Annotated in this window: 68 protein-coding genes and 5 pseudogenes; 56 read left to right on the top strand and 17 right to left on the bottom strand. The window is 41.4% G+C overall.

Annotated elements, in window-relative coordinates; translation table 11 throughout:
* Together L2764_RS02710 and L2764_RS02705 are read right to left on the bottom strand one after the other, a co-directional pair.
* Positions 1 to 198: pseudogene (locus L2764_RS02710) on the bottom strand (helix-turn-helix domain-containing protein); the annotation flags it as partial.
* A gap of 311 nt (positions 199 to 509) precedes the next feature.
* Positions 510 to 983, bottom strand: coding sequence for a helix-turn-helix domain-containing protein (locus tag L2764_RS02705; RefSeq protein WP_248938704.1), 474 nt, complete (start codon positions 981 to 983; stop codon positions 510 to 512).
* A 146-nt stretch (positions 984 to 1,129) separates the two neighbouring features.
* Between L2764_RS02705 and L2764_RS02700 the strand changes: the two genes are divergently transcribed.
* From L2764_RS02700 to L2764_RS02605, 21 genes are all read left to right on the top strand, one after another.
* On the top strand, positions 1,130 to 1,378 hold the full coding sequence (locus L2764_RS02700) for a helix-turn-helix domain-containing protein (RefSeq protein WP_248938703.1): 249 nt from the start codon (positions 1,130 to 1,132) through the stop codon (positions 1,376 to 1,378).
* Positions 1,375 to 1,689 carry a hypothetical protein gene (locus L2764_RS02695; protein WP_248938702.1) on the top strand — a complete coding sequence of 105 codons (315 nt, stop codon included), beginning with the start codon at positions 1,375 to 1,377 and terminating at the stop codon, positions 1,687 to 1,689. The genes L2764_RS02700 and L2764_RS02695 overlap by 4 nt, the downstream gene beginning before the upstream one ends.
* A 92-nt stretch (positions 1,690 to 1,781) precedes the next feature.
* Entirely contained in the window at positions 1,782 to 3,101 is a 1,320-nt protein-coding gene (locus L2764_RS28130) for a hypothetical protein (RefSeq protein WP_376708369.1), read from the top strand.
* A 3-nt stretch (positions 3,102 to 3,104) separates the two neighbouring features.
* Complete coding sequence (locus tag L2764_RS02685) at positions 3,105 to 3,857, top strand: ATP-binding protein (protein WP_248938701.1); 753 nt, start codon at positions 3,105 to 3,107, stop codon at positions 3,855 to 3,857.
* Positions 3,854 to 4,258, top strand: a complete 405-nt coding sequence (locus tag L2764_RS02680; protein WP_248938700.1) for a hypothetical protein — start codon at positions 3,854 to 3,856, stop codon at positions 4,256 to 4,258. The genes L2764_RS02685 and L2764_RS02680 overlap by 4 nt, the downstream gene beginning before the upstream one ends.
* Positions 4,245 to 4,799 (top strand): hypothetical protein, encoded by a 555-nt coding sequence (locus tag L2764_RS02675; protein ID WP_248938699.1) that lies wholly within the window; start codon positions 4,245 to 4,247, stop codon positions 4,797 to 4,799. Before L2764_RS02680 ends, L2764_RS02675 begins: the two co-directional genes overlap by 14 nt.
* Before the next feature lie 512 nt (positions 4,800 to 5,311).
* Positions 5,312 to 6,811, top strand: a complete 1,500-nt coding sequence (locus L2764_RS02670) for a type I restriction-modification system subunit M (protein ID WP_248938698.1) — start codon at positions 5,312 to 5,314, stop codon at positions 6,809 to 6,811.
* Positions 6,808 to 7,692 carry a hypothetical protein gene (locus tag L2764_RS02665; RefSeq protein WP_248938697.1) on the top strand — a complete coding sequence of 295 codons (885 nt, stop codon included), beginning with the start codon at positions 6,808 to 6,810 and terminating at the stop codon, positions 7,690 to 7,692. The genes L2764_RS02670 and L2764_RS02665 overlap by 4 nt, the downstream gene beginning before the upstream one ends.
* Positions 7,689 to 9,173, top strand: a complete 1,485-nt coding sequence (locus tag L2764_RS02660) for a type I restriction-modification system subunit M (protein ID WP_248938696.1) — start codon at positions 7,689 to 7,691, stop codon at positions 9,171 to 9,173. The genes L2764_RS02665 and L2764_RS02660 overlap by 4 nt, the downstream gene beginning before the upstream one ends.
* Positions 9,163 to 10,356, top strand: a complete 1,194-nt coding sequence (locus L2764_RS02655; RefSeq protein ID WP_248938695.1) for a restriction endonuclease subunit S — start codon at positions 9,163 to 9,165, stop codon at positions 10,354 to 10,356. Before L2764_RS02660 ends, L2764_RS02655 begins: the two co-directional genes overlap by 11 nt.
* Before the next feature lie 8 nt (positions 10,357 to 10,364).
* Positions 10,365 to 13,427, top strand: a complete 3,063-nt coding sequence (locus tag L2764_RS02650) for a type I restriction endonuclease subunit R (RefSeq protein ID WP_248938694.1) — start codon at positions 10,365 to 10,367, stop codon at positions 13,425 to 13,427.
* Between the two features lie 447 nt (positions 13,428 to 13,874).
* Positions 13,875 to 16,064 (top strand): hypothetical protein, encoded by a 2,190-nt coding sequence (locus tag L2764_RS02645; protein ID WP_248938693.1) that lies wholly within the window; start codon positions 13,875 to 13,877, stop codon positions 16,062 to 16,064.
* A 1-nt stretch (position 16,065) separates the two neighbouring features.
* Positions 16,066 to 16,347: a hypothetical protein gene (locus L2764_RS02640; RefSeq protein WP_248938692.1), complete on the top strand. Its 282-nt coding sequence runs from the start codon at positions 16,066 to 16,068 to the stop codon at positions 16,345 to 16,347.
* A gap of 262 nt (positions 16,348 to 16,609) precedes the next feature.
* Positions 16,610 to 17,098 (top strand): lysozyme, encoded by a 489-nt coding sequence (locus tag L2764_RS02635; protein WP_248938691.1) that lies wholly within the window; start codon positions 16,610 to 16,612, stop codon positions 17,096 to 17,098.
* Positions 17,082 to 17,522: a hypothetical protein gene (locus L2764_RS02630; protein ID WP_248938690.1), complete on the top strand. Its 441-nt coding sequence runs from the start codon at positions 17,082 to 17,084 to the stop codon at positions 17,520 to 17,522. The genes L2764_RS02635 and L2764_RS02630 overlap by 17 nt, the downstream gene beginning before the upstream one ends.
* Positions 17,404 to 17,667, top strand: a complete 264-nt coding sequence (gene lysC / locus L2764_RS28125) for an Rz1-like lysis system protein LysC (protein ID WP_376708368.1) — start codon at positions 17,404 to 17,406, stop codon at positions 17,665 to 17,667. Before L2764_RS02630 ends, lysC begins: the two co-directional genes overlap by 119 nt.
* The gene (locus L2764_RS02625; RefSeq protein WP_248938689.1) at positions 17,664 to 17,912 is read left to right on the top strand and encodes a holin; all 249 of its coding nucleotides are present in this window, start codon (positions 17,664 to 17,666) and stop codon (positions 17,910 to 17,912) included. The genes lysC and L2764_RS02625 overlap by 4 nt, the downstream gene beginning before the upstream one ends.
* Before the next feature lie 6 nt (positions 17,913 to 17,918).
* Positions 17,919 to 18,644, top strand: coding sequence for a hypothetical protein (locus L2764_RS02620; RefSeq protein ID WP_248938688.1), 726 nt, complete (start codon positions 17,919 to 17,921; stop codon positions 18,642 to 18,644).
* A complete protein-coding gene (locus L2764_RS02615; protein ID WP_248938687.1) occupies positions 18,641 to 20,386 on the top strand; it encodes a terminase large subunit in 1,746 nt (581 codons plus the stop codon). Before L2764_RS02620 ends, L2764_RS02615 begins: the two co-directional genes overlap by 4 nt.
* Positions 20,386 to 21,300: an LPD38 domain-containing protein gene (locus L2764_RS02610; protein WP_248938686.1), complete on the top strand. Its 915-nt coding sequence runs from the start codon at positions 20,386 to 20,388 to the stop codon at positions 21,298 to 21,300. Before L2764_RS02615 ends, L2764_RS02610 begins: the two co-directional genes overlap by 1 nt.
* 79 nt (positions 21,301 to 21,379) lie before the next feature.
* The gene (locus L2764_RS02605; protein WP_248938685.1) at positions 21,380 to 22,057 is read left to right on the top strand and encodes a DUF7986 domain-containing protein; all 678 of its coding nucleotides are present in this window, start codon (positions 21,380 to 21,382) and stop codon (positions 22,055 to 22,057) included.
* 101 nt (positions 22,058 to 22,158) lie between these two features.
* Here the strand turns inward: L2764_RS02605 and L2764_RS02600 are convergent, their stop codons facing one another.
* Together L2764_RS02600 and recD2 are read right to left on the bottom strand one after the other, a co-directional pair.
* Complete coding sequence (locus L2764_RS02600; protein ID WP_248938684.1) at positions 22,159 to 22,563, bottom strand: hypothetical protein; 405 nt, start codon at positions 22,561 to 22,563, stop codon at positions 22,159 to 22,161.
* Positions 22,564 to 22,792: 229 nt separating this feature from the next.
* The gene (recD2, locus tag L2764_RS02595) at positions 22,793 to 24,994 is read right to left on the bottom strand and encodes an SF1B family DNA helicase RecD2 (protein WP_248938683.1); all 2,202 of its coding nucleotides are present in this window, start codon (positions 24,992 to 24,994) and stop codon (positions 22,793 to 22,795) included.
* Positions 24,995 to 26,873: 1,879 nt separating this feature from the next.
* On the opposite strand from recD2, the gene L2764_RS27665 reads away from it, so the two are divergent.
* From L2764_RS27665 to L2764_RS02535, 13 genes and pseudogenes are all read left to right on the top strand, one after another.
* Complete coding sequence (locus L2764_RS27665) at positions 26,874 to 27,008, top strand: hypothetical protein (protein ID WP_283106886.1); 135 nt, start codon at positions 26,874 to 26,876, stop codon at positions 27,006 to 27,008.
* A 3-nt stretch (positions 27,009 to 27,011) separates the two neighbouring features.
* Positions 27,012 to 28,640 carry a hypothetical protein gene (locus L2764_RS02590; protein ID WP_248938682.1) on the top strand — a complete coding sequence of 543 codons (1,629 nt, stop codon included), beginning with the start codon at positions 27,012 to 27,014 and terminating at the stop codon, positions 28,638 to 28,640.
* Complete coding sequence (locus L2764_RS02585; RefSeq protein WP_248938681.1) at positions 28,640 to 29,338, top strand: OmpA/MotB family protein; 699 nt, start codon at positions 28,640 to 28,642, stop codon at positions 29,336 to 29,338. The genes L2764_RS02590 and L2764_RS02585 overlap by 1 nt, the downstream gene beginning before the upstream one ends.
* Positions 29,338 to 30,546: an HNH endonuclease gene (locus tag L2764_RS02580; protein WP_248938680.1), complete on the top strand. Its 1,209-nt coding sequence runs from the start codon at positions 29,338 to 29,340 to the stop codon at positions 30,544 to 30,546. Before L2764_RS02585 ends, L2764_RS02580 begins: the two co-directional genes overlap by 1 nt.
* Before the next feature lie 140 nt (positions 30,547 to 30,686).
* Complete coding sequence (locus tag L2764_RS02575; RefSeq protein WP_248938706.1) at positions 30,687 to 32,390, top strand: type I restriction-modification system subunit M; 1,704 nt, start codon at positions 30,687 to 30,689, stop codon at positions 32,388 to 32,390.
* Entirely contained in the window at positions 32,347 to 33,441 is a 1,095-nt protein-coding gene (locus L2764_RS02570; RefSeq protein WP_248938679.1) for a PDDEXK nuclease domain-containing protein, read from the top strand. Before L2764_RS02575 ends, L2764_RS02570 begins: the two co-directional genes overlap by 44 nt.
* 98 nt (positions 33,442 to 33,539) lie before the next feature.
* Complete coding sequence (locus L2764_RS02565; protein WP_248938678.1) at positions 33,540 to 35,294, top strand: restriction endonuclease subunit S; 1,755 nt, start codon at positions 33,540 to 33,542, stop codon at positions 35,292 to 35,294.
* A gap of 8 nt (positions 35,295 to 35,302) precedes the next feature.
* The gene (locus tag L2764_RS02560; protein ID WP_248938677.1) at positions 35,303 to 37,075 is read left to right on the top strand and encodes an SWIM zinc finger family protein; all 1,773 of its coding nucleotides are present in this window, start codon (positions 35,303 to 35,305) and stop codon (positions 37,073 to 37,075) included.
* 109 nt (positions 37,076 to 37,184) lie between these two features.
* A pseudogene (locus tag L2764_RS02555) lies at positions 37,185 to 37,768 on the top strand (DUF1016 N-terminal domain-containing protein).
* Positions 37,680 to 37,982 carry a PDDEXK nuclease domain-containing protein gene (locus L2764_RS02550; RefSeq protein ID WP_312018331.1) on the top strand — a complete coding sequence of 101 codons (303 nt, stop codon included), beginning with the start codon at positions 37,680 to 37,682 and terminating at the stop codon, positions 37,980 to 37,982. Before L2764_RS02555 ends, L2764_RS02550 begins: the two are co-directional and overlap by 89 nt.
* A gap of 42 nt (positions 37,983 to 38,024) precedes the next feature.
* A pseudogene (locus L2764_RS02545) lies at positions 38,025 to 41,394 on the top strand (type I restriction endonuclease subunit R).
* A gap of 113 nt (positions 41,395 to 41,507) precedes the next feature.
* On the top strand, positions 41,508 to 41,711 hold the full coding sequence (locus L2764_RS02540) for a winged helix-turn-helix domain-containing protein (protein ID WP_248938675.1): 204 nt from the start codon (positions 41,508 to 41,510) through the stop codon (positions 41,709 to 41,711).
* Positions 41,695 to 41,916 carry a restriction endonuclease gene (locus L2764_RS02535; protein ID WP_248938674.1) on the top strand — a complete coding sequence of 74 codons (222 nt, stop codon included), beginning with the start codon at positions 41,695 to 41,697 and terminating at the stop codon, positions 41,914 to 41,916. Before L2764_RS02540 ends, L2764_RS02535 begins: the two co-directional genes overlap by 17 nt.
* A gap of 111 nt (positions 41,917 to 42,027) precedes the next feature.
* On the opposite strand, the gene L2764_RS02530 is transcribed toward L2764_RS02535, so the two are convergent.
* Positions 42,028 to 42,492 carry a hypothetical protein gene (locus L2764_RS02530; RefSeq protein WP_248938673.1) on the bottom strand — a complete coding sequence of 155 codons (465 nt, stop codon included), beginning with the start codon at positions 42,490 to 42,492 and terminating at the stop codon, positions 42,028 to 42,030.
* A 645-nt stretch (positions 42,493 to 43,137) separates the two neighbouring features.
* Here L2764_RS02530 and L2764_RS02525 point away from each other — a divergent pair.
* Positions 43,138 to 43,581 carry a class I SAM-dependent methyltransferase gene (locus tag L2764_RS02525; RefSeq protein WP_248938672.1) on the top strand — a complete coding sequence of 148 codons (444 nt, stop codon included), beginning with the start codon at positions 43,138 to 43,140 and terminating at the stop codon, positions 43,579 to 43,581.
* A 182-nt stretch (positions 43,582 to 43,763) separates the two neighbouring features.
* On the opposite strand, the gene L2764_RS02520 is transcribed toward L2764_RS02525, so the two are convergent.
* The 5 genes from L2764_RS02520 to nhaB form a co-directional block, all read right to left on the bottom strand.
* Positions 43,764 to 44,021 (bottom strand): hypothetical protein, encoded by a 258-nt coding sequence (locus tag L2764_RS02520; protein ID WP_248938671.1) that lies wholly within the window; start codon positions 44,019 to 44,021, stop codon positions 43,764 to 43,766.
* A 320-nt stretch (positions 44,022 to 44,341) separates the two neighbouring features.
* Positions 44,342 to 44,569 carry a hypothetical protein gene (locus L2764_RS02515; RefSeq protein ID WP_248938670.1) on the bottom strand — a complete coding sequence of 76 codons (228 nt, stop codon included), beginning with the start codon at positions 44,567 to 44,569 and terminating at the stop codon, positions 44,342 to 44,344.
* 179 nt (positions 44,570 to 44,748) lie between these two features.
* Positions 44,749 to 46,161: an eCIS core domain-containing protein gene (locus L2764_RS02510; protein WP_248938669.1), complete on the bottom strand. Its 1,413-nt coding sequence runs from the start codon at positions 46,159 to 46,161 to the stop codon at positions 44,749 to 44,751.
* Positions 46,162 to 46,662: 501 nt separating this feature from the next.
* Positions 46,663 to 47,202: a disulfide bond formation protein DsbB gene (dsbB, locus tag L2764_RS02505; protein ID WP_248938668.1), complete on the bottom strand. Its 540-nt coding sequence runs from the start codon at positions 47,200 to 47,202 to the stop codon at positions 46,663 to 46,665.
* Positions 47,203 to 47,287: 85 nt separating this feature from the next.
* On the bottom strand, positions 47,288 to 48,874 hold the full coding sequence (gene nhaB, locus L2764_RS02500) for a sodium/proton antiporter NhaB (RefSeq protein WP_248938667.1): 1,587 nt from the start codon (positions 48,872 to 48,874) through the stop codon (positions 47,288 to 47,290).
* A 313-nt stretch (positions 48,875 to 49,187) separates the two neighbouring features.
* On the opposite strand from nhaB, the gene fadR reads away from it, so the two are divergent.
* The gene (fadR, locus tag L2764_RS02495; RefSeq protein ID WP_248938666.1) at positions 49,188 to 49,907 is read left to right on the top strand and encodes a fatty acid metabolism transcriptional regulator FadR; all 720 of its coding nucleotides are present in this window, start codon (positions 49,188 to 49,190) and stop codon (positions 49,905 to 49,907) included.
* Positions 49,908 to 50,169: 262 nt separating this feature from the next.
* Here the strand turns inward: fadR and L2764_RS27660 are convergent, their stop codons facing one another.
* On the bottom strand, positions 50,170 to 50,301 hold the full coding sequence (locus L2764_RS27660) for a hypothetical protein (RefSeq protein WP_283106885.1): 132 nt from the start codon (positions 50,299 to 50,301) through the stop codon (positions 50,170 to 50,172).
* An 83-nt stretch (positions 50,302 to 50,384) separates the two neighbouring features.
* On the opposite strand from L2764_RS27660, the gene L2764_RS02490 reads away from it, so the two are divergent.
* The 3 genes and pseudogenes from L2764_RS02490 to L2764_RS02480 all read left to right on the top strand — a co-directional run bounded on the left by L2764_RS02490 (position 50,385) and on the right by L2764_RS02480 (position 54,409).
* On the top strand, positions 50,385 to 52,358 hold the full coding sequence (locus tag L2764_RS02490) for a BCCT family transporter (RefSeq protein ID WP_248938665.1): 1,974 nt from the start codon (positions 50,385 to 50,387) through the stop codon (positions 52,356 to 52,358).
* A 631-nt stretch (positions 52,359 to 52,989) separates the two neighbouring features.
* Positions 52,990 to 53,445, top strand: a pseudogene (locus L2764_RS02485) (type II secretion system protein GspD); the annotation flags it as partial.
* A gap of 253 nt (positions 53,446 to 53,698) precedes the next feature.
* The gene (locus L2764_RS02480; RefSeq protein ID WP_248938664.1) at positions 53,699 to 54,409 is read left to right on the top strand and encodes a GAP family protein; all 711 of its coding nucleotides are present in this window, start codon (positions 53,699 to 53,701) and stop codon (positions 54,407 to 54,409) included.
* Positions 54,410 to 54,478: 69 nt separating this feature from the next.
* Here L2764_RS02480 and L2764_RS02475 read toward each other — a convergent pair whose 3' ends face one another.
* The 3 genes from L2764_RS02475 to L2764_RS02465 form a co-directional block, all read right to left on the bottom strand.
* Entirely contained in the window at positions 54,479 to 55,360 is an 882-nt protein-coding gene (locus tag L2764_RS02475; RefSeq protein WP_248938663.1) for a matrixin family metalloprotease, read from the bottom strand.
* A 560-nt stretch (positions 55,361 to 55,920) separates the two neighbouring features.
* Entirely contained in the window at positions 55,921 to 59,955 is a 4,035-nt protein-coding gene (gene tamB, locus L2764_RS02470) for an autotransporter assembly complex protein TamB (protein WP_248938662.1), read from the bottom strand.
* Complete coding sequence (locus tag L2764_RS02465; protein ID WP_248938661.1) at positions 59,952 to 61,745, bottom strand: autotransporter assembly complex protein TamA; 1,794 nt, start codon at positions 61,743 to 61,745, stop codon at positions 59,952 to 59,954. Before L2764_RS02465 ends, tamB begins: the two co-directional genes overlap by 4 nt.
* A 766-nt stretch (positions 61,746 to 62,511) precedes the next feature.
* Here L2764_RS02465 and L2764_RS02460 point away from each other — a divergent pair.
* The 11 genes from L2764_RS02460 to L2764_RS02410 all read left to right on the top strand — a co-directional run bounded on the left by L2764_RS02460 (position 62,512) and on the right by L2764_RS02410 (position 75,321).
* Positions 62,512 to 62,928 (top strand): CBS domain-containing protein, encoded by a 417-nt coding sequence (locus L2764_RS02460; RefSeq protein ID WP_248938660.1) that lies wholly within the window; start codon positions 62,512 to 62,514, stop codon positions 62,926 to 62,928.
* Positions 62,929 to 63,090: 162 nt separating this feature from the next.
* Positions 63,091 to 63,702: an isochorismatase family protein gene (locus tag L2764_RS02455; RefSeq protein WP_248938659.1), complete on the top strand. Its 612-nt coding sequence runs from the start codon at positions 63,091 to 63,093 to the stop codon at positions 63,700 to 63,702.
* A 178-nt stretch (positions 63,703 to 63,880) separates the two neighbouring features.
* Entirely contained in the window at positions 63,881 to 64,375 is a 495-nt protein-coding gene (locus tag L2764_RS02450) for a GNAT family N-acetyltransferase (RefSeq protein ID WP_248938658.1), read from the top strand.
* 348 nt (positions 64,376 to 64,723) lie between these two features.
* Positions 64,724 to 65,476: a hypothetical protein gene (locus L2764_RS02445; protein WP_248938657.1), complete on the top strand. Its 753-nt coding sequence runs from the start codon at positions 64,724 to 64,726 to the stop codon at positions 65,474 to 65,476.
* Between the two features lie 250 nt (positions 65,477 to 65,726).
* Positions 65,727 to 65,942 carry a GNAT family N-acetyltransferase gene (locus L2764_RS02440; protein ID WP_248938656.1) on the top strand — a complete coding sequence of 72 codons (216 nt, stop codon included), beginning with the start codon at positions 65,727 to 65,729 and terminating at the stop codon, positions 65,940 to 65,942.
* A gap of 554 nt (positions 65,943 to 66,496) precedes the next feature.
* Positions 66,497 to 66,778 (top strand): hypothetical protein, encoded by a 282-nt coding sequence (locus tag L2764_RS02435; RefSeq protein WP_248938655.1) that lies wholly within the window; start codon positions 66,497 to 66,499, stop codon positions 66,776 to 66,778.
* Between the two features lie 61 nt (positions 66,779 to 66,839).
* On the top strand, positions 66,840 to 67,016 hold the full coding sequence (locus L2764_RS02430; RefSeq protein ID WP_248938654.1) for a hypothetical protein: 177 nt from the start codon (positions 66,840 to 66,842) through the stop codon (positions 67,014 to 67,016).
* A gap of 829 nt (positions 67,017 to 67,845) precedes the next feature.
* Positions 67,846 to 69,816, top strand: a complete 1,971-nt coding sequence (locus tag L2764_RS02425) for a hypothetical protein (RefSeq protein WP_248938653.1) — start codon at positions 67,846 to 67,848, stop codon at positions 69,814 to 69,816.
* A gap of 66 nt (positions 69,817 to 69,882) precedes the next feature.
* Positions 69,883 to 70,341: a hypothetical protein gene (locus L2764_RS02420; RefSeq protein ID WP_248938652.1), complete on the top strand. Its 459-nt coding sequence runs from the start codon at positions 69,883 to 69,885 to the stop codon at positions 70,339 to 70,341.
* A gap of 38 nt (positions 70,342 to 70,379) precedes the next feature.
* Positions 70,380 to 72,194: a hypothetical protein gene (locus L2764_RS02415; RefSeq protein WP_248938651.1), complete on the top strand. Its 1,815-nt coding sequence runs from the start codon at positions 70,380 to 70,382 to the stop codon at positions 72,192 to 72,194.
* A 973-nt stretch (positions 72,195 to 73,167) separates the two neighbouring features.
* Positions 73,168 to 75,321 (top strand): multicopper oxidase domain-containing protein, encoded by a 2,154-nt coding sequence (locus L2764_RS02410; RefSeq protein ID WP_248938650.1) that lies wholly within the window; start codon positions 73,168 to 73,170, stop codon positions 75,319 to 75,321.
* Positions 75,322 to 75,404: 83 nt separating this feature from the next.
* Here L2764_RS02410 and L2764_RS27655 read toward each other — a convergent pair whose 3' ends face one another.
* Positions 75,405 to 75,527 carry a hypothetical protein gene (locus tag L2764_RS27655; RefSeq protein WP_283106884.1) on the bottom strand — a complete coding sequence of 41 codons (123 nt, stop codon included), beginning with the start codon at positions 75,525 to 75,527 and terminating at the stop codon, positions 75,405 to 75,407.
* 200 nt (positions 75,528 to 75,727) lie between these two features.
* Between L2764_RS27655 and L2764_RS02405 the strand changes: the two genes are divergently transcribed.
* The gene (locus L2764_RS02405) at positions 75,728 to 76,105 is read left to right on the top strand and encodes a hypothetical protein (RefSeq protein WP_248938649.1); all 378 of its coding nucleotides are present in this window, start codon (positions 75,728 to 75,730) and stop codon (positions 76,103 to 76,105) included.
* A gap of 384 nt (positions 76,106 to 76,489) precedes the next feature.
* On the opposite strand, the gene L2764_RS02400 is transcribed toward L2764_RS02405, so the two are convergent.
* Positions 76,490 to 76,768 carry a helix-turn-helix domain-containing protein gene (locus L2764_RS02400; RefSeq protein WP_248938648.1) on the bottom strand — a complete coding sequence of 93 codons (279 nt, stop codon included), beginning with the start codon at positions 76,766 to 76,768 and terminating at the stop codon, positions 76,490 to 76,492.
* Positions 76,769 to 77,337: 569 nt separating this feature from the next.
* Here L2764_RS02400 and L2764_RS02395 point away from each other — a divergent pair.
* Entirely contained in the window at positions 77,338 to 78,453 is a 1,116-nt protein-coding gene (locus L2764_RS02395; protein ID WP_248938647.1) for a hypothetical protein, read from the top strand.
* A 75-nt stretch (positions 78,454 to 78,528) separates the two neighbouring features.
* Here the strand turns inward: L2764_RS02395 and L2764_RS28120 are convergent.
* Positions 78,529 to 78,714: pseudogene (locus tag L2764_RS28120) on the bottom strand (IS256 family transposase); the annotation flags it as partial.
* A gap of 321 nt (positions 78,715 to 79,035) precedes the next feature.
* Between L2764_RS28120 and L2764_RS02390 the strand changes: the two are divergent.
* The 4 genes from L2764_RS02390 (at position 79,036) to L2764_RS02375 (ending at position 84,673) form a co-directional block, all read left to right on the top strand.
* Positions 79,036 to 80,436, top strand: coding sequence for a M20/M25/M40 family metallo-hydrolase (locus L2764_RS02390; protein WP_248938646.1), 1,401 nt, complete (start codon positions 79,036 to 79,038; stop codon positions 80,434 to 80,436).
* 887 nt (positions 80,437 to 81,323) lie between these two features.
* A complete protein-coding gene (locus L2764_RS02385) occupies positions 81,324 to 82,472 on the top strand; it encodes a methionine aminotransferase (protein ID WP_248938645.1) in 1,149 nt (382 codons plus the stop codon).
* Between the two features lie 826 nt (positions 82,473 to 83,298).
* Positions 83,299 to 83,451 (top strand): hypothetical protein, encoded by a 153-nt coding sequence (locus tag L2764_RS02380; RefSeq protein WP_248938644.1) that lies wholly within the window; start codon positions 83,299 to 83,301, stop codon positions 83,449 to 83,451.
* Positions 83,444 to 84,673 carry an eCIS core domain-containing protein gene (locus L2764_RS02375; protein WP_248938643.1) on the top strand — a complete coding sequence of 410 codons (1,230 nt, stop codon included), beginning with the start codon at positions 83,444 to 83,446 and terminating at the stop codon, positions 84,671 to 84,673. Before L2764_RS02380 ends, L2764_RS02375 begins: the two co-directional genes overlap by 8 nt.
* The last annotated feature ends 133 nt before the right edge of the window (positions 84,674 to 84,806 follow it).

Here is an 84,806-nt window from a genome sequence, read left to right as displayed (position 1 = left end):
TTCAAACCATTGATCGAACCACAGTGACACCGTAGAGGAGCGTACCAATAATAGCTGTGAAATTTGCTTAATAGTGAAGCCGTGATAACTGCTCAATATTGCATGAGCTCGAACTCTACAGCGATGTTTAGGATGATTCTTGAACGCTTCTTCTAGCGTGGTGAACTCATGAGGTAACAGGGCTCTAACTTGTTTCATTTATAAAAAGTGATAATTCATATATTAATGATAGTTATACAAAAATAATGATAAACAAACAAGTTCAATGATGCGATAAGTACTGAAATTATCACGTTGCTCTAATAGTGAACGAATTTATGGTAATTTAATACTCAGGTACTTAGCTAGATATGATGCAGCTGAAAATAAAAGCTTACCCTTACAATCGTACGACATAATGTTGTGTGATAAAAGGTTACTTGATGTCGCGCGCGAAATCAAAGAGTGTAAGTTAACGTCTGTTGATTGAGGTATTGTTATTTTAATGGAAAAATAAAAGATGGGATATTTTATTTATTTGCTTTTTTTAACTCAATACTCATGAAGTCTTGTACCTTTATAATAGAATTGAATATGCTATTTTTATCATCTGACTCTGATAATATATTGATAGATTTTATTATGTTTTCAGGGTTTATTTTTTCGTAAACCTTAAAGAAAATCATTACTTCTTCTGGCGTTATATCAACGCAGCGTACGAGGAGTTGAAGAGCTTCTGTCAATCGTTGGGCATTTACTTCTTTAATGTTCAAGTGAGTGTTTTCTTGTAGCCCTAATAGAGATGAAAGTTCAACGTCCAATTTTTGAGCTAAATTTATCAAGCCTTGTATGGAGGGTTCACGGCGACCTTGAAAGTAATGACCTACTGCCGCAGGAGTAGATACACCGAATATATCCAATAAATCCAATTTTTGAATACCCTTCTTTTTCATCAGTGTTTCAGCATTTATAGCCCAAGTGGGTTTACTGTTTATCTTGCTCACAACTGTCCAATATTAATCCCTATATGCAACGAATTGTACACGGCACGCCAATTTTGAGCAAGTTTTCAAAATATAGAGGATCACTTCTTGACTTGGTGAATCCATATTGTACACTCAAAATACACAAATCGTACACTTGGTGTGGTATGACATTAAATGACTACTACTACGGTTTATCATTAAAAGGGAAGGTTACATGGTTAAAGCAATCTGCCAAAGCTCTTGATAAATCAGAAAGGACTATTCGGGCTTACATACAGGGAACTAGGAGAATACAAGCTGGCGATGTTACTAAATTTGTGGAGTTAACAGAGCAATGTGTATCAGCCCATAATTTTAGACCTGATATTTTTCCTAAACCTGCAATTAAAACAGATAAAAAGGCGGCTATATGACACAAATACAAGCGGTTGCTGTAGTGCGTGATAAGTATGGATCTTGGTTGCATCCTCAATACCCTGATTGGGATGAAGGAACAAGTAAAGAAGCATTCGATGCTTGGTGTGTTGTTCATGATTTTGAACGAATTGAAATTGTGTCGTTTGGATCTGAAGGTCCTGATGATCTGCAAGAGCGTTGGATGCTTGAAGATGACAGCGTACTTGCTGACTGGCAACCGTCCTGTGATATCCAGGGATCATCTTTACTGTCTATCCATGAAACGGAAGATGATTTAGTGGCGTTGTATGCGATACCCAAGCCGTAGTTCGTAGCCAATAAGAAAGCCTGTGGAGGACGATTCGCTAACAAGCCTATTCGTTTACAGACGAGTTTAAACATTAAATTGGGGTCATTCGCATGAGCAGGGAGCTGACGAAAGCAGGCTGGGTATCTCTTAATCGTGCAATAACAGAACACTGGATTTGGCAAGGTGAGCAATTCACTAAAGGCCAAGCATGGGTGGACTTGATATTGCGCGCCAATTATAAACCACAAACACTGACCATCAAGGGACGGACCTTTGTTGTTCAAATGGGACAACAAGCACGCTCAGAAGTGACCTTAGGTGAGGCTTGGGGCTGGTCGAGAAACAAGGTTAGGCGCTTTATGAAAAAACTGGTTGATGAAGGCATGGTGGAGCAGCAAACGATACAGGTAACTTCAATCATAACTATCTGTAATTATGTTGAATATCAGCGTTCAGCTTTTAGAGACGGCACAGCAAACGAAACAGCACTATTACCTAATGGCAATACACCCGTTATTAGTGATGGAATGGCCGCAAGGGCAGTGGAACAGCAAACAATACAGCAAACGGCACAGCAGAAAGTCACCGCAACTAATTGTAATATAGATATTTTAAACAGCTTAAATCAGAATGGCGATACAGCAAACGAAACACCAAACGATACAGCACTCTTAGCGGAGGCGATACAGCAAACGGAACAGCAAACGATACAGCACTTTTTGTCTTCAACTAATTGTAATCAAGAACCTTTAAGTCAATTCAATTATGAAGGCGATACAGCAAACGATACAGCACTTGAAACAGCACGCCAAAATGACACCAATACTAGACGAAAGTGCGATACAGCACTTTTTGAAAAAACGATACAGCAAACGGAACAGCACAAAATCACTGTAACCGATTGTAATAATGATTATTTAAAGCAGCCTAATGAAGAGGGCTGCACAGCAAACGATACAGCACTCGAAAACAAAACGGAACACAAACAATACATAAAGATTAAAGATCTAAAAGATAAAGATCTAACAGATCTGTCTCTAAGCGAAAATGAAACATCATCGCCAGATCTAAAACAACCTCGAGTACAAAAACCGCAAGCGTTTAAAGATTTCTTTGGGCTCTATCCCGCCCATCGAAAAGGGGGGAAAGATACCAGTGCTTGGAATGCCTGGAAAGCAGAACGGTTAACAGAGCCGGATGCTCAGGAGGCGATTGAATGGCTTAAGCGTTCAGATCAAACCGTTTGGGGGACGCATGCCAATGGCCAATTCTTACTGGGGATCACAAAGTTCATTCGAGAACACATGTGGAAAACGCCAATCCAAGTACCCAAAATCAAACCCCATGATTTATCGATACCCACACACGATGCAGAGCAGCAACACTCGCTGTATGACGACTATGATGATGACTTCAACACGGAGCTTTGAGCCATGCAAAACGCCACAATGATAGTGAATCAAATGCTGGAAAAATTGAATTGTCCTAAACACGTCACGCCTTGCAGTCGAGCGGATATCGATGCATTACAACATCACGATGAAAAGGATTTTGCCGTTAGGCACATGCTACAAATCACCCATGGTTTGAGCAGAGCGTCGGGGATTAACACGCGCTTTTTGGAATGCACATTCGAGAATTACCAAGTTGAGAACCCAGGGCAAAAGCATGCATTGCATATTGCCAAGCGCTATGCGTATTACTTTGAAGAACTCAGACAAGACGGTAGGGGATTTTTATTCACCGGTACGCCAGGAACGGGAAAGAATCATCTTGCCAGTGCTATCGCCAATGAACTCATGAATGAGCTCTACTCCGTCATTTTGTTGAACGTCATGGATCTCATGTCTAAGTTCAGAACCTGTTATCACACCAACGAGAGTGAAGAGCAGGTGATTGCGCGTTTCACCCGACCGGATTTGTTGATCATCGATGAGCTGGGTCTGCAGCGTGGCAGTGTCGATGAAATGCTGTGGTTAACACGGCTGATTGATAAGCGCTTGTATGCCAATAAGCCTACAGGATTCATTACCAATCTGAGCAAAGAGCAATTACACACTCTGTTGGGTGAACGGACTTATGAGCGACTTAGGGAAGCGGCCAGTGTCATGGTCAAATTCAACTGGGAAAGTTACCGGGTAAAAAAACAACTGAAACCGCAACACAGTGAGAGGATCTTCAAATGAGTAATCAGACCATGAGCTTGTATGAGTATCGGGTGTTTCAAGCGGCCAAGACGCACAGCAAAAGAAAAAGCACCTCAAACACTTCACCTGTTGTGGTGGCGCATTACCTAATGGATTTACCCGAGTACGACACTGAGGTCATGTTTCATCCTAAGCGCAAATGGCGCTTCGACTTTGCCTGGCCGCAATGGAAAATAGCATTAGAAGTTCACGGCGGCGTGTTTAAAAACGGTAGGCATACGCGAGGCACAGGCTTTACGGAAGATCGCGTTAAAATGAATTCAGCCCAGTTATTGGGTTGGATTGTCATCGAGGCCACGACGGAGCAAGTCAAGAATGGCTTGATGGTGACTTGGGTTAATGATGCCATTGCACGGAGAACGGCTTATGCATCCGATTAGATTACTCTCTAAATTAGCGCCTAAAGCGATAAACTATCATTCGGCAAGTCAGGGCAGTAGTGTTGATGTTATCGATTGGCAAACAGCGGCTTATGCATTATCAGGATTAGATAAGCCAAGCACCGACTGGGCTTACTATCGCTTTGCAGGCAATGAAGATAAATTGCTAAGCATAGTGCGCTCGTTAACCATGATAGTTACCTTGTTCATTAAAATTCGTAAGTTCAGGGTTAAACCGTCAACGGTTGATGGACTAGTGCGCATGGCGATTATCGAGTTTGTGAAACCTATTTGTAATCACTGCCAGGGGAATGTGTTACTGACGCCAGTGTGCCCAACGTGCTCAGGCTCAGGTCGCAGTATTATCTCCAATAGACAGCGCTGTAAGGTCATTGGGATCGACCATAAAAACTATTCCAATACTCATGATGCCATCATTAATGAACTATTAACACTCATGGCCGATTGGGAGTCGAGAGTGCTTCGCCACGTTAGTCAGAGAATGGGTGATGAGGATGAAGGACAGCAGGAGGTGGGGTAGGCTTATTTTAAGCCTATTTCTAAGTGAAAAACCAAAGGTGAAAAGCGATAGGGTGAAAACAGCAAACGCTCACAGTTTGAGGTGAGCTATCACCACTGATAAATCAACACTTTTATCCATTCAATATTGCGCACTGCGCAGTTATCAATTTGCGCACTGCGCAGTCCTCTAAGCCCCATGTATCCTACAATTCTTACTTTTTACTGCGCACTAGATTGCGCACTATCTCGATTTCAATTGAGTGCGCAATGGTGCTGGTGGCTTGCTTGAGGTTGGGGGAGTGGGCTTTGAATGAGTCAATGGTGGCGAGGTGTATTAGGAAATAATAATATAGCGGCTGAGTGTGATATTTAACAACCATTTGTTTTTAATGTTTTTATAGTGTATAAAACGGGTTAAATCAAATGAAGGTATAAGTTTGGTTTTTATCTTCAGGCAGAGTGCCATTAGAGCAGCAGACTGCTCTGTGAGCTTAGCTCCTTAATATTTTAATTCAGAATATTCCTAATTATATGACCTTAATCACCTTAAAAGACCTTGAAGCGCATCTTTGGCATGCAGCTCACATTATTACGGGGCCTATTGACGCTTCCGATTATAAAACCTATATCTTCCCTATTTTATTTTTTAAGCGTATTTGTGATGTGTACGAGGAAGAGTTCACTGAAGCGATGGAGCAAGTGGGTGATGAAGAGCTGGCAAAAGGCGATATGTTTCACCGTATTCAAATTCCAGTTGAGTGTCACTGGGATGATGTTTTTGCTGAAACCAAAGATATAGGCCAAGCATTAAAAGATTCATTTCGTGGTATTGAGTTAGCAAATCCACAACTACATGGTATTTTTGGTGATGCGAGCTGGACCAATAAAGAACGTCTATCTGATGAATTGCTATTAACTTTGTTGAATCATTTTAACAAAGTTAATCTAGGCGTAGTGAGTGTGCGCAACGATGATATGGGCCGTGCTTACGAATATCTCATCAAACGTTTTGCCGATAAAGCGAACAAAAAAGCGGGAGAGTTCTATACCCCGCGTACCATTGTTCGACTGATGGTGAATATTCTCGATCCTCAAGCTAATGAGAGCGTTTATGATCCTGCATGTGGTACGGGGGGGATGCTGCTTGAAACTATTCATCACGTTAAAGAAAACGGCGGTGATCCGCGTCTGCTAAAGATCAAAGGTCAAGAGAAAAACTTGACTACAGAAGCCATTGCACGCATGAATTTGTTCCTTCATGGCCAAGAAGATTTTGAAATTGTGCGAGGTGATACCTTACGTGATCCTAAGTTCCTTAAAAACGACCATTTAGAGCATTTCGACTGCGTAATCGCTAACCCGCCTTTCAGCTTAAAAGAGTGGGGTCATGATTATTGGACAAGTGATCCATATGGACGAGCAAATTTTGGTTTAGCGCCAAAAACCAATGGTGATTTTGCCTGGGTACAACACATGTTTGCTTCATTGAATGATGAAGGCCGCATGGCAGTAGTGTTACCTCACGGAGTTTTGTTTCGCGGTGCAGCCGAAGGTAAGATACGTAAAAAGTTACTTGAAGAAAACCGTATTGTGGCGGTGATCGGTGTCGCTTCTAATTTGTTCTATGGTACAGGCATTCCTGCTTGTATTCTCGTATTGCGTAAAGTAAGACCAGAAGCACATAAAGATCATGTGTTAATCGTTAATGCCGAAGAAATGTTCACCAAAGGACGCGCTCAGAATACCTTGTCAGAAGCGCAAGCAGATGACATTTACGATATTTATCAGCAGATGCGGACTAAAGGCCCAACAGCCGATGATATCGAAGGTGTCGCGCGCTGGGTGCCACATAGCGAGATTGAAGAGAACGACTTCAACTTGAATATTGCCCGTTATGTGCAAAAACCTCTGGAAGAAGAAACCATTACTGTTGAGGAAACCTTGAAAGATTTCCAGCAAAAATTAGCTGCATTAGAAGTCGCTGAGCAAGAGCTTGAAGTTTTGCTTATCAAAGAGGGCTTTGAAATATGAAATTAGAGAAAGCCTATTCTATAGAGCTAAAGCTAGCGGTTTCGCCTGTCGAAGCTGACTTCAAATATAGTAATGGAAGCATAACATCTAAGTTCAAGTTCGAATGCCCTGATGATAACTGTAATGCAGCGGTAACATGTGCCAATTTAGATAGGCTAAAAGTTAAAAGAAAAGTTGACCCTTACTACAAGGTTGTTGAGGAACATTCTGAAAAATGTCTTATAGGGAAAGATATTTCAGGAGTAAAAAGAGAAAAGGCGATATATACCGATATTTATTCTGAAGCAGATGAATATATCTCTAATGCCGTTAGGCTTAATTTGCGCCCACACAGTACCAAAAGACCAGAAGATGAGAGTGATCCTTTAGAAGGAGATATGGTTATAAAAGGGCGACCAAGGCGCACGAGTGATGAAGAAACGGAAGGAAAGAGAAAGAAGCAAAGCTCCAAAGTTCTATCATCTATGGTTGATTCATTTCTGAATAATGAAAACCTTATCGTTCAGCTGCCTGGAATTGGCTCGATGCCAATTCAAGATTTATTTGTTGAAGTGGACGGACAGAAGGTTGAGAGCCTTGTAGATGAATTTAGGGTTTACTTTGGTAAAGCTTGGTTCAATAAGTATGAAACGGGTTACTCAGTCGTCTTCGAAAATAAATTGAATCATGAGGATCTTGCTGTTCGTCCTTCATTCTTTATTCCTAATAGCTTAATAGCAGAGACGGCCTATAGATTGTTTCAAGAAAAAAAGTTAAATAAGCAAGTAGATAAAAAACCAAAATTAGTGTTTATTGCCAGTGAAACAGGACCTTACTGTAAAGACAAATATATTAACTTCTGGCTTGAAGGCTTTGAATACTTGGAATACCGCCAACAATGAATAAAAATAAGTTAGAAGAGCTACTTTGGGGGGCCGCCGAGTTCCTGCGTGGGCAAATTGATGCGTCCGATTACAAACAGTACGTATTCCCATTATTGTTTTTTAAACGTCTGTCAGATGTTTATCTAGAAGAATTTAACGAAGCATTAGAACTGCACGAAGGTGATGCTGAATACGCCGCTATGTCGATGTTCCACCGTTTTGATATCCCAGAAGAAGCAAGTTGGGAGAAGGTACGTAACACCAGTAAAGATATTGGTGAAGCCATTCAAAATGCCCTGCGATTGATTGAAGCAAAAAACGAGCGTTTGCATGGTGTATTTGGGGATGCCCAGTGGACCAACAAAGAACGCCTACCCGACCACTTGCTGTCTGATCTCATTCAGCACTTCAGTAAAATTCCGTTAGGCATTAAGTCGGTTGCCCAAGATGATTTGGGGGAAGCCTACGAATATCTGATCAAGAAGTTTGCTGATGATTCAGGTCATACGGCTGCCGAGTTCTATACTAACCGCACCGTTGTGCACTTGATGACGCGAATTATGCAGTTAAAGCCGGGTGAGACCGCGTACGATCCAACTTGTGGTACAGGTGGTATGTTGCTCAATGCAGTAATGGATTTACGCTCGCAAGGTGAAGAGTGGAGATCCGTTCATTTACATGGTCAAGAGGTAAACTTACTGACCTCTGCTATTGCACGTATGAACATGTTCTTGCATGATATTGAAGAATTCGATGTTATGCGTGGCGATACCCTAGGCGATCCTAAGTTTATTGAAAATGATCAGCTTAAACAGTTTGATGTTATTTTTGCTAACCCACCGTATTCCATCAAAAAGTGGAACCGTGAAAAGTTTTCCGCAGATCCGTATGGCCGCAACATGTATGGTGTACCGCCACAAGGGTGTGCTGATTATGCGTTTTATACCCATATCATCAAAAGCTTAAAGCCCGATACGGGCCGTGCAGCTATGCTTTGGCCTCATGGGGTGCTGTTTCGTGACTCTGAATTAGCGATCCGCAAGCAGGTGATTGAGTCAGACATCATTGAAGCGGTGATAGGGCTTGGGCCAAATCTGTTCTATAACTCGCCAATGGAATCGTGTGTGGTGGTACTTAACTGCAATAAACCTATTGAGCGGAAGAACAAGATTTTGTTTATCAATGGCGTCGAGCATGTTACGCGAGAGCGTGCCCATAGCCGTTTATCAGATGATGATTTGGTTGTGTTATGTGAGGCTTATTTCAAGCCAGAAAACCAGAGTGATATTACAGCGCTGGTGGACTTGGATATGATCAGCGACAACCAATATAACCTCTCTATTCCGCTTTACGTGAAAGCTACAAACAATGAAGAAGCACATGATATCGAACATGCTATTGAGTCATGGAAAATGAGCCGAGTACAACTTAAGAAACAAACGAATAAACTATTTAATAGCCTCGAGCAGTTAGGTTACGAGGTAAAGAATGATGATTGATAAGCAAACTGTAAAATTCGGTGATATCTGTAAAGAAGTAAAGCTAACGACTAAAGACCCAATTGCTGATGGGTATGAAAGATACATTGGATTGGAGCACTTAGATTCTGGTTCTTTAAAGATAAAGCGCTGGGGGATGATTGCAGATGACTCACCCAGCTTCACGCGCGTTTTCAAGAAAGGGCAGATTCTTTTTGGTAAGCGTCGTCCCTATTTGAAGAAGGCTGCAATTGCAGAGTTCGATGGGATTTGTTCTGGTGACATAATAGTTATGGAGGCTAAGTCCAACTTAACCCATAAAGAATTATTGCCGCATATTATTCAATCTAAAGTAATGTGGAACTGGGCTATACAGAACTCTTCGGGATCATTATCACCTAGAACAAAATTTTTTGTGTTAAAAGAGCTTGAAATTACCTTGCCTGAAAAACAGCAAATGTCTCACTGCCTTGAAGTTATTGATAAAGCTCAAGAATGCTTTGATGGAATAGACCTATTACATGCTGATATTTACAAGATTAAGACGAAGCTTGCTTACGACAGGATGCTAAAAGGCAACTGGTATCGTCAGATATTCATGAAGCCGGATGAGGCAAACATTCCCAAAGGGTGGAGGCTAACTACTATTGGTGATGTTTTGATTGATACTCAATATGGTCTTTCAGAAGCCTTGGAAAAGGCAGGTGAGTATCCTGTTTTGAGAATGATGAATATAACCAATGGGTATGTAGACCCAAACGATATGAAGTACTTATCTTCAGATTACGGAGATGCGGAAAAATATACGCTGAACAAAGGTGATTTAGTTTTCAATCGAACTAATAGTATGGAGTGGGTAGGGAGAACTGGTATTTTTGAGCTTGATGATAAGTATCTTTTTGCATCGTACCTTATTCGATTAGTTGTGGATGAATCGCAAGTTTCCCCCTTTTATCTAAATCAGTATTTAAATCTGCCTCTGGTTCAGTATCGATTAAAGGCATTTGCTACGCCTGGTGTTAGTCAAGCAAACATAAATCCAGGGAGCTTAAAAAGTTTGCCGATTTTACTACCGCCGATAGATGAGATAGCCGACACCGATACTCTATTGAGATTCTTTGATGAAAACATTAAGTCAGTTGTATCGCAGAAGCATGATTCAATGTCAGTTCTTGAAAACCTAAAGTCAGAGTATTTTAGTTAGAGGGTAATATGTTTAACGAACAAACCACCATCGAAAATGGAATGATTGACCGTTTAAAAGGCTTAAGCGGAGTAAAGTGGAATTACTGCCATGGTGGGAGTTTGCCTAAGCAGGCCCACGATATCTTTGTCGATACTTGGCTGAAAGAGGCGCTTTGTTCGTTAAACCCTGATATTGGTAACAATCCCGATCATGCCGATGAAGTAATATACAAACTTCGTGGTCTGATCTTGGAAGCTAAGTACACAGGTTTAGTCAAAGCCAATGAGAATTTTCATGAATGGTTAATGGCAGAAAAAAGCCTACCCTTTGGTGAAAATGGTGATCACATCACCATCAACCTGATTGATTTCAATAACATTGAAAACAACCATTTTGTTGTCGCGCAGCAAGTCCATTTTATTGCTGCAACAGAAGTGTTCTTCGATATCGTTCTTTATGTGAATGGTATTCCGCTGGTGGTAGTGGAAGTGAAATCGGTCACTCGACCAAGTGTGACTTGGCAAGATGGTGCAGCTGATTTTATGGGTGGAGAAAAGCACTACTGGAAGCATGTCGAGCCTTTCTTTGTGCCCAATCTTTTATGTGTTGCGTCAGAAGGGAAAACGTTTGGTTATGGTGCGATTAATGCGCGCGTGAAAGATTGGGGTCCGTGGCATAACACTGAGCAGCGAGATGAAATTCCAGCTAGCCTAGAAACAGTATTGGATAGCTGTAAAGGTTTGTTAAATCCTGAAACCTTGCTGCAACTACTAGCGTCATTCGCGCTGTTTTCAACAGTGAAGACAGGTAAAGACACGCCACCTAAACGCATTAAAATTCTGCCTCGTTACCCGCAATTTGAAGCGGCCAAACAAATAGTCGAGCGAGTGAAAAATGGTTATCCGAAAAAAGGACTTATCTGGCACTTCCAAGGCTCAGGTAAGTCATTGTTGATGCTTTATGCCGCTAGAATGCTGCGTGCGGATAACAAGTTGAATAATCCAACGGTGTTGATTGTGGTGGATCGTCGAGATCTCGATAGCCAAATCAATGAAACCTTTGGCGGGGCAGATGTTAAAAACCTGATTAAAGTGAAAAGCTGTAAAAAGCTTGGTGAACATCTTGCGCAAGATAGCCGTGGTATTTTAATCACCACCGTCTTTAAATTTAAAGATGTTGAAATGGATGATAATAATCTTGATGGATTAAACCGTCGCGATAATATTATTGTGCTGGTGGATGAGGCCCATCGCACTCAAGAAGGCTCTTTAGGGGATAAAATGCGTTGGGCGTTACCCAATGCGCATTTTTATGGTTTAACGGGGACGCCAATTTCAAACCTTGATCGTAATACCTTTAAGCTCTTTGGTGCCGATGAGGATGAAGGCCGTTACATGAACCGCTACAGTTATAAGCAATCCATACGAGACAAAGCCACCAATGCGGTGAAATTTGAACCTCGCTTGGCTGAACTGCGGGTTGATCGTGCCGCCATAAATGAAGCCTTTGAAGCAATGGCAGAAGAAAATGGCTTGAGTGATGAAGAGAAAATGGCATTGTCAAAACGAGCTGGCAAGCTTGCTATTATGCTTAAAGCCCCGAAACGAATGGCGGCGGTGAGTGACGATATCGCCAAGCATTTTGTTAGTCACGTAAAGCCGAAACAGATGAAAGGCATGGTGGTTGTTTATGACCGGGATGCCTGTATTCAAATGTATTACTTGCTTGGTGAAAAGTTAGGCTTTGAGACTGTAGAAGTAGTCATGAATCTTGAGCAAGCACCGATAGTGATCACAGAAGGTGATAAAAAAGGCAAGATGAATAAGGATTGGCGTAAGTGGAAGCAAGATCTTGAACTGCCTATTAGAGAAGAAGACTTCGAACGTTGGCAAGAGATTGATGCCAGTGATGAGAAACAAAAAGATCTTATTGAAGATTATAAAGATTCGAAGCAGTCGCTTCAGTTACTCATAGTGACAGCTAAACTACTGACAGGTTTTGATGCACCTATCTGTTATTGCATGTATCTTGATAAACCATTACGTGATCATACTTTACTTCAGGCAATGTGCCGCACCAATCGTTTGTATGAAACGGATGATATTAATAAACAAATGGGCCTTATCATTGATTATCTCGGGGTGTTTGAAAACTTGCGTACAGCACTTGCTTACGATCCTGAAGAGATTGACGGTGTGGTAGAAGGCATTGAAGCATTCAAAGAGTTACTGCCCTCACAATTGGATAAGTGCTTAAGCTTCTTCCCTAATGTTGATAGAAACCTAGAGGGTTTTGAAGGCATCATGGCTGCACAAGCTTGTTTACCCACCAATGAAAAGCGAGATGAGTTTGCTGCGGCTTTTGGTGTATTAGCTAAGCTATGGTCTGCAATTAATCCTGATGTATTCCTTACGCCTTTTCGAGCTGATTATAAGTGGCTGGTGCAGATTTACGAATCAGTTCGTCCAGTCGGTCATACTGGTGCCCTTGTGTGGGCGGCATTAGGTCCAGAAATCATTAAAATGATCCATGAACATACGGATATCAATCGGATCCGCAATGATATTGATGAGCTAGTTATGGACGAACATGCGATCTTCACCTTGACGGAAAAAGAGCAAGAACAGCGTGCAAGCCAATTAGAAATTGATTTAATGGGGCGCTTAAGAGGCAGTGGTAACCCTCAATTCGTCGCACTGGGTGAGCGACTAGAAAAACTCCGGCAAGATTATGAAGCCGGGGTGATCAAAGCGATTGATTGGTTGAAAGGGCTGCTTGATACTGCAAAAGAGACAGTCCAAGCGGAGCGTGAAACGGGCGAATCTCCAGTAACCAAAGAAGATAATAGACAAGCCTTAACGGAATTATTCTTGGAAACACGACCAGAAAGTACGCCAAAACTAATTGGTGATGTGGTTGAGCAGATAGATAAGATTGTAAAAGCCAAACGTTTTAAAGGCTGGCAAACATCTAACAGTGGCCCACGAGAGATCCAAAAAGCGCTACTTCTAACGCTGGCACAGTTTGGTTTAGGAAAAGATAAAGACTTGTTTGCGAAGGCATATAGTTATATTGAAGGGCATTATTGATATGATTTAACCAGCGAAAGCACTCGAGGTCTGCATCTTAGATCCCAAGAGTAACCCGCACTTGCTAACGCCTGAATATTAACTACAGTTTAGTGTTCAGGCGTTTCATAGGCGCTTGAACAATCCCATGATAGTCATATCAGCCCTTGCAGCTTACTGTTTAGAAAGCTGATAGCAGGCAAGGGCATTTTTAATGTTTGCTTAGTGCTTCGTTTATACTTACCGTTTTTATTAGCACGCTTTATTAGCAATCCCTTCTGCTCATTCCGCTTACTTTTCAATAAATGTCGATGGAATTACCTTTCATTTTCAACTGATTGTGATAGTCTGTTTCGTTAAATCAGCGCGGCTGAAAGGAATATAGTTAGTGCCTGGCTATCGTGAAACGTAGCGATTGCACTATGTCTATCTATATCATGTGGGTAATGAGCGTCTAAGGGAAGCGGTATGTCAGGGAAGGTAGTGCAACTCCATCAATTGATGGAGCATGAAGCGTTAAGCATTGAAACGGATTTTACTCATCTAAAAGATAATGATTTTAAATCCTATGTCGTCACTGGCGAGTCCTTATCGAGTCTTAAAACCGCGCTGACTCGCGGTGAAAAACTCTTACTGGCCGACAAACCCACAAAGCCTATGTTCATCATGGGCTTCGATGATGTGGAGCAAAGCGAGGAAGATAGACTCAAAGTTTTGATCCACGGCCTCAAAAGAATGCAAGTCAGGCGAGTGAATCCTGCAGTTAACAATGATTATCCAAAGGATGTCATTAAAGCCATCGATAGCCGTTTAGGCACAGCAAGTGGTGGGCTGAATATTGGTGGCATGATGTATGACAACCCATCAAAAGATACTCTGCATCCTCCAGCGGAAATGCCAGAACGCGTACCAGAAAAAGTCATTAATGAGCCAGTATCAGAGCCGCCTAAATCGAATATAGCGCCCACCTTTGGCATGGCGCCTAATCGGCTTATTTTTAAATTGGTGTATGACGATAAAGAGCAAACCAAAGCGGCCAACGTGCCTTATACCGTCATCATGGAAGATGGTAAAAATACCCAAATCACGGGCACGCTCGATAAGTCAGGCAAAGCGGAAGTCCAGCCCGATACTAACCACGCCGCTTATATTTTGTTTGGCGATGAAGCGTTGGTGGCTGAGGCGCAAAAGTCACTTGATAACGCTTATTCCAAGCTCGATAACGCCATTAATAACAAAGCCAAACAAAGCGCTCAACATGCCTTTGATACGCTGAATAAGCAAGAAAAGGTACCCGTCACCCAAGCCTTTGCCGATGCCGTTAATCACAAACTGGATGAGCTTAATCAACAAAGCCAGGCCTTTAATAATCAATCTTTTTTAAGTCAATCCTGGGACATGGCCAAAGCCACCCAATCCGGTGCCACCAGTGGCGTGACCGAATACTTACCTGACTTAGGTGATTTTGGCGAGCTGCTCGATGCGGCAGACATTAACGTCACCATGCTGATAGAGGCCATTGTGACAGGTGATGTCGATGCACTGGAGGATAAATTCCAAGCTTGGAAAGAGCGCGGCAAACAAGGCATGTGGGAAGCATGCGACACCATGGAAATGCTCATTCTATTGCTGAGTGACAGCCAAGGGCGTGAGCTGATTGCCAGTTTACCAGCACGCATGTTGGCGGCGTTGCCGCGTGACAAAGTGGTTGAAATGAGTGCTTACCATGCCACGCAATTAGGCATGGATATCGCAGTAGTGAGTGGTGGTACCGCTTTAGGTGCGTTTGCTGGGGGTGTCGGCGCCCCGATTGCTGGTGCATCGCTCTTGCTTGCGGCGAATGGTCGTAAAGCGGGTAAGGTGCTAGAAGAAACCGTTGAAGTACTCGGGGAGATGAAAGATGCTCTTAAAGTGGTACGTAATAACAACACCAAAAAACAGCTGTATAAAAAAGATCACTCCATCCCTAATGATCAACAGGATCTCAATACCCGCACCTTTGTGACGCCTTTGAAAGAAAAGGCAGCTTCTAAAGATAAAGAAGCTAACAATGATTTTACTTCTGAAAATCAATCATTCCGTGAAAAAATATCTAACTTATCGGAATCGGATAAATTGTTGATTGATGACGTTGCAACTTTCAATACTCTAGGGATAAGTAATGCTGATGCACATAAATATGTAACTCAATCTTCAGACGGCCAACTTATGATAGAGACGTTACGTAAGTCAGATCCTTCGGCCAGTGATGCTATTTTAACAAGTCGAGCCATAGATCTAGTAAGATCTGGTAATTCTTTGCCTGAAGCGATGATAATAGATAGCCCATTGATAAAGCTTGTTCCATCTGGTGGTGAGTTATCCGGCTACTCTCCATTCTTTACGACTCAGAATGAATTAAACGCAGCAGTTAAAAGTGGACGTTCATTTACTGACTATTTTGGATTGCCAGCCACTAATGATTCTGATAGATATGGTGTTTTTGAAATAAAACCACACACTAAAGCCACAGTATTCTCTTCTAATGTTGCTCCTACGACTGAATTAGGGGGGGTATTTAAAACGAATGCAGGTGGATTACAAATTATTACGCCACAGCGATCTGAGTTTACCGATCCTGTGTTTGTTGAAGTAGTAAATAACAATAAAGGTTATTAATATGAATAAAGTATCTGAACGTAACTTAAAACAGTTAGCAGAAAATCTAGAATTAATGTTGATTAAATATTCATCAGTGGATGATGCAGCAAAGGCACTATTAAGAGCACTTTCTGATCTAATCCAATCGGCTAAAAATGGAAGTTTGAAAAATAATGTTGAAAATGTTCCTGGTAGAATGAGTTTTACTGAAAGGGGACTATCACAATACAGGGATTTAGAGGAAGCCTATGCTTTATTCAAACTAGAGGTTACATTAGGGGATTTTTCTGACTTATATTGAGTTCTTCTTATATTTTTCCTGAATAAGACTTAGGCATCGATGATGCCTTGGTTCTTCTTTTAATTTCCATTTCAGGGCCGCGATTTATTAGCTACTTGCAAACACCCCATTTTTAAGCCATTATTTCTACATTGATATTTTTATATCTAGAGTCCGCCTCATTTTATGACGCGGATTTTTTTGTTTTTAGCTTATAGACACAAGCCTTAAGGCCTCGACATTGATTTGTCGGGGCTTTTTGCGTTTAGGGAGTCAAGCAATCATGAAAATCGGCCAACGCTTATTGATGTTCGGCTTCGCCTCTGCGGTGGCAGCGGGTGGCACTTTGATTGCCCAGCATGAAGGGCAAGTGCTGAGTACGTATGTTGATCCCGTGGGCATACTCACAAGCTGTTATGGCCACACAGGGAAAGACGTGTCAGCAGAGCAAGAGTTCTCAGAGCAAGAATGTTTGGAGCAGCTAGCAACCGACTTAAGCCAATTCAATTACAAGCTTATGGCGCTGACTCATCCGGTGACACTCACCGATGGTGAGCATGGGGCTTATCTGAGTTTTATCTATAACGTCGGCGAGTATGCGTTTAGAGACTCCACCTTGCGTAAAAAACTCCATGCAGGTGATAAACGGGGGGCATGCGATGAGCTATTGCGCTGGGTCTATGCCGGAGGTCGCAAGCTTAACGGCTTGATTAATCGCCGCACCTCAGAGAGGCAACTTTGTGTAAGGGATCTCAATGTTCAGTCTATTTAAAAGCAAGGCGGTGATTGTTGGGCTTGTCCTGGCAAGTGTGTTTGCCTTTGCGGTGTTGCGCCAATTACAGCTTGAGACCGCAGAGGCAAAACTTGAGGTGTTCAGGGGACAACAAGCGGCTCTGAACTTGGACTTAGACCGACTTAGGCAAACGGTGAGTGAGCAAGAAGATGAGCGCGTTAAATGGGTTAACGAGCGGGATTTGATTGCCGCCATCAATGCACAATATGAGCGTGAACAGGTTCAAATCAGTGCGCAGCTACAGGCTAAATATCGTGAATTGAATGAACTAATGGAGAAGAGCCATGAGATACAAAATTGGGGTGATATTCCTGTGCCTAATGATGTTATTGAGTTGCTCAAGCGTCCCGCCTGTGCGAACCGTGACCGTAACGAAAACAGAATATGTGTTGCCGCCCAGTAACATGCTAGTGCCGTGTTCAGTGCCTGAATATCAGGTTGAAACAAATGCGGACTTAGCCGAATACAGCTTGATATTAATCGCCAACCTTGCTTCATGTGAGGCAAGCTGGCAGCGCTTAAACCATTGGGTAGAGAGTAAACGATGAGCACGATTCAAGAATCTTTATTGCAAAAAATATCCTCAACAGCGAGCTATGGTGCATCGGTATCGACAGCCGCAGGCGGTGTACTCACTGAAAACGATTGGGTGTTGATCTCCGGTATCGGTTTAGCGGTCCTAACGTGTGTCATCAATTGGGGCTATCGCGCGGCGCAAAATCGGCGTGATAAAGAGCGTCATGAGTTGCAAACCAAATTACTTCAACAACAAATTGATGAGTATAAGAGGTGATGAATAATGTCGGGGAAGTGGACGACATTACAAGCAGAGTTCTTAAAAGCGCATGAGAAGACTGGAATAACAGCGAAAGAGTGGTGTGAGCAGCGTCAATTAAATTATTCAACCGCACGTCGCTATATTAAGCCGTTATCTACCAATGCACATAAGTTATCGACCAGCCCGGTGGCGAAGGCGAAGCAAGTCACCGTCGCTAATCGTAAGCAGAATAACCGTTTCGGCATTCAGAATAACTTACTGCATGGCGGTTACTCTAAGTATTTTAAGGATCCAGAACTCAATCAATTGGTTGAAGCCACGACACTGGAAGATGAGCTGTCCTTATGCCGTTCTCGTATTCACCTCATTATTAAAACCATAGAGCAGATCCAGGCGCAACTTGATAATAAGCCATCCACTGAGATTGCTTCCAGTTTGTTTGAGTCACTGTTTCAAGCTGAAACGGCCCTGGATAAGAACATTGCCCGGGTAGAGTCGATCACCAAAACCTTATCTAGCATTGAGATTGACCAGCTTAATCAGAAAAAAATCATAGCCGATACCAAGAAAAGTATTGTGATGAGCAAGTCTATTGTTTCGAACCGTCTCAAGAGTGAAGTGCAGACTGAGTTAGCCAGAATACAAGTCAAAGTGGCGGAGCGTGAAGCGGGTGGTACCAATAAGCTGGACGATTTGATTGATGAAATGGCCGCCGCGAACACGACCGATGTGGTGGTTAAGCCATGAACAGCCATATAAAACCGATGACGGCTAAGTTTGGAGAAGAGACTTGGCTGACGGAGGATGAGCGCTTTAACTTGGATGAGGCGGCATTGCTTAAGCGTTGTGCACCTTATTTGAGTTGTTGGTGGTGGCGGATCAACAACCTCTATATTGTGGCCGATGAGTACGGTAAATCAGTGATGTTTCGGTGTCGCCCCGCGCAAGTGTCATTTTTCTGTGTGATGTGGTTTTTAAATATCATTTTAAAAGCCAGGCAGTTGGGCTTTAGCACCGCGATTCAGATATTTATTTTAGACCATGCTCTGTTTAACAACGACAGACAGTGCGGCGTGATTGCACAAGGCTTGAGTGAAGCTACCGCGATTTTTGCATCAAAAATATTGTATCCCTATGTCCGGTTACCCAGTTGGTTAAAAACAGGGCGCAGAGCGGTGACAAGTAAGACCTCTACGGCGATTTACTTTGCTAACGACAGTTATGTGCGTATTGCGGTTTCATTTCGTTCAGGCACCTTGCAAGTGCTGCATGTATCGGAGTTCGGCAAAATTTGTGCGCAATATCCGCTCAGAGGCGATGAAGTCAAATCCGGCTCACTCAATGCGGTCCATAAAGGCTCATTACTCTTTATTGAATCGACAGCAGAAGGTGCGGCGGGGCATTTCTTTGATATGTCGATCATTGCAATGGAAGTGCTCGATAGTGGTGTTGAACTGACCTTTCAAGATTATAAGTTTCACTTTTACCCATGGTGGTTAGATCTTAAATATACCTTACCCGCTCCCAGTAAAGGCTTACGGTTAACGAAGGGACAGAGTAAGTATTTTGAGTCCGTCGAAGCGTGTATGCATATCACGTTGACCGATGAACAAAAGGTCTGGTATATCGCCAAAGACCGCAATCAAGAAGGCAAGATGAAGCAAGAGTTTCCTTCTACGCCCATGGAAGCCTTCTTAACCTCCGGGCGCAAAGTGTTTGATGGCGACGATTTAATGCGGGCAGAAGGGCGCTGCTTAAAGCCGTTGATTGTGTATGACATCAATCCTAATACGGGTCACAAGAAAAAAGTGACTAACAAAGTCGATTTATCCTCTAAAGCCACCGACAAACTCGCCCTGGCAACATCGGGTTATTTGTTGGTGTGGGAACTGCCGGATCCCGATGAGGATTATGCTATTGGCGGGGATGTAGCCGAAGGGTTGGAGCATGGCGATAGAAGTTCGCTCGATGTTGTGGCTAAGTCAGATGGTCGTCAGGTCGCTCATTGGTTCGGGCATTTAGACCCCAAACGCTTTGCCAAGCTACTTGCCCATGTTGGCCGTGAGTATAACCTCGCCTACATCGGACCGGAGCGTAACAATCATGGCCATGCCACCTTGCAAGAGCTGGTGGATATTTATCCCGTGAGCCGTATTTATCATGAAGAACATATTGATCGCGAAGATGTTGATGAAGAGACATTGAAAGTGGGTTGGCATACCAGCGCCCAGTCTAAACCCCTGCTAACGTCCGGCTTAGATGACTTGCTCGTTAATGATGTTGATGGCATTCGATGGCGTGGTACCGTCGCTGAACTCAATATTTTTGTATATGACAAGAAAGGCCGCATGGGCGCGCAAACAGGTGGCTTTGATGATCAAGCCATGAGTTACATGATTGCCCAAGAAATGAGAGCCAGAATGCCCAAGAGACGAATTATTGATGATAAGAATGCTCCCCAAAACAACAATCATTGGATGGCGAGATAATGGATTACGTTAAAAAGACCGCTGAAGGCTTTACGCTAACGCAATTATCTAACGTGATGGGGGCAATCGATGCCCAGCCCGAATGGCGGGGGCCTTCGTCTATTGCCTGTGCGTATTATGATGGCGATCAACTGATGGCGAGTAACTTAGTCTTGTCAGCCGCGAGCGTGTTTTCCCCCATTGGCGTGCAAAGTTCTGATGATGCATTAAATGGCTTCATTAAAACCGTGACACCGACAGTGGCGAAACCGCTTATCGAGCTGGGTTTGAATGAAAACTTCTTTGGTGGGGCCATTTATTCTGAACAAAAAGGCTATGCGGCGAAAAAGTCGGATGCTTATTTGGGCAGTGATAGAACCTGGGGGTGGACGAACAATTTAATGCGATGGCTCTCTGAGCAAACAGGCGGCTCTCCGTTTCGCTCTGGCGGCATTGATATTGCACCGCAATCGGTTGAGCATATGCTTAAGTTTATGGGTGGTGGAGTATTACAGTTTGCTCTTCGTTTGCAATCTTTGGGGGCGAATGTCAAAAGCGGTGAGACGGTTGAGCGTAATGATCTGCCTTTTGTCAGACGCTTTTATAAACAGTTATATCACAAGGCATCGATTGGTGAGTTTTATACCGCAAAAGACGTGTTAGCGGGCTACAAAGCAGACTTGAAGCTGTTATCCGGTCAGGATAGATCTGACTTTATCGCTAAGTATAAAAATGAGCTAACGCTGCAGGCCTATGCGTCAGGCGTTGAAAAAGCCTTACAGCAATTGAACAAGAAGAAGCGGGCGGTAGAAGCTAGTCAGTTTTCAAAGGCTGAGAAGAAAAGTAAAATAGAACTTATCGAGAATAAAAAGGTCGAATTGAGCCTGCGGTTTTCTAAAAAACGACTGGCTTTAGGGTTAGTTAGTTTGAATTGATTTGTTTTAGAATAGAAAAAAGTTAAGCTATCTAAGCCCTTCCAGGCTGACTGTTAGCTGTAGGGTGACATCAATTAATATGAGAAATTTACAAATGTCCTGTGATGATTCAATTTTCAAACAATATGAAAAATATAGACAAGTCGGTATGGAATTGAATAATAAGTTTCTAGAAGAGCTTGATTCTAATGATATGAAGATCGCTTTGAGAGCTTTAGGGGTGTTGAAAAATAACAAGGTGTCTCTGTCTGCTGATGACGATATGGATAGATGTTATGATTTTATGGTCCATGATTATAAGAATAAACATGGACAAAATTTAGTGAGTGCATACTGGGATAAAAATAGGGATGTATCTCAAGAAGACAGTTTAATCATAAAGTCTTGTTTATCATCAACAAGTTCACTTTATGAGGTGATCAGTGTAAATTGTACAGAAAAAACGATTGAACTTCATGACTTGATGCATCCTGATAGAGATAATATTCATATAGTCGATTTTGGATTGAGCTCTAGTCAAATGATTAAAAACTTTATTTTGTATTCACGGATCATTGAATTCAATGATTTTAATATGACTTCAGGTTCAGCACTAGTATTTGATCAATGTCATAAAGATATACTATTAGCGAAATATAAAAAGAAAATGAACACAGTCATGATAGGTGACAACCAGACTAAATTAGCCGCTGCATTTTTTAAGTTGTATCAACAGTACGGTTACACACAAATGGGATATAAAGAGGTAATAGATTGAATATGTTGAATGAATTTAAAGTGAAATTGACTTAAGAAAGCGACATTTCATTGCAGAGAGCATATGAAGCGACTTTTATACTTCATTTGCTCTTATTATGTTCACATAATGATTAACGTTGGATATCGTTGACGCATTAATTGCCAGAAGCCCCCACTCGAATCCATAACCACAACAGCGGTCCAATTATTTGGGATAGACTCAAAAACAGCATTTACTATTTTTTCTCCTCCCCCTTTTATTGAAGATGTAAGTGAAAAAAATTGAATGACTTTAGAGGAAGCATCTACAAGTAATTCAACACCAACAATATCCTTCATACCGAGCTGTGTAACAGGCTGTTTTTTTCCATTATCACTGAGATAATTGGACGCTAGAATTTTTCCATTGTAGATTTTCACATAATTAAGCTCGTCCAGAGATGCCAGATTGATAGATAAGTCATCAAATATTTCAGGAACTGTTCCTGCATTTCTTGCTCTGGATATTTTTTCTTTGCATTCCATAAGTTATCACTATGTTGCTCTGTAGAGCAGCCTTTGACTTGGTTGGTATGTACACAAGTATAAACATGAATTAAAGATGTGACTATTTTCCTAACAATTCTGTAATTTTGGCTTATTTAGTTCATTCAGCAACCTAAGAATTAAACTGTACCTATATGTCAGGATAGTTCTGGCGGAGCATTTAGGAAACTGCTTATTTTGTTTTGAGTCTCAAGAGTGATAACTCACATTAAGCATGTTTTTTTAGCCTGCTTTGAAGGTTGGTTAAACGTTTTTTGGAGGTCACGGTTCTTGCCGCCATGGTCACTGCCTTGTGTTGCCCTAAAAGCACCACAAGCTGCTTACCACGTGTGACGCCTGTATAGAGCAGGTTTCTCTCTAACAACATGTAATGTTGCATCGCCATGGGGATCACCACACAAGGGTATTCTGAACCCTGACTTTTATGAATGGATATAGCGTAAGCTAGTGAAACTTCATCCAGTTCATTAAAGGCATACAGTACCTCACGGCCATCAAATTCAATGAATAATTCATTGTCTTCAATATCCACACTGGTGACTCGACCAATATCACCGTTAAACACTTCTTTGTCATAGTTATTGACGGTTTGAATGACTTTATCCCCTGGGGCATAAGTCCAGCCAAAACGGGTCACTTTGGGATGGGCATTGGGATTCAGGGCTTCTTGCAGTGCAATATTTAAACTACGCGCCCCTAAGCCTCCTCGATTCATTGGGGCTAACACTTGAATATCATTAACTGGATCTAAACCAAATTTTTGCGGGAGTCGTTGCGTCACTACCATCATGAGTTTGTGGAAAAGCTCTTCTGGCTCATCACCTTGGATATAGAAAAAGTCAGTTTCCGCGCCTTTGGGGGTCTCCTTGGGGGCTTTGCCTTTATTAATATCATGAGCACCGGTAATGATTTGCGATGTGGCCGCTTGACGGAATATCTCGGTTAACCTTGCTACGGGGATTTGCTCAGAACTTATTAAATCTCTTAGCACAGAGCCTGGTCCAACAGAGGGTAATTGATCGATATCACCGACTAATATGACGGCACATTCGTCTGGAACAGCACGAAGTAATTGATTCATCAACACCACATCCACCATTGAGCTTTCATCGACAATTAATAGATCGGCTTCTAATGGGTTTTCGGCATTGTGTTTAAAATCAAATTCACTAGGATCAAATTCAAGCAGTCGATGGATGGTAATGGCAGATTCGCCTGTTGATTCAGCCAGTCGTTTAGCCGCTCGTCCGGTTGGTGCACAGAGTAAGACTTTGGCATTTTTCGCTTTAATAATTTTCAGTATACTATTAACGGTCGTGGTCTTTCCGACACCAGGGCCACCCGTTACAATACAAAACTTATGTTTGATGGCTTGCTCTACAGCAACTTTTTGTGACTGAGATAAACTCATTTCGTTCTTTTTTTCGACCCACTGAATGGCCTTGTTAATGGGGATTTGAGCCCAAGCACTTTGACCTCTCAATAAGCGCATCACATGATTTGAAACACCTAATTCGGCGCGATAAAGGGGGGCTAAAAAAAGACACGGTATATCATTTATCACTTCAGGTGTGAGTCGTTGTTCATTGACTTCACACGAAATGGCTTGTTTGATGGTGTCTTCAGGGATTTCGAGAAGTTTAACCGCATCGGCTATCAGAGAATCATGGGGTTGAGCACAATGGCCTTGGCCTGATGTTTCCTGTAACACATGGCGTACTCCCGCTTGTGCCCGAATGAGTGACTCACGGTCAATCCCTAATTGTTGAGCGAGTTCGTCAGCGGTTTTAAAGCCTATACCGTGTATATCTAGCGCTAGTCGATAAGGGTTTTCGGACACCTTAGCCACCGATTTATCACCGTAGGTTTTATAAATGCGGACTGCTCTGGCGGTACCGACACCATGAGATTGAAGAAAGACCATGATTTCGCGGATGACTTTCTGTTCAGACCAAGCTGAAGTGATTTTTTCACGCCGTTTTTTACCAATGCCGTCAAGTTCTAATAAACGACTCGGATCTTGTTCAATAATGTCAAAAACATCTTCACCAAAGGCTTTGACTAAGCGTTTGGCAAAATGAGGACCAATGCCTTTTACCATCCCCGAACCGAGATACTTTTCAATGCCTTCAATCGTATTGGGCGTGACAGTCTTAATCTGTTTGACCTGAAATTGTACTCCGTGACGATGATCGTTAAACCAAACGCCCGCCGCATCCACAAATTCACCTGGTGTGATAGAGGGGGCACTGCCCGTCATTGTCACTAAATCCAGTTGCCCTTTACATTTGACGCGGATCACGAAGAAACCACTTTCTTCACTGTGGAAGGTTACGCGCTCAACAGAACCCTGTAGATGAACCATAGGTTGATGGTCGGCGTGTCTTGGTTGAGTATTGGTCAATGACATAGGTTTGTTTTACTTATTAAAAGTGGGGTAGCAAAGGCACAATGCTAACCCCTATGTATTGTATTGCAGTGTTTCTATCACTTAATCCATCATGATAGCAAGTCATTAAGTGGAATTGACGTTTAAACGGTGTGTTTCTGGGCTGTAAAATTACGCATTGTACAGTCCTTTATGTTCATACATCCTAGGATTTGTTCTGCTGGAACACTTAGGAAACTCTAGGACTAAAATGGTCTAAATTTGGTCTAGTGAAAAGCCAAAACAGACCGATTTAGACCACTTTTGTTAATTTTTAAAAAGTATAAACATAATGTTATCAGTTGTTTATGGGTTTAACATTCCCACGTGGAGGGTTCGAATCCCTCCCTCACCGCCATATTTTGAGAAAGCGACCTTTAAGGTCGCTTTTTTGCTTTCAAATGAAAGCGAATACATTTTCTATGAAATTCCTATCTCCACGTGTCACCTTGTTGAGTTTACTCTGTTGTTAATCATGATCTTATTAGTATTTATCGCTTGCAGCGGGCTAAGGTCGTGGATTCCCATCCACACTGGGATTAGGAGGACTGCTCGTCCTTATCCTCCTAATAACCTCCATAACGCCCGACGGAGTAGAAGCACTTCAATTTTCGATGAACAAAAATAGTTACCGCCTCATATTTGCCGTCCGTGGCTCAACTAAGGCTATTTCGACATCCTGTCTTAATCACACTATTTTTTATCGAAAAGTTAAAGTTACTCCGATGGGTAAATGTGGTAATCCGTTAGTGTTTTTGGATTACATTGGTTAACTGTACTTATTGCCTGCGACAGGCTTATGTGTAAATACAAAAATAACGCGCCGTGGATATGTTCCTATAGGCTCAGACGAAAACCTCCCTGTTTCCGATGGTTATTCTTGTATTCACACTTATCTTGAAAAGCCAAAGCAGTGGATCTCTTCGATTTATTGGTGTTCATATTTGATGCGTTTAATATGGCAACAAGGTCCATGTTTAAGAGCCAGAGTAGGGAGGTTTTCAAATGAAAGTGGATACATTTTATCATTGGATTTATCTGGTGTGGGTAAAGTGTAGTGTTATTTTCACCTGCGCTGAAGCTAAGGTCGTGGATCCCCATCCACACCGGGGCAAGGAGGACTGCTCGTCCTTAACGATATCCCTATCTAAAGGCCAGTTCGATCTGCTGTAAACGGATTTACGAATGCCGTGGTAGCAAGGATGCTAAAGAACGGCCCAGTCTCTCGCTCATAGAGGCCATGATATTGGCCTTCTCCCTCTAATGACCTCCATAACGCCCAGACGAAATTACATGCAGTTAATTACGGGCTTCATGCTTACTAAAAAATCATTAACACTTCCGATGGGATGTCCTATCCCGCGAAAGCTAACCGTATATCCCTATACGTTTCACATGATTTGTTGAATGCATTTCAGCAATTTCGATGGGGGGATCTTAAAGATAGCGGGTTGCTTCTAATTGGGCTTGTTGGTAACACTGAGTTTTGTGTGGGTGTTGCCATTGGAAGGGCTAAAGGAGAAGGTGAGTGTGGTGAGTAAAAGTGATGATATGAAAGGTTTTAGTATAAATGGCTGATGCTTAGATGAAAGTTTATTGATAGCATTAACTGATTGGTATTGTTTATTATCTTTACCTTAATGAAGGTTTGGTGCTCAATAAAATACGTTAGATTGTTTTACAAAGAAAACACCGTCACTCTATTGTTTCGCGAAGTGATAGTCTGTGTCGTTGTCTGTTTCTCTCTTATTACGAAATATGAATTAAAAGGGTCTGTTTTCGTATTAAAATCACGATCAATGATGCCACTCTTAGATCTCAGGAATAATAGTTCGTTTAATGGAAGAGGGTAACATTCAATATGGAAACGATAGAAAACGGATTACGGGGTATTGAACCAAATTCAGTCAATGGTCTTATGTTGATCATGATGATGATCATTTTTATCTTAGGCCTCTGGTTTACGCATAAAAATAAGCATAGCGCCTTTGTTTAATACGTGCCTACGCTGCTGACCACAATGGGTATTTTTGGTACTTTTTTTGGTATTGTATTGGGGTTATTAGCCTTTAATCAGTTGGATATTGAAGCCAGTATCCCTCCTTTACTCGATGGCCTTAAAACCGCGTTTATTACCAGTTTGGCGGGTATTTTTTCATCGTTAGTGTTTAAAGTCTTATCAACGTTTTCTTTTTTACAACCTAAAAAAGCCAAAGTGAGCGTATCACAGGCAACGCCAGAAGCGATCCTTGATGCGATGCAAGCTCAAGTATCAGAAATTAAACAATTAAAAGATGCACTGGTGGGGAATGAAGAGTCTACTTTATTTGGTCAATTAAAAATCCTTCGGGGTGATATTAATGATAATGCAAAATTTTCACTAAAAAATACCCAAGAACAAGCTGTTAATCAGCAAGCTGTTTTTGAAGGATTTTCTGAAAAACTTTGGCTTAAGTTGCAAGATTTCGCCGATACCTTATCTAAATCAGCTACAGAGCAAGTTATCGAAGCGTTGAAGCAGGTTATCAATGATTTCAATCATAATTTAACGGAGCAGTTTGGTGATAATTTTAAACAACTTAATGAGGCGGTGCATAAATTAGTCGATTGGCAAGAAAACTATAAAAATCAATTAGAGCAGATGCAATTGCAATATGAACAAGGTGTGCAGTCTATTCATGCCACTGAGCTGTCAATTGCGCATATTAGTGAGCACAGTCGCGCCATCCCTGAATATATGGACAAGCTTAAAAGTGTCATGGAAGTGAATCAGCATCAGCTCAAAGAACTTGAACGTCATCTCGATGTATTTAAACAGATGCGTGATAAAGCGGTGGCAGCTATTCCACAGATCCAACAACACGTTGAAGGGGTGATCAGTGATATTGCTTCGGCAGTGAGTACCGCAAGCGATCATTATAAATTACTCCTTTCAGATTCAGATGATTACATTAAGACACATGCCGAAATATCCAATGAGCTGCTGGATAAATTTGCCAATGAAACAGAGAAAGGGATCACCCGCATCGATGAGCGTTTAATTGAAAGCTCAACACAGATCAGCAACAACATTGATACGGCTGCCAATGCGTTTACCGACAATACAGCACGCACCAATCAAAGCTTACAAACGAGCTCAGATCACCTTCAATCTCAAACAGACGTCATCAAGCAGCATTTACACGATGCGGTAAGCGAAATAAACAGCACGATGCGTAACATGATAGAAACGTTAGTGGTCGATGCAAAAGAGATGACATCAACCATGAAGCAGGCGAATCAGAATTTAGTCGCAGACACTGAGCATGTACGCGATAGCGTGGTGAAGTCAGCTGATAAATTACAACAAAGGCTGAATGAGGTGATTGATGAGGCGGCGACTCAACAGATTGACCAAGCAAAACGCACTTTTAATGCCATGGAGGAACAAATTAAGCAGCAAGTCGGCTTAACGGGTGAAGCGGTTGATTCTCAATTGAAGCTGATCGATACGGCAATGCAGCAAGAAATTAATCGCGTTATGAATGAGATGGGGCTTGCGTTAGCGCAAGTGAGTGGTCGTTTTGTTCAAGACTACACTCGACTGACTGAAGCCATGAATGAAGTCATTAATCAGCAGGTTGCTTAATGAATACACTCTTTGGCTCAAGCGACAACATGCAAGACAGTGGCGAGCATTGGCTGACAGTGTCTGATTTAATGGCGGGGCTGATGATGGTGTTTTTATTTATTGCCATCGTTTTTATGCTCAACACTCAAAAAGAAAACAATAAAATCAAAGAGATGACAGTTGCGTACCAACAAAATCAAGTGGCGATTTTTGAAGCGTTAGAGCAAGAATTTCAACATGATCTGATCCGATGGGGTGCAAGGATCGATAAAGAAACCTTAGCATTTAACTTTCAGTCACCCGATGTGTTATTTGCCAATAATGAAACCACATTAAGCGCAACTTATAAGCAAATTTTAGATGACTTCTTCCCGAGATATATCCATGTATTAACGCCATATCGTGATTCATTAGATGAAATCAGAATCGAAGGTCATACTTCCAGTGCAGGATTGCGGGGCTCAACACAGGCCCAAGCCTATTTTTATAATATGCGACTGTCACAAGGCCGAACCTGCGCCGTTTTAGAATATGGTTACGGGTTAATGCCGAATGAATCGGATTGGATAAAGGCGACCATTGCCGCCGTGGGCTTTTCTTCCTCCCGCTTAATCATGCAAGACGGCGCTGAGGACGCGGCTATGTCAAGACGAGTGTCATTTAGGGCGATCACCAATGCCGACATTCAAATTAAACGGATCTTAGAGGCGCAATAATGAAGCTCAATGTCGACTTTAGCGCACTGCATCAGGCGATTGCGCCACTCGGTAAAGTGGCCGCGTCTTTTTCAGTGACGCGTCATGTCAATGAATTAGAAAGTATCGCTAGTCACTTAACAATAGGTGTGATTTTAGGTAAAGATATTCAACTCGATGAGATCGATGGTTCCCATGGGGTCTTAAGTTACCATGGCGATCAGGTGATGCTGTATATTCCTGATCAAGGTGATGAAATTCAGTTTATATTAGAAGATGGCAAACAGGGGTGTAGGATCCATGTGGCCGAATGTTCAACATTAGAGCTAATGAGAGAAACGGGCCGTTTTGATCGCTATAAAGTGATTAACCGTGTTGATGGTTTCTTCCCTGTTTTTGGCCGTAATTTCAAATTAAAGCAAGATATAAAAGGTGAAGCAGATTTAGGCGTGTGTAAAAATTGCTTAACGCTGCTCAATTATCAGGGCTATTCGAGTCAAGGGCATAGGGTGAAAAATCAAGTTGTTAATGCTTTTTCATTTGAGCAATTGTTCAGTACTTACAGTGCGCATTTTAACAGCTTGCCCAGTAATAAAAAAAAGGGTAATTATACCGCCGATTGGGATTCCATCTCCACTCAGTTAAGAAGTGAATTAGATTACACCTGTGAGCAATGTGACGTGAATTTAACTCAATATACTAAGCTGTTGCACGCGCATCATGTTAATGGCAATAAGGCGGACAATGGCCGCAGCAATTTAAGGGCGCTGTGTATTGATTGTCACAAGAAACAACCTCATCACAGCCATATGCGAGTTAGCAATGAAGATGTGCTTATCATTAATCGCCTTAGGCGTGAGCAGCACAAATTTGATGTGTTTGATTATCAGCAGTTACGTGACTGCGCCGATACTGCGCTTGATGGCTTATTGCAAAAATGCCAAACCATGGGTCTGCCGCAAGGGGAGCTGGGGGTGGTAATTAATGCTGATGTCAATCCTAAACCTAAACCCAAACCCAAACCCAAACCCGGTAAGGATAACGGCAACCGAGATAATAACTGGGATAATAATAACTGGATTGCGATCGATCTCTGTTGGCAGAAGCGTAACGTCGCCGTGCTCATCAAGAGCGAAAACACGGCAAGATTACAACGCCACGGCTGGACAGTATTTAGTGCCTTTGAGGCTTTGAATGAGTTTGAACGCTTTCAAGCTAAAGTCAGATAAGCGCTTATGGCACACTTGCTTCAGTTTGGGTGCTCAAATTGTTAACTAAGGCTTTAATTTTTCTCTCATCTTTATCGTTATTTACTGTATGATATGCGGTTCATTATTTGGATCAATATCAAGCGGATCATGAGGGCTTTATGGCAACGCCAGCAACAAAACCAGCAAGGACAAAAACACTAGCAAAAAAGGCCGCCGTCGGCTTTGAAGAAGCCTTATGGGACAGCGCCAACAAGCTGCGTGGTAGCGTCGAGTCATCAGAATACAAACACATTGTATTGAGCCTTATCTTCCTTAAATTTATCAGCGATAAATTTGAAGTGCGTAAAGCTGCGATTGAAAAAGAATACGGCGCAGAATACCTCGACATGGTGGACTTTTACACCATGGAAAACGTGTTTTACTTGCCCGAAGAGGCGCGTTGGTCATTTATTCAAATTAACGCTAAACAAAACGACATCGCGGTTAAAATTGACAGCGCCCTGCACAGCGTGGAGAAGAACAACAAAGCCCTCGCAGGTGCACTACCTGATAATTACTTTTCCCGCTTAGGCTTAGATGTTAGCAAGCTGTCTGCCCTCATTGATACCATCAATAATATCGATACGTTACCGACAACAGCTGCTAACGCTAATGAAAGTGCCCACAGCGAAAAAAGTGCCCACAGCGCGGAAAGTCCCAACAGTGGAGAAAGTCCCAACAGCACAGAGCGCGCCAAGAGCGAAGAAGATATCGTCGGCCGGGTGTATGAGTATTTTTTGGGTAAATTTGCTGCCACCGAAGGCAAAGGCGGCGGAGAGTTCTATACCCCCAAGTCTATCGTGACTCTGATTGCCGATATGATTGAACCGTTTTCGGGTAAAATTTACGATCCTTGCTGTGGCTCGGGTGGTATGTTTGTGCAGTCGCTTAAATTTATCAACAGCCATAACGGCAACCAAAAAAACGTGTCGATTTACGGCCAAGAATATACCAATACCTCCTATAAGCTGGCGAAGATGAATCTGGCGGTGCGCGGCATTTCCGGTAACTTGGGTGATGTGGCAGGGGACAGTTTCTTTAAAGATCAGCCCCCCGACTTGAAAGCTGATTACATCATGGCCAATCCGCCGTTTAACCAAAAACAGTGGCGCAGCGACAACGAATTAGTCGATGATCCGCCAACGGGTAATGCCAACTACGCGTGGATCATGCACATGATCTCAAAACTCAGTGAACACGGCACCGCAGGTTTTGTACTGGCCAACGGCTCTATGTCGTCAAACACCAGTGGTGAAGGCGATATTCGCCAGCGCATTATCGAAAATGACTTGGTCGATTGCATGATCGCATTGCCGGGGCAGCTGTTTTACACCACCCAAATTCCGGTGTGCTTATGGTTTATCGCTAAAGATAAGCGCGGCAATAACGAGAGCGGCATGCTCAAACGCCGCGATCGCCAAGGTGAAACCCTGTTTATCGATGCCCGCGAGATGGGCTCTATGGTCAATCGCACTCTAAAAGAATTGACCGATGCTGACATTCAGGCGATCACCCAAACCTATCACACATGGCGCGGCGAAGATCTAGCAACGGAGCAGCAGCCAGAAAGCGCATATAAACAGCAGAGCTATGAAGATAAAGCAGGTTATTGTAAATCCGCCACTATTGCAGACATCAAGGCCAACGATTATGTGCTCACCCCCGGCCGTTACGTGGGCGCCGCCGAAATTGCTGATGACGGCATTCCGTTTGAAGTGAAAATGCAGGAGCTTAGCCAAACCTTATATAGCCAGATGAGCCAAGCAGAAGCACTCGATAATGCCATCCGAAAAAACTTGGAGGCACTGGGCTATGGGGAGTAGAGGGCAAGAGATAAACACCCAAGCCATATTTACTGACATTAAGCGGGTGATAGAGCAAGCGCGTACTCAGGTTAAACAAAGCGTTAATCATGCAATGGTGACAGCCTATTGGCAAATTGGGCGCTTAATTATTGAGGATGAACAACAAGGTAAGGTGCGTGCGCAATACGGTAAAGCACAGCTAACACAGTTATCTGAAAAACTGACTAAAGTGCTTGGGAAAGGGTTTTCAGTCAGAAATTTACGTAATATGAGGGCGTTTTTTGTTGCGTTTCCAAATCGGCAGACACTGTCTACCAAATTGAGTTGGTCGCATTATAACAAATTACTCAGTATCGAAAGTGAGCAAGCCCGACTGTGGTATATGCAAGAATCTGCACAGCAAAACTGGAGCGTACGTGCACTTGAACGTCAAATTGGGACGCTTTATTACGAACGTTTATTGTCGAGTCGAGATAAAATACCTGTTGAGCAAGAGGCCACTGAAAAAACAGCGCCTTTAGCAGAAACGGCTGAAGATTATCTACGCGATCCTTACATACTTGATTTTTTGAACTTAGACAGTGGCCATTATCAAGAGTCTGACTTAGAGCAGGGTATTATCAATAATCTGCAAAAATTTTTATTGGAACTCGGTAAAGGGTTTGCGTTTGTGGATCGCCAGCAACGCATAATCACTGACGATGGGGATTATTTTATTGACTTGGTATTTTACAATTACCACCTTAAATGTTTTGTACTGATAGATTTAAAACTGAATAAGTTAAGTCATCAAGATGTAGGGCAAATGGACATGTATGTACGCATGTATGAACAACACAAACGCCAAACGACGGATAACCCCACCATAGGTTTGATTTTGTGCTCAGAAACTAATAATACTGTAGTGAAATACTCGGTGCTGAATGAGAGTAAGCAACTTTTTGCTTCTCAATATATCACCCACCTTCCCACCGAAGAAGAGCTGTGCATTGAACTACAAAAAGAGCGTGAACGTGTGCAACAGCAGCTGAAAAATGCCGCTAAAGTCGCAGGTGAACGCCATGAGTAATTACACAAAAGTTAGCCTATATTGTCAGATAAATAAACGGGTTAACGCCATCCGTCAAAACTTGGAGGCACTGGGTTATGGGGAGTAGGAGGCAATCAATGAAATTGGAAGATTTTGCAGTTCACCAGAAAGGGTACGCATTTAAATCTAAAGACTATATTGAAGATGGAGTAGCTGTTGTTAGAGTTAGTAATTTGACTACTGATTCTATTGAAACATCAGATTTAAAATATGTTTCAGATGGTATAGCATTAGATAAAAGTAACTTTAGATTGCGTTATAATGATGTGGTGATAGCTACTGTTGGTTCATGGCCAAAAAACCCTGCTTCTGTTGTAGGTAAAGTAATAAAAGTACCTGATAATTGTGAAGAATTTCTTTTGAATCAAAATGCGGTTAGGTTTAGAGCTAATTCAAACGATGATAATGATCAATTGTTTTTATATTACCTACTTAAATCTAAAGAATTTTCTGATTATATAATTTCGACGGCGCAAGGAAGTGCGAATCAGGCAAGCATCACTTTAAAAGATATTTACGCATTTAATTTTCAGTGTCCTAGTCGTACAGAAAGGCAATTTATAGCAAAAAATCTCTCTGCTTTAGATAAAAAAATAAACCTCAACCGCCAAACCAACCAAACTCTTGAGCAAATGGCGCAGACCTTGTTTAAAAGCTGGTTTGTCGACTTCGATCCTGTGTTTGACAACCTCTTGATGAAACTGCTGGCTAAAGCTGATTTTAATCTCGAAGCGCTTAACGATTCTCTCGACAACCTCGATTTTGCCAATGATTTCCCTGCTGACTTTCCTGATGTGCTGCGTCATAAAGCACAATTGCGTTTGACGGCATTGCAAGCGGAAGCCGCCGCCAAAAATTGTGACTTAGCCGCACTTTTTTCAGAAAGTGCCCACAGCTCAGAAAGTGCCCACAGCTTAGTCAAGAGTCGCAGCGCAGAAAGTGCCAACAGCCAAGATAAGAGTCGCAGCCAAGATAAGAGCCACAGCTTAGACAGTGCCTACAGCGGAGTAGAAAGTCACAGTGAAGATAACAACATCCACCGCCATTTCCCCAGTGAGTTTGAATTTAATCAGCAGCTAGGGTGGATCCCTAAGGGGTGGGTTGAAAATACAATTGATGGACTATGTAAAATCAACCCTCAATCTTGGACTAAAAAAAATTCACCTGAAACAGTAAAATATGTGGATCTGGCTAATGCAAAGAATGGATCTATTGGAGAGGTTGCCAATTATGCATTTGAAGATGCCCCAAGTCGAGCTAGAAGAATTCTTCAACCTCACGATACGATAATTGGTGTTGTTAGACCCGCAAATAGATCGTTTGCTTACGTGAATGAAGAAGGTCTAACTGGAAGTACTGGCTTTACTGTTGTAAGGGCAAATCAAGAGAACTATAGAGCTTTTTCATATCTTTCATTAACAAATGAAGATTGTATTAAAGAATTTACCCGTATTGCTGATGGAGCTGCATATCCTGCTATTAAGCCTGAAGATGTAGCCAAAGCTGAATGTATCTATTCAAGCGAAAGCATTCTTAATGAATTTGAGATTTTAGTCAGCGCATTTATGAATAAGATTGCTACAAATGAGCAGCAAAATGAAGCCCTAACCAAACTCCGCGACACCTTACTCCCCAAACTTATTTCTGGTGAACTGTCTGTCGATGAACTGTCTGTCGATGAACTGTCTGTCAGTGCAAGAAAACACCCTAACAGCGCTGATGTTTCCGATGTTTCTAATGTGGGCCCTAATGTGGTTTTTAGTGAGTCAGTCGAGTCAGTCGCGAATGCGTCGCTTGCTGTGATGACTGCTGATCCCAGACTGATTGAATAGGAGATGTCATGTTTAATTTAAAGGCAATAAAAGACAGTGTGAGCAGTAAAAGCTACGATTTGGGCTATGGCTTGTATGCGTCAAACAGCGTTAGCAAGTTGATGATTGTCGATAACCAAGTGACGGCGAGCGTTGCAGGGCAACACTTGTATAAGGTGACGTTAGACTCTTTCGAAGGTGAGACGCAGGCAAGTTGTACTTGCCCCGCGGCGGAGTATCAGGATGTATGTAAACACGCAGTCGCAGTCGGATTGCAAGTCGAGCATTTGTCTACAGCAGAGTTGGCCGAGTTGGGCGCAGAGAGGGCTGAGCAAGATGATGAACGGGCGCAGTTAATGGCGTGGTTTGCGGCTAAACCTGCCACTGAGCTGGCTGATATTATTATGGATCTGTTAGAGGGTTCTGAGCATGAATACCAGAAATGGTCGCTGCTAATGTCATGTGAGCGAATGGCCAGTGATACCCAGACGGTGGACACAAGCATGTTGAGTCAACAAATCATGCTGGCCTTGCCAAAAGAGCAAGTATGGGACTGGAATGAGACTAGCGGCTACTTTGATGCTGCCGATGCCTTGTTTGAGGTGATTTTTCCTGCCATTGCGACATTGACCATAGAACAGCAGTGGGCATTGAACTTACAAGCCTTGATCCGCTTAAATGAGGTGCTGGAAGACATCGACGATTCAGGAGGCTTTCGTTTTACCATTGAAGGCCAGCTCAATGAGAACCTCAGTCAGCTGTTTAATCAGCTATCTTGGTCTGATGAGGAAAAAGCCCAGTGGTTATTTGAACACTTTAAAACCTATCAATATGATGTGTTTCCCAGTGTGCCCGATGATTTTAACATCACTGACACGGTGAACACGGCGTTTTTATCCCTGTGCCAGACGGGCGTTGATAACTTGTTGAAAGCGGGGGTAGATTTTGATGACTGGAAGCAAAAAAGTGTGTTTGACCGACTTATATCCGCTTTGGTTGAAGCTGCGCAAGCCCAAGGTGATTGGCCAAAACAGTTGCGGTTATTGATCATGAAAGCGGACTCTTCAGCGGATTATTTAAGGATCAGTGAGGATTGTTTAGCACGGGGTGACGAATTGGATGCCGAGCATTATCTTAAGCTGGCGTATCAATGTGTGAGTCGGCCTTATGATGAGCGGGACTGTAAAAAGTGGGAGATAAAAGTGCGTCTTGCCTTGGGGGAATGTAAACCCGCATGGACGCTTGCATGGCAGCTGTTTATGGACAATCCCAGTGTCAATGGCTTTAAGCAATTGCAAGCCTTAGAGCTGCAAACAGGGGTGATGGAGCCAGACTTGTTGCATAAGGTTGAGCAAGCACTGATTGAGGCATCGCAGCAAACACAGCCGGGTTTTCACCGCTTTGGGGCGGATATGTGTGAGGTGATGCGGTTTTACTTAGATCAGTGCACAGGGAGCCAAAGCAGCGAGGCTCAGCAGATGCTAGAAAAAGCCCGTGCTTGGGCTGCATCGCATTCAGTCGCACCAGATCAATGGGTCAAACTGGCCGATGTCATTATGACAGAACATCCCCAAGAAGCGATGGCGTTATATTATAAATCACTTAGCGCTATTATTGCTCAAACCCATAATGATGCTTACCGGGAAGCGACAGACTTATTGCTTAAAATCGAAAAGCAGTTAAAAGCTACAAATGGTAATTGCACGCAATTATATGACATGATTGGTGATATCATTAAACACTTTAAGCAAAAGCGTAATATGATGAAGTTGTTACGCCAGCATTTTCCCCAGTGTTTTTAGTTGTTGTGAATGAATGAGTGAAATGTGTTTTTAAATGGGCCGTCTTTTTTGTAGAGAGTGGCTGTAGCTTAACAGCCGCAGTAGCGATATATTTCAATAGGACAGTGCGATGACCGAGCTAAGCAATCCACAATTATTAACCGCATTACGGGCGCTATTACAGCGTAGTCGCACTGCGCTGCAAAAATCAGTAAACAGTGCCATGGTGCTGACTTATTGGCAGGTCGGACAATTGATCGTGGAAGATGAACAGCAAGGTGAAAAACGCGCGGCTTATGGTAAGCAGTGTTAAAAGAACTTGCTAGGGTATTAACCCGTGAGTTTGGTAAAGGTTTTGATCTCACCAATTTACGTAATATGCGCTGTTTTTATTTGGCATTTCCAATTCGAGAGACAGTGTCTCTCGAATTGAGTTGGTCACATTACAATCTACTTGCGCGTATCAACAGTGATCAGGCCAGAGAATGGTATAAAACAGAAGCCGTAACCCAAGGCTGGAGCGTACGTGCATTAGACCGTCAAATCGGTGTGTTGTATTACGAACGCTTCTTTGCCAGTAAAGAGCAAGCCAGCCAAGATGGCAGTGGCGTAAAGCAAGAAGCATTTGAAATGCTTTTTACTGATAGACTTGAAAATTGGCAAGTTGAACCATCAAGATGTTGGGCAGATGGACACCTATGTTCGTATGTATGACCAACTTAAAAAACAGCAGGATGATAACCCGACCATTGGTTTGATTTTATGCAGCGAAAAAAGCGAAGCGGTGGCTAAATATTCTGTGCTCGCCGATGGTAAACAACTGTTCGCGTCTAAATACTTACCGTATTTACCGAGTGAAGAAGAGCTTCGCCAAGAACTGCAACGTGAGCGCCAACTTATCACAGAACAAAAAAGAATAAGCGAATAGCCACTTAATTTAAAGAATAAGTTCATGGATGAGAAGCAATAAATGAAATTTACTGAAGCCAAATTAGAACAAGCGATTATTACATTATTAGGTGAGCAAGGTTATCCACACCTCAATGGTAGCGAACTGAAGCGTGATCAATCAGAGGTATTGATTAAAGCGGATTTGCGGGCGTTTTTACAACAGCGCTATCAGCATGCGAATATTACCGCGGGTGAAATTGACTCCATCATTCGCAAGTTAGAAACCTTACCTGCCAGTGATTTGTATAGCAGTAATAAAACCTTTTGTCAGTGGCTCAGTGATGGCTTTCTGTTAAAACGAGAAGGGTTAAAAAGAGAATCTAGCAGCGTTGCAGGAAGTGCTTCGCAAAAAGATCTGTATATTCAATTGCTCGATTATGACAATGTCGAACAGTTGGTTAGGCAAAGCCTGTTTGCTTCAGCAAAACTTGAATCCTTGCAACCTGAGCTGGCGCAGGTGGCCGAACCCAAAGCCGACTATCTTGTCAATAGTGTCGTCAATCAAGCTATCAATGATGCAATAGGCAATGATGATAATATTTACCGCCTTGTTAACCAGTTAGCGATCGAAGGTGCGACGGGGGAAAAACGCATTCCTGATGCTATTTTGTATATTAATGGTTTGCCGCTGGTGGTGCTTGAATTTAAAAGCCCCATTCGTGAAAAAGCCACTATTTACGAAGCTTTTAAGCAGCTGACCATTCGCTATCGCCGTGATATTCCGCAGCTGTTTGTTTATAACACCTTATGTGTGATAAGCGACGGGGTGAATAACAAAATGGGTAACCTGTTTGCGCCTTATGAGTTCTTTTATTCGTGGGGTAAAGTGACAGGCCAAGAGCGGGTTGCACAAGATGGCATTAACTCGTTACAAACGATGTTGCGTGGTTTGTTTGATAAAGCCCGTTTACGGGATGTGATGCGCCATTTTATCTTTTTCCCTGATGCTAATAATAAAGAGACGGGTAAAAAAGAAATTAAAATTGTGCCGCGTTATCCGCAGTATTATGCCACGAAGAAGTTATTTGAAAATATTAAACAACACCAGAAGTTACCCAACGGCGAGGGTGGCGATGGTAAGGGCGGGACTTACTTTGGTGCCACAGGCTGTGGCAAGAGCTTTACCATGCAGTTTCTATCGCGCTTATTGATGAAGAGTGTGGCGTTTAAGAGCCCGACAATTGTATTGATCACCGACCGCACCGATTTAGATGATCAACTGTCGCAACAGTTTGCTAATGCCAAAACCTATATTGGTGATAACAGTATTGAAACGGTGAAAAGGCGTGAACACCTGCGCGAGTTACTTAAAGGCCGCAATAGTGGCGGTGTGTTCTTAACCACTATTCATAAATTTACCGAAGATACCGAGCTGCTGACTGATCGCTGCAACGTGATCTGTATTTCTGATGAAGCCCATCGTAGCCAAGTCAATCTGGATCAAAAAGTGGTGGTGGATCTGGATAAGGGCACCATCAAGAAAAGCTATGGCTTTGCTAAATATCTGCATGATTCACTGCCTAACGCCACCTATGTTGGTTTTACGGGCACGCCTGTGGATGCGACCTTGGATGTATTTGGTCAGGTGGTTGACTCGTATACCATGACTGAATCGGTAAAAGACGAGATCACCGTGCGTATTGTGTATGAAGGCCGCGCCGCAAGGGTGTGCTTAAACAACAGCAAACTGGCTGAGGTTGAAGCTTATTATAAAGACTGCGAGTCTGCGGGCAGTAACGAACACCAAATAGAAGAAAGCAACAGCGAACATGAACGCTATTTTGGGCGATCCGGATCGTATTTGCGTATTGGCCCGTGACTTTGTTGAGCACTATGAAAAACGCCTTGAAGAAGGCGCCACCGTGGTGGGCAAAGCCATGTTTGTCTGCAGTGCCCGTGCTATCGCTTATCAATTTTATCAAGCGTTAGAGGAACTGCGTCTTGCGTGGTTTGAGGTGCTCGATACCGACAATGCTGCTGAACTTTCTGATCTTGAGCGTAAACGCGCCATCAGCGAAGGGCGAATAGCGGCGCCATCCGAACGGGTGAAAATGGTGATGACCCGGGGTAAAGACGATGTGCCGCGTTTATACCAGCTGCTTGGCAGTAAGGATGAGCGTAAGGAACGGGATAAGCAGTTTAAAAACAAGCATTCAAACTTCAAGGTCGCCATTGTGGTAGACATGTGGTTAACCGGTTTTGATGTGCCGTTTTTAGATACTATGTATATTGATAAACCGATCCAAAAGCACAGCCTTATTCAAACCATCTCGCGGGTTAGTCGTCAGTTTGAAGGTAAAGATAAAGGCTTAGTGGTGGATTATATCGGCATTAAATCGGAAATGAACAAAGCGTTAGCGCAATATTCAAAAACCGATGAAACCAATTTTGAAGATGTTGCCGCTTCTGTGATTGAAGTCAAAAATCACTTAGCGCTGCTGGCGTCATTATTCCATAAATTTGACAGTAAACCTTACTTCACTGGCGAAGCGGTGAAGCAGTTAGACTGCCTCAATCATGCCGCTGAATTTGTACTTTGTACGGAAAAGCGGCAAAAGCGCTTTATGGATCTGGTTAAGCGATTAAAAGCGGCTTATGACATTTGCTGCAGCAGTGAAAATATCAGTGAGCCAGCGCGAGATCATATTCACTTTTACTTAGCGATCCGTTCTATCGTATTTAAGCTCACTAAAGCCGAAGCGCCAGATCTTGCGCAGATGAACACTAAAGTACGCAATATGATAGCCGATGCATTGCAAAGTGACGGCGTTGAAGAGATCTTCAAACTGGGTAATGAAGACGGTGGTGAAATTGATATTTTCAATGACGACTACATCAAAAAGATTGAAAAAATCAAATTGCCCAACACCAAGATAAAACTACTACAGCAGTTGCTTGCTAAGGCCATTGGTGAGCTGAAAAAAGTGAATCAAGTGCAAGGCATTGATTTTACCAAGCGCTTTGAAGCATTAGTGTCACGCTATAACGAGCGTAAAGAAGACGATGTATTGGTGAGTGAGGTGTTAGAAGAATTTTCCGACAGCATGGTAGAGCTGATTTACGGCGTACAAGACGAAATGAATTCGGGTGATGAGTTGGGGATCGGTATTGAAGAGAAAGCCTTCTATGATGCGCTGAAATCACTCGCAGTGAAGTACGATTTTGATTACCCAGAAGATAAGTTAATCGCATTATCGCAAGCGGTAAAAACCATCGTCGATGATAAAGCCACCTTTACCGATTGGAACCGCCGCGACGATATTAAAGCATCGTTAAAAGTGGCGCTGATCATAGTGTTGGCTAAATTCGGTTATCCGCCCATCAGTCATGATGAAGTGTATAAAGAGATATTTGAGCAAGCAGTGAATTTTAAGGCTCATAGGGGTTAGATAGACGCGTTATTGGCAATGCCGATATTCAGTCGAGTGCGATGAATGATGAGCATTTAGATACCTCTAAAAAGGCGTGATGAGCCATTTACAAAAAACAATAGGTGTAATCAATGACGATCCCTAGACATAACGAAATCCGCGTTGAAGCATTAACCTGCTTGCTTGATGGTGAGGCTAGAAAGCTAAAAGAGTTGGTTAGACCTTTGGCGCTGATCTTCCAGCTTAGCGAAGAAGAACTTGAGCACATGTATGACTCGGGCAATGGCCCTGTGTTTTTAGTTTGTCGGTGCACTCGCGGTGGCGCAGTCCAATAAAGGCGTGTTTATTACTACCTCATCTTATAGTAAAGGTGCGATTGAATATGCTAATAACCTCAATGGCACCACGGCATTGGTGTTGATTGATGGCCAGCAGTTAGCGCAATATATTTACGATTTCAACCTTGGCATGCAAGTTGAAAAAGTGATTGAAATTAAAAGACTAGAGAGTGAATTCTGGGATAGAATGCAAGATGGATAACAAAAGCCTTCATTATTATTTGAAGCCTTAAACAAAACCAGCCTCCAAAGTCGTTGGGGGCTGGTTGTCTATTTTATCTGTGGAAGTGATTATAGCGATTCAGTAAAATGACTAACGAACACATTCAGGTTCTCTATTTTGCTCAATCTGGATGTTTAAATAAGTACCATCAGGAGCAATTTCGAAAATTGAAATGCTGCATGTGGTAAACAATGTTGAGATATCAACAGAGTAATGCTTGGATGCTTCCGCCTTAAAGGAAATGGGGCCGAATTTGCATGAGGAGTACTTATTGCCTGTTGCAAGGGAATAGTTGCCGATAAGCGATACCTTAGTTTCTTTGGGGACAAAATACTTCCTCGTTTTGGCATAGATTCTCGTCCAGTGATTGGATACTGATCCTACATCATGGTAATCAGCACATTGGTTGGTGCCAGTGGTGTTGATGCTAAAGCTTCTCGTAGGACTATAAAATATCGCGCCTCCGCCTAATCGGTCACCGAAGGTAATAACGGGATCTTGTGGTGAAACGGGCTGATATTCATAATGGGTCGCACACCCGGAAAGGAATCCCACTGCCCATAAAAAACTTACTCTCAACCTCATCATGTTGCTTTACCTTTTACTCTATTTAATCTATGGATATTGTGCTTTATTATTCAAATTTAACTTATTACAGAAAGGAGTCAGTGATACGTTAAACTTAAGCGTTTTATCATACTATATTATTAATAAAATTAACTTTTTAGGTTGTTGATCGATGGGAATAACGACGATTTGAGTAATGTGAAGAGGTGAATGCACAACAAACACCCGATGATAAATATTTCATATGTGACTCTGTTTGATTGGGGTTGATAGATTTTGATAGGCGGATAATATCTTACTTGGTGTGTTTTGTAGTCATTGCGCTATTTTAACCATAAATCCCTTTTATTATTAATGGATTGTGGTAAGTTACTTCGTTAAATAAGTGTGCTTTAGAAGCACCATGGACAATCATGATTATACGTCGTTTGAAGTATCCACTTGAAAACTTCGAGGCGGCGATCAACTGTTCATAAATAGCCATCAATAATGGCGTTAGTCAAACACCCCCAAGCATTTTAAAAGGACATTAGTTTACCTACTCCTGATTGTTATGAAGAGTACAATAATAATGCGGCCCAATTATCTGAGCAGTATTTATCAGCATCTTGTGAGCAGGTGCATGGGGCGTGGTTGCATCATGTGCAGCCGCTGTTTGATGCTGAGTCTAGTTTAGGCATCAACGAGAGGAGCAGCAACGAGTCGCGGATTTTAGATATTGGCGCGGGAGCGGGGCGGGATGCCAAGTACTTTGCTGAGCGTCTTGAGGAAAAAGATGCCAAAACAGGCATAGTAACTGATTATCAGGTGGTTGCGGTGGAGCCTGCGGGTTTACTGGCGAAAATCGGCCAATCTCATACCCAAGGCTTAAACGTTAAATGGCTTGAAGACTCTTTGCCTGCGCTAGAGCAGGTGAGCCGACAAGCGGTGAACTCACAAACGCAGCGCTTTTTTGCTCAAGCAAACTTGGCCTTGCCGGGACTGACACATACCAATACTAGTGTCAGTGATGTATTCGAAGCCATGTTATTGCAACGCATTCGCCTTAAAGAAATGCAGCAATTAAGGGAGTGGTAACAGAGAGCTCAAGAATAACCCAAATTGAAGTAGCAGATTGTCTTTGCTTTTGATGCTTTTGTTTTTTCTTTTCATTCCTACATTGCGCACTTTATCGTTTTCAACTAAGTGCGCAATGAGATGAGATTAAGCGGTATTCAGTGAGAATATTCTATTCAATGACTTTACCGGTAACAATCCCATTAGCTGTAAGCATACTCAACAGCGCTACTCACCCCGTAGCCAACAGCGTAACCAATCCCATAAGCCACTATCGTCCCTGCAGCAACGCCAGCAACAATGGTTCCTGTCGATACTCCAAAAGCCGCTAGTACAAATCCAGAATTTGTGCCACCGACTAAACCACAAATACCAGTAGCTGCTCCCAATGCATAACCCACATAATTAGCTGTCCACCCACCACTTACTTGTCCTATTTCACTCATTGTTAATAGGTTCATTTAAAAAACATCATCCTAACGTTAATTGAAAATAAATTGTAACCTAAAAGTATTTCTTTTGCTATCAAAGCTATACAGGTCATACCGACACTTAGGTCTAGTTTCTTTTTGTAAAAAGCACTTTCATCTCTTTTCTGAAAAAAGAAAGAGAAGATATATTACAACCCAAAGCAGCAATGAAGACTCATCGATGAATGATGAGGGGTGAGTTAAGTTTGTGATATAACATGAATTTATCGTGTGCAGTATCACAATGACATGAAGGCTTAAATTACATAGCGCCTGCTTGGATGGCTTTTTTTCTAACACAGTGAGTCGAGTTAGGGATAATTGTAATATTTTTGTATGTTATCCCCTTTAGCAAGAGCAAATTCGTTTGCATAATATTTTAGCTCTGAAAGAGGATAAATAACATTGGGGATTTGAGGAGATGCAGTTGTTAGCTTTTTTTGAAGGTTGTTTATTGCGGAGTCGATAAAGTGACTATGATCGCTATGTTCTAGAAAAGTCTTTAATTTTTCTTTAACATCCTTAAATGCTTCTTTCATGGTTTACCTTAAATAGATTATGTTCGTAATGTATAAGTACACAGGTTTAAAGTGAGTTCATATACCTGTTTACAGGTCGTTATAGAGATAGTTATAGATACGATTTGTTAGTATTGAGCTGCAAGACGTTTTAATGGCTTTTAGGTTTTGTTATGGGGATCTTTCTAATGGGATGGGCATTATTTAGCCAGCGCTGCAGATAACTCAGAAAGTATGTTTAACTGCATACACCGGTATACAAAGCATTCATCGTAACTTTTTTCATTGACATGTTGTCTTATTTCTTCAAATTTTAAATACACTTCGGTGTACACTTTTAAATCGTTGGTTTTTTTAGTCATTGTTCCCATCTTTTTTACAGCAACATCTAATTTTTGGTACTCTGAGTTAATCACTTTTTGCATAGCAACTTGAATACTATGTCTCTTGCTTTCATCACTTTTTTCTTTAGCTGCTGTATCTTGTCTTTCATAATATTGAGATGGACGAGAATCTAAACCATACGCAATTCTGGGTTTATTGGGGTCAAATAAATTCTCGTTATATAAAACATTATGCCATTCTAGAAGCATTATCGTCGTGTTATCCGAATTATATCCTTGAGAAATATTTTGCTTATGGTGCCCAAGTTCATGTGTGAGACAGCGTTGATAGTCTTTCATTCCCTCGCTCACAAATGCTAATCCTTTTACATACCCAGCTCCGCCACATAAGCTTAAAACGAGATGTGCGCTTGCATCTGCATATTCTGCCGCTTTATCTCCAAAATTTATCGACGCTATCGAGTGGGTTAAATCGTTTTGGGCTAGACCGTAGGTACATTCATGAGCATATTTTGAAAAAGGCATTAATGCGCTGACTTTGTCGCTTTTAGGGACTTCAATAACCTTGGCATCTTGTAGACCTAGCAACGTTTTTGCCTCTTCTACATGTTCTTTATTGAGAACGGCTTGTATTACTTGTTGTTCCTTACTTTTCTTCTGAGTGACAGAACTTGCAACTGCCCAACGGTTATGCTCTTTTGTCTGCATCTGCAGCGCTTTTGCCCCCATCACATCCGCTTCTTTTTCCAGTCCAACATTATCGTTCACCGCTAGGCCGCCTACTGTGGTCGTCGGCTTGACTCTGCCTTGTGCTTGTTGCACTACGTGGCCGAGTTCATGGGGTAAATGTTTTTCTTGGCCAGTGCTTAAATGAATGTCATTGCCTTGGGCATAAGCATGGGCCTGCACGGCCGCAGGTTTAGGCGAGTTATAATGCACTTTGACATGATCAAGGCTGATACCCGATAAGCCTTCCATGCCGATTTTTAAGTTATCCGGTAGTCCAGTGCTAGTGTTAATATTAGTGTCGGCTTTTTGAATAGGTTGCTTGGCAGCATGATGATCGGCCATGGATTGTAGCTGCGCCATGCGGGCAGCTTGTGGACTATTGTTAGCCATCAGTTGGTACTTTCTTTGCAATGCGGCTTCAGGTCGATTATCAATAAAATGATTGCTGAAGCTGTTGTTGCTAGTCAGGCTCTTTTTCGGGTGAACCTTATCATGACTCTGTGGATCTTTGATTGCATACTTATTGACATTGTTCGGCATAACATTCCTTGTCACTGGTATGAATAGCACGATGGTACTGTTCTAAATATAGCCCAAATTTATACTCTTCTTGAAAAACACCGAGGGCATGGTTTAATTATCCTTCAGTGCGAGGCTTTGTAGTCTATAAGAAGACTACATAGACACCCAGTGCGCCGAGATAAATCGGTAGGTTCTTTATGTAAAATAGGGGAGGTGAAATTCCTCTGCTTATTCTTTATTCGGCATGAGGTTGAGCAAACAGCCAAGGCCCCGAGTCATGGGCTTTGCGCCGTAAGGCGTCGAGTTAAGTGTTGAACAAGCCTGATCTAATGATAAGTGACGCCTTTAATCGTAATTAGCTGATCGAGAATACGATCTGCTTGATTTTCAGTGTGGGAGTCTGGTTTTTAGCTCATTTATGTTCACTTATGTTTGAAATGTTGCGGATTGAAATAAAAATGCGGCCTTGATTAAGGCCGCATTTTATTGGTTTTTTGACTCAATACTTACAACAAATAACTACATTTTGAACATGGGACGAGTCGGTTGATTAACATTTTTTCTCAGTGCTGGGATGATGAAAATCACCAGCGCAATACAGTAGGCGCTGAATATGCCGATCATCCATTGACCCATTGAAAAACCACCAAAAATCCAAGGGGCATCAGTACACATACCTGATGGCATGAAAATGCTGGGGATCCATTCATGTAATGGCATCCAACTGGGAAATTCGGGTAAAAACGCACAGGTGGCAAAAGGAGATGGGTTGGTTTGCAGATCCACTAAATCGATTGCAAATTTGAGTCCCCAAATACTGCTGACGCCCCATAGGATGATAGCAATGAATCGCATAAACCGAGAGCGATAAGCTAAGCTGCCTATTACTCCAGCAACGATCAATCCTATCATGGCAAGGCGTTGATATATACACATAACACAAGGGTTAAGTTGCATACCGTATTGGAAAAAAAGTGCAATAATTTCAAGCAATAGAGCGCTGAATGTGAGTGATAACCAAGCGATACGGGATTGGGAAAAACGAACCAGTGTTTTCAAAATATATCTCCAATTAGAAAAAACGCACTGAAAAAGTGCGTTATAAGTCAAAGACTAAGCTAATTACCGCTAAAGTGTATCACTATTAGTGATTGGATGTAGCGTTGTTTATTATTTCGATCACGGGTGCGGTGGATATTAATTGCTTATCGTAAAGTAGCTGGGTGAAGTGCTCTAACACGCCGAGCTGGATCATCAGTATACCGACAATCGATAACACAATAGTGTAAGGCAGTGCCATCCATACCATACGACCATAAGACAAGCGAACGAGTGGGGCGATGGCGGAGGTGAGCAAGAACAAGAAAGCAGCTTGACCATTTGGCGTCGCGACGGAGGGGAGGTTGGTACCGGTATTAATCGCAACAGCCAGTAAATCAAATTGCTCTCGGTTTATTCTACCGTCAAGCAGTGCGGTTTTAACTTCATTAATATAAACCGTACCGACGAAAACATTATCGCTAACCATAGACAGTAAGCCATTGGCGATATAAAAGATCACTAACTGGGTATTACCTTCAAAACTCAGTGCCCACTGAATAACGGGTGCAAACAATTGTTGATCGATAATGACGGCAACAATGGCAAAAAACACTGCTAACAACGCCGTAAAAGGTAAGGCTTCTTCAAAGGCTTTACCCAGAGAATGTTCATTGGTGATGCCATTAAAAGCGGTGGCTAAAATGATAACTGATAACCCTATTAAACCAACAGAAGCTAAGTGCAGTGCCAGACCAGCGATGAGCCATATGCCTACAAGTACTTGAATAATTAGCTTCATTTTATCATGAGGGGTACGATGGGCGTCTTCATAAGCCGCAAATTCTGATAAAATTTTATGTACTGCATCGGGTAACTGTTGCCCGTAGCCAAATATTTTGAATTTCTCAACAAGAAAACAGGTGGCGATACCAGCCACGAGTACGGGCATAGTCACAGGAGCCATACGCAAGAAAAACTCACCAAAACCCCAGTTCGCTTGCGCCGCGATAATGAGGTTCTGTGGCTCTCCTACCATAGTGGCTACGCCGCCGAGTGCGGTTCCGACTCCCGCGTGCATTAATAAGTTACGTAAAAAGCCCCTAAAAGATTCCAGCTCTTCTTCATATAAATGCTCATGGGCGTCATGAGTATGATCATGACTATCGGTAAAGCTTTTTCCTGAAGCCACTTTATGATAAATACTATAAAAACCCACAGTAACGGTAATAATGACGGCAATCACGGTCAATGCATCGAGAAAAGCCGATAAAAAAGCCGATGCGATACAAAACATTAACGATACGGCCACTTTTGAGCGGATCTTGGTAATGATTTTGGTAAAGACAAAGAGCAAGAGTTGCTTCATGAAATAGATCCCCGCTACCATAAAAATAAGCAGCAGCAATACTTCAAGGTTAGCTTCTATTTCGTAGAGGACTTGGCTGGGAGAGGTCATGCCAATAAAGATGGCTTCAATGGCGAGTAAGCCACCTGGTTGGAGTGGATAGCACTTGAGTGCCATTGCAAGGGTAAAAATAAATTCAATGACCAATAGCCAACCGGCGGTAAAAGGATCGATGTAAAAGACGATGGGGTTAATAATTAAAAAAGCTAATATAGCGAGTTTAAACCATTTAGGCGATTGGCCTAAGAAGTTATGAATAAAGGCTTGACTCATAGTCGTAGTCATACATTGTTCTCAGATAATAATTACTTTGATTTACATAGCTAAACATTTTACCAACATTTTTAACTATTGAAATAGATAAAATCACAGTAAAGGCCTAATAATTGGTAGCATGTAAAATACATGGAAGTCTGGGATTAAGGAATCTTAATCAGTAAGTTTTTCGAAAAAAGAGTGAATCAAGGTAAAAGAAGTGCATTTTTACGTCAATATGTTGATTTGGGTGGCAGAAATGTGTGGGATAAGGTTTCCATTTTTTATGGCTCTGGTATGATCAGTAGTCAAGTTAACGCTAATCATGGGATAACGAGGGCTGATGATAATCAATGCCAAAGGTCCTGCAAGCTTTGCAGAAAAGTATATTGTACGGTCCATTTGGGACAATAAGTTCCCCCCTGGTTCTATTTTACCGGCCGAAAGAGAGTTGTCTGAATTAATTGGTGTCACTAGGACAACCTTACGTGAGGTTTTACAGCGTCTTGCTCGAGATGGTTGGTTGACTATCCAGCATGGTAAGCCGACTCGAGTTAATAATTTTTGGGAAACCTCAGGACTCAATATTTTAGAAACGATTGCGGAGTTAAATCCCGATGGTTTTCCTGAACTCGTCGATCAATTGTTATCGGCAAGAAGTAATGTGAGTGCCATTTATTTTAAAGGGGCGATTAGGAACAATGCCGCTAAAGCCGTCACGGCTTTAGCGGCGATCCATACATTGGAAGATACTGCTCAAGCTTATGCAGATTTTGACTATCAGCTACAGCATACGCTCGCTTTTTCTTCAGGTAATCCACTGTATGTTCTTATTTTAAACGGGTTTAAAGGTCTTTACAGTCGCGTTGGACGTTATTATTTTTCCAGCAGTGATGCGAGAGCCTTAGCGCTTGATTTTTATAAGCAGTTGGAAATACTCGCCCAAAATGCCAATTATCATGAAGTACCTTCTTTAATGTTTAACTATGGTATTAATAGTGGTGTGATGTGGCAAAGTTTACGTGATGATATGCCCGTCGAATTAGGCTATAGCAATACGTAAAGTGAGCGCTTATTGAGCGGTGTCTATTTTGATTTGTTTGAAGCCGTCTTGACGAAAGACGGCTTTTTTATTGTTTTTATGGGGTGATATTCAGTCGCGATCTGATGCCAGTAGGGAAGGTGGGACGAAAATGGAAAATTAACATTTGTTTAGGATGAATCACCTTCGATGCCCCGTCTGTGTTAGTATCGCGCCTTTCTATGTGGAAAGAAAGGCGATTCAATAGCGTTATACTCGTGCCAGTATCGTTATCGAATATCCTTTATTGAGTTGGATCGATATTCACTCCAATATCTTGCGTCAACTCACTGATAGTATTAACTTTATTTTTTAAGGGTTTTTTGTGTTTTTTATCGATGCCTCTTTGTGAAGTAGATTGTGCTGTGTTTTTCATGTGTTATAACCCTGGAGTAGAAGATCCATCTAGTTGTGGCGTTGCGTCATTTTTATCTAGGTGAGTCATTCTGAGAGGTTAAAATGGTTAAGTCGAGCATCAATGCTCCTGTGTTCTTTTCATCTGTATTGCTTATTTTTATCATGGTGTTTGTTGGGGCATTTTGGCCCGAACAATCTCAAGTCGTGTTTAAAGTGGTTCAACAATGGCTAGAAGTGAAAACCGGATGGCTGTATATTCTTAGTGTTGCCATTTTCCTTATTTTTATTATTTTTCTGATGGTTAGCCGATTTGGTGATATCAAATTAGGCCCCGATCATTCTGAGCCGGATTATAGCTATAAAAGTTGGATTGCGATGCTTTTTTCCGCGGGTATGGGAATTGGCCTCATGTTCTTTGGCGTGGCGGAACCCGTGATGCATTTTCTTGCGCCACCTGATACGACACCTGAGACGATACAAGCCGCGAAAGACGCGATGAAGATCACTTTTTTTCATTGGGGGATCCATGCTTGGGCTATTTATGCTGTTGTGGCTTTAAGCTTATCCTATTTCTCTTATCGTCATAAATTACCTTTATTACCTCGAAGTGCACTCTATCCCTTAATCGGTGAACGTATTTATGGGCCAATAGGACATGCTGTCGATACCTTTGCGGTATTGGGTACCATGTTTGGTGTGGCGACATCATTAGGTTTTGGTGTATTACAGCTCAATGCTGGGCTCAATTATTTATTAGGCTGGCCCATATCAACCACAGTACAAGTGCTCTTGATTATCGGCATCACCCTTATTGCGACGCTGTCGGTTTTTTCCGGATTAGATAAAGGCGTGAAGCGACTCAGTGAGCTTAATCTGGGTTTAGCCTGTTTGTTATTAGTGTTTGTGTTGTTATTTGGACCAACGGTCGACTTACTGCGAGCCTTTGTGCAAAATACCGGTGGCTATTTAAGTGATATTGTCGGTAAAACCTTTAACTTATACGCCTATGAGCAGAAGAATGATTGGCTGGGAGGTTGGACCTTACTCTATTGGGGTTGGTGGATTTCTTGGTCACCTTTTGTGGGAACCTTCATCGCCCGTATATCAAGGGGTCGCACCATACGTGAATTTTTGATTGGAGTTTTATTTGTTCCCACCGCTTTTACTTTTTTATGGATGACGGTGTTTGGTAATACGGCTATCGATGCCATTATGAATCATGGAGCGCTGTACCTAAAGGATGCGGTATCATCAGATGTGTCTGTGGCCTTATTTCGATTTTTTGAATACTTACCGATGTCGACCTTCTTGTCGACGATTGGCTTGTGTTTAGTGGTCACCTTTTTTGTGACCTCATCGGATTCTGGTTCTTTGGTGATTGATAATTTGACCTCGGGTGGCGATATGGAAGCACCTGTTTGGCAACGTATTTTTTGGGCGTTACTGCAAGGTGTTGTGGCATCAGTCCTTCTACTTGCCGGTGGGCTGCAAGCGCTGCAAACGGTGACGATTGCCAGTGCCATGCCATTTTTATTGATCATGCTACTCATGTGCCTAGGCTTGTTTAAGGCGCTTAAAGATGATTGGCTCAAACTCAATAGTGTGCAATCGCATAATACCAGTGTGCAATATGCGGAGACGAACATGAATTGGGAAGAGCGCATTGATGTATTGGTGTGTCATCCGAGTTATGAAGAAGCTCAAGCCTTTTTAAAAGATTGTGCGGCGCCAGCGCTTTCTCGAGCGTGCCAGAGTTTTGTTAAGCGTAATATTCAAGCCCAAATGCGCTTTATTGGTGATCATGTGCGGTTTGTAATTAAAGCTGATGAACAACATGACTTTGTGTATGGTTTGAGGATCCGAGAGCATACTATTCCTAACCCGATAGTCAGTGAGATTGAGCAGGGTGAAGCGAGTTATTATCGCGTCGAAGTCTTCTTAGAACAGGGTGGTCAGCATTACGATGTGATGGGCTATACCCAAAAGCAGCTGCTTGCCGATGTGGTAACCCAATACGAGCGTTATCTTCATTATTTACATTTATCGAGCTCTGAGTATTTGGGCGAAGAGGCATAACGCTTGATTGATGTCAGCCCAAACTCGATGTCAGTATCGGTTGATAGGGGCTGCTATCGAAATCGCCCCGCTATTGGCTGACTATTGCTTTGTAGTGGTGTCAAAATAGCACGTATGAAAGTGAGTAGATAAAGAAAAAAGCCCCATGTATGAAGATACATGGGGCTTTTTTTAGCATTGATTCGAATGCAATAATACATATCAATGCGGATTGCTATAAGACGATGGCGCGGGTCCATTCACTTCTCATAGCCTTAAAAATAGAGGTTGATGTTAAAGAAAGCTCCTGTTTCCCCCATTTGCAGTATTCCCCTGTGTTACTGAACATCAACTTAGCATAACGAGGTTATCTGTTCAAGAAGACCATCATGGTCGTTCATTCACATCCATGTGAACACGACATTTGTTCATCTGACCTATATGGATATAGGGAATGTCTTATTGTCGTCTGGAACAACAAAGACCTTAAACATCAGATGACGGGGATGTCATTAATGCAGGAGCAATTAACGACCTTGTTTAAATGCTTTATAACGCCAGCTGAATGCTACATTTTCAATTTTTCTTGAACGTACTACAGATCTATGGTTACGCGACGGTTGAAGTTGAACATAACATCATTAAAGTCATTGCGTTAGTGATTAGCGCGGATCCTGAGCAAATGCGCACCCTCGAAAGTGTTATCGATTAGTTAGATATTCGCCGTGCACAGGTGTTAGTTGAAGCTATTATTGTTGAAGTAGCCGAAGGGGATACGCAAACTTGTACCACCAATGAAGAAACTGCGGGCGATATTACCACACTGGCTTCTGCATTATCTGAGGTGAGTGGCATGGCGTGGGGCATTTGGTCTGATGATTTTGGTGCGCTTATTCAAGCGGTGTCGAGTGATACCACATCAAATGTACTAGTAACGCCTTCGGTGACCACGTTAGACAATCAATAAACCACTTTTATTGTGGGGGATTAAGTGCCATTTCTAGGGGATATTCCTCTGATTGGCTGGTTTTTTCGCTCCTCTTCAAGCAGTAAGACTAAGAAAAACTTGATGGTGTTTATTAAGCCCACCATTATACGTGATCACGTCGGGCTTTTGGTTTCAATGATATTCTTGTCTAGTCGAGAGGGGTTAATCACTGTGTATCTGCTTTTTATGACGAGGATGTCATGGACTGGTCCGCTTTTCGCCGAGTAAAGATAAAGGTCCTGCAATGATCAGAATTATTCTATATTAAGGGAGGATGAGTGTTTAAAATGATCCCGGTGACTTGATTTTATTTTGAGGGTGACTATATCTATGGTTTGGATCGCTATCGTTTGTCAATAGGACTTGTTATTTAATGGTTAGTTTAATTTTTATTCTTATTGCTATTGCCTTGATTGATAGTACCTCAATGATCCCGATAGCGCTTTTGCCTTTTGCTGCGATTCTTGGAGGCAAGCGGCCCATCGTGGGGGCGCTGAGCTTTATTTTGGGGATTGTGCTGATTTATTCCTTGTCAGGGTTACTGTTGTTATTGGGCTTTGATTTTATCTTTGAGGTGATAGCCCCCAGTATGTCTCGATGGTGGAACCAGCCCAATACGATAGAGCTAATCCTTCAACTTATTGTTGGAGCCGTTTTATTGATTTATGCATGGCAACAATATCGGTCGCCTCTGATCACAAAGGATAATGAGACTATCGTTGCTATTTCTCCGTTTCAAGCTTTTACTTTGGGGGTGAGTTTAACCATTATTGGACTTCCAGGTGCTATTCCGTATTTTGGCGCTATCGAGCAGATCCTTAGGGCGCATTTAAATTTTTTGGCCGCCGTCAGTGCATTGATCCTTTATAATGTTGCATTTGTATTGCCCTTTCTTGCTCTGCTTTTAATCCGTTTATTACTGCCAAACCATAGTGGAGCAGTATTTGGTGCGATCTCAACACAAATTAAGCGCTGGGGTAAGCCTATAATAGTCAGTTGTGTGGCCATTTTGGGCTGCTTTCTGGTGGCAGATTCGATAGGTTGGTTTTTTGGATATCCATTATTAGCAACAAACTCACTCTAGCTCATTAGGGTAAACTTGATAGTATCAAACGGCCTTTATTTATTGATTTTTTGGTTAAATCAATCCCCATTAACGGCGAACATTAAAATTGGGGTAACAGCCGAGGGCATTAATGGTTTCATTGATTTTTTTGGTTAAAGTATTTCGTTTGCTGACTAATTTATTGATATAATTAGCTTGCTCGTTAACTCTTGTCGTTATTTTTTTGGCTTGTTGATAGTCAGATTCCGACAATGTCTGACCATTATAGTGTTTATATTGCTGGTAATAATTATCATATAAAGATTTCTCTTGAGTGATGTCGAGATCAAGCGAGTCCATGTCTGCCTTTAGCTTTGTTTCTTGAGTCAGTAAATCGTCTTGACCTACATAAAGTGCTTTGAGTTTATTGGGGATGGCATAGCCTTTGCGATTAAACGGTGTCTGAGGTGATTCAGGTGAATACATTAAATGGCTTTCTTCTTGGCTGTGCCGGAGTCCTAACGCATGACCGATTTCATGCATTAATATGTTGGTGATCATGTTTTCATCGCTTTGGACAAACCGTCCACGGCAATCGCTTGCGCCAAGCGAAATATCTAGAGTGCAATGCTCTGGCTGACGTAAATCAACGGATTTTTCACTTTTTAGACCTACAGACATACAGGTAGCTAGCCCTAAGTGAGTGCGTGATGCATATTTCTGCCATTTAATTTCAATGCTTGGGTTGTCTGATTGAATAAATTTGAGATTTGGGTTGGACTTTTCCCAATAGCGTATGGCTTCTGATAATGCATCAATGGGAAGCTGTTCATCTGGGATGTTTTTTACATTTAGAACATTTTCAACTGAATAGTAGACTATTTTTCTTGCTTGTTGGGTTTGTGAAGCCACTGCTCGGGGGAGGAATGTGGCGATGATCAATAACAGAATGTTGAAAAACAAAACGCTAAAAAAAACAGTCTTTTTCATTATGCTTTATCTCCATAAAAATGTAGGCTAAGCATAGTACTGCATAGTACTGCAAAGTACCTGTACGGTAACCTATTACAATGACATCCAGCAATAATATTTTGAAACCATGTCCTTAATCTAAAAACAGTTCATGATATTACCGTTTTGTCTTTAAATGAGCATAGTATTTCTTAGATTGTAAAAATAATGGACTAAAGGTCATTATTTAATGTACTTGATAATTATGTTTCAAATGAAATTTAAAATAAGTAAATAGTAATTAATTTAATAATAATAAGTTATTCGTAATAAAAGGTAACCATAATTAATTGATATCTTGTTTTAATACTTGTTAAATGTATTTTTTGTGATGAAAGGGTTGATTAAATGTGATTGTTGGTTTTTATTCATGATGTTCAATATCATGATCTAAATTACATTGATAGTGTGATCCTGTCATTGTGAGTCGGGTTACTTGAATTTAGCTTGACTGATCTAAGAAAAAGATATTGAAATCTCACGGGTATATACATTATCCTTTCTCTTGGACATACGGTATCTATAAGCGAAATAATACGTTATAAATTGAAATTGTAGTAAAGGTCTAACGATTGCTCGAGGGCGCCGGAGACGGTTTCAAGATAAAGCTGAGATAATAAGTAGTAGCGTACTGTCATTTCATAGCCCGAATCGAATACACCCATGCCGTATTTCACCATGAGTTTGTCGCCGATATAGCCACTGATGGCGACTTTACCGTCATCGTTGGTGTCTAATTGTACGTTAGAAAAACCGAGTTTCTCAATTAATCCAGTCGCGGTATTGGTGAGATTACTGATGGTGCCAGTCCCCACGCCCGCTTGCTGGCTTAAGGTGAAGGCTGCGGTGAGCATGAGAGAGTCGTTACCACTTTCAAGCCCAGTGCCTTTAAGGATATAAGATAATATTTCAGCTTGCTCCATGGCGGGTGAGGAGAAGAGGGTGACAATGGGCTTTTTTGGGGTACCGGTGATGCGAACGCCTGCGGTGATGTCATCAGCTTTGATTTCTCTAATGGCTTCGATATTTAAGTTTGGCTCATCTATCGGACCGACAAATTGCAGTTCACCGGTGTTGATGGTTAATGTTTGCCCCATAAATTTGTAAGTGCCATCAATTATTTTGATGTCACCAAAGAGTTGAGTTTGATTTTTATTGGTTTGTTTTAAGTTTAAATCGCCCGTTAACCGGCCTGTTAGCCCCATGCCTTCAACACTTAATTGCTCGCCAATTTTCATTTTTAAATTGGTGGTAATAGCCATTGGATCCGCCGCTTTTTCTTGAGTGGCAATACTGTCTTCAAAGACCACATCTTTGGAGACGGCAACGCCGCCTTCTGGCAGCTCGACCAGAGTGATTTCACCGCTAGGGATATCTAATTTTCCCGTGACGTTGAGTGTATTATCGGCAATATCAATGATTAAATCAGGCGTGAGTTTAAGGATGGCGAGCGGGGGTTGAATAATGGATAATTGACTGCCTGTTAATGTTAACTTTGCTTGAGGCTGGGCTTGAGACCAATCAATTACCCCTTGGGTGCTGGCAGTGCCATTCCCCATTTTCCATTGGCCTTTGATATTGGCTTTCTGGCCAGTAAGATTAACGTTTAAATTTAAATCTTCAATTGGGGTCGGGTTAGAGGCGGTTAATATGCTGGCTTCTTGTAAACTGACATGTCCCGACAATGTAGGAGAGCTCAGGGTTCCTGCAATGGTCAGTTCACTGGATAGTTCGCCAGTTAAGGTGTCCAGTTGGGGGAGAAAGTCAGCAATCGCAGTGAGTTTGATTTGTTTTAGGGTAGCATAGCCGCTTAATTTTCTGTTTTCTGGGGCGATTTGAATGCTGAGCTGGCTATCAATACTGGCTAAGTTCTCAGAGGTAAACGTGAGTTTTGTGTTGATCTGTTCTTGATTAAGATCAGCACTGAAATCTAATGTCTCATACTTCATGATAATAGGAGCGTTTTGATCACCATTGACTTGAGTCAATGTTAGTTCACCGGGGGCTAATGCTAAGGTTAATAGACCGGTTATTGGGGTCTTTTCAGTCCACTGAACTTGACTGTCTATTTTGGCTGGGCCGCTCCATGTGACTTGTTTAGGCATTATTGGGGTTATAAATTGGCCTAAATTACCTTGGTAATGGATGGTAGCTTGGCCATTTTTGCCGATAGTTGCGGCGTCGGTTAAGCAAAGTTGACTCTGGGTTTCTTGCCAGCAAAAAGGACTGATATCGCCGAGAATTTGTGCTTGATCCCAATGAATCACGATGGGTTTATTCAGATTTAAGTCTCCCAGTTTGGAGTTTAACGATAGAGTATTAACCTGAGCATCAAATTGTTTTTTATCCAGATCGGATTGACTATCAATTTGGCTATTGAGTGTTATATCACCTAAGGTAGCAATCTGGGTTCGCTGGCTTTGCTTGTTCCCTTGGAACTTGATATTTGCCGAAGTGATATCCAGTGAATTGAGCGATAGCCCCTGAGTCGAGAGGGCTACGGAAAAAGTATTATCATCAAATAAATTCACTTGTCCTGATAAATGGGCTTTATTGATGGTGTAATCTAAATAGCTCAGTTTTAGCGCTGTAAAAGTGATATTGGCTTGAGGTTGATGCGCTTGTCCTGTGATATTAATATCAGCATTGACCGTTCCTGAAGCATTGGGGTCCCATAATTGCAGTTCTGGGATGTTCAATTTGCCGTTAAGTGACCAATTATTGGTCACGCCGCCATTAAGGATTAATTGGCTTTTAAAGGCGGTTAAATTAAGGGTATTCGCGTTGAGTTGGAAATCGTGATTAAGAGAAACATCGCCTGTGAGGGTTAAAGGATAATCATCAATCGAGCCGGATAAATTGGCATTGGCAATGGCCAATTGCCATGTTTTACGGCTAAGATTCATTTGCCCTTCTGTGGAGAATTGACCACTAATTTGGCTCATGGGAATAGGGTAATCTAAGGTGATGTCGAGAGGCGCTAGCTCAATTTGGCTCAAGTCGAGTTTGTCTGTGATGACGTTTGCTTGCCACTTGATGTCATTTCCATAAACTAAGCTGCCATTCAGTTCGATGTTCCCCATGGCGCTTTTTGCATCTAAATCTTTTATATTGAGCGTTTGTTTTTCATGAGTAATATTTGTTTTTAATGTCGTTTCAGGTTGAAATGGCGTGATGAGCTGTCCGCTTAAGGAGGCGGTTTGTTTTGTTCGTGTCCCTTGGCTGGTGAGGTTAAGTTCATGGGCCTGATAAAGTGCGGTATCTAATGGCCATACAATACTGGGCGCGGTCAGCTCAACTTGATAACTCAAGGCGGGAGTGGTTAATCCAATATGACCCTTTAAGGTTAAATTGGTTTGGCCTTTTGCCGTTAAATCCAGTTGCAGATCGCTAAAATCCTGAGAGACAGAAAATGCAAAGGTTTGATTATTGAGGTTAGGGACTTCTTTGAGTTGATCAATTTTACCCTGGGCTTGCACTGAGAGAGGGTAATTGTCTCTGAGCTGCATGTCTCCCTTTAAGGTGATTTCTCCATCGGTATGATGGGCGAAAAACTGTTCAATATGAATAAGGTAGCTTTGGTAGCTTCCTGTCAATGTGGCTTTTTTAAATTGATCTTGGCGCTGACCTAATATCAAGCTGCCTTTGCCTAGGGTGAGTGTGTCCACAAAAACGGGAATAGGCATAAAGACTTGGGGGAGGTTTGCCATTGTCCAGTCTTCAACTTGAGTGTGAAGAGTCTGTTGAGTTTGAGCTGTCGATTTTATTTTCGTTGTTTTTTCGATTTGATTATCGGTACTGTAATGCTTTTTTGATGATTGGTCGTTTGAATTGTTGCTAGCAGAGGCCGTGGCAATGCCGTTCGGGGTGCTGGCTGGTGACGTAATGGAGTCTGATTGGCCAAGAGGAATGTCTACCCGCCAACCATCAGCTTCAATATTACTCACTCGGATCCCGGTAGAAGTCCATTGTGCTTGGGTAGTTAGGCGTCCAATGCCAAATGCCATGTCGTTGACATTCACTTGGAGATCTTGAATTTCAGATTGGGTTAGTTGAATCGAAAAGGGTAAAGTAATAATGCGTTGCTGATCGGAAAGAATAATATCGGATGGTGCTTCATCAGGTGAACTTGGCAGTGAGGCAGTATCAATATTGACTTGAACGTGAGTACTGCTAAGTTGTTTGACGCATAACTGATTTTGCAATAAGCATAATGGCTGCCAAGTCACGTCGAGATCATTAATGTCCACACTTAGGCCTGACATTTGCCAATGTGCTGAGGATAAGCGAATATTTTTATTGAGTGTACCGCCAGCATAAACCAGTTTAAGATCAGGAATAAATGTATTGGCCAAATTAATAAAGAGACGACTTCCCAGCTGCGTACCGATTAAGCTCGCCAAGCAAACCAGTATGAATAGTGGAATATAAATGGCACTGCGAGTGACAAATTTGAAGCTTTGCCAGCATCGATGGCGAACGCGAGTGAATAATGATGGATGAAGGAGGGGGGCCGCTGTAGTGGCTGCCAATCCTTCGGATGTTGATGCCTTTGAGGCGGTTTTTTTTATCATATTTCTGATCCCATCATAATATGGATCCGCCAAGGACGATCTAACGTGTCGGTTTTTTGTAATCCAATGCCCAAGTCTAAACTGATAGGACCAATGGGTGAAATCCAAGCTATTCCTGGGCCAACGGACACAACAGGATCAAATTGGCCAGTATCATAAGCATTACCGGCATCTATGAAAGCTGCGGCCCGCCAAGTTGGGGTAAAATAATATTGATACTCTAGACTGCCGACAATAAGATAACGGCCGCCGACGACTTCTCGAATTTGGTTTCCGTCTGAATCGGTATAATCAATATAGGGACCGAGTTCATTATAACTGTAGCCTCTAATACTTTGATCGCCGCCAGCAAAAAAGCGTAATGAAGGCGATATTTCTGCTAAGTTACTGTCATCGGTGTAATTAATACCTAAATCGAGTCGAGAAACAAATCGATGTTTAGTGAAAAATGTTTTTATCCATTTAAACTTAGCTTCCATTTTTAGCAGTCGAATGGTGGAGCCCAGTTCGGGATCGGCATAAGAGACAGAATAGGATTGTAAAGAACCTGATTTAGGATCTAAGCTGTTATCGCCTCGAATGATTTTCGACAAACTAGTGCCAAACAATATAAAGAATGGATCATAATTAACATCTGATTGGTTGTACTTCTCTTTAAGTGCTTCAATCGAGTAAGAGAAAACCCACTTATCTTTTAATCTTCGTTGGCGTGCGACGCCGATGAGATACTGAGTTGAGTCGAGTTGACCCGTATTGTAGTACTTGTTACTGCTGGTACTGTACTCTTGGGTGATCCCGTAATAGTCTCGAATAATCCCGAAGCGAATTTTGAGTAAATCATCAAGGGGATCCGTTAAAGGGATGCTGTAAGTAGAGAGTAGTTTTGGTCTATTAAGGGACCATTGCGCGGTGGTTGTTTGTGAATGTCCATAGCGATTAATTTGTGGGGTTTGCCAAGTGACACTGACTCGAGGTTCAATGGTGTTATTTGTGGTGTTACCAATGTCGGCTCCGAGTCCTAATTTTATTGAATGATTGGGTCGAGGCGAGAGATTGACATCAATGGGAATGCGGTCATCTTTGGCTTTTGTCATTAAGGGCAATACTTGAATATTGGAAAAATAACCAGTATTGAGTAATTTTTGATTTAACTGATTTAGGCTTGTGCTGCTATAAGGATCGCCCGATTTAAACGGAATGAGATCGGTTAATAACTTGGGTTCTAGTGTGGAACCCTCGAAGGTGACATCCCCAAAATGATAACGGACGCCTGATGCGTAATAAAGGTTGATTTTTGCTAAGTTTAAATCTCGATTAACGATAATCTGAGATTGGGTGTATTGACCATCAAAATAGCCTCGAGCCAGTGCCATACTGATTAATTGAGACTTCATTTGTTCATAGGTGCCTTGATTCAGTATGTCACCTGGGCGTATTTTAAGCTGATTGAGCCATTGGTTAAAAACAGGATCCTCTAACAATTCGCCTTCAATACGAATATCTATCCATTGCAGACGAGTGGGCTTACCTAAGCTTATTTCAATCTTGAATACCCAAGCAGCCTTTTTATTTTGGATTGTTTTTTGTTTGATCAGGCTATGATAATACCCCATTGATTGTAAGGCGGCGGTGATATTATCTTTGGCATTAAAAAGATAAGCGCGCCGTTGTACACTGGATTTGGGTAAAGTCCCTAAATGCGCCACAATATTTTTTTTGAGTGAAGTATTGACCCCTGTAATATTTAATGTGAGCCAATCCTTAGCATGGACGGTCACCGACAGGAGCATACAGCTTAGCAATATCAGGCTGAGAATGATTTTTTTAAGAAAAAGAGATAACAAAAAAGATCCTCTTATCAAATCGATGAACAGATGATTGTTAGGTGTTGATAATGTGTCATTTGTGCTTTCCAATTAGCTGTTTTATTGTTCAGTCCATATTAAACGTAGGCTATCAATGCGGCTCAAACATGGAACTGGTCTGGTGTTTACTGGCGATTGACTTCTTATTATTTGGGTTGTTACTTGATTTTTTGTTAGCATTTCATCATTGATTACACTGAGGTGACGTTCGTCATGATCCGTCTTAACGCGTGATATAAACCACAATTGTTAAGCGGTTTGGAAGCGCGCATCTTCAAGTGTCTCCGATATAGTCATAGCATACACTATCTCAATCACTTTATGAGGCAAAAGATAACGTATAGTGAATAATAATAGAGGCTTAATGTAAGAGTATGGCGTAAAAAAAGCTATCGGGCTTGCATTAATACTCAAACTTTTACAGCCTTTGTCAGTGTCTGTTCAGCCTTAGTGTAAGGCGCTTTTCTTTATACCCAAGCTCATTGACGATGCATTTTTAATTGGCTTAGATATCGATGGTTTGGAGACGTAACCGTTAAATGGTTCGAGGATCATTGATACGCGTTTTCTTGTTAAATGTAAATCCATAAACATAAGTGGAAACTTTAACTAAACTTATATTCAAGCTGGTTGAAGATATGGGATTCAATGGGTTTGGGTATTAATGAAGTCATGATTTAGGGGATGATTTATGGATTCAATAAAAGTTAGCGATTATATGGATAGGCAGCCTGTGTTACTGAGGCCTGAGATGTCACTTGCCACCGCCGTTGATGAGTTACTCGATAATCATAAACTCGGCGCTGCCGTGATCGATCATAATCAACATATTGTGGGTTTTTTAACGCAGCAAGATTGCTTGGCTGTGATGCTGGAAAGCAGTTACCACTGCGACTTAATTTCCACCGTTGAAGATTGCATGCGCACTGATGTGTTGATCATGACGCCAAACACCAGTATTTTGGCTGTCGCGGAGGAAATGAAAGGCATGAAACCTAAGGTGTATCCAGTGGTTGAAAATAATCGTGTACTTGGCACCATTAATCGTACTCATGTATTAAAAGCCATTAATACCTATATGCAGCAATGTTATCTCACCCCAGTGTAATGGTGGGTTTGATGGTGTTATAACTGAGTTACCGTTAGAGAATATAGATGTGCATCTTGCAAAGGCTGACCGCGGTATTTATTGTTGATGGGTACTATTTGACTGCTTAAGCGATGTTTTTACGTCATCGAACAATCAATAGCGCTGGGAGGCGCACTGGCTATGAGTCAAGATGTCGATCACGTCTATGGACATAAGCTGGGCTTTGGCCGTAAGCCCGCATTATTGGTGTGTGATGTGACCAAAGGGTATAGCGATCCTCGTCATCCCCGTGGCATGGACATGTCAACCCAAAAAATCCAAATCAACCAGCTGATCACTTTTGCTCGCTCATATCAGTATCCGATTATTTTTAGTCGTATCGCGTTTGAACCTGCAGATATCGCCCATCATCTTTGGCTGCAAAAAATTCCCAGTTTACAGAGCTTGCTAACTAATTCGACTGAGGCTGAAATTGCCGATGATGTTTATTTTCAGCCTCAAACGGATCACCTCATTAGTAAAAAAGGCGCATCTGTTTTTTTGGGGACGGATATGGTCAGTATTTTAAATAGCCATGATGTCGACACCCTCATTCTAACGGGGGCGACAACGAGCGGCTGTGTGTATATGTCGGCAGTGGATACGATACAGCATGGATACAGGCCGATAGTGGCTGAAGATGCGGTGATTGATCGTTGGCAAGACTCTCATGATCTCGCCATTAAACAATTACAGTCAAAATATGCAGATGTTGTCAGTACCGCTGATATTATCGCGCATTATCGATGCTGACTCAGCATTCGTTGAATTAAATTGAATTGAATAGTAACTGAAACATCCCCCTGATTGATTGACATCATCTATTGGTACTTTTAATGTTTTACTCTATAGTATGTTGATTTTAAATAATTTAAAGAGTGACTGACCATTATGCATATAGCATTCTAAAATATTGAAGGTAAGCGTTTTTATGAATGAAATAAAGCAAGCAACAAAGCATGTTATTCACATTAGAGAATATTGCCCAACGGATGCAATCCATACTTGGGCGCTGTTTTTTAATACCATTAGACATGTGAATATTCGCGATTATTCACTCAAACAAGTGACGGCTTGGGCGCCAGATGAGTTTGACTTAGGCGTGTGGCAGCAAAAAATGGCTAAGATTAAGCCTTTTATTGCTGAAATCAATGGCGTGATTGTTGGTTATGCCGATTTACAAGTTGATGGCTATATCGATCACTTTTTTTGCCATCATGAATATCAAGGTCAAGGCGTCGGTAAAGCTCTGATGACGCATATTTTAACTCAGAGTCAGCTGTGTGGCATCAGACGTTGCTATTCCGATGTCAGTATTACCGCTAAACCTTTTTATAAACACTTAGGCTTTCAAGTGCTAAAGCAACAAGAGGTCATTATTCGCGGCGAAAAACTCACCCATTATAAGATGGGAAAAGCGGTTTAAATTCTATATTTGGCCTGATGTTTAAATGTGTCGTTTTTCCTTTTTTACTTATCCTTTAGTGTCTAGTGTTACGATTGTTGCTGGCCTCTATCTGTTATAACTTGAATTTTACCTGTTATGACTATAGAGTGATTTTGTTGTAACATACTGCTATGGTTGTTTTTTTACTACGTGAAATCAAATCCAGGCGAATGTTTATCATCATTTGGTTTGGGTATATCTATTTATCCCTCCCATGATATGTTTAAGGTTGGATACAGTGTCTTTAATTTTGTGCCTTTACGATAAGTCTCTAACGCCGATTGGTATAAATTAAAAAATCTGTGAGATTAATAAGGAGCGTTAATCATGTCGATACAAAAATGGGGGGGCGTAGCGGCCATTGCTGAGGCGAGCATTTATCTATTTGGTTTTGTTTTATTTTTCACTATTTTGGATCCGAGTGGATTTGAGGCCAATGTTGTAGATGAGGCTAGCGGCATTGCGATCAATGGGTTAACGTTAGATGTCGCACAGCGTAACCTACTTTTTATGATCCAAAATAGAGACAGTTATTTTATCGGTTATCTTGTATGCGGGGTAGTCTTTAGTTTTACCTTACTCATCTTAGTGCAGGCTATCTACCAACGGTTCAAGCAATCCTTTCCTGAATTGATGATCTTTGCCGCTGCAGTGGGTTACCTGTGGGTGGGGATCGTGCTCGCCAGTAGTTTGATTTTTTTAATCGGCTTAGGCGCGATAACCCATTATTATGGGTTAAACCCTGAGCAGGCGTTGACGATCCATCGAACCCTTTCTATTGTTGTGGAGGCGCTAGGTGGGGGGATTGAGCTGGTGGGTGCCGTTTGGGTGTTAGCGGTCAGTTATGTGGGATTAAAAAGCCACATTTTCAGTCCTTGGCTCCATTATTGGGGGATGTTTGTGGGGATCTCAGGTGTGCTCACGCTCTTTTCTGGGCTGTCATTTCTATCAACTCAGCCCTTGTTTGAATTCATGACCGCTATTTTTGGCCTGGGGCAGATTTTGTGGTTCTTAGTCTTGGGGATCGGCATGTTAAGTGAAACCTCGATTGCTGAATCTGTATCGTATATTGAGGATTAAGTCATGATTAAACAACAAGCATAACAGCGACAATGACAAAAATGATATATAGCAATAAAAATCAAACAGAACCTTTTATAACAATAGGTTAGTATGTATTCTGTTGCCTGGATAGTGGTTTAAGACGCTTGTATTAATGCGGATCATTGAAGGTATTGGGAAGTCATGAAAGTATCACTTTGTGCTGTAACTAAAGAGAATTATGAAGCTGTTTGTGAGATAGAGGTGACCAAAGAGCAGGAGACTTTTGTTGTCTGTAGTCGAGGCCGCGTTTAATGAGAGTTATGCAACACGCGCCATTTATCTTGATGATATCCCCGTAGGTTTTTTCATGTGGGTGGAAGAAACTGCATCAAAAATCTCAATATGGCACTTTATGGTGGATAGAAAGCATCAACAAAAAGGCATTGGCCGCATAGCACTCAACGCTGTCTTAGATGAAATAAGACAAATGCCAAGTATATAAATAGTCTATTTCCCCAGCCTTAACCCAGTACAGCCTAATCATAACTACTAGCCTTTTAGTATTAACGCCATGATAGATAGATAAAAAATGTTAGTGACCACTAACATGGATGTTTAGATACATATTTTTAACGAACAGCAATGCGATTTGAAACCCAGCTGATAAAGACAAGAAATAGCGTTAACTGAGTATCACAATAAACATAGGAGGTTTGGCTTAAACCTATGGTTTTATACCAACGGCAGGCTTTGAGATTAGTCCTTTTAAAGTGATGTTTAGATTTTGGTATTGATAGAATCAATAAAGCATTTTATATCGCCATATCGCCATATCGCCATATCGCCATATCGCCATATCGCCATATCGCCATATCGCTTAAGTCACAAATGTGCCGATAACATCGATGCTCAAAAGTCACCGTGCCTCGTTCATGAGCTCATGGCTTTGCTAGATTTTCAATTCTTTCTTATGGTGACTTTAGTCTGAATGGGTAGTACCTTGAATAGATGATTATTGATTGTTTCATTTGTGATATTAACGAAAGGTATTGAGTTATGGCAACGTTTCAAGGGACAGTACAAGAGTTTCACCATTTTATTGGTCCAAGAATTAAGGCTGTTATTAATCGTCGGAGTGAGCACGATGGGAATAAAAATAATGGCGTGTGTGAGTGCTGTTATCAAAACGTCATGATCCATGTACTTAGCTCACTTTCTCTCTCAGAGGGGAGTTTTTTGTGTGATCTCAATACCGTTGAACAGGCAGTATTGTCAGCTTATGGATCGATAAATCAAACACCTAAACTGATGTGTGATTCATGTTATTCGTGTCATTAGTGTTATGACATCAACTCTGAAGATAGTGTTTTGAAATCGGATAGCGATGAGTCGGTAGATATTGACGCTTTTAGAGATTGTAGCGTTTAAGGTGCATGAGATCAGTAAGTTTGACGCACACTTTGCCGCTATGAAAACAGATAATGGCCATTCACACGGCGCTGTTTTTTACGATCAAGCGGGTAAAGTTAACATATGGGATAGAGTACGAGCCGAGATTTTAGCGCATTTTCAATAGATAGCAACAACGTCCATGTTTAAATGCCAGTCAAACTCTTATGTGAATAAATAGCTGGCCTATTTGTCGCTCAAAGCGTGTTTTACACTGTAAAACTTCCCCTACATTCTATTTTATGCGAGTCAAGTTCATGCGTCAGGCGTTAAAAAGCCTGACGACGATGGCATGTGAACAAGGGGGGAGTAGAGGTCAGTCAATGATCGAAATTGAGAAGCAGGATAAAATTGAACCGCTTCAGAATAGAACGTCGAGAAGAGATAGTCGAAAATAGGAAAGGTGAGTTAAGCCTGCAGTTGTCTAAAAAAGGAAGGTTGTGAGGGGGAGTTTGGATTGAGGTGCCTTGGGTTTGATGGCTATAGACTCAAAAACCTGATGCTGGGGGCGGGCCATTATGGCAACATAGGTGATATAAGCATGAATCATAATGGCAGTGGTGCCCTTACATGTTGAATTTATGAATGATTAATTTTTTGATTTATGTGAATGTCATTAACAGTTATATTTTTATTATTTATCACGTGTAATAAAGTGTATCTAAATGATGACGTTGAAAGATTCAGTTGTATTTAAATTTATAAATATTAATTAATAACAGTGTTGTTATTTTATTCGATGTAAAACATACTTTTATTGTTTTTTTTAAACCCATTAATATTTACTTAATTAATGTTGGTTAATGTTAGTTAATGTTATTTCTTGAAATCATGTATGAAAGTGATAGTACGCCCTACAAGTAATGCATTAGCCTTATTGGTAATAAGTTAGTCTGCGGTGCTAAGTAAAACCTGCAGCATTACAACTAACAAAGTGCATAGTAAGGGGATGTTATATGACATCAATGATGTTGAGCCATATTAATCGTGTTAATGACACAGCCAATCAGAAACGGGAAATAACGGAAGTTTTTGACACCGATAATAACATATCTGTGAGTGGTAATAATTACAGTGTTGTTATTAATGAAGAGCGTGGTGAGTTTGAAGTCACCCGTGATGGCTGGCAAGATAAAAATGCAGTGGCATGCTTTTTTATTGCGATTATGGATTTGTTCGATCGTGGCTTTTCGGCTGAAACCCGCACTGAGCAGTTAACTGCTTATTTAAATAATAACTTTAAAGCATGCATAAATTCAGATGATCCTGAGGTGCTGACAATATTAGCATTGATACCGAGAAGACATATTGTCGCTCCGCAAAAAGAAAGCTTGAGTTTATCTATTAGCAACGGTGCTTATCCATCAATAACCACACTAGAAACGGCTGAGGCGGTATTACCCACTCCACTATTGTCAGATACAACACATTTTCGAGAGCGGTTATTAAGTCAAGTCGATGATTCTTTACTCAGAGAAAGCATAGAGAGTGATAGAGCATTAACTCAAGAGCCCATGGAGCATAATGAAGTACAGCCGCAAGTCAATGAGCCATTAATATCTGCACGTTTTACATATGTGTCAGAACGATTATTTGAGACAGATTCAGGGAGGATCCCTGAATTAAAGATTGATATTCCAGAAGGGTTAGATCATAAGTTAATGGGGTGTTCGATAAAAGAATACTGTGATGTGATTAAGGGAATATTAGATCCTAATAACCAGAGAGAGCTAGCGATAGATGTTACTAGTAAAACAAATCGAAAAATAGAGATTAGTGTTCATGATCATGCTAACCCTGACTTTACTATGAGGATCGATGCGACTCATGTTCCTGAAAAAGGCGGAGTGATGCACATTGGTTATATTAAGTTAATTGAGCAAAATCAAGGGCAAGGGATAATGAGTAAAATCATTAATAATACTTTGCAAAGCTGTCCGAAAGTCAATGTAATTAACTTTACAGCAGGAGATGCTGTTGGTCCTTATGCTTGGCCCAAATACGGCGCCGTACCAACAGATATTCCAGTAGTGATGGCGAAAATGCAGCCTTTGGCCTTAGCATTTGCGGAGCAAAAAATACGAGATCAAGTTTATAGCGAATGGCGAGAGAACCATGGTGCGGCTTATCTCAATAGTGCAGCGACGAGTAACAATAGCGTGATGGCCCTCTTTGGTGCAGATTTATATGAGCTGGTAGGGTTTAGGCAAGCATTGGTGGAGAACAACTTAGAACTTATAGATTTTATGCTTGAAGAGAAAGCTTATATGCATTTTGAGGAGCAGTTTAGGGATGAATATCGTTTACAATATGGAGAGGTTGTGAATGGTATGTCGGTGCAAGAGCTAGAAAGTAAGTATGGTAGCAGTGTTATGACTAACTATGAAGATGAAATTTATGAGTATCTAAAAGAGTTGAAATTAGAATTACCTCAATTATTTACCGCTATTGAAAGCGGGGAACAAGCTGAAATATGGGCCGTGTTAGATCAGGAAATTGCGAAATTAGAAGCTAAAGTTACTCAAGAGTTTGCACCGATGAAAGCAAAATTAGAGCAATTAGCCAGTCACCATAGTACTGAGAATTTTTGGGCGCTCGTCGATGAAGACATGACTATTTCAGCGCAAAATTATCATAATGTTTTGCTTCGCATGCGAAATGGGATAGTAAAGCAATCAATGCCTGATATTGATGATTCAGTATTAAAACATGATGGTATAGCTAGCTCTAAGGGGACTGGACACATTAAATTAGGAAAATTAGCGGTTCTTAGCGCCGGGAATTATGAGGCTTCCATGCCGTTACGTGATCTTAATGGACGGAAAACGGCGACGGCCGATAGAATGATTAACTATACCCAAAGAAATATGAATTTCTTACAACGCCAAGTTGCTAATAATGCCCTTAATAAACTATTTACAGCTTAATAGTTATTTTCAATTAGATTTATTCTTCTTATTGTATGTTATTAAATAAGCTGTAGCGAGAACAGTATGGATATTTTTGAGCAAAGTTTAGCCGCGTTAAATGTGGATATTCACTTTAATCATGAGGGCTGTTTTACCTGTACGCTTAAAGGTGAGGACGGCGGTTCTGGATTAAACTTGTTTGTTTATAAACATGTTCAACAGGTGAGTTTAAGCTTAATTATGATGGGGCAAACAGACATTCCTGAAAAGGGGAGTCATGCATTATTGATGCAATTAGGGGAGCGAGCAATGTCTCCTTTAAATGAGGGGCTAGGTGTGGGAATATTGCCTAATACTCAGCGTATATCAGTGTATAAAAAGGTGACCTTATTAGATAAGCCGTTAGGCTATGTGATGGACAATATTAATCAATTGATCGCTGAACTGGAGCTGTGGGATCGTTATTTATTAGGGGATGAGACGGTATTTCAATCAAGTCAGCCAAATTCTCATGCTAGGCCTAGATTACAAGTCTTAGTTTAAATGATTAAATGAAGTTGATAGAATAAAGGCAGTTAACAATGACATTGATGATTTTGAATCACATTAATGCGATTAATGATGATATGAATCAAAATAAAGCCATCACTGATATTTTTGATGGGAGCGGTAATACGATTTTAGTGGGGAACAATCGCTATAATGTATCCATTAATGAAACAATGGCTTCATTTGAAGTGATCCGTGATGGCTGGCAAGATAAAAATATTGTTGCACGCTTTTTTACCGCTATTATGGACTTAGTTGATCGGGGCTTCTCGGCTGAAACACGAACAGATCAGCTGACAAGTTATTTAAATACTCAGTTCAGAGCCTGTTTGGATACGGTCCCTGAGGATCCTGCGGTGAAAGCGGCACTACAAGGGTTACCAAAAACACCGGCTGATCATATTGTTGAGCATCGAAGAGAAGTCATGCCCTTAGCCAATCTATCCTTAATCGAGCAACAAAATACGCAGAATGTCGAGCCTGCGATACCTCAATTTGCGCAAAGAGGGGGTTTTTCATTAGAGATGAATGCGCCTGTGGGGCAAGATGTTGAGCTGATGGGCTGCTCTATTCAAACTTTTAGCGCAACGATCCGAAAAATCATTGATCCTGATAAGCAAAGAGCATTAACGGTAACGGTTGATCAGCCAGAGATAGGACAATTAACCATTGAGGTAAAAGATCGTCATGATCCTGATTTCGTCATGAGGCTCAATATCAGCCAAGATCCGCAACAAGGTAGCGTGATGTCGGTTGAGCATATCCGTTTACTCGATCGTAATCAAGGTCAAGGGATCATGAGTGAAATCATTAATAAGACATTGCTTAAATGCCCTAAAATTAATGTTTTTAATTTTATTGCGGGTGATTCTGTTGGCGCTTATGCTTGGCCTAAATACGGCGCAGTACCAACAGCCTTGCCACAGGTGATGGACAATATGAGGTTCATAGCTTTGATGCTTGCTGAGCAAAAGTTTTATTCGGCTGAGGCTGATGAAACCTTAAGGGCGTTCTTCGAGTCTGAAGCTGAAAGCATATATTCTCGAAATATTGCTTATTTGTCGGGTCATGAGCTGAGGGTATTTATTAGAGATAATTTAGAGGAAGAAGCAGGTGATGAAGAAGATGTATTAGATCATTATATGTTTGCCAAGTTTTGTGCAGAATTTAATATTGACGATCCTGAAAGCCTTGATGATGAAGACATTGAGCGATATAGAGAGATATTTTGGGCAAAATATCAGGATGAATTTGACCATTTTACTCCTGAATTTAAAACTCAGCTTGTGAATGAGTCGGTGGCTGCGATGTCAGCGGCAATTGATGTAAAGTTAGCCAGTGTTGATGTTGAATACACAGCCTTTAAGGCCAAAATAGAGGCCTTAGTGGCAAGCCCCAATGCTGAAAATTTTTGGACTATGGTGGATGAAGATTTACCTATTTCAGCAGAGGATATTCAAGGTGTTCAAAGGCAGCTTTTTCAGCGAATTCAAAAATTACAAGTTGAATTAGATACCGATCAAAGACCGCTTTCAAATGAAGAAAGTCAGCAGCTTAGGAATACGATTGAATTATTGCGAGGCTTGATGAGTGGCAATGTAGCTCCTGCTGTACTCGAACATGATCGAGTGTATGATGAAAACGGTAACCCAGATGACGGTACGATTAAATTAGGTAAAATTGCCATACTGGGGGTGGGTGAATATGAGGCTTCCATGCCGTTACGGGATAGTCATGGGCGTCGAACAGCAACCGCTGAGCGAATGATCAATTACAGTGTTAGAAATATGTCAGGGCTTGAAAGAATGTTGGCCAATCGCAAGTTTAATCAACTATTACCTCCTTAAATACACGTTTCTCTAACGGCTTAGTTGTATTAATAGCTTCAATGTATGAGTGTATTGAAGCTGTTTGATTTTAAGACGTTATTAAAGATAATAATATTCGGCCGTATTGAGATGTTGAATTTGGGTCAACCTCAAATTACTCCGGTGCGACTTCCTAGACCCGTGCGGATCCATAGCTCAGAGACCGTATCGATGAAGTACATTTGACCGTGGCTCGGACTGATAGCGAAGGCGCATCGTAGCGTATTCGGAAAAGAGGGAAAGCTCAGCGCGGCGCCATCAAGGTTTACTCGTTGAACGCTGACATCATCGACCCAATAGAGCTCACGGTGTATCCCGTCGATCTCGAGGCCGCGGGGGATTGAGCATTCCTGTGACGAGCTCTGGATATTAGAGCCATCAATATTGGCGCGTTGGAGAGTTCCGGTGTCTATATCGGTCCAATAGATGACAGTACTGGCAGCTGTGACGTCAACTTTTGTAGCTCCAAGGTTGAATGAAAAGAATAGGGAATAATGGGCCCATTATCCATGCAGCTCGATACGTAACATGTTAATAAAAAGTTAAGCGTTTAGATAAGGATAGGCTTACCAAAAACTTAACCGGCCCAACCTACGCCGTGATTAAAACGCTTTTATTTCGAACGGTCTTTCACCAGGCAAGATCAACATATTCTAGGCTTTAATGATTGAAATACTGTTTAAGTATAAGAATAATTAGTTAATTATATATCTATGATGTTTGTCATTGGTGGTTATTGGGTGTTAATTACTTCCATTATGTTTCCTATGGGAGAGACTGAATCGTTTATTGATTATCTCTTTCCATTTTAATGTGTAACTTGGGTTTCTTTTGTTAATCTTATTGAAAACCTAATGGATAATAATAGAGCTAAAAAGTTTTTTTATTCGTATGCTTAAAACAAGGATGTATGACTAGCACCCGTTAAATTTAAGGAGTGAGAATACTCACTATGATAATAAAAATTAAAAATCAGTTGCTTATCTTTTTGTCTCTGATGTTGTTAATCTTAAGTGTTCAATCCCAAAGCGTTGCAAAAGAAGTCGTTTATAAATTAAAAATAGAGAAAAATCCCATTAATATTACTGGCAAGGAAGTGAGTGCCATTACGATTAATGGTCAAATGCCGGGGCCGACTTTGTTTTTTACTGAAGGTGATACGGCAGTGATGGAAGTCACTAATACGATGCCTATTCCCGCCATTGTTCATTGGCATGGACTCTTGGTTCCGAATGCGGTCGATGGGGTGCCTTACGTTACCACTTTACCTATTCCAGCTGGAGAAACGGCGATTTATAAGTTTCCTCTGATTCAATCAGGCACCTATTGGTATCACTCTCACTTTGGTTTACAAGAGCAATATGGCCTCAAAGGCACGATTGTCATTAAGCCTAAAAATGAACCTGCTGATGCCCCTCGAGATGTGGTATTGAGTATTGGCGATTGGAATGATGATGATCCGAGTACCACTTTACGGACGTTAAAGCGAAATAGCAGTTATTTCCCTTTGAAAAAAAATCAGATGCAAACCATTGTCGGCGCACTAGAAACGGGGACTTTTGGCAATGTAGTTAAACGTAATTTTTATAATGTCCTCGATTCTGACTTGTCTGATGTGGGTTACGATGCCTTTATTACCAATGGCAAAAAGAATTGGAAAGTGGCCGGAAAACCTGGAGAAATTATCAGGCTCAGAGTGGTTAATACCAGCTCATCCTCTTATTTCTATCTTAATTATGCTGGTGGGCCGTTAACGGTGATTGCCGCTGATGGATTAGATATTACGCCAGTTAAATTAGATAAGGTGCTGATGTCAATAGCTGAAAGTTATGATTTTCTGGTGACATTACCTAAAACGGGTCAATATGAATTTAGGGCAACATCTTTTGATGGCACGGGCTTTACCTCAACTTGGATAGGGGACTATAAGGGGGTCGCCACCGCGGCGACAGCGATTGAACAACCTGATATTTATCAGCTTAGTGTCGATATGACCAATGCTATGATCGCGATGAAGCAGAAGAGTAATGCTAAAGTGGTTGAAAAAGTTCAGCCTAAGGTTAATAACAAAGATAAAACATCGATGCCAGCGATGAAGAAGATGGACTCGATGTCGTCGATGAAAGCTAATGAGTTTACTGGCGGAAGTCTTGAGCAGCGTCCGGGAGCCCCTTATGGCAAGTTACATTCGCCTCAGAGCACATTACTGAAAGCAAACCGACCTTGGCGTAACATAACTCTTAATTTAACCGGTGATATGGAACGCTATATTTGGACCTTTAATGGCAAAACCTTGGCTGAAGATGCGTACATTCCCATTAAGAAAGGTGAGAATGTGCGTATTAAATTGGTGAATAAAACCATGATGCGTCATCCGATGCATTTACACGGTCATTTTTTCCGAGTGGTGACTGATCAAGGTGAGTATTCAACGTTAAAACATACGGTTGATGTGGCCCCTATGCACACCACTGTGATTGAATTTGCAGCGGATGAAGAGAAAGATTGGTTCTTCCATTGCCACAATTTATACCATATGGCTGTCGGTATGGAGCGAATTGTCCATTATGAAGGTACTGAAGTGGCCCCAGATGTGATGGCTGAACGTGATAAGGCGTTTAAAGATCCTTGGTATACTTGGTCTAATGCAGGTTTTTACAGTCAGATGACTGAAGGGTTATTACAGTCGAGTAATACCCGTAATACGGTGGCACTCAATTGGCAATATGATTGGAATAAATCATATGATGTAACTGCAGGTTATTATCGTTATTTTAATCGTTATTTCTCTCTTTTTGGGGGTGTTAATGCCAGTACTGATTTTCCCGACCATGAAAATCGGGGTGTTGTGGGTTTTTATTACCTACTGCCTTTCGCCATAGGGAGTTTAAATTGGGTTGATGACAGAGGGAATGTACGCACTCAGCTGAGTCGTCCTTTTCAAATTACGGACCGTCTAAATTTAATTACCGATTACCAATATGATTCTTACTCAAAACAGGAATGGGGAGTTGGCTTGAATTATTGGTTAACACGAAGGGTGAGTGCGACCATTAATTACAATTCCAGCTATGGCGGTGGGGCAGGTTTGTCGATCAGATTCTAGTTTAACCTGAATTCGGGATAGTGAGGTCAAAATATCAACCTCTAACTTGGTGGTCAAATTGTTTGTATCACTACAGTTAGGGGTCATGGGTTAGCGTCCGTGGATCCCCCTGTAATATAACCCAAAGCATGGCCTCCATAGCGGTCATCGATACTGATATTACCATTACTGAGTGTTTCTAGATTGATATTATTAGCGATAGGCATGTTATTATTGTTAAGCTGAGTTTTTGTTTAGTCATTCCTCCACTATCATTATCAAATATTAAGTATTAAGTATTAAAATCAGTCGGATGAACAGATTGTGAACATAGGGAACTATCCTTAAATGAGTGACCTTCTTTAATCTATAATAATATGATATTGTTGTTTTTTGTGATTTACAACGAGCGTAACAAGAGACGTTTATGTCAATTTTTACCGTTGCATTTATTATCTCGATTGCATTGCCTTTGCTGTGTTTACAGCAGCTTTGGTGTCAAAATAGGCATCAGGATCGTTGGAAGAGCAAAGCGATAAACGTCAATATAGCCTTATTTTTAATCGTTTTATTTATTCAAATTGTATGTGAGGCCTTACTGGCTCATTTTGGCCATATTGAATGGATTAAATATGTCTCGTCGCTTTTTGTTATCACTAGAATAGGGTATTTAATTTACCTGTATCGATTGAGAACGTTAATAACAGAGCTGAATAAACCATTAACTATTTTAATATTAATAGGCTATTGGTCTAACCTCATACTTTGGCTGGTGGTGTTAACGAGATTAATGCTCAAGTTTTAAAAGGAATTTTGCAGCGACCGTTAACCATCATCCGCCTAACAATATGATTGTTTGACATCAGTTAAAACAATGCCGAAACGCAGCGATTTTTTCGAATGGTGTTAGCATGGTTAACATTTGTCTAATAAAGCTACCTACATTCTAATTTTTATGCGAGTCTTGGGAGGATGTTCAAATGCTTGTATTCACGTCACCAGCAAATTAAGCTCATCAGCTTCTGGTATATTGGGCAGTGCTTTCCAACACTGCTCTCTCTATGGCTATTGATCGGATCCAACGGTCATCGTTAATTTATCATCGGCATAAAATAGGCTTTAAACGGAGCTATACCTAAGCCATATGACGATGCAGGATCTAGCGGGTTAAACGTAATGGTTAAATATACTACAGCACGGTTATTATGTGCTGTAAGTTGTTTGTTATCCACTTTTGATTAATGGCACCCCAATGGGTGATTTCGTAGTGGCCATCTTTGGTCGCCCCAATGAAAACACAGATAATATCTATTTCAGATAAAGATTTAATCGTATCTTGTATTGTTCTTCTTGGCATGCCTGTTTCTAGCATAATTTGAGGTACAGTACTCACTCCTGTATCAATCAGATAAGCGATATAAAGCCGTCGGTAATAGCTGGTTTTGGTTTTGGTTGGTATCAATGTCATATCACTCTTTATTGGCAAATAATTCGTTAATGGTTTCTAATGGCATCTTGAAGTATTACGGGCATAGTGCTGCAATTAATGAGAATTTGTTAAATATTAATTTCATTATTGGTGGCTTTGTTGTTTTATTTATGTTGTTAAATTATTTGTTTGTGGATTTTTATTTATACTTTAGTGTTGTTGCGAGTAGTTTATTGGTTTTAATGTATCACTTGTATCACCGCGCGTGTTTAAATTAGGACTATGTTTTATTTATAAATGACTCTCAGTATTACACTAACTAACGGTAATCGATTTCATAATGGGTCATGATTATTTAATTTAACTATGAACGATCAACAGCCCCTAATAATTTACTCGTTTATCACTTTTTATTGATGGGTTTATAATTCATTTTTCTCTATAAAAATAGGCATGTCAATTTATCTTATGTAGGGATTATTTGGCTTGATTAATATAAAGCAAATCAATTTATTTTTAGCCTTTATTATTTTAGAGGTCAGAAAAATAAAATAAGGTAAGTCGCTTATTGCTGAGATCTAGGGTATTAATAAACAAAGGATAACATTATGGTCAGAGTGACACGTTTTACCCCATTGTCATCAGAGAGTCTTAACATTACAACGGTGTTACCGAGAGCGAATACCGTGGCAAGTACAGAAGGACATGGCCTTTTGCAGCAGTCCGTCATTGGCCCAAATACAAAACAAAAGGCAGCAGGTGATCATTTAGTCGATATAAATTCAGTTCCCCCTTTAGATCCTTGTTTACGAGATTTTTCTCATTCTTTGCATATGGCTGATGATATATGGAGCTATCAACAAGCACGTAGAACTTACGGAAATAGCGTGCAAAGACTGCCACCGCAATTACATGACATGAGAAATGACTCATCAAGGAATAAGAGTCATGCTGGCAGTTCTATTTCGATAGAACTGCGTACAAGGTATTCTACGGAGGCTGGATTTCCTCAAGACTTAAGTATGCCTCCCCAAGACTTACGTATTTCTCCACAAGGGACTCAAGTGATGGCGCAACGCCTAACAGAGTTGCAGTATCAACTCATCGCCATGAAAGATGAATTAAATCCAGTGACTCATCCTAATATCACTAGGGTACATGGACAAGCGGTGAGAATGTATAGTGCGGCCATGTCATTAGGCTTGGGTGGCGCATTTGCGAGCATGTTAAGTCATGGTGGTGCGGCTGCCATCGTCCATTTTGCCTCTCAGCTTTCGGAGCATACTTTAAGAGATGTGGCTGAAATTGTTGTTACCGCTGTCGTTCGTAATACGACATCGAGCCTAGGAGGAGTGATTGCTGAAACCATGACTGGTCCTACAAATCTCGAGCGATATCAACAGCAAGAACCAAGTTATACTGAAGAGAGACTGAGCGAGATTGAAAGGGATCAAGACAGGGCTATGATGGCAGTACGAGAAGATACAGAGGAAATATTTAACGCGGCTGTAGTCGAAACCTCAAATATTATGCTTAGTAACATCCCCGGTGTGGGCCAGATCACTGATATTATTGATGTCACATTTGCAAACAGAAGATTCATATTGACAGAGCTGAGAGAAAGAATAGCGCAGATAGAGGAGGCGTTTAGCGATCTGCTGATCGCCAATATTAATGCACAAGAAATGACGGATCCAGAGCAACCATTTAGGGTTTATATCTGATGTAGTCAACTTCATATTCAGTGGTCAAGTTAGCGATGCGACTTCATTGATAATCTTTTTACTTGCTCTCCTATATAGCGAGACTAACACGGGTTGCCTATCACCCGTTGAAATACCCCGTAAAATATAGCCATGAGATCAACTCTTCAATGCTTTTGTTCGTTTTAGAGTGGGCGGAATTAAGTGGCAACTGAATGTAATTCCTTCCTTTTTTCTGTCTTTCACTTTGGGAATGTTGATTTCAATATCGCCTAGCGCTGTCTAAATGGTCACTGATTTAATCAAAATGGTATAACAATACAGTGACGATCATGAATGATCACACCCTACCTTCCATGATTAAAAATGACAAAATCAGGTGTCCGATTATGTTTGACCAGAATAGAAATTAAAAAAACAGACAATGGAGAAATGTTTCTTTGGGAGTTAGTATTGAAGGATGATCAATCTTTTTATTGGAAACAATATGAATGGCCTGAAGGTATTTGCACCCAACGCTTAATCAAGTGTAAAAATGAATAAAATTAAGCGGCTTTAGGAGACGGTATACTCATGGAATCGTGGTTAATTAAAAGGTTTATTATGAGGTTTGTGTGGCGTTGTTTATTGTTGTCTTTGATGTTTTTTTCTGTATTGACGAATGCTACGGCACAAGTAGACCGTGCAGGAGAGGTGATAACCGAGCCTGTTTCCTATGCGTCTCTGGTTCGCACTTCTTCGTCAAGCGCTTTGAATGCTGTTGAACGACGTATCGTCGAGCAAGTCAATAATAATGACGTGGCGGCCGTTGAAGATCTTGAAAAAATTGTCAATATCAACAGTGGTACATTCAATACCGCGGGAGTACAACGGGTTGGAGCGTTTTTTCAGCAGCAATTACACCGCTTAGGGTTTAGTAGTGAATGGATTTCATTGCCTCAATCGATGAAGCGAGCAGGGCATTTGTTCGCCTATTACCCGAATAAAAAATCTTACTTTTCCGCTGAGAATAAATCGTGTGTGTTACTTTTAGGTCATTTAGACACGGTTTTTTCAAAAATAGATGCATTTCAGTCTTTCACTCGTGATGGCCATTGGGTCTCAGGACCGGGTGTATTAGACATGAAAGGCGGTGATCTGGTGATCTTATATGCTTTGAAAGCGTTAGCGGATACTGGCGAACTTAAACACCAATGTATTGCCGTAGCGTTAATGGGCGATGAGGAAAATAGCGGAAAACCCAGTATGCAGAGTCGAGCCCCTTTAGTGACATTGGCGAAAGCGGCTGACATTGCGCTGGGGTTTGAATGGAATGAAGCAGGAACACTGACCTTATCTCGGCGGGGGATTAGCGTATGGGAATTAACGGTAAAAGGGAAGACGGCACATTCCTCTAAGGTCTTTAATTCCCAAGTGGGCTTTGGTGCGATTTATGAGGTTTCACGTATCTTACATATGATGTCAGAGCGGTTGAGCAGCATTGATTATTTAACCATTAATCCGGGACTCGTGGCAGGGGGGAATCGCTTGGATGTAGAGGATATTATGCAAGAGGTGCTGGTAAAAGGGAAAAAAACAGTGGTGGCAGATGAGGCCGTGGCTTCTGGCGATTTACGCTTTATTTCGGCGACACAATTGGTTGAAGCGCGGAATATGATTTCGCGTATTGTCAGTGAGCATTTACCGCAAACCACTGCTAAAGTGACTTTTACCGATATCATACCCGCGATGGCTGAAACGGCGGGCAGCCAGCAATTACTACGTCAATATAATCAGTTAGTTGTTGCTTTAGGTATGGAGGCGGTGACTGCGATTAATCCCATGGCCAGAGGGGCTGCCGATATTAACTTTATTGCCCCCTATGTTGATGCTATCGATGGCTTGGGTGTCAGTGGCAGTGGTGCCCACACCGATAGTGAAAAAATGGATCTAAGTTCGTTATCAAAAGCAACAGCAATAACGGCATTAATTATATACCGACATGGGCAAGAGAAGACGGACTAATCAGCCGTAGTATAACGAATTTTTCAGTTTTTAAGCTATTTTTGTGCTTGTTGTCATCATATTTGTTGGCGACTAACGCCATTAAAGCTAAAACAGCCATGTTAAGGACCCGTTCATCACCGATATTATTGATGCGACAGTGCCGCCTTTCCGTGAGTGGCCATATTTACATATAGCTACCTACATTATAATTGCTGATATTCAAATAGTATTTTAGGCTTGGTCTTTTAGGACTAATGCTAGAAGGCTAATACTTAAATTTATATAACATATTAATAAACATGGGCAAAAATGTTAGTGAACACCAACACGGCTGTTTATACTCATTTTTATAGTTGGCAGTTACAGGATCTAAGCGCAAAGGCTAAGTGGCGTGGGAAAAAGCCATTAATCATAAGAATAAGCACAACAAAAACATAAGCTGTTTGTTTTAAGTCTATAGTTTTAGAACATTCTGTGTTTTTTGGCATTGGCGGGCTGAAGTAAGGGTCCCATTTCTTGTGACACGGCCAGATTGCCAATGGTTTCTTTAAAGTGATGTTAGTCTGAATGGGAAATACCTTGAGTAATGATTATTGATGGGGTAATTATCTGTAATTAAAAGTAATTTGTTTTTTATATTATGGTTTTGTAGTGAAATAATTCGATTGGAGTCATGAAGAGACAAAGTTGTCAAGCTGAGATAAATTCCATCATTTCATCACTATTATTATTTTTTAATTATTCAGTTCACAGCTCAATGTCAGTAATTACTCTGTTTCATTTTCATCGTCAGCAGGGTAAAGCGACATAACCTTTAAATATATTCATTAACAATGGCTGGTTTTTATTTTATAAATCAAATCAATATACCGACAGTAACGCCAATTTACCGAAGGAGAGTATGCATGAATGTATCATTGAAGAGTAAGTTACCCCATGTCGGTCCAACTATTTTTTCTGTGATGACACAATTGGCTAATGAACATAACGCGATTAATCTTTCTCAAGGTTTTCCTGATTTTACTTGTCCTGCTTCGTTGATTGAACGGGTTAACTTTTACATGAAACGAGGTGATAATCAATATGCCCCTATGGCGGGACTGCCTATATTGCAGCAACAAATAGCCGCTAAGGTGGATAATTTATATCATTTAACGCTCAATGCTGCTGAGGAGGTAACAATTACCTCGGGTGCGACTGAGGCTTTATTTTGTGCTATTCAAACCGTCATTAAACTCGGTGATGAAGTGATCGTTTTTGATCCGAGTTATAGTTATGAGCCTGCGATTATTTTAGCGGGAGGGAAAGCGGTGCATTTGCCGCTGATCACGCCTGATTATCATATTGACTGGGAAGCGGTTAGGCAATCCGTTAACTCCAGAACGCGTCTTATCATCATTAATAGCCCGCATAACCCGACAGGTGCCGTACTCACAGCAGACGATCTGCAGCAGTTATCTCAAATAGTAGATAAAAATGATTTATTTGTGTTATCGGATGAGGTTTATGAGCATATTATTTTTGATCAGCAATCACACCAAAGTGTGCTCAGGTATCCCGATTTATATCAGCGATGTTTTGTTGTATTTTCATTTGGAAAAACTTATCACGTGACGGGCTGGAGAGTCGGTTATTGTATCGCGCCTCCAATTTTGACGAGTGAATTTCGAAAGGTGCATCAATTTGTGACTTTCGATATAACTACGCCTTTACAGTATGGGTTAGCTGATTTTATGAAAAGCGATCCGCAACATTATTTAAATTTACCTCGTTTTTATCAGCAAAAAAGAGATTTGTTTTGTCGATTACTAGCAAACTCAAAGTTTACCTTAGTTCCATCGCAGGGGACGTATTTTCAATTACTGGAATACAGTAATATTAGTGAGCAGGGGGATGTGGATTACGCCAAAACATTAACGGTGGAGGCTGGGATTGCCGCGATCCCTATCTCGGTGTTTGCCAAGCAACCTATAGAAAAAAAGTACTTACGTTTTTGCTTTGCAAAGGATGATACTACGTTAACTAAGGCCGCTGCTATATTGACTCTGTTGTAATGTAAGCGATCAATATAGGACCGGCTTGCAGGAAACTAACGATCACTATCTTTATGACTATACCGTCACTACTCTACTATGTGGTCATCCATGATGACTTAATTAACTTTTGTTCTTCTAGCCTTAGGTTTTAAAAGTCACTGAGTTGAGAGTGCGATACCACCGCTATGATGGGTACTGCACTTTCCGTGAGTAGCCCTATTTATATATAGCTACCTACATTCTACCTAACGGTTTCCTGTCACCAAAAATATGTTAAGCATTGTTTTATTTCTTTCGACCGTGACTTTAGTCTGAATGGGTAATAGTTTGATTAGATCATTGATAGCATAATTAGTTGTTATTATAAGTAATAAAGTGATTTGTTTTTTAGCTTAGGGTTTTATAGTGAAATAATTTGATGCGAGTTTGACAGAGGCTAAATTTGATTGATGTGAGTGAGACCCAGACTTGAGGGAACGGCTTTGGAGCAGTACAAATTGCCATTTTAGCCGAGGGTGATAAATATCTACGGACATATTTTCGCATGAGAGGTCAATGAAATTCAAAAAACAGACAATGGTGAGATGTTTCTTTGGGATTTAGTATTGAAGGATGATCACTCTTTTTGTTGGAAGCAGTCTGAATGGCCAGCAAGTGCTTGCACCGAACGCTTAATCAAGTGTGAGCATGAATAAAGACGACCGGGGCCGGAATTGGGGGTCGAGAAGAGACAGTCGAAAATAAGATGCTTGAGCAGGGCCTGCGGTTTTCAATAAAAGTTCAAAATTTTGACTATATTTAGAATAGTCTCATCACACTATTCATGCGAATGACAAGGAAAGTTATGCATAAGTACGTGAATAAGGATCCACAGAGTCAAAGCCATTCCCTTAACAATAAATTTTCCCAGAAAAAGAGTCCGCTTAAGCATTCATTCATTGATAATCGACCTGAAGCCGCGTTGCAAAGAAAGTACCAAGAGATCTTAGATGGCTAATAATAGTCCACAAGCTGCGCGTATGGTACAGCGACAATCCATGGCCGATAATCGTGTGGCCAAACCGGCTATTCAAAAAGCCGACACGAATACTAACAATAATACTGGCCTACCCGATAACTTAAAAAGCGGCATGGAAAGTTTATCGGGCATCAATTTAAATCATGTCAAGGTGCATTATAACTCGGCTAAACCTGCGGCGGTGCAGGCTCATGCTTATGCCCAAGGTCATGAAATTCATCTAGGCGCTGGCCAAGAAAAACATTTACCCCATGAACTCGGTCATGTTGTCCAACAAGCCCAAGGCCGAGTCAACCTCACCAGCACAGTCGGGGGCATGGCAATCAATGATAATGCAGGATTGGAAAAAGAGGCCGATGTACTAGGTGCTAAAGCACTGCAGATGCAACCGAAAGAGAATAAAAGTAGATCGATAGTTAATTCTACTGTTCGGACAAAAAGTAATTTAAAGCAATGTTTCGGATTTGTGGATAATCGGCCTGCAACTTTAGGGCGAGAAAACGCCATTATACAAAGGGTGAACTATACACCGGGCGGCCTAGCGAATCTACTTGATGCACTGAAGATAGAGGCGGATCAACAACACTTAGAAATACCAGAACTCATCAAAGAACAAAACACGCAGGGTTTGAAAGGAATATTTACACAGACCCATATATATCCCATATTTAAGAAGTTAGAAACTGACTCGGCAATAAGAAAGCAAATGGACGTGCAAGCGGCCGTTAAGTTACTACTTCCTGCATTATCGGGGGTTTTCAGAAAAGGCCCAGAAGAGGACCTCCATAAGGACCCAGATGCGAATGGGTTGTTTAATCAATATCTAAAGCACAAAGTTCCTGAAACGAAAAAAAGTAAAATGGCGGAAAAACTGAAAATTGAAACCTCCGTGAAACCATATGTCTGCCGCGGGCATGGCACTTATTTTAATAGTGATAAAACGTTTACCGTCCCGGTGGGTATAGTGAGCCGTTTTTCGTGTCCGGATACGAAAAGGGCGGCGGGTGGTACCGACGAGCTCGAATATTTAGCGGCGGAAACTGTGGAAGGAGGAGGTCAATGTAATGACTACCGTTTGTGGCCGTTAGAGGAACATTGGGAACAGTACGCTCAAAGTCTAGAGAATGAGAATCAAGCGAATAACTTCGTAGGCCTAACGGGTACCGATGAGGACTCAGTACAGGATAACAAAACTAATTAACAAACGGTAAACCCCCGGCAGAGCCGGGGTGACTCGCATAGGTTTCACCTATACCGCGGTATAGGTAGGCTCAAGTCTCGACCAAAAGACAGGAGAGCAACCTATGCGAGACCCTAAGAGTTTGTCCCATACA

Origin of the sequence: Shewanella surugensis, from assembly GCF_023284005.1 — a bacterium.
Classification (GTDB): Bacteria; Pseudomonadota; Gammaproteobacteria; order Enterobacterales; family Shewanellaceae; genus Shewanella; species Shewanella surugensis.
This window is presented reverse-complemented; position numbering and strand designations above follow the sequence as displayed.

Excerpts from the sequence above, each read along its gene's own strand:
- L2764_RS02635 (WP_248938691.1), top strand. The coding sequence starts at position 16,610 with ATGAAAATCGGCCAACGCTTATTGATGTTCGGCTTCGCCTCTGCGGTG.
- L2764_RS02640 (WP_248938692.1), top strand. The coding sequence starts at position 16,066 with ATGAATAAAGTATCTGAACGTAACTTAAAACAGTTAGCAGAAAATCTA.
- L2764_RS02510 (WP_248938669.1), bottom strand. The coding sequence starts at position 46,161 with ATGCCGAACAATGTCAATAAGTATGCAATCAAAGATCCACAGAGTCAT.
- L2764_RS02420 (WP_248938652.1), top strand. The coding sequence starts at position 69,883 with ATGGATATTTTTGAGCAAAGTTTAGCCGCGTTAAATGTGGATATTCAC.
- L2764_RS02675 (WP_248938699.1), top strand. The coding sequence starts at position 4,245 with ATGCATCCGATTAGATTACTCTCTAAATTAGCGCCTAAAGCGATAAAC.
- L2764_RS02665 (WP_248938697.1), top strand. The coding sequence starts at position 6,808 with ATGAAATTAGAGAAAGCCTATTCTATAGAGCTAAAGCTAGCGGTTTCG.
- L2764_RS02450 (WP_248938658.1), top strand. The coding sequence starts at position 63,881 with ATGAATGAAATAAAGCAAGCAACAAAGCATGTTATTCACATTAGAGAA.
- L2764_RS27660 (WP_283106885.1), bottom strand. The coding sequence starts at position 50,301 with ATGAAAAACACAGCACAATCTACTTCACAAAGAGGCATCGATAAAAAA.
- L2764_RS27655 (WP_283106884.1), bottom strand. The coding sequence starts at position 75,527 with ATGCCTATCGCTAATAATATCAATCTAGAAACACTCAGTAATGGTAAT.
- L2764_RS02465 (WP_248938661.1), bottom strand. The coding sequence starts at position 61,745 with ATGCTCCTGTCGGTGACCGTCCATGCTAAGGATTGGCTCACATTAAAT.
- L2764_RS02565 (WP_248938678.1), top strand. The coding sequence starts at position 33,540 with ATGAAATTGGAAGATTTTGCAGTTCACCAGAAAGGGTACGCATTTAAA.
- L2764_RS02680 (WP_248938700.1), top strand. The coding sequence starts at position 3,854 with ATGAGTAATCAGACCATGAGCTTGTATGAGTATCGGGTGTTTCAAGCG.
- L2764_RS02480 (WP_248938664.1), top strand. The coding sequence starts at position 53,699 with ATGGTTAGTTTAATTTTTATTCTTATTGCTATTGCCTTGATTGATAGT.
- L2764_RS02600 (WP_248938684.1), bottom strand. The coding sequence starts at position 22,563 with ATGGAATGCAAAGAAAAAATATCCAGAGCAAGAAATGCAGGAACAGTT.
- L2764_RS02695 (WP_248938702.1), top strand. The coding sequence starts at position 1,375 with ATGACACAAATACAAGCGGTTGCTGTAGTGCGTGATAAGTATGGATCT.
- L2764_RS02375 (WP_248938643.1), top strand. The coding sequence starts at position 83,444 with ATGGCTAATAATAGTCCACAAGCTGCGCGTATGGTACAGCGACAATCC.
- L2764_RS02390 (WP_248938646.1), top strand. The coding sequence starts at position 79,036 with ATGAGGTTTGTGTGGCGTTGTTTATTGTTGTCTTTGATGTTTTTTTCT.
- tamB (WP_248938662.1), bottom strand. The coding sequence starts at position 59,955 with ATGATAAAAAAAACCGCCTCAAAGGCATCAACATCCGAAGGATTGGCA.
- L2764_RS27665 (WP_283106886.1), top strand. The coding sequence starts at position 26,874 with ATGGAAACGATAGAAAACGGATTACGGGGTATTGAACCAAATTCAGTC.
- L2764_RS02645 (WP_248938693.1), top strand. The coding sequence starts at position 13,875 with ATGTCAGGGAAGGTAGTGCAACTCCATCAATTGATGGAGCATGAAGCG.
- L2764_RS02625 (WP_248938689.1), top strand. The coding sequence starts at position 17,664 with ATGAGCACGATTCAAGAATCTTTATTGCAAAAAATATCCTCAACAGCG.
- L2764_RS02575 (WP_248938706.1), top strand. The coding sequence starts at position 30,687 with ATGGCAACGCCAGCAACAAAACCAGCAAGGACAAAAACACTAGCAAAA.
- L2764_RS02700 (WP_248938703.1), top strand. The coding sequence starts at position 1,130 with ATGACATTAAATGACTACTACTACGGTTTATCATTAAAAGGGAAGGTT.
- L2764_RS02580 (WP_248938680.1), top strand. The coding sequence starts at position 29,338 with ATGAAGCTCAATGTCGACTTTAGCGCACTGCATCAGGCGATTGCGCCA.
- L2764_RS02445 (WP_248938657.1), top strand. The coding sequence starts at position 64,724 with ATGTCGATACAAAAATGGGGGGGCGTAGCGGCCATTGCTGAGGCGAGC.
- L2764_RS02400 (WP_248938648.1), bottom strand. The coding sequence starts at position 76,768 with ATGACATTGATACCAACCAAAACCAAAACCAGCTATTACCGACGGCTT.
- L2764_RS02415 (WP_248938651.1), top strand. The coding sequence starts at position 70,380 with ATGACATTGATGATTTTGAATCACATTAATGCGATTAATGATGATATG.
- L2764_RS02455 (WP_248938659.1), top strand. The coding sequence starts at position 63,091 with ATGAGTCAAGATGTCGATCACGTCTATGGACATAAGCTGGGCTTTGGC.
- nhaB (WP_248938667.1), bottom strand. The coding sequence starts at position 48,874 with ATGACTACGACTATGAGTCAAGCCTTTATTCATAACTTCTTAGGCCAA.
- L2764_RS02425 (WP_248938653.1), top strand. The coding sequence starts at position 67,846 with ATGACATCAATGATGTTGAGCCATATTAATCGTGTTAATGACACAGCC.
- L2764_RS02515 (WP_248938670.1), bottom strand. The coding sequence starts at position 44,569 with ATGAAAGAAGCATTTAAGGATGTTAAAGAAAAATTAAAGACTTTTCTA.
- L2764_RS28130 (WP_376708369.1), top strand. The coding sequence starts at position 1,782 with ATGAGCAGGGAGCTGACGAAAGCAGGCTGGGTATCTCTTAATCGTGCA.
- L2764_RS02660 (WP_248938696.1), top strand. The coding sequence starts at position 7,689 with ATGAATAAAAATAAGTTAGAAGAGCTACTTTGGGGGGCCGCCGAGTTC.
- L2764_RS02655 (WP_248938695.1), top strand. The coding sequence starts at position 9,163 with ATGATGATTGATAAGCAAACTGTAAAATTCGGTGATATCTGTAAAGAA.
- L2764_RS02395 (WP_248938647.1), top strand. The coding sequence starts at position 77,338 with ATGGTCAGAGTGACACGTTTTACCCCATTGTCATCAGAGAGTCTTAAC.
- L2764_RS02475 (WP_248938663.1), bottom strand. The coding sequence starts at position 55,360 with ATGAAAAAGACTGTTTTTTTTAGCGTTTTGTTTTTCAACATTCTGTTA.
- L2764_RS02630 (WP_248938690.1), top strand. The coding sequence starts at position 17,082 with ATGTTCAGTCTATTTAAAAGCAAGGCGGTGATTGTTGGGCTTGTCCTG.
- L2764_RS02490 (WP_248938665.1), top strand. The coding sequence starts at position 50,385 with ATGGTTAAGTCGAGCATCAATGCTCCTGTGTTCTTTTCATCTGTATTG.
- L2764_RS02570 (WP_248938679.1), top strand. The coding sequence starts at position 32,347 with ATGCCATCCGAAAAAACTTGGAGGCACTGGGCTATGGGGAGTAGAGGG.
- L2764_RS02380 (WP_248938644.1), top strand. The coding sequence starts at position 83,299 with ATGCATAAGTACGTGAATAAGGATCCACAGAGTCAAAGCCATTCCCTT.
- L2764_RS02460 (WP_248938660.1), top strand. The coding sequence starts at position 62,512 with ATGGATTCAATAAAAGTTAGCGATTATATGGATAGGCAGCCTGTGTTA.
- L2764_RS02520 (WP_248938671.1), bottom strand. The coding sequence starts at position 44,021 with ATGAACCTATTAACAATGAGTGAAATAGGACAAGTAAGTGGTGGGTGG.
- L2764_RS02405 (WP_248938649.1), top strand. The coding sequence starts at position 75,728 with ATGTCAATTTTTACCGTTGCATTTATTATCTCGATTGCATTGCCTTTG.
- recD2 (WP_248938683.1), bottom strand. The coding sequence starts at position 24,994 with ATGTCATTGACCAATACTCAACCAAGACACGCCGACCATCAACCTATG.
- L2764_RS02605 (WP_248938685.1), top strand. The coding sequence starts at position 21,380 with ATGAGAAATTTACAAATGTCCTGTGATGATTCAATTTTCAAACAATAT.
- L2764_RS02610 (WP_248938686.1), top strand. The coding sequence starts at position 20,386 with ATGGATTACGTTAAAAAGACCGCTGAAGGCTTTACGCTAACGCAATTA.
- L2764_RS02615 (WP_248938687.1), top strand. The coding sequence starts at position 18,641 with ATGAACAGCCATATAAAACCGATGACGGCTAAGTTTGGAGAAGAGACT.
- L2764_RS02585 (WP_248938681.1), top strand. The coding sequence starts at position 28,640 with ATGAATACACTCTTTGGCTCAAGCGACAACATGCAAGACAGTGGCGAG.
- L2764_RS02670 (WP_248938698.1), top strand. The coding sequence starts at position 5,312 with ATGACCTTAATCACCTTAAAAGACCTTGAAGCGCATCTTTGGCATGCA.
- L2764_RS02410 (WP_248938650.1), top strand. The coding sequence starts at position 73,168 with ATGATAATAAAAATTAAAAATCAGTTGCTTATCTTTTTGTCTCTGATG.
- lysC (WP_376708368.1), top strand. The coding sequence starts at position 17,404 with ATGAGATACAAAATTGGGGTGATATTCCTGTGCCTAATGATGTTATTG.
- L2764_RS02385 (WP_248938645.1), top strand. The coding sequence starts at position 81,324 with ATGAATGTATCATTGAAGAGTAAGTTACCCCATGTCGGTCCAACTATT.
- L2764_RS02650 (WP_248938694.1), top strand. The coding sequence starts at position 10,365 with ATGTTTAACGAACAAACCACCATCGAAAATGGAATGATTGACCGTTTA.
- fadR (WP_248938666.1), top strand. The coding sequence starts at position 49,188 with ATGATAATCAATGCCAAAGGTCCTGCAAGCTTTGCAGAAAAGTATATT.
- L2764_RS02540 (WP_248938675.1), top strand. The coding sequence starts at position 41,508 with ATGACGATCCCTAGACATAACGAAATCCGCGTTGAAGCATTAACCTGC.
- L2764_RS02685 (WP_248938701.1), top strand. The coding sequence starts at position 3,105 with ATGCAAAACGCCACAATGATAGTGAATCAAATGCTGGAAAAATTGAAT.
- L2764_RS02560 (WP_248938677.1), top strand. The coding sequence starts at position 35,303 with ATGTTTAATTTAAAGGCAATAAAAGACAGTGTGAGCAGTAAAAGCTAC.
- L2764_RS02435 (WP_248938655.1), top strand. The coding sequence starts at position 66,497 with ATGGCAACGTTTCAAGGGACAGTACAAGAGTTTCACCATTTTATTGGT.
- L2764_RS02620 (WP_248938688.1), top strand. The coding sequence starts at position 17,919 with ATGTCGGGGAAGTGGACGACATTACAAGCAGAGTTCTTAAAAGCGCAT.